The following is a 112,150-nucleotide window of genomic DNA, read 5'->3' on the forward strand; positions in this document are numbered from 1 at the left end:
CGACTACTCGATCGGCGGCTACGCCAACGGGATGCGTGACCTGCTGACGGTGCTCGGCATCGACAAGGTCACGATCGTGGGGCACAGCTTCGGCGGCGGCGTCGCGATGCAGTTCGCCTACCAGTTCCCCGAGCGCACCGAGCGGGTCGTGCTGGTCTCGAGCGGCGGTCTCGGACCCGAGGTCACGGCGTTCATCCGCATGCTGACCCTGCCGGGCGCGCCGCTGGTGCTGGCGTTCGCCACCGCCCGTGCATGGCGGCCCTTCGTCGCCGCGGGGCTGCGCGGTCTGGCCTCGACCGGCCTGAGCGCGACGCGCGACCTCGGGGAGGTGGCGCGGATCTACGAGTCCTTCGCCGAGCCCCGTTCCCGTGCCGCGGTCCGGCGTCTGACGAGCCACGTGCTCGACTGGCGCGGGCAGTACGTGACGATGACCGACCGCACCTACCTCGCGCAGCTCATGCCGGTGCTCGTCGTGTGGGGCCGCGACGACCGGGTCATCCCGGCCTCGCACGCCGTCAACGCCTCCCACGCGTCCCTGACGGACGTGCGGGTGCTCGCCGACTCAGGACACTTCCCGCACAAGGACCACCCGGAGCGGTTCGTCGAGCTCATCACGGAGTTCGTGACCGAGAACCCGCCGGCCTCGTACCACCGGGGTCGGTGGCGGGCCATGCTGCGTCGCGGCGATCAGGCCGTGCTGACGACCGTGCCCGACTCGTCCTCGCCGGCGATCTAGGCCCCGACCTTCGCGGTCGCTGCCTCGTCGTCGCCGTGCGGCCGGACGTCGGGGATGTCGACGTCCGGGTGCCCGGCGGCGGCTCTGGCCTTCTGCCGCTTGGTGTTCCCGGTGGCCCAGGCACCTCCGTAGACCGCGATGACGCCGATGAGCAGGCCCGCGATGTCGTCGGAGACGTAGTGCCAGCCGAAGTAGACCGTGGCCAGGACCGTGCCCACGAAGTAGACCCAGGCGGTGGCGCGCAGCAACGGGTGGATCTTGGTCATCTCGAAGAACAGGCACGCGGTGAAGACGACCGAGACGTGCAACGACGCGAAGCCGGCAATGCCGTAGATGCTGCTGCTCTGGTCGTTCTCGATGACGTCACGGCCGGCCCGGAACAGAGAACGCTGCAGCTCGGAGGCTGGTGTGCCGTCGATGATCTCGAACCGGGTCGGGAACGCGAAGGCCGGACCCACGGTGGGCAGGATGTAGTAGCTGACGGTGCCGAGGATCCAGTTGAGGCTGAGCGCCGTGGCATACCAGGCGCCGATCGAGACGTCGCGGTTGAGCACGAGGTAGGCGCCCAACGTGATGGGGATCAGCATCAGGTAGCTGACGTAGATCACGGCGATGACCTGGGCGACGATCCCCGTGCCGAGCAGGCTGTGCAGGAGGTCCGACGGGTAGTTGCCGAAGAACAGCCAGTGGTCGAGCCGCTCGAGCTCCAGGTCGAACGACGGCGGCCGAAGGTCGGGGAGGTAGCCCTTCAGGTTCCGGTAGCTCACGTACGACGTGTAGAACGCCAGCAGGCCGGCGGCGATGTAGCCGAAGCGGGCCCACGTCCAGTCGGTGCGGATGACCTCGCGCACGCCCCAGACGACCCGCTTGAAGCCGTAGCGGAGGATCGCCTGGGGGATGATGCCCGCGGCGAAGAACAGCATCGCCAGCAGCGGGAGCCGCACATAGGCGGGACCGAGGAATCCCTCCGGGTCGCGCATCGGGATGTCGAGCTGGACCGAGAAGGTGACCGCGATGATCGCAAAGCCCAGAGCCACGATGCCGATGAACGTGTAGGGGTTGCGGCGCAGCATGACCGCCATCTTAATCCGAACCGGCTGAGAGTCCTCTCAGCCGCCCCGCGGCCTCAGGCGTCGCCACCCTCCTGCGCCACGCCGGCGACCGCCATCGGATCGTCGATACGGAAGCGCTCGGCGGCGTCGCGGACGACCGACGCGTCGATCTTGCCCTCGCGGTACAGGCCGGTGAGCGTGGCCACGACGATCGACTCGGCGTCGATCTGGAAGTAGCGACGCGCGGCGGCACGGGTGTCGGCGAAGCCGAAGCCATCGGCACCCAGGGCGATCCAGGGGCCGGGCACCCAGCGGGCGATCTGGTCGGGCACGGCGCGCATGTAGTCGCTCACGGCGACCGTGACGTCGACCTCGTCGGCCAGGGCGCTCGTGACGTACGGCACGGCCTGGTCGGCCTCCGGCTTCGCGAGGTTGGCACGCTCGGCCCGGGCGGCGTCGCGGGCCAGCTCGTTCCAGGACGTGACCGACCAGACATCGGTGCTGACGTCGAACTCGTCAGCGAGGATCTTCTGCGCCCGGACCGCCCACGGGACGGCGACGCCCGACGCGAGGATGCGCGTGGCCGCCGGGCCGCTCTCGGCCGGCTTGAACTTGTAGGCGCCCTTGAGCAGTCCGCTCACGTCGAGACCCTCGGGCTCCGCCGCCTGCACGGCGGGCTCGTTGTAGACGGTGAGGTAGAACAGCACGTCCTCGCCGTGCGGGTGCTGCTCGCTCGTGCCGTACATGCGGTCCAGTCCCGACTGCATGATGTGGGCGATCTCGTAGGCGAAGGCCGGGTCGTAGTGCACGACGGCCGGGTTGGTCTGCGCGATGAGCGGGGAGTGGCCGTCGGCGTGCTGCAGGCCCTCGCCCGTCAGTGTCGTCCGGCCCGCGGTCGCGCCGATCAGGAAGCCGCGCGAGAGCTGGTCGGCCATCGCCCAGATCGAGTCGGCGGTGCGCTGGAACCCGAACATCGAGTAGAAGAGGTACACCGGGATCATCGGCTCACCGTGCGTCGAGTACGCCGTGCCCGCCGCCGTGGCCGACGCGACGGCGCCCGCCTCGCTGATGCCCTCGTGGAGGAGCTGGCCTTCGGTCGACTCCTTGTAGGCCAGCAGCAGCTTGCGATCGACCGACTCGTACGTCTGGCCGTGCGGGCTGTAGATCTTCGCCGACGGGAACATCGAGTCCATGCCGAACGTGCGGTACTCGTCCGGGGCGATCGGCACGATGCGCTGGCCGATCTCCTTGTCCTTCATGAGGTCGCGCAGCAGGCGCACGAAGGCCATGGTGGTGGCGATCTCCTGCTTGCCCGAGCCCTTCTTGAGCTCGGCGTAGGCATCGTCGCCGGGGAGCGTGAGCGGCTTGACGTCGACCTTGCGCTTCGGCAGCGATCCGCCGAGCGACTCGCGGCGAGCCAGCATGTACTGGATCTCCTCGCTGTCGGCGCCCGGGTGGTAGAACGGCGCGAGGTCCTGGTCGATCTGCTCGTCGGTGACCGGGATGTTGAGTCGGTCGCGGAAGCCCTTCAGGTCGTCCTTCGTGAGCTTCTTCATCTGGTGGGTCGCGTTGCGGCCCTTGAAGGAGTCGAGCAGCCAGCCCTTCACGGTGTGCGCCAGGATCACGGTGGGTTGACCGGTGTGCTTCGTGGCCGCGTCGAACGCGGCGTAGACCTTGCGGTAGTCGTGGCCGCCGCGGGGGAGGCGCTCGATCTGCTCGTCGGAGAGGTGCTCGACCATCTGCGTCAGGCGCGGGTCGGGGCCGAAGAAGTTCTCGCGGTTGTAGTCGCCGGTCTCGACCGACAGGGTCTGGAACTGGCCGTCGGGCGTGCGGTTCATCTGGTTGACGAGCGCGCCGTCGGTGTCGCGCGCGAGCAGGTCGTCCCACTCGCGGCCCCACACGACCTTGATGACGTTCCAGCCGGCGCCACGGAAGTACGCCTCGAGCTCCTGGATGATCTTGCCGTTGCCGCGCACCGGACCGTCGAGCTGCTGCAGGTTGCAGTTGATGACCCAGGTGAGGTTGTCGAGCTCCTCGCGCGCGGCGACGCTGATCGCGCCGAGCGACTCGGGCTCGCCCATCTCGCCGTCGCCCAGGAACGTCCAGACGCGCTGCTGGCTCGTGTCCTTGATGCCGCGGTGCTGCAGGTAGCGGTTGAACCGTGCCTGGTAGATCGAGTTGATGCCGCCCAGGCCCATCGAGACCGTGGGGAACTCCCAGTAGTCGGGCATCAGGCGCGGGTGCGGGTACGACGACAGGCCCTCGCCCTCGCCGTGCGACTTCTCCTGGCGGAAGCGGTCCATCTGCGTCTCGGTCAGGCGTCCCTCGAGGTACGAGCGGGCGTAGATGCCGGGCGCGGCGTGGCCCTGGAAGTAGATGTGGTCGCCACCGCCGGGGTGGTCCTTGCCGCGGAAGAAGTGGTTGAAGCCGACCTCGTAGAGGCTCGCCGCGCTCTGGTAGCTGGCGATGTGGCCGCCGACACCGAGTCCGGGGCGGTTGGCGCGCGAGACCATGACGGCGGCGTTCCAGCGGATGTACGCCCGGATGCGGCGCTCGATCGCCTCGTTGCCCGGGAACCAGGGCTCGCGCTCCGGCGGGATCGTGTTGATGTAGTCGGTGCTGCGCAGGGCGGGCACGCCGACCTGGCGCTCACGGGCCCGCTCGAGCAGGCGGAGCATGACGTACCGGGCTCGGTCGCGGCCGCGCTCGTCCACCATGGCGTCCAGCGACGCCACCCAGTCGGACGTCTCGTCCGGGTCGATGTCGGGCAGCTGGGTGGGCAGTCCCTCGTGGATGACGGGACGACGATCGTTCGCGCCGGGTTGCGGCATGGGTGACTCCCTACGAGATGTCTTGTGGACCCTCCCATCCTTCCACGCGAGGTTCGCTAGGGTGAGACCGGGAACCTTCGGGTTTTCCTTACTTTTCAGTAGGATTTCGTGTCCCGCTGGGATCGCAGCGACATTGCTGCGAGGCTGGTGGGCAGCACAGAGGGTCAACGAGAGGAAGAGTGTGGACGCGGCGAAGTTGGGGTTCGAGCCCGACACCGTCATCCAGGAGCTCGGTTGGGATGACGACGTCGACGACGCGGTACGCGCGGCTGTCGAGACCCTGACCGGTAGCGAGCTGGTGGACGGTGAGGTCGGCCTGGTGGTCGACGGAGTGATCCTGTGGTGGCGCGACGGCGACGGTGATCTGGCCGATGCGCTGATGGATGCGCTCCAGGACCTGGCCGAGGGCGGTTCGATCTGGCTGCTCACCCCGAAGGTCGGGCGCCCGGGCTACGTCTCCGGTGCCGACATCGGCGAGGCGGCCCCGGTCGCTGGCATGTCCACCACCACGACGTCGTCGGCCACCGACGACTGGGCTGCGACGAAGCTGTCCACGCACAAGCGCTGATCCGAGGGCCGTGGGGGCGTGCCGCTGCGGGGCGCCCCTAGGCTCGAGCGTATGACGATCGAGATCGGCCAGCAGGCCCCCGACTTCACGCTCAAGAACCAGCACGGCGAGGACGTCTCCCTGGCCGCGTTGCGTGGCCGCACCGTGGTGCTGGTGTTCTACCCGTTCGCCTTCACCGGGGTGTGCACCGGTGAGCTGTGCGAGCTGCGCGACAACCTCGCCGACCTCACGGCCGGTGGGGCCGAGGTCCTCGCGGTCTCGTGCGACTCCCGGTTCGCTCTGCGCGTCTTCGCCGACCAAGAGGGCTACGACTTCTCGTTGCTCAGCGACTTCTGGCCGCATGGCGAGGTCGCCCGCGCCTACGGCGTCTTCCACGAGCAGGCGGGGGCGGCCGTCCGCGGGACCTTCGTGATCGACGGCGAGGGCACCGTGCGCTGGAAGGTCGAGAACGCGATCCCCGACGCCCGCTCGCTCGACGACTACCGGGCTGCGCTGGCTGCCATCTGAGCCTGGCGTTCCAGGCATTGCGGCGGGAAGCTGCCGAGAAATGCGCATTTCGGTGCGGAATGACCCGCGGATACGCCACGATGGGTGACGCACGGCCGCCCGGGACCCGAGACCCTGGCGGCCGTGTCTCTTTTCGGCCCGGCATCGCAGTCCTCAGGTGGGCCGGTGGGGTAGGGTGCGGTCCGTTCCAGGGCGAATAGCTCAGCTGGTTAGAGCACTCGGCTTACACCCGAGATGTCGGGGGTTCGAGTCCCTCTTCGCCCACATCTGCGCGGAGCGCCTCCTGGGCGAAGAGGGACGAGAACCCCCGCAGGGTGGGGGTCCCCCCAGCGGCGAGCGCCAGCGAGTCGCGAGGGGGAGTCGAGTCCCGCGCTTTTGAGGGGCAGAGTGCCCACCCGGCGCGGAGCGCCACTTTTGGATGCAGTCTCGTATCGCCGACGTGATCCGGTGTACGGTCTCCGGCGTGACAACCAAGCGCCGTGAGGCGACCCGGGAGCGGCTCGTGGAGGCCGCCCGAGGCCTGCTGGCCGAGATCGGCATCCAGGGCGCCACGGTCGAGTCGATCTGCGAGCGAGCCGGATTCACTCGTGGCGCGTTCTACTCGAACTACGCCAGCAAGGACGAGCTGATCCTCGACATCTTCGGTCGCGAGAAGGTGCAGATGATCGCGCTGATGCAGTCGGCGGTCGACTCCGAGATGGGCAAGACCGGTGACGTCGACGGGGTGCCGGCCGCGCTGCGCGCCGTCGACCGGTTCCTCGCGGCGTACCCGCGCGACCGCAGGAGCTTCCTGGTCCACCTGGAGTTCGTGACGCACGGGATCCGGGAGCGGGCGGTCGCCGAGGTCTACCGCGAGGTCTGGATCGAGACCCGCGAGGACATCCAGCGCGTGCTGGAGCGCGGCGTCGAGCTGCTCGGCGGGCGACTCCTCGTGACGGCCGAGCAGGCGGTCACGCTGCTGATCGGGGCCTACGAGCTGGCGATGCGTGACGCTCTGCTGCAGTCCGACGCGGCCGAGGCCGACCTGGCCCAGCTCGAGGAGCTCATCCCGGCGCTGTTCGCCGCGCTCGTCGCGCAGGACTGACGCTGTTGAGGCTCGACGCGCTGCTGTGGACGGGCAGCATGCGGTGTCGGACGTCGCTGACACGATGGCCGCATGACGACGACCACCGATGACGCTCTGGCGGCACTGCGCCGCCTCACCGCGCGCGACGACGCCGTCTTCCACGACGGTCAGCTCGAGGCCATCACCGCCCTGGTCGACGAGCACCGTCGGGCGCTCGTGGTCCAGCGCACGGGCTGGGGCAAGTCCGCGGTGTACTTCATCGCCACGGCGCTGCTCCGGGCCCGCGGCACCGGGCCGACGCTTCTGGTGTCCCCGCTGATCGCCCTGATGCGCGACCAGGTGGCCGCGGCGGAGCGGGCCGGTGTGCGAGCGGTCTCGATCAGCTCGGCCAACGCCCACGAGTGGGACGAGATCCGCGCCCGACTCGTTGCCGACGACGTCGACGTCCTGCTCGTCTCGCCCGAGCGGCTCACGAACCCGCGCTTCCGCGAGGAGCAGCTGCCCGAGCTGCGCCGCCGGACGGGCCTGCTCGTGGTCGACGAGGCGCACTGCGTCTCCGACTGGGGGCACGACTTCCGGCCCGACTACCGCCGGTTGGCCGAACTGGTCGCGTCGATGCCTGAGGGCGTCCCGGTGCTGGCCACCACCGCCACCGCCAACGCGCGGGTGGTCGAGGACGTCGCCGAGCAGCTCGGCGACGACGTGCTCACCCTGCGCGGCTCGTTGGCACGCACCAGCCTGCGCCTGGGCTGCCTCACCCTCGGGTCGTCGCGCGAGCGCCTGGGCTGGCTCGTCTCGCACCTGGGCGAGCTGCACGGCAGCGGCATCATCTACACGCTCACGGTCTCGGCGGCCGAGGACACCGCGCGGCTGCTCAACGAGGCCGGCCACGGGGTCGCGGGCTACACCGGGCGCACCGACCCCGACGAGCGAGCGCGCCTGGAGCAGGCACTCAAGGACGACGAGGTCAAGGCCCTCGTCGCCACGAGCGCGCTGGGCATGGGGTTCGACAAGCCCAACCTCGGATTCGTCATCCACCTCGGCGCCCCGTCCTCGCCCGTGGCCTACTACCAGCAGGTCGGCCGTGCGGGTCGCGCCACCGAGACCGCCGACGTCCTGCTGCTCCCGGGCCGGGAGGACGCCGAGATCTGGCACTACTTCGCCACCGCCTCGATGCCCACGCCGGGCAAGGTCGACCAGGTGCTCGGCGTGCTCGGCCCGGAGCCGATGTCAGTGCCGGCCATCGAGTCCCGCGTCGACCTGCGGCGCACGGGGCTCGAGCTGCTGCTCAAGGTGCTCGACGTCGACGGAGCGGTGCGCCGGGTCCAGGGCGGCTGGGTGTCCACGGGCGAGCCGTGGGTCTACGACGAGGAGCGCTACGAACGCATCGCGCAGGCCCGTCGCGACGAGCAGCAGGCCATGCTCGAGTACCAGCGCGCCACCACGTGCCGCATGGCGCTGCTCCAGCACCACCTCGACGACCCGTCGGCCGCGCCGTGCGGGCGTTGCGACGTCTGCACCGATCCCTGGTACCCCACCGCCACCGACGGCGAGGCGGTCGAGCAGGCCAACCGTTCGCTCGACCGGGTGGGCGTGCCGATCGAGCCACGGGCCATGTGGCCCGCGGGCGTCAAGCGCCTGGGGGTCGAGGCGAGCGGCAAGATCCCGGTCGCCGAGCGGCCCGAGACCGGCCGGGTCGTGGCCCGCCTCACCGACCTCGGGTGGGGCACCGCACTGCGCGAGGTCTTCGACGCCGGCGCCGCCGACGGTCCGGTCAGCGACGCGCTGCTCACCGCCAGCTCGCGCGCGTTGCGCGACTGGCCCTGGACGCAGCGGCCGGTCGCGATCGTCACCGTGGCGTCGGTGAGCCGGCCGGTGCTGGTCGATTCGGTCGCGCAGGGCCTGTCCGGGCTGGGCCGGCTGCCGATCCTGCCGTCGCTCGAGATCGCGCCCGGTGCTCCCGACGACCCGCCGAGCGGCAACAGCGCGTTCCGCCTCGCCGCGGTGTGGGACCGGTTCATCGTGAGCGACGCGCTCCGTGAGGCGCTCGAGGCGACCTCCGGTCCGATCCTGCTGGTCGACGACCTCGTCGACAGTCGTTGGACCTTGGCCGTCGCCACGCGCACCCTGCGCCTCGCCGGTGCCGATGCGGTCCTGCCCTTCGCGCTCGCCTCGGTCGGCTGAGCCCGACGGCTAGGCTCTCGGCATGCCTGGCCCGAGCTCGACCCTGCGAGACGTCGTCGCCGTGCTCGACGAGCTCTACGACCCCCGGACCGCCGAGTCCTGGGACGCCGTCGGCACGATCCTCGGCGATCCGGACGCCGAGGTGCGCCGGGTGCTGTTCGCGGTCGACCCTGTGCAGGCGGTGGCCGACGAAGCGGTCGCGCTCGGCGCCGACCTCGTCGTGACGCACCACCCGCTGTGGCTGTCCGGGGTCACGGCGATGCCGGCGTCCGACCCCAAGGGTCGGGTGGCGCACACGCTGCTGTCGCACGGCATCGCGCTGCACACCTGCCACACCAACGCCGACGTGCCGCCGCTCGGCGTCTCGGCCGCGATGGCCGACGCCTTCGGGCTGGTCGGGGCTCGTCCGCTGCAGCCAGCCACGTCGCCGGGCCCTGATGTCTGGACCGTGTCCGTCCCCCGGAGTGACGCCGAGGCGGTGCTCGCCGCGATGCACGGCGCCGGTGCGGGGCAGCACGAGGGGTACGACCGTGCGGCCTTCACCTGGGCGGGCGCGGGCCAGTTCCGTCCGCTCGAGGGGGCGCAGCCCGCCATCGGCCGCATCGGCGAGCTCGAACGGGTCGACGAGGTGGCGCTGCGACTCGTGGCGACGCCGGACGTCCGCGAGCGGGTGCGTGCCGCCATGCTGGCCGTCCACCCGTACGAGGTCGTCGCGCACGACGTCGTCGCGGCCCAGCCGGTGCCCACCGACCGGGGGATGGGCCGCATCGGTCGTCTGCCCGAGCCGATGTCGCTCGCGGCCTTCGCCGAGCACGTCCGCCAGACGCTCCCGGCCCATCATGGCGCCACGCGACTCGCCGGAGACCCCGACCGGGTCATCGAGACCGTCGCGCTGTGCGGGGGGTCCGGCGACTTCCTGCTGGGGCCGGCCACGGCCGCGGGAGCCGACGTGCACGTCACCTCCGACCTCAAGCACCACGTCGTGAGCGAGCACCTCGAACGACCCGGTGGGTGTGCCGTCGTCGACGTCCCGCACTGGGCCGCCGAGTGGACCTGGCTCCCCGTCGCGGCGGCTGCACTGACCCAGCGCCTCGGCGCTACCGTGGTCTCCCAGGTCTCGACGCTCGTCACCGATCCCTGGACCGCGACCCTCGTCCACCCCGACCACCCTCTCGAACACCGGAGCCCACGCTGAAAGCCGCACCGCACGTCCAGCTCGTCCTGCTCGACCTCTCCACCGTCGACGCCCAGCTCGCGCAGCTGGCGCACCGTCGCGGTGCACTGCCCGAGCTCGCGGTCCTCGCCGAGGTGACGGCCGCCGAGGCCCAGCTCGACGACAAGCGCATCGAGCTCGACACGCTCGTCGGCGACCTGCGCCGTGAGCTGCGCCAGGCCGAGGCCGAGGTCGAGCAGGTCCGCACGCGCCGCGAACGCGACGAGCAGCGGCTCAACTCCGGGGCCATCACGAGTCCGAAGGACCTCACCAACCTCGAGCACGAGATGCAGGCGCTGCAGCGTCGCATCGGCACGCTCGAGGACGCCGAGCTCGAGGTCATGGATCAGGTCGAGACCCAGCAGGCGGCGCTCGACGCCGTGCTCGAGGAGCTCGCCACCACCCGGGCGAAGGTGGCCGACGTCACCGCCGCGCGCGACGCCGCCTTCGAGCAGCTCGACGGGCAGAGCGGGGAGCTGGCCGCGGAGCGCGCCCGGCTCGCGGCCGACCTGCCGGACGACCTGGTCGCCCTGTACGAGAAGGTGCGCGCCCAGTACGGATCCGGCGCTGCTGCGCTGCGCGCCCGGGGCTGCCTGGGGTGCCGCCTCGAGCTCAACGGCTCCGACCTCCGGGTCATCGCGGCCGCCGAGGACGACGAGGTCGTCCGCTGCCCCGAGTGCAGCCGGATCCTCGTGCGGACGGCCGAGTCGGGACTGTGACCAGCCGGCCGGCCGGCGAGGCAGGCGCGGAAGGGCCGGGCGACGACGCTCTCCCGTCGACCAGCATCGGGGCCGGGTGGCGAGGCCGGCTCGACAGCGAGCCCACCGTCATGGTGCTGCTGCGTCACGGCGTGACGGCCAGCACCGTGCGCCGCCTGTTCTGCGGCAGTGGCGGTGCCGATCCGGGCTTGGTCGACGAGGGACGCGAGCAGGCCGCGCGGGCGGCCGCCTGGATCGCTCGCCACCACCGGGTTGACGCCATCGTGGCCTCGCCCCTGCAGCGCACCCAGGAGACGGCGGGCTTCGTCGCCCGGGAGCTGGGGCTCGAGGTCGCGCTCGAGCCCGGCGTCGCGGAGGCGGACTTCGGGGAGTGGGACGGCCACACCTTCGCGGAGATCATGGAGCGCTGGCCCGCCGAGATGCAGGCGTGGCTGGAGTCCACGGCGGTCGCGCCTCCGGGCGGCGAGACCTTCGACGCGGTCGACGCGCGGGTCGTCGAAGCGCGGAAGCGCCTGGGCGCGACCTACGCGGGCCGCACGATCGTCGTGGTCAGCCACGTCACGCCGATCAAGATGATGGTGCGCGAGGCCCTCGGCGCTCCCATGTCGGCGATCCACACGCTCGAGCTCGCGCCGGCCAGCATCAGCACCATCGTGTGGTGGCCCGATGCGCTGCCGTCGGTCCGCAACTTCTCCGTCGTGCCGGACTGACCCCGGTAGATCCACGGGCCGAGCCGCGCGCCCCTCGAAACCTCGATCACGATGCGGGTGGCGGTGCCCCTTTCGAGGCTCCTCGTTCCTCGTCGCACCTCAAGCGGCGGGGCTTCACCCGGTGGCCGCCGCCGCGTGGTCGGCGTCTGTCGTCACGACGTCGATCTGTGTGGGCTTGCCGGGCACGACGTCGGGCTGCTCGACGTGCCAGCCGAGGTCGGACCACACCTGCACGAGCTCGCCGACGGAGCACGGCTCGGCGCCCGAGGTCAGCAGTGCGCGGACCAGCCGGCCCTTGGTCGCCTTGTTGAAGTGACTGACGACCTTGCGGACCCCGCCCGCCTCGTGCAGCACCCGGACCGTCACCGTGCGGTCGGCGATCTCCGGCTGCGGCTTGCCGAGGTTGACGTAGGTGCCCGACCGCAGGTCGATCAGCAGGCCGTCGCCGGTGGCCGCAGTCAGCTCGCGCGGGAGTGAGTCGCGCCACCTGGACGCCACGGGTCCGAGGCGGGGCAGGGAAACGCTCCCCGACAGGCGGTAGGCCGGGATCGGGTCGTCGATGCGCAGGACGCCGAACAGGGCGCTGGCCACCGCGACGGTCGCCGAGGCGCGGTCACGGGCGCCCTGGTCGAGCGTGGCGAGGTCGAGCTCGCCGAACAGGACACCGGTGTAGACCTCGGCGGCCTGTGCGCACGGCAGGTCCCACAGGCGGGCGTCGGCCTCGATCGCGTCGCTCTGGGTGGGGCCGAGGCCGAGCACCTCGGCCGCGCGGGCCGGCCGGCCCGAGGCGAGCCGCACCAGCGCGCGTGCGAGCTGGTCACGGGTGGCCGTCAGGCGCGGGAACGAGAGCGCGCCGAGGTCGAGGGACGGGCCGTCAGCCGGAGCCGTCTTGCCTTCGGACGGGGGCAGGAGCACGAGCACCGGTCGAGCCTAGGGGGCCTCAGATGACGACGGGCGACCAGGCCCAGAGCATCGAGGCGCCCAGGACGACCAGCACGGGGGTCGTCAGCAGCCCGAGCCGGTGGAACTTGCCTCACCCGACCGAGGCGCGCCCCCCGGCGCCCCGCCAGAGCAGGTTCGCCAGGGATCCGACGGCCGTCAGGTTGGCGCCGACGTTGACGCCGATCAACAGAGCGGCGACCCCCACGGGTCCGGTCGCGGCAGCCGCCGGCAGGAGTAGGAGCGTGGCCGGAAGGTTGTTGATGGTGTTGGCGACCAGCATGGAGACGAGGGCGATGCCGACGAGCGCCGTCCACGTCGTGCCGTGGGGCAGGAGGTCGGTGATCCAGTCGCCCGCGGGGGTGCCTGCCACGAGCGTGACGACCCATCCCCACACGATGACGAGCACCGCCAGCGGCAGGTTGGCGGCGACCAGCAGGTCGCGGCCAGTGGTGGCGCGGGTGGCCACGGCGTGCACCCCGAGCAGCAGGGCGCCGGCCGTGGCGACGATCCAGGGCTTCTCGCCGGCGGCGAGCCCGAACAGCACCGCGATGACGACGCCGGCGGGAACGAGCGGCGTCGCGGGCACCGGCCCCGACGGTGGAACCGGAGGCGGGTCGCGACGACACCACCAGGTCACGATCGCGATCTCGGCGGCGACGCCCACGACCCACACCGGCAGCATGACGCGCGCGAACTCGAGGAACGTCCATCCGGTGGCTGCCACGGCGAGCAGGTTCGTGAGGTTGGAGATCGGCAGCAGCGTCGAGGCGGAGTTCGCGAGCCGCACGCTGAGGAGCGATCCGCGCCGGCCGAGCCCGGCCGCCAGCAGCACCGGTGTCAGGAGCACCACGGTCGCGTCGAGGGTCAGCACCACCGTGATGCCCGCCGCGAGGAGCCCGGCCGCCACCGCGAGCCGTCGCGGGTCGCGGGACACCCGGGCGACGAGGCCGCCCCAGGCGTGGAACAGGCCCTCGTCGGCGCAGGCGCGGCCCAGCACGGTCATCGCGACGAGGAACCCGACGACCTCGACGAGCGAGCCGAGGTCGTGAGTCACGGGCCGAACCTAGCGCGGAGCCCCCGGCGATCAGAGGAGATGGATGCCCTCGACCACGAGCACGACGGCGAAGATCGCGAACGCCGCCGCGGCGCCGTAGCGGATCGCCTTCTCAGGCAGGTTCTTGCCGAGCACGGCGCCGACCACGATGGCGAGGGCGTCGGCGGCGACCATGCCGACCGTGGAGCCGATCCACACGCCGACCCAGTCGTTGTCGACGGCGAGGGTGATCGTGGCGAGCATCGTCTTGTCGCCGAGCTCGGCCAGGAAGAACGCCAGGCCGACGGCCAGGAGGGCACGACCGCCGGCGTTCTTCGCCTTCTGGGCCTCGTCGTCGGTGAGCTCGTCGCCGCGGAGGGTCCACAGGGCGAAGCCGAGGAATGCGACACCGGCCGCGATCGAGATCCACCCCTGGTACTCGGAGAACGCGTCGCCGATCCAGAAGCCGATGCCGACCGAGGCCAGGTGCACGATCGCCGTCGCGGCCGTGATGCCGAGGATCACGTCGCGGGCGCGGTAGCGGGAGGCGAACGTCATGGCCATGAGCTGGCTCTTGTCGCCGAGCTCGGCCACGAAGATGACGGCGGTGCTCAGCAGCAGCGCGTCGACCATAGGAAAAGGCTCCTCGTCTCCCGGACGAGAAGCCTGTCGTCGTGACGAGTCCTCGACCGGGTTCGTCACCACGACAGGTGTGCCGTGACGTCAGTTCCGGTCGAAAGTCTCGTCCGCCGGTCCTGACGGACTGGCCCGCTGCACCGGAGCCCAGACGTTGCGGCTCAGCATGTCGACGCAGCGATTGGGGACTACTCCCTTTCGCTGCCTCGAGCCTACCGGGCGACCCGGGGTCCGGGGCAAGCCGGTGTGGTCCATCCCACGCGATCCGTCCCGGACGGCGCAGGCCCTAGGATGACGTCTGCGAATGAGTCGGCCGGGCGGCCGCGGCAGCGCCTCCGGGCACTGCTGAGGAAAGTCCGGACTCCACAGAGCGCGGTGGTGGCCAACAGCCACCCACGGTGACGTGCGGGACAGTGCCACAGAGAACAGACCGCCGATGGCCCTCCAATCTTCGGAAGCAGGGGGATCAGGCAAGGGTGAAACGGTGAGGTAAGAGCTCACCAGCGGCGCCGGAGACGGTGTCGGCTCGGTAAACCCCACCGGGAGCAAGACCAAGGAGGATCTTCGGATCCGCGCTGACGGGCTGCTCGTCCGAGGTCAGCGGGTAGGTTGCAGGAGGCGTCCAGCAATGGGCGTCCCAGATGGATGGTCGCCCAGGGCTTCGGCCCTGACAGAATCCGGCTTACAGGCCGACTCATTCGCCCCATGACGAGACCGCGAGGAGAGACTGCATGAACAGTCGACGCTACCTGCGCCGATCACTCGTGTCGTCGGTGCTGGTGCGGCTCCTCGTCCTGGCGCTGGTCTACCTCACGTTGCTGCTCATCGAGCCGGCCACGCCCGAGGAGGAGGCCGCCGACGCCCCCGCGGCCACCGCCGCCCCCGAGCCCGGCGTCGTCTCGGACGAGTTCGAGCAGACGATCGAGGTGCAGTCGCGCAAGAAGCTGGGGCGTGACACCCAGGTCACCTGCCCGGACCGGGTGGAGCTGATCCAGGGCAACCAGGTCACGTGCCTCATCTCGGAGGCCACGGACGAGGCGGTCCCGGCGGGTACGCCGATCGCCGATGCCCTCGTCACCATCACGGGTGACCCGGGGGAGTCCGGCCGGGTCCCGTGGAAGTGGACGGCCGTCGAGCCGTCGGTCTCGGGCCTCACCCCCGAGCCGCTCTGACCCATCAGGGCAGGGTCAGGATCTCCACACCGTCGTCGGTGACGAGCAGCGTGTGCTCGAACTGGGCCGTGCGCGAGCCGTCGCGGGTCACGGCGGTCCAGTCGTCGTCCCACTGGTCCCACTCGATGCCACCGAGCGTCAGCATCGGCTCGATCGTGAACGTCATGCCGGTCTCGATGACGGTCGTGGCCGACGGGTCGTCGTAGTGCGGCACGATCAGGCCGTCGTGGAAGGCGGGTCCGACGCCGTGGCCGGTGAAGTCGCGGACCACGCCGTAGCCGAAGCGCGCCGCGTAGGCCTCGATGACCCGCCCGATGACGTTGATCTGACGTCCGGGGCGCACGGCCTTGATCGCGCGCATCGTGGCCTCGTGGGTGCGCTCGACGAGCAGCCGCGACTCCTCGTCGACGTCGCCGACGAGGTAGGTCTTGTTGGTGTCGCCGTGCACGCCGCCGGTGTAGGCCGTGATGTCGATGTTGACGATGTCGCCGTCGGCCAGCGGTCGGTCGTCGGGGATGCCGTGGCAGATGACCTCGTTGACGCTGCTGCACAGTGACTTCGGGTAGCCCCGGTAGCCGAGGGTCGACGGGTAGGCACCGTGGTCGAGCAGGAACTCGTGCCCGACCCGGTCCAGCTCGTCGGTCGTGACGCCGGGGGCGATGGCCGTCTCGACCGCGTCGAGCGCCTGCGCCGCGATGCGGCTCGCGACGCGCATCGCCGCGATGGTCTCGGCCGAGCGCACGCGCGGACCGCGGTAGGGCAGCGGCTCGGTCTGGCCGACGTACTCCGGCCGGTCGATGCTGCTCGGCACGGCACGTGCGGGACCGATGGTCCCCGGGGTCAGGAGGGTGGTCGTGACAGGCTGGGAGGGCACCGGCGGAGTCTAACGGGGGTGCGGGAGCCCACCTCTGCGGCACAATGCGGACATGGCCTACTTCTTCTGCCTCAAGCACCACACCGTCGAGGGCGAGGAGGGCTGCCGCGCCAAGGACCGTCTGGGCCCGTACGACACCGAGGCCGAGGCGTCGCGCGCGCTCGACAAGGTCGCCGAGCGCAACGAGGAGTGGGACGAGGATCCGAAGTGGAACGACACCAAGGGCGACCCGGCCCCATGAGGACCACCCCGTGAAGCCCGCGACCCGGGCGCCGGGACGCCGCCGCGTCGACCTCGACCGAGTCGGTCCGTGGATCGCGACGATCGGTCTGTTCGCGATCCTCTGGCTCGTGGTCTCGACGACGCTCTACGCGCCCTGGTGGGGCGTCGTGCTCCACCTCGTGGTGCTGGCGTGCTTCGCCGTGCGCCTGGCGCGCCGTGCGCCCGTCGCCCCGTCGTCGACCGTCTGGATCCCGGTCATCGCCCTGCTCGCGTGGGTCGCGGTCAACGCCGTCGGCGTCGGCCTGCTCGGCTGGCGCCTCTGAGTCACTGCCTGCCCGGGTGGAGTGTTAGGACTCGAAGGTGTGCTCCGGTGCGGGGAACGTGCCACCGGCCACGTCGGCGGCGAACTCCTTCGCGGCCGCGTCGACGATCGAGTGCAGGTCGGCGTAGCGCTTGACGAAGCGTGGTGCCCGCCCGGTGCGCAGACCGAGCATGTCCTGCCACACGAGCACCTGGGCGTCGCAGTCGGGGCCGGCGCCGATGCCGATCGTCGGAATGCTCAGCTCACGCGTGATCTCGGCGGCGATCGGGCCCGGCACCATCTCCATCACGACACCGAAGGCACCCGCCGCCTGGACCGCGAGCGCGTCCTGCATCAGCCGGTCGGCGGTCGCGCCGCGACCCTGCACCCGGTACCCGCCGAGCGCGTGCTCGGACTGCGGCGTGAAGCCGATGTGGGCCATGACCGGGACGCCGCCGCGGGTCAGCAGCTCGATCTGCGGCGCCATCTCGGCTCCGCCCTCGAGCTTGACCGAGTGGGCGCGCCCCTCCTTCATGAATCGCACCGCGGTGTCGTACGCCTGCTCGGGCGAGCGCTGGTACGACCCGAACGGGAGATCGGCGACGACGAGCGCCCGGTGCGCGGATCGAGTCACGGCCCGCACGAGGGGCAGGAGCTCGTCGACCGTGACGGGGAGCGACGACTCGTAGCCGTAGACGTTGTTGGCGGCCGAGTCGCCGACGAGCAGCACCGGGATGCCGGCCGCGTCGAAGGCACCGGCCATGTACTGGTCGTACGCGGTGAGCATGCCCCAGCGATGGCCCTCGGCCTTCCACTGCTGCAGGTGGTGCGTGCGGACCCGCTTGATCGCGGCAGGGGTCCCGGGCCCTGGGCGGGACTCGGCAGAGCCACCGCCGTACGGGGCGGCCTCCTCGACGGTGCTGTCGGCCGGGACCTGGGCAGGGGTCGGTTCAGTCATGGCACTGCCTTTCTCTCTCGCGGCCTCGGGAGAGGTCCACGGATACGCCACCAGCGTGGCACACCCCGGTGACCGCTCGGTAGGTGAGCCACGTCACCAGTGCGCCGGACCGGTCAGAGCGACTCGCGCCACCGCGTCGTGATCGGCAGGCGCCGGTCCCGACCGAAGTTGCGGCGGCTGACCTTGGGGCCCGGCGGGTACTGACGGCGCTTGTACTCGGCCCTGTCGACCAGGGTCACGATGCGCTCGACGAGCGCGGCGTCGTAGCCACGGGCCACGACGTCGGTCGAGCCGAGTCCCTGCTCGACGTACAGGTCGAGCACGGCGTCGAGCTGGTCGTACGGCGGCAGCGAGTCGCTGTCGACCTGACCCGGCCGCAGCTCGGCCGAGGGCGGCTTGCTGATCGCGTTCTCGGGGATGGGCGGGGTCTCGCCGCGCTGCTCGGCCCAGGCGTTGCGCCACCGCGAGAGGTCCCACACCAGGGTCTTGTAGACGTCCTTGATGGGGGCATAGGCCCCGACGGCGTCGCCGTAGATCGTGGAGTAGCCCGTCGCGAGCTCGGACTTGTTGCCGCACGCCAGCACGAGGTGGCCGTGCTGGTTCGACAGGCCCATCCAGATGACGGCGCGGATCCGCGCCTGCAGGTTCTCCTCGGCGAGGCCGTCGAGGTGCAGGGCCTCCTGGTACGCGTCGAACATCGGGGCGATCGGCACGGTCTCGAGGTGCATCCCGGTGCGCTCGGCCAGATCGGCGGCGTCGCTGCGGCTGTGCTCGGTCGACCAGACGCTGGGGTTGGAGACCCCGTGCACGTTCTCAGGCCCGAGGGCGTCGACGGCGATCGCTGCGACGAGGGTCGAGTCGATGCCGCCGGAGGCCCCGAGCAGGACGCTCGAGAAGCCGTTCTTGCGCACGTAGTCACGCAGCCCGAGCACGAGCGCCTGGTAGCGCTCGCCCAGGTCGTCCCACCGCTCGGCCGTCTCCGGGCGCAGCGGCACGTCGACCGGCTCGGCGTGCTCCTCGGCCACGATCGTGCGCTGCACCCGGAGCCCGTGGAATCGGGTGCCGGGCTCCGGCATGGGGGCCGTGGCCGCCGGGAGGTCGAGGTCGACGACGAGCAGCTCCTCGGTGAACTGCCCGGCGCGCGCGACCAGCTCGCCGTCGGCGTCGACGACGAGGGAGTCGCCGTCGAAGACGAGCTCGTCCTGACCGCCGACCAGGTTGACGTAGGCCAGCGCGCACTGGCCCTCGCGGGCCCGACGCGCGCACAGCGCGAGTCGGGTGTCGTCCTTGGCCGCCTCGTAGGGCGAGCCGTTCAGCACGACCAGCAGGCCGGCCTCGGCGGCGTCGGCCGCGGCCGACGGGCCGTCCTGCCAGATGTCCTCGCAGATCGCGATCGCGACGTCGACGCCCTTGACCTGCACCACCTGGGTCTCGTCGCCGGGCACGAAGTGGCGGAACTCGTCGAACACCCCGTAGTTGGGCAGGTGGTGCTTGTCGTAGCGCGCCACGACCTCGCCGCCGGTGACGACCGAGGCCGAGTTGGTGGGCTGGTTGGCCGGGATGCCGAGACGGTCCGGCACGTTCGCGAGCGTCTCCTCCTTGGCGGTGTCGAGGTGGCCCACGACGACCACGAGGTCACCGAGCCCCTCCGCGTCGAGCCGGGTCGCCAGGCCGGCGACGGCGGCGCGCGACGCGGCGATGAAGGTGGCCCGGTAGGCCAGGTCCTCGATGGGGTAGCCGGTGAGGACCATCTCGGGCGTCACGAGGACGTGGGCGCCCGCCGCGTGGGCCGCGCGCGCCTGCTCGACGACGGCGTCGGTGTTGGCGTCGACGGCGCCGACGACGGGGTTCATCTGGGCGAGGGCGAGGCGCAGGCGGGGCACGACGCGAGCCTAGCGACGGTGCTGGCCCGCGGCACCCACGAAACGTTCCGTGACCGCCTCACGGGGAAACATGGGCGAAACAAACCGCGTGCGAGGATGACCGCATGGGTAAGCAGGAAGCATTCGTGCTGCGCGCGCTCGAGGAGCGCGACGTCCGTTTCGTCCGACTGTGGTTCACCGACGTGCTCGGGTCGCTGAAGTCGGTCTCGATCGCGCCTGCCGAGCTCGAGGGGGCGTTCGCCGAGGGCATCGGCTTCGACGGCTCCTCGATCGAGGGCTTCGCCCGCGTGCACGAGGCCGACATGCTCGCCAAGCCCGATCCGTCGACGTTCCAGATCCTGCCCTGGCGCGGCGAGACGCCGGCCACGGCGCGCATGTTCTGTGACATCCACCTGCCCGACGGGACCCCGTCGTTCGCGGATCCGCGTCACGTGCTCAAGCGCGCGATGCAGAAGGCCGCCGACATGGGCTTCACGTACTACACGCACCCCGAGATCGAGTTCTACCTCTTCAAGGGCAAGCCGCCGGCCGGCGGTCAGCCCGTCCCGGTCGACGACAGCGGCTACTTCGACCACACCGCCCAGGGCGGCGGTGGCCAGGACTTCCGGCGTGAGGTCATCACGATGCTCGAGAGCATGGGCATCAGCGTCGAGTTCAGCCACCACGAGGGCGGTCCGGGGCAGCAGGAGATCGACCTGCGCTACGCCGACGCCCTGTCGATGGCCGACAACATCATGACCTTCCGAACCGTGGTGCGGGAGGTCGCGCTCACCAACGACAAGTGGGCGTCCTTCATGCCCAAGCCGTTCACGGACCACCCGGGATCGGGCATGCACACGCACGTCTCGCTCTTCGAGGGTGACGAGAACGCGTTCTACGAGGCCGGCGCCGAGTACCAGCTGTCCGGCACGGGCCGGGCGTTCATCGCCGGCGTCCTGCGCCACAGTGCCGAGATCACGGCGGTCACGAACCAGTGGGTCAACTCCTACAAGCGCCTGGCCGGTGGCGGTGAGGCCCCGAGCTACGTCTGCTGGGGCCACAACAACCGCAGCGCCCTGGTGCGCGTGCCGATGTACAAGCCGCACAAGAGCGGCTCGGCGCGCGTCGAGCACCGCGGCATCGACGCGGCCTGCAATCCCTACCTGGCCTTCGCCCTGGTGCTCGCCGCCGGTCTGAAGGGCATCGAGGAGGGCTACGACCTGCCGCCCGAGACCGAGGACGACGTCTGGTCGTTGTCGGAGCGCGAGCGCAAGGTGCTGGGCATCCCGTCGCTGCCGCACAACCTCGACGAGGCCATCGCCATCATGGAGAACAGCGACCTGGTGGCCGAGACGCTCGGCGAGCACGTCTTCGACTTCTTCCTGCGCAACAAGCGCCGGGAGTGGCAGGACTACCGCACGCAGGTCACGCAGTTCGAGCTCGACAAGCTCATGCCCATCGTCTGAGTCAACGTCTCCCGGCGGGCTGGTCGGGGCCTCCGTCACCCTGCCGTAACCTGTGGCCGTGCCCTCGGAGACCCCTGACCTGACGCGTCGCGGCTTCCGCAACGTCGATGCCGCTGCCGCCCACCTGGCCGACCTGGGTGAGGTCGACCCCGGCCTGGTCGAGCGGATCGCGAGCGTCGCGTCCCCGGACACCGCCCTGTCGTCGCTCGCGGCGATCGCCCGCTCGCTCGGCGCCGACGCCCTGCGCGAGCGGCTCGCCGATCCCGACCTGCGCGAGCGGCTGCTCGTCGTGCTGGGCACGAGCGAGGCGATGGGTGACTTCCTGGGACGCCACCCCGAGCTCGTCGACGAGCTCGCGGGCGACCAGCTCGACCTTCGCCGGCGCGAGTCCTCCGCGATGCTGGCCGAGCTCGCCGAGGCGAAGGACGCCACCGAGCTCCGGGTCACCTACTACCGCCAGCTGCTGTGCACGATCGCGCGCGACCTCAACGCCTACTCGACGTTCCGGGAGACCTCGTCGGAGCTGTCCGACCTCGCCGTCGCCACGCTCGAGGCGGCGCTCGGCATCGCCCGGTCCGAGGAGGACGACGCCGACCTGGTGCGGCTCGCCATCATCGCGATGGGCAAGACCGGTGGTCACGAGCTGAACTACATCAGCGACGTCGACGTGATCTTCGTGCACGAGACCGCCGACGGCGCCGACGAGCAGAAGGCGCTGCGCGCCGCCACGCGGCTGGCCTCCGCCGTCATGCGCATCTGCAGCGAGCCCACGAGCGAGGGCACCATCTGGGAGGTCGACGCCAACCTGAGGCCCGAAGGGTCCCAGGGGCCGCTGACCCGCACGGTCGGCAGCCACGTGGCCTACTACGAGCGCTGGGCCACGACCTGGGAGTTCCAGGCACTGCTGAAGGCCCGGTTCGCGGCCGGCGACACCGAGCTCGGCCAGGAGTACCTGGCGGCGGTGCAGCCCATGATCTGGGAGGCGAGCACGCGCGACAACTTCGTGACCGACACCCGCGCGATGCGTCGGCGGGTGCTCGACCACATCCCGGCCGCCCACCGCGAGCGGCAGCTCAAGCTCGGCAGCGGCGGCCTGCGGGACGTGGAGTTCGCCGTCCAGCTCCTGCAGCTCGTGCACGGTCGCGCCGACGAGAGCCTCCGCAGCCCCACGACCCTCGACGCCCTCGAGGCGCTCACCGAGGGTGGGTACGTCGGTCGCCGCGACGGCGCTGCGCTGGAGGAGGCCTACGAGTTCCTCCGCACGCTGGAGCACCGCATCCAGCTCTTCCGGCTGCGCCGCAGCCACATCGTCCCCGACGACGAGGAGGACCTGAGCCGGCTCGGCCGCAGCATGGGCTTTCGCGTGTCGCCGGCCGAGAACCTCGTCTCCGAGTGGCAGTCGCACCGCCGGATCGTGCGGCGTCTGCACGAGAAGCTCTTCTACCAGCCCCTGCTCGAGGCCGTCGCCTCGCTGCCGACCGAGGACATGCGCCTGTCGCCCGAGGCGGCCCGGGAGCGGCTCGTGGCCCTCGGCTTCCGCGACCCGAAGGGCGCGCTGGCCCACCTGGAGGCGCTGACCTCAGGGGTCTCGCGGCGCAAGGCGATCCACCGCGCGCTGCTGCCGGCGATGCTCGCCTGGTTCAGCGAGGCTCCGGACTCCGATGCCGGCCTGCTCGCGTTCCGCTCGATCTCGGAGAGCCTGGGGGAGTCGCACTGGTACCTCCGCAAGCTGCGCGACGAGGGGGAGGGTGCCGAGCAGCTCGCGCGTCTGCTGTCGTCCAGCCGCTACGTCTCCGACCTGATGATGCGCAACCCCGACGCGGTCGCCCTGCTGGGTGACGACGCCGAGCTCGTCCCCCGCGACTTCGAGCGCATCCACACCGAGATGGCCCTCGCCGCCAAGCGTCACGCGCGCGACGCCAAGGCCGCCGTGCGGGCGATCCGTCGGATCCGACGTCGCGAGCTGTCGCGCGTCGCGATCGCCGACGTGCTCGGGCGGCTCGACATCGTCACGGTGGGCCACGCGCTCTCCGACCTCAACGCGGCCACGGTGTCGGCGGCCCTCACGGCCGCGACCCGGGCCGTCGAGGACGAGCGCGGCGAGATGCCGACCGCGATGGCCGTCGTGCTGATGGGTCGACTCGGCGGTCGCGAGTCGGGCTACGGGTCGGACGCCGACGTCATGTTCGTGCACCAGCCGCTGCCGGGCGCCGAGGAGAAGGCGGCGTCCCAGGCGGCCACGGCGGTCGCGACCCGGTTGCGCGAGATGCTGCAGGCGGCGGGCGACGATCCGCCGCTCGAGGTCGACGCCGACCTGCGACCGGAGGGCCGCAACGGTCCGTTGGTGCGCTCCTTCGCCTCGTACGAGGCCTACTACGCCAAGTGGTCGGCGGTCTGGGAGGCACAGGCGCTGCTCCGGGCGTCGCCGATCGTGGGCGACCCCGACCTGTGCGCTCGGTTCCGGACCTTGATCGACCCGATGCGCTACCCCGAGGGCGGGCTGGACGAGTCGGCGGTCCGCGAGATCCGCCGGATCAAGGCCCGGGTCGAGTCCGAGCGGCTGCCGCGTGGCGCCAACCCGACGACCCACCTGAAGCTGGGACGCGGTGGCATCGCCGACGTCGAGTGGACGGTGCAGATGCTGCAGATGTGCCACGGCCACGAGGTCGAGGACCTGCGCACGACGGACACGCTCGCCGCCCTGCACGCGGCTGCGGCGGCCGGGCTGGTGGCCTCCGAGGACGCAGCGATCCTCGAAGAGGCGTGGCGCCTGGTCAGCCGCATCCGCAACGGTGTCGTGCTGATGCGGGCCAAGCCGGCCGAGTCAATGGTGGAGCAGGCAGCGGAGAAGGCCGGTCTGGCCCATCTGCTCGGCTACCGGCAGGACGAGGGCGAACGGATGGTCGACGACTACCTGCGCATCACCCGTCAGGCGCGCGCGGTGATCGAGCGCGTCTTTTGGTAAGCCGCTCGCGCTCGTTCCTCGCGCTGACTCCTGCAACTCGCCAGAGCGAGCCGCAGGCGGCTCAGCCTCGCTTCGCTCGGCCCTTGGTGGGCGTCAGCCGGCCTTCTTGGTCTGGATCGAGCGTGACGTGCGACGGGCGGCCGAGGCGCGCAGGACGTGCTCACGCTCGGTGGCGTTGAGCCCGCCCCAGACGCCGTAGGGCTCCTGGACCGCGAGGGCGTGCTCCAGGCACTCCTTCACGACGGGGCACTGGCCGCAGAAGGACTTCGCCGTGGCCTCACGGTGCCGGCGACGCGGACCGCGCTCGTACTCCGGGGGAAAGAACGTCTCCGGGTCCGCCGCGTTGCACGCGCCGAGGTACTGCCACTCGTACGACTCCTGCCGGGGGGCCGGAAGTCGGGTGATGCTGGCCATGGTTCCTCCTGGGTTTCTCACCGCTCAGAGGTACTTCGCCACTCCCCGGGTCCTGGATTGGCCCGGGAACCTGAGGATTCCCCCAGACTCTGGCGACCCGTCAGCGACGCTGCATCTGGATCTGCACGACGTCGAGGTAGCCCGTGGCGAACCCGGCCTCGCAGTAGGCGAGGTAGAACTCCCACATGCGGCGGAAGGTCTCGTCGAAGCCGAAGTGCGAGATCTCGTCCCAGTTGGCGTTGAACTCCTCGCGCCACAGGTGCAGCGTGCGGGCGTAGTGGATACCCAGCGGTCGGCGGGACGTGACCTTCAGACCCGTGTGCTTGGCCAGGGAGAGGTCGATCGCCTTCTCGGACGGGATGAGTCCGCCGGGGAAGATGTACTTCTGGATCCAGCCGTACGAGCGACGCGTCGTGCGGTACCGGTGGTGCGCCATCGTGATGGCCTGGATCGAGACGCGTCCGCCGGGGGCGAGCAGGCGGTCGATGGTCTGGAAGTACGTCGGCCAGAACTCCTCGCCGACGGCCTCGATCATCTCGCAGCTCACGATCGCGTCGTACGTGCCGGTCTCGGCCTCGGGGACCTCGCGGTAGTCCTGCAGGCGGATCTCGATCTGCTCGGCGACGCCGGCCTCCTCGAAGCGCTGCTGCGCGAGCGCGGCCTGCTCCTGCGAGAGGGTGATCGTGGTGACCGTGGCGCCACGCTGGGCCGCGCGGATCGCCAGGGAGCCCCAGCCGCTGCCGATCTCGAGGACCCGGGAGCCCTCGGTGACGGCGGCCTGGTCGAGGATCCCGTCCATCTTGCGGATCTGGGCCGCCTCGAGCGACTCGTCGTCGTCGGCGAACCAGGCCGACGAGTACGACAGGGTCGGGTCGAGGAAGCGGGTGAAGAGGTCGTTGGAGAGGTCGTAGTGGGCCTCGATGTTGGCCCGGGACCCCTCGGTCGTGTTGCGGTCGGCGCCCGGCAGGTCGATGTCGACGAGCGTGCGCAGCTTCTGCAAGGGGGCCGGGACCAGCTTGGTGAGCCGGGCCGCGAACGGCGTCAGCAGCTCGGCCAGGTCGGTCGAGGGACCGGCGGACCAGTCGCCGACCATGTAGGCCTCGCCGAGGCCGATCTTGGTCTGGTCGCCGATGCGGTTGAACAACCCGGCGGAGCTCGCGACCGCGAGCTCGGGGGAGGACGCGTCGCCCTTGCCCCAGGAGGCGCCGTCGGGGAAGGTGACGCGCACCGGCATCTTGCGCACGGCGCGCTTCATGAGCGACTTGGCGACGCGACCCTTGACGGGGGTGCGGGGGGTGTCCGACAGCTCGGGCCAGGCGTTCTGGTCCGGGGCGGGCAGCGGGCTGCGATGGGCGGGCACGAGGTCCGTGGTGGAGTCGGTCATGAGGTGCCCTCCTGGGGGTCACGGTGGGGTCGGGGGACGAGGGGGAGGCGGCGCAGCCAGAGCCACACGCCATGGATTCGGATGAGCGCACTGGTGCGCTGGGTCATGAGGGGCTGGGTCACGACGGTGCGCAGCACCTGACCGGCCGAGGCGTGGCGCGGGGAGCCGTCGAACGTCGCGGCGAAGGCCGTACGCCCCTCGCGCTTGAGCACGATCGTGGTGGTCACCCGGTCGTGGCCGAGCTCGAACAGCAGGTCGTAGCTGCCGTCGACCTCGTAGAACGGCGAGACGTAGAACGCCTTGTCGACCTGGGCCCTGCCGGCCGCGTCGGGCTGCAGGAAGTAGGCATGGCGCTCGCCGTAGGTGTTGTGCACCTCGGCGACGATGCACCGGACGCCGTCGTCGTCGATGGCCCAGAACACGCTGAGCGGGTCGAAGACGTGGCCCAGGACGCGGGCGTTGGCGAGCATCACGATGCGGCAGTCGCTGACGTCGACGCCCTGCGCGCGGCAGTAGGTCTCGATGTTCGCGCGGATCGTGGCGCCCGGGTCGCCGATGTGGTCGGCGGCGCGGAACGTGGCGAACGGCCGCAGCCAGAACGGCACCCGCGGCATCGCGTCGAGGTCGACGAGCCACTGGTAGACCCGGTGGCGGAACCGGTGGTCGACCGGTCCCTTGCGGGCGTGGGAGACCGTGCCGTGCACGAGGGCAGGCAGCGAGGGCAGGGCGACGGCGGTGCTCACCAGGTGGCCCCGAGGGCCCGCGCGGCCGCGATGCCCGAGCGGCAGCCGTCCTCGTGGAAGCCCCACCCGTGGTACGCGCCGGCGAAGACCGTGTCGGCGCGGTTCAGGGCCGGCAGCTCGCTCTGCGCGGCGACGGAGTCGGGCGTGTAGAGCGGGTGCGTGTAGTGCATCGTCTCGACGACCGCGTCGGCCGCCAGGCGGTCGGTGCCGTTCAGCGTGACGAGGAAGGGCGGGGCGTCGGTGAGGCCCTGGAGGCGGTTCATCCAGTACGTCACCGGGGTGGCGGTGCCACTGGGCGCACAGGCGTCCATCCGGTAGTTCCAGGCCGACTTCGCCTGCGCGGCCTCGGGCAGCAGGGAGGCGTCGTGGTGCAGCACGGTCTCGTTGTGCGAGTAGCCGAAGGCGCCGAGCGTGCGGGTCTCGTCGTCGCTCGGGTCGGTCAGGAGCGCGAGCGCGTCGTCGGCGTGGGTCGCGATCACGACCTGGTCGAACTCGTGCGTCTGGCCCGTGTGGTCGGTCAGCAGCACGTGGTCGGGCTTGCGGCTGACGGCCGTGATGCGGGTCGAGTGCCGGACGTCGCCGATCTCCTCGGTCACGCGGTCGACGTAGGTGCCGGAGCCGCCGACCACGGTGTACCACTGCGGCGAGCCCTTGATCGACAGGAACCCGTGGTGACGCAGGAACTCGAAGAGGTAGCGCGCGGGGTAGTGGCGGGCGTCGTCGTTGCTCGAGGACCAGACGCAGGCCACGACCGGGAGGGCGTAGTGCCGCAGGAAGTACTCGTCGAAGTCGTGCTGGGCGAGGAAGTCGCCGTAGGTGAGCACCTCGCCGGCCGCGGCGCCCTGCTCCGAGCCCTCGGGGGATTCGAGGAGCGCCAGCGCCAGCTTCTGGAAGCGCTTCACGTTCAGCAGCATGCGGATGTAGCGCGGGTCGAGGAGGCGGCGGCGCTGGGCGAACAGGCCCTTGCCACCCCGGCCGCCGGCGTACTCCAGCCCACAGCCGTCGCACCGGATGCTCATGCTCATCTCGGTGGGGCGGATCTGGACGCCGAGCTCGGCGAACAGGCGCTGCAGCTCGGGGTAGTTCCGGTCGTTCAGGACGATGAAGCCCGTGTCGACGCGGTGCGTGCGACCGGCCTCGACCACGTCATGGGTGTGCGCGTGGCCGCCGAAGCGGGGCTCGGACTCGAAGAGGGTGACCCGGTGCGTCGAGCGCAGGGCGTACGCGGCGGTGAGGCCGGAGATGCCCGAGCCGACGACGGCGACAGAAGAGGTCATGCTGCTAGTTCGTCGTCAGTCCGCGATCGGATGGGTCCGGCCGAGGTGATCGGCGTCGCTCTCGGCCCGCATGCTGGCCGCGACGATGCCGGTCTCTCGGCGGGGCAAGCTCATGCGGTCCAGTGTTCCGCACGATCGCGTGAGGCGCGAACCGCCTCACGCTTCGCGCGGCGCAGCGCCTTGCTCTCGGGGCTCTTGCCCACCATGTACGGGTCCGACGGCCTGCGTCCGTACGTGGCGAGCTGACGCTCAGGAGCTGCCGGCCCATGCGGCCGCTGTTGTACGGCAGGCCGTGACGCTCGCAGATGTCGCGGATCTCGCGGGCGACCTCCGGGTAGCGGCGGGCCGGGATGTCAGGGAACAGGTGGTGCTCGATCTGGTGGCTCAGGTTGCCGCTCAGGACGTGGAACGGGCGCGAGCCGGAGATGTTGGCCGAGCCGAGCAGCTGGCGCAGGTACCACTGGCCGCGCGACTCGTTCTTGACCTCGTCCTCGTCGAAGGACTGCACCTCCGCCGGGAAGTGGCCGCAGAGCATGATCAGGAACGTCCAGATGTTGCGGATGATGTTGGCGGTGAACGTGGCGCCGAGGACCGCGAGCGGGGCCCACCAGCCGACCATCGGCACCAGGGCCAGAGCCAGCACTGGGAACGCGACGTAGTCCTTGAAGACCTGACGGCGCGTCTTGGCCAGGGCCCGCTTCTTGCGGGCCGGGAACTCCTCCTTGGACATCTCGCCCTTGAGGTAGTCGCCGAGCTCGAGGCCGTGGTACATCACGCCCCACTCGAAGAACAGCATCAGTAGGAAGGCGGCCGGGAGGTTGGCGCGGTGGCTCGGGTACCAGGGCTGTGCGTCGTCGATGCGGAGCAGGCCGTACCCGATGTCCTTGTCCATACCGTGGATGTTCGTGTACGTGTGGTGCAGATAGTTGTGGCCGTGCTTCCAGTCCTGCGCGGGCGCCACGTTGTCCCACTCGTACCGCTTGCCGTCGATCAGCGGGTCGTTCATCCAGTCGTACTGACCGTGCATGACGTTGTGGCCGATCTCCATGTTCTCGAGGATCTTGGAGAGGCCGAGGAGCACGATGCCGGCGACGAACGTGGGCCAGAAGAACGGCGTGAAGATGCCGATGCGGCCCAGGATCTCCGACCACTGCTGGAGGCGCACGACGCGGCGGATGTAGTCGGCATCGGCCTGCCCGAGCGACTCGAGCGTGCGGCGCCGGACCGCGTCGAGCTCGGTGCCGAAGGAGTCGAGCTCCTCGCGGGTCATGAGGTCCAGGCCGATCGTAGCCTGGCGGCCGGTCGCGTCCGCCAACGGCGCGGGCGCCTGGTTGTGGCCGGTGGCGTCGTAGCGGACCGGGATCGTGGTGCGCTTGTGGCTCATCGGATCACCTTTCTCGCAGCGTGGTCTCGAGGTCGGGGGAGGCGCTCAGAGGGCGACGGTGACGTCGCCGACCGGCATGTGGACACAGGGCTTGATGGTCTCGTCGGTGTTGGCGTTGACCTCGCCACTGATGACGTGGCGGACGGCGCCGTACAGCTTCTTGATCGCACAGGTGTTGCAGACGCCCATGCGGCAGCCGTACTCGGGCGTGAGATCCGCCGCCTCGGCCTGCTCCAGGATCGTGTTGCCGGAGTTCTCGGCGACGGTGCCGAAGCGGTCGAAGCTCAGGGTTCCGGACGCCTGGGCGGCCGCGGCCTCGAGGAGGGCGGGGTCGATGGTGGGGACCTTGAAGTACTCCATGCGGAGCTGGTCGGCCGCGTCCTGCTCCGTGTAGGCGCTCGAGCTGTCCCGCGACCACGGATTCGCGCAGATCAGCCTGCGTCAGGTCCCCCGCCCGGCAGGCGTCGTGCTGACCGCGTTCTACCGCCACTTCGAGTCGATGGACGAGCTCGGGCTGGCGCTCGTCGAGCGGTCGTTCCTGACGCTGCGCACCATGATGCGTGAGGCGCAGCGCGATCCCGATGTGCTCGACAACATCATCGAGGCGTCGGCCGAGGTCCTCGTGCGCGTCGTGAAGCAGAACAGGATGCACTTCGCGTTCGTGGCGCGCGAGCGCACCGGCGGCTCCGCGGCCGTGCGCGAGGCGATCCACCGCGAGCTGGGGCTGTTCATCTCCGAGCTCGCGGTCGTCCTGGCCCGCCTTCCCCCATGGAGCGGTGGTCGGGCGACGACGTCAAGATGGCGTCGGGACTCTTCGTGCGCAACACGTTCTACCGGGCCGAGCAGGTCGTGCAGATGCCGGAGGGTCGACCCGACCGCGAGGCCGAGATCATGCGCAAGGCCGAGCGTGAGATGCGCCTGATGGTCCTGGGCTCCGAGGCCTGGGAGAGCTGAGCCGGCGCGCTCGTTCCTCGCGCTCATCTCCGTGGCTCGCTGTAGCGAGCCACGGCCGGCTCAGCCTCGCGTCGCTCGGCACATGGTCACCGTCGGTGGTCGAGGTGGGTGCGCCCTGGCGCGCGAGCCCCGAGGTCTCAGGTTCTGCTACCGTGCGAACGTATACAAAAAAGTATGGGATAGCGGAGGTAGTGGCATGCGGGTGTTCGCAGGACCTGAGGAGCTGCGCGCGGCGGTCGGCGAGGAGATCGGGGTCAGCTCCTGGCTCGAGATCACGCAGGAGCGTGTCAACCAGTTCGCCGACGCGACGGGGGACCAGCAGTGGATCCACACCGATCCCGAGCGAGCGGCCGACGGGCCCTTCGGCGGGACGATCGCCCACGGCTACCTGACGCTGAGCCTCATGGTGCCGTTCATGCTCGAGGTCTACCGCGTCGAGAACCGCAAGCACGCCGTCAACTACGGCCTCAACAAGGTGCGCTTCACCTCGCCCGTCCCGGTCGGTTCCCGCTTGCGGGGGCGCCTGACGTTGGCCGAGGCCTCCGAGGTTGCCGGGGGTCTGCAGATCCTCTGGGCCATCACGATCGAGCGTGAAGGCGAGGAGCGACCCGCCTGCGTCGCCGAGAGCATCACGCGCATCTACTTCTGACCGTGACGACGACGTCGGACGCGGGACGGTCGTCCTGGCAGCTCATCCGGGACCCTCGGTTCGGCTCGTTCATCCTGGGCAAGACGCTCGCCTTCATCGGTGTGTGGATCCACAACGTCGTCGCTGCCGTGATCGCGTGGGAGATCACGCACTCGGCCACGTGGGTCGCGATCGTCAGCGTCGTCCAGTTCCTGCCGCAGATCCTCCTGGCGCCGATCGTCGGGCCGATGGCCGATCGCTCGAGCCGGGGTCGGCAGGTGGCGTACGGACGCGTCTTCTGCGTCGCCGGCTCCGGCGGACTCGGGATCTGGCTGTGGGTTACGGGGATCGACAGCATCGGCATCTGGCCGGTGCTGCTCATGACGTTCACCGTCGGTGTCGGGTTCGCTGTCAGCGGTCCGGCGATGCAGGCGATGGTCCCGGACCTCGTGGAACCGGCGGAGGTCGGACGCGCCGTCGGGCTCGACTCGGTCCCGACGATGCTGGGCCGTGCGGCTGGCCCGGCGATCGGCGCCCTGCTCCTGGCTTTCGCGGGAGCCGCAGCCGCGCTCGCCGTGGCCACGATCGGCCACCTCGCCTTCGGCGTCATCGGCGTCCTGCTCGCGCGTGACGAGCTGCCTCGGGAGACGTCCCCCGACGGCGGCGGCTTCATCGACGGGCTGCGGTACATCCGCCGGAACCCCGTCGTGATCCTGCTGCTGCTCGGCGTCACGGGGGTGGGGATGGGTGCCGATCCGGTCGTGACGCTCGCCCCCGCGCTGGCGCACGACCTCGGTGGCAGTAATGCGCTGGTCGGCTACTTCGGTTCGGCGTTCGGCGTGGGTGCCGTTCTCGGGAGCGTCGTCTCGGCCACGGTCGGTGGCGCAAGCCGGCCGACGTCGGCACCCGTCGCAGGTCTCGCGGTGATGGGCGCCGGGATCGCGGTCATCCCGCTGATGCCGACGGCCCTGGGTGTCTGCGCAGCCTTCCTGGTCTCTGGCGTCGGCTTCACCGTGGCACTGGCCGGCTGCACGACATCCCTGCACCGCGTAGTGCCCACGTCGATGCGTGGTCGGGTGATGTCGCTGTGGGTCATCGCGTTCATGGGGACCCGTCCGGTCGCGGCGATCGTCAACGGTGTCCTGGCCGATGCCTTCGGCACAGCGGTCGCGCTGGTGGCGATGGGCCTGTTCGTCGCGGCGACCGGTGCCCTGTGCCTGCCTCGCGTGCTGCAGCACGTCTCGGAGCGTAGATAAATATATACATTCTTGCATTTTAAAACGCACTCATGATTGACTGCGAACGCTGTGACGCAGCGCACATCCGCGGACGGTCGACACGACCAGACACAGGAGCACGGTCATGAAGAAGCTCACCAGCGGCCTACTTGCCGGGGTCCTTACCTTCGCCGTTGCGGCGTGCGGGGGCTCAGGCACCTCGTCGGCCGATCCCGCGGACGCGGACGGGTACCCGGGCGACGACATCACGATGATCGTCACGTACGCCGCCGGCGGCGCGACAGATATCGCCGGTCGCGCGATCGCCCAGGCGTTCGAGGACTCCCTCGGAGTCTCGGTCGTGGTCGAGAACGTCGAGGGTGCCTCCGGTGCGATCGGCTCGGCGGAGGTCGCGCAGGCGCGCCCCGACGGACTTACGGTCGCCATGACGACCTCCTCGGCCGTCAACCGGGTGCCGCTGATCGAGGAGGTCGGCTTCACGGTCGACGACATCATCCCGATCGGTGTCGTGACCCAGTACGACGGCGTGATCTCGGTCCCGGCCGACTCGCCTTATAAGACGATCGACGACCTGATCGAGGCTGCGAAGGACGCGCCGGACGAGATCACGGTCGGTCAGGCCGGTGCCCAGGTGCCCGGGGCCGTCGAGTTCGAGCGCATGAAGGCCGAGTACGACGTCCCGTTCCAGGTCGTGCCGTTCCAGGGAGACGCCCCCACGCTGACCGGCCTGCTCGGCAAGAACGTCGACGCGGCCGTCACCTCGTGGAACGAGAGCGTCCAGGCCCAGCACGACACGGGCGCGATCCGACCGCTCGCCGTCATGGGTGCGGAGCGCACGTCCTACCTGCCCGACGTGCCGAGTCTCGCGGAGAGCGGCTTCGAGGACCTCGTCTACGGCACGTCGACCTACATCATCATCGTGCCGAAGGGCACGCCCGAGGCGATCGTCACGAAGCTGGAGACCGAGCTCGAGGCCGCCGTGAACGACGCGGACACCCGCACGGCACTGGGTGGCGACATCGGGGTGCCCGAAGAGTTCGTCGGCTCCGAAGGGCTCTCGAAGCAGATGGAGACGGAGATCGACGCCCTCGGATCGATCCTCCAGGAGCTGTTCGGCTGAGGGCAGCGCCGTGACCTCCCCTGTCGTCGCCGAGGCCCGTGGTGCGGTCCTGGTCGTGTCGCTCGACCGGCCCGGGACGCGCAACGCGATCACGGCTGGCATGGCACAAGCCGTCGCCCGGCACCTCGACGGGCTGGACGAGTCGCCCGACCTCCGGGTCTCGGTGATTCACGGGCGCAACGGCTACTTCTCGTCCGGGATGGACCTGAAGCAGTTCGCGCGCACGGGGGAGCGGCCGCTGGACCCGCACCGGGGCAGTGGCGGCCTCGCGTGGGTGCCGCCCCGCAAGCCGGTCGTTGCCGCCGTCGACGGCTACGCGCTGGGCCTCGGGTTCGAGATGGTGCTGGCGTGCGACCTCGTGGTCGCGGCGTCCGACGCGGTGCTCGGTCTTCCGGAGGTCACCCACGGACTGGTGGCCGGGGGTGGCGGAGCGATGCGCCTCCCGTCGCGGCTCCCGCGGGCGGCAGCGATGGAGATCCTGCTGACGGGCCGCCCGTGCCCCGCGACTCGCCTCCACGAGCTGGGGCTCGTCAACCGCCTGGCCGCGCCGGGGGAGTCGCTCGAGTCGGCGGTCGCCCTTGCGGAGGAGGTGGCCGCGATGGATCCCGCCGCGGTCGGGTTGACCAAGCAGATCGTCGTCGAGTCCCGTGACTGGTCGGAGTCGGAGATGTTCGCCCGGCAGGAGCCGCGACTGGCGGCGTTCCTCGAGGACCGGCGGTCAGCGGGGTCGTGACCACCCGATGCGCTGGGTCACGAGAGACTCGGTGGATCCTCGGTGCTCGTCGCTGATCCGGATCAGCCTTTCGAGGTCGTTGGCGCGGACCGCCTCGATGATCTGCACGTGATCGCTGTGGACCCGCAGCCGCGAGTCGGCCTCCTGGATGTAGAGCGAGCGGTAGAAGCTCGACATGTACCAGAGGCGCTGGACTTCCTGGCGCACGAGCTTGAGGGCGGAGTGATCGAAGAGTCGGAAGTGGAACGCTAGGTTCGTTTCCTGGTACTCGTCGGGATCCGTGGCCGATGACAGGGTGGACAGCTTGGCGTTGAGTGCCTCGAGCTCTGCGACATCGACCGTGCTGAGGTCGATCGAGCGGAGCAGCTCGGTCTCGAGGAGTCTGCGCATCAGGTAGATCTCGGAGAGGTCCTCGCCGCTGAATCGCGCGACCGTGAAGCCGGTGTTGGGCTTGTAGGTCAGCACGCCCTCGGCCTGCAGGGTCGACAGCGCCTCGCGCACGGGGATGCGGCTGACGTTCAGCAGGGCAGCGATCTCGCCCTGGTGCACCTTCTGTCCGGGCAGGAGCTCGCCCGAGATGATCATCTGGCGGATCTCGGTCAGGCAGCGCTGGACGCCGGTTGCCGTCGGGGCGGTCTTCGTCATCCGTACTCCTCGTCCTGGCCTCAGGCGCGCGGCCGGAGTTGCTGATTCAGGCGAGCGTATCGGTCGGTTCGGAGATTGGCGAACAATTAGGTATACATTCTTGCATGTCATCCCGCATTCATGATTGACTGCTCGGGATGTGTTGCAGGACACATCCTCGACGAAAGGACCGACGGCCCGTGACCCAGACCCCAGCGCCGCTCGCCGACCGGATCACCCGGTCGGCCGACACGACGGGCCTCGACGCACTCTTCGACCCGCGGAGCATTGCGATCCTCGGCGCCTCGTCTGACCCGACCAAGATCGGCGGCCGCCCGGTCCGCTTCGTGAAGGAGTCCGGCTTTGCCGGCACGGTCTACCCGATCAACCCCAAGTCCGCCGAGGTCCAGGGTCTCCCGGCCTATCCCGACATCGAGTCGGTCCCCGGTGACGTCGACCTGGCGCTCGTGGCGCTCCCGAACTCCCACGTACTCGACGCGGTGCACGCGTGCGGACGCAAGGGCGTCAAGGTCGTCACGATCTTCAGTGCCGGATTCGCCGAGATGAGCGAAGCCGGCGCCGCGCAGCAGCTGGAGATCGTCGACACCGCCCGCAGCTACGGAATGCGGGTGCTCGGGCCCAACTGCATCGGCAGCATGAATCGTGCGACGGGTGCCGTCGGCACGTTCGCCGCCTCGGTCGGCGTGCCGTTCGTCCGCGAGCCGCTCGCGACGGTCGCCCTCGCGAGCCAGAGTGGGGCCATCGCCAGTGAGTGGGTCGTCTCCGGTACGCAGCGTGGCCTGCAGTTCGACCCGTGGCTCTCGACCGGCAACGAGGCAGACATCCAGCTCGCCGACGTCCTGGCGCACCTCGCGCTCGACCCCACCGTCGAGGTCATCGCGACCTATCTCGAGGGAGCCCGTGACGGGGAGCGCCTGCGCGAGGCCCTGCAGATCGCCCAGGAGGCGGGCAAGCCCGTCGTCGCGCTCAAGGTGGGTCGTTCCGAGGTCGGCGCGACCGCGGCAGCTTCGCACACCGCGTCGCTCGTGGGGTCCGATCAGGTCTTCGACGCGCTGTTCGAGCAGTACGGCGTGATCCGGGTCGACTCGATGGCCGAGATGTTCGACGTCTGTTACGCCCTGGCCATCGGCAAGCTGCCGAACGGCGATCGACTCGGGATCCTCACGGGTTCCGGGGGCGTCGGCATCATCGCCGCGGACGAGGCAGCCGACAACGGTCTGCGTGTTCTCCCGCCTTCCGACGGCCTGCAGGCCGAGCTCAAGGAGATCTGGCCGCCGGCGGGCGTGGGCAATCCCATCGACCTGACCGCACAGATCATGAACGACCGAAGCCTGTTCCCGACCTTCGTCGACGCGTGCCTCAACGACGGCGCTTACGACTCGATCGTGCTGGGCATGACCTACATGGGTCTGCTCGACCCGTGGACCGAGCAGCTCGTGGAAGGCCTCGCCACCGCGCGGGCCAACCACCCCGACGCACCCTTCTACGTCACGACCCTCTCCCGACCTGAGATCCGACAGCAAGTCGAAGAGCTCGGCATCCCGGTGTTCGAGGACATCTCGACTGCGGTGCGCGTGCTCGGACGGGTCACCGACTACGCCATGCGCCGCCAACGCTTCGAGCAGGAGCGCGCCTCGCGCGCCGACGTCGCCGCGCTGCCGGCCGCTCCTGAGCTACCGTCGACGCTGACGGAGGTCACCGCCAAGGCGTTCCTCTCGGCCGCCGGCATCGGCGTCGTGCCCGAGATCGTCGTGACCTCGGCCGAGGACGCCGCCCGTGCTCAGGCCGAGATCGGCGAGCCGGTCGTGCTGAAGATCGTCTCGCCTGACATCGCGCACAAGACGGAGGCCGGTGGCGTGGTGCTCGGCATCGACACCCCGGATGAGGCCGCAGCGGCGTTCGACCGCATCGTCGCCTCGGCCCACGGCTACGATCCCGGAGCGCGGATCGAGGGTGTGCTGCTCGCGCCGATGATCACCGATGGTGTCGAGACGATCCTCGGGGTAGCCAATGATCCGACTTTCGGACCGGTCGTCGTCTTCGGCCTCGGCGGCGTCTTCGTCGAAGTCCTGAAGGACGTCACCTACCGGCTTGCACCGTTCGGGCTCGACACGGCTCGGGGCATGGTCCGCGACATCCGCGGCGCCGCAATGCTCGACGGCGTCCGTGGTGCCGAGCCGGCCGACGTCGAGGCGCTCGCCGAGGCCCTCGTGGCCTTGTCCCGGCTGGCCGACGCGCACCGCGACCGCCTCGACTCGATCGACGTGAATCCATTCATCGTCCGGCCTGCTGGCCGGGGTGCCCTCGCGCTCGACGCCCTCGTGGCGCTGCGCGAACGGTTCGGGGAGGACGCATGATCCGCCGGATTCGTCCGACGGTCCACGCATCAACAGCTGTCCCAACACACAGGAGTAGGAACATGAAGAAACTGGGCATCGGCATCGTCGCCGGAGTTATGACGCTCTCCCTGGCGGCGTGCGGGGGCTCCGGCTCCTCGGACTCCTCGGACGATGCGGCGGCCGACGGCTATCCCGAGGACGACATCACGATGATCGTCACCTACGCTGCGGGCGGACCGACCGACATCGCCGGTCGCGCCGTCGCCGCCTCCTTCGAGAAGGAGCTGGGGGTCTCGGTCGTCGTGGAGAACGTCGAGGGGGCTTCGGGCGCCGTCGGCTCGGCTCAGCTCTCGCAGGCGCAGCCCGACGGTCTGACGGTCGCGATGACGACGGTCTCGGCCGTCAGCCGGGTTCCGCTGATCGAGGAGGTCGGCTTCACCCTCGACGACGTCATCCCGATCGGCATCGTCACCGAGGGGGCCGGGGTGATCCTGGTTCCGGAGGACTCGCCGTACGAGACGATCGACGACCTGGTCGAGGCCGCCAAGGACAACCCAGGTGAAGTCACGATCGGTGCTGCCGGTGCGCAGACGCCGCAGGCCGTCGAGATCGAGCGCATGAAGTCGGAGTACGACGTCCCGCTGCAGCTCGTGCCATTCCAGGGCGACGCCCCGTCGCTCACGGCCCTGCTCGGCGGCAACGTCGATGCCATCGTTCCGTCCTACAACGAGGCGGTGCGTGCGCAGGTCGAGGCAGGCGCGATCCGTCCGATCGCGGTGCTCGGGCCCGAGAGGGCCGACTACCTGCCCGAAGTGCCGACCTTGGCCGAGAGCGGCTTTGAAGACCTGATCTACGGCATCTCGTCGTTCATCCTCATCGCCCCGGCGGGCACTCCCGACGCCATCGTTGCCAAGCTCGAGGAGGCGCTGGAAGGTGCGGTCAAGGACGAGGAGACGTACGCGGCCCTCGACGGCGAGATCCTCGTCCCGGATGAGTTCACCGGGTCCGACGAGCTCGAGACCCGCATCCAGGAAGAGATCGACGTGATCGGCGACGTCCTCCAGGAACTGTTCGGCTGACCCGGCTCGGGGTCCCGGGCCCTGTGCCCGGGACCCCCGTCCGCCTGACCCTCGACAGGACAGAAGATGACGAACATGACCGATGACCCCGTTCCCGACGTCGACGATGTCCCGTCCACGACCCCGCCCGCTCGGGGGACTGGCTGGGTCGCCTCGAAGATCCCGCTGTTGGTCACGATCGCCGTCGCGATCGTCTTCCACGGCCAGATGGGCGACATGGAGATCGGGTCGCTCATCGAGCCCGGGCCCGGCTTCTGGCCGCGAATCCTCATCATCGCCATCGTGCTGATGTCGCTCGTCGGCTTCGTCGCCGACCTCAAGGAGGGCATCGAGACGTTCGAGCTGCCCGGCCTGGTGCGCGTGCTGGGGGGCTTCGCGGCGCTCGCCGCCTTCGTGCTGATCTTCGAGAACACCGGCATGATCCTGGCCGGCATCGTCTTCCTGATGCTGTGGCTGAAGGGTCTCAACGGCGAGTCGTGGCGCTTGTCCGTCGTCCTCGCCGTGGTTGCTCCGCTGCTCACCTACCTGCTCTTCGTGGAGGCGCTCGGCGTGCGCTTCCCCGAGGACATCGTCGCCAGCCTCTGGGGAGGTCGCTGACCCATGGACAACCTGTCTCTGCTGATGGACGGATTCGGCGTGGTATTCACGCCGGAGAACATGCTGTTCGTGTTCCTCGGAGTGACGATCGGCACCGTCATCGGCGTGCTCCCGGGCCTCGGCCCGACCGCTACGATCGCGCTGCTCCTGCCGATCACCTATGGCATCTCGCCCGAGGCCGCGATCATGATGCTCGCCGGCGTCTACTACGGCTCGATGTACGGCGGCACCATCACGTCGGTCCTCCTGCGCATCCCGGGCGAGGCCGCGAGCGCCATCACGGCCCTCGACGGTTACGAGATGACCAAGCAGGGTCGCGGCGGGCCGGCGCTCGGCATCGCGGCGATCGGCTCGTTCATCGGAGGCACGGTGGCCATCCTCGGGCTGGCGTTCGTCGCTCCGCTCCTGGCCACCTGGGCCGTCCGCTTCGGTCCGCCGGAGTATGCGGCCCTGACGATCCTCGGGCTCGTGCTCGTGACCTACCTGGGCACCAAGTCGACCGTCAAGAGCATCATCGCGGCCCTGTTCGGTCTGCTGCTCGCCTCGATCGGTCCCGATCCGATCCGCGGCACCTCACGCTTCAACTTCGACATGCCGGAGCTCTTCTCGGGCATCGATCTCGTGGCCATCGCGATGGGTCTGTTCGGCATCGGCGAGATCATGTACAACCTCGAGCAGAAGATGAAGGGCGCCGGGACGATCGGCAAGATCGACCGGATCCTGCCGACCAAGGACGACTGGAACCAGTCGCGCGGCGCGATCGCCCGCGGCACGCTGCTCGGCTTCCCGATCGGCATGCTGCCCGGTGGTGGTGGCGTGATGTCCTCGCTCGCCTCGTACGCGGCCGAGAAGAAGCTGGCCAAGGACCCCAGTCGGTTCGGCAAGGGGGCCATCGAGGGCGTGGCCGGTCCGGAGACGGCGAACAACGCCTCCTCCATCTCCGCCTTCATCCCGCTGCTGACGTTGGGCCTGCCCTCGAACGCCGTGCTCGCGCTGATCCTGGGTGCGTTGATGATGCAGGACATCACTCCCGGGCCGGGACTCATCGAGGAGCAGCCCGAGCTGTTCTGGGGCGTCATCGCCTCGATGTTCGTCGGCAACCTGATCCTGTTGGTCCTCAACCTGCCGTTCGTCGGCATCTTCGTGCAGCTGCTGCGGGTACGGATCGGGATCATCGGCGGCGTCGCCCTGCTCGTGACCTTGGTCGGTGTGTACACGATCAGCTACACGGAGTTCGACATGTGGGTCATGCTCGGCGCTGGATTGGTCGGATACCTGATGCGCAAGACCGGGTTCGAACCCGCACCGCTCGTCCTGGCCTTCGTGCTGGGCAGCGTGCTCGAGGTGGCCTTCCGGCAGTCGATGCTGCTGTCGAACGGCGACCTCTCCATCTTCGTCTCACGCCCCATCTCCGGCTCGATCATGGCGGTCGTCGCCCTGGTCGTCGCTTTCTCGGTCGTCGGTGCGATCCGCCGGCGCCGAGGCGGCAAGAGTGGGCTCGTCGAGATGACCAAGCAGCTCGCAGAGGACTGATCACGACATGGACCTGACCTTCACCCCCGAACAGCAGACGTTCCGGCGCGAGCTGCAGGAGTGGTTCACCGAGCACGGCCCGAAAGGCCGGCTCGACAGCCCCTACTCCGAACCCGGCTACAGCCAGCACCTCGAGTGGGAGCACGCGCTCCACGAGGCCGGATGGGCCGCGCCGAGCTGGCCCTCCGAGGTCGGTGGCCAGGGCGTCGACGCCTGGGCCGAGCTGATCTACGACGAGGAGTACGCGCGCTTTCGCCTGCCCGAGCGGCTCAACAAGATGGGCCTGATCCACGGCGGTCCGACCGTCATGGCGCACGGCACGGAGCAGCAGAAGAGTGAGTGGCTGCCGGGAATCCTGACCTGCGAGGACATCTGGTGCCAGGGCTTCTCCGAGCCCGGCGCGGGAAGCGACCTGGCCGCGGTGCGCACGACGGGCAGGATCAAGGGCGACGCGATGATCGTCGACGGCCAGAAGATCTGGACGTCGCAAGGCATCATCGCCACGACGATGTTCGCGCTGGTGCGCACCGACCCGGAGTCGCGCGGCCATCGCGGGCTCACCTTCGTCATCATCGACCTGCGCTCGCCCGGTGTGGAGATCCGTCCCCTCGGCCAGCTGCACGGCAACCCCGGCTTCGCGGAGGTCTTCTTCTCCGGCGTCGAGGTGCCCGTGGCCAACGTCATCGGGGAGGTTGGCGACGGATGGCACGTCGCCTCGACCTCGCTGGCGCTGGAGCGCGGCACCGCTCGCGGCAGCCACACGCGGATGGAGCAGGCCCTGGTCGACCTCGCCCGTGACACCGCGGCGACGGGCGCGAGCGGCGCCTCGGTGCGGCGCCTCGGTGAGCTCGCGGCATGGGTCGCGGCCTACGAGCAGGCGGCGTACGCCTCGACGCACGAGATCGCGACGGGCCGCGGCAAGGACTATGCCAGCGTCATCAAGATGCTCGGAACACAGATCCTCACGGCGGTCCACGAGGAGAACCTCGAGGTGCTCGGCGCCGACGCCGAGGTCATGGCCGACCACGGACCGAATGCCGAGATGTACGGGATGCGCCGCAACTACTGGCACGGCCGAGGCGCCGAGATCTATGCCGGTTCGAACGAGATCCAGCGCAACATCATCGCCGAGCGTCAGCTCGGCCTGCCGAAGGAGCCCCGCGGATGAAGATCGCCTTCGAACCTGAGCAGCAGGCGCTCGCGGCCGGCTTCGAGCGCGCGGTCGGAGCCCTGGCCAAGCCCGAGGCCCTCCGGGCGCTGTGGGACGACGAGACCGGGCGCTCGCCCAAGCTGTGGGAGGCCGTCGTCGGCATGGGCCTGCCCGCGATCCTCGTCCCGGAGGACTGTGGGGGTTTCGGTGGCGGTCTCGTCGACCTCGCGCTCGTGCTGGAGAGCGTCGGGCGTCACGCGGTGCCCGACGCGCTCCTCGAGGCGCTGGTCACCGGCCCCGTGGCCCTGGCGCGGGCCGGCTCGCCCGAGCAGCGGGAGCGGTGGCTCTCCGGCATCGCCGACGGCTCGCAGCGGGTCACGGTCGCGCTCCGCGGCCTCGCCTCGGTGCCCGACGCCCACGTCAGCGACCTGCTGGTGTACCGCCAGGGTGACGACCTCCTGGTCGTCGACCTGGAGGGCTGCACCGTGACGCGACAGACCGTCATGGATCCGTCACGCCGGCAGTTCGCGGTGGAGGTCCCCGAGGGAGCCGCCGAGGTCCTTCCCGGCTCCGCCGGAGCGCTCGACATCGTCCTCGCCCATGAAGCGGCCGGATCAGCGTCGGTCCTGATCGGTCTGTCGCAGCGCATGATCGACGACACCGTGGCCTACGCCAAGGTGCGCGAGCAGTTCGGTCGAGTCATCGGATCCTTCCAGGCCGTCAAGCACCAGCTCGCCGATGCGACCGCCCGTATCCAGATGGCGTCGTTCCAGGTGCATGCCGCAGCAGCGAAGGTTGCCGGCGACGCCGATGATGCGCGATTCGCAGCCCTGGCCGCGCGCCAGGTCGCCCTCGACGCCGCGTTCGAGGCCAACCGTGCGGCGCTGCAGCTGCATGGCGGCATCGGATTCACGTGGGAGCACGACCTCCAGATCTGGCTCAAGCGGGGCAAGGCACTCGAGCAGGCCCACGGCAACCGTGGCGAGATCGCCGACGAGATCGGCGCGGCCGTCCTGGCCCGCCTCTGAAAGGGATTCCATGACGACCACTGAGGCCGAGGCCCCTGTTCTGCTGGACCGTGAGGGACCGGTCGCGACGATCACGCTCAACCGACCGCACCGCAAGAACGCGATGAACGCCGACAGCTGGAGCGGGCTGTACGACCACCTGCGGACGATCGCCCTGGACGACTCCGTCCGCGCCGTGATCCTCACCGGTGCCGGTGGCGCGTTCTGCGCTGGGGCGGACATCTCCGGCGTTCCTGGAGGGCACCCGCTGACGCGAGTGCGCAACATCAGCCGCACGGCTGACGCGCTCTACAACCTCGCCAAGCCGGTCATCGCCAAGGTCGAGGGAGCCGCCGTCGGCGCCGGATGGAACATGGCCCTGTGCTGCGACTTCGTCGTGGCGTCGTCGGACGCGAAGTTCTCGGAGATCTTCGCCAAGCGTGGCCTGACGATCGACTTCGGTGGGTCGTTCCTCCTGCCACGCCTCGCAGGACTTCAGCAGGCCAAACGACTCGCCTACCTGGCTGACTTCGTGACGCCCGAGGAGGCTCGTGAGCTCGGTCTCGTGACCTGGGTCAAGGAGCCGACCGAGCTGCATGACTTTGTCGACGACCTGGCCGCGCGGTTGGCGAAGATGCCGCCCATCTCGATCGCCCAGAGCAAGGACCTGCTGCAGGCCGGCATCCTCCAGTCGTTCCGCGAGGTGCTCGACAACGAGGCCCGCGCGCAGGCCATCAACTACGCCACGGCCGACGCGCCGGCCGCCTTCAAGGCCTTCGCCAACAGGACCGAGGTTGACTTCACGGGGGAGTGGGGCATCAAGTGAGCGACCCGATCACCACGGACTACACCCAGATCTCCGTCGAGCTGATCGACAGAGTTCTCGAGATCTCCCTCGACCGGCCGGACCGGCTCAATGCCTTCACCCCCAAGATGACCGCAGAGCTGGTGCGGGCCCTCGACCGGGCCGATGCCGACGACGAGGTGCGGGTTGTGCTCGTGACGGGTGCTGGCCGGGGCTTCTGCGCAGGCGCCGACCTCGGCTCGGCCGGCAGCAAGCCGTTCGGCTACGAGGGCAAGGGCATGCAGCCCGACGCTGACGAGGACGACACGATCGACGGGCTCCGCCGTGACGGCGGTGGACAGATCGCGACGCGTCTCGCCTCGCTGCGCAAGCCGGTCATCGCGGCCATCAACGGTGCCGCGATCGGCGTCGGCGCCACCATGACGCTGCCGATGGACATCCGCATCGCCTCGACGAAGGCCAAGTTCGGGTTCGTGTTCGCCCGCCGGGGCATCGCTCCCGAGGCCGTCTCCAGCTGGTTCCTGCCGCGCGTCGTCGGGATCTCGCAGGCCAGCGAGTGGGCGCTCACCGGGCGCATCTTCGACGCCGAGGAGGCCAAGGCAGGCGGCCTGGTCTCGCGGGTCGTCGAGCCTGATGACCTCCTGCCCACCGCGCGCGCCATCGCGCGCGAGATCGCCGACAACACGTCAGCGGTGTCGGTCGCCGTCACCCGACGGATGCTCTGGTCACAGCTCACCCAGACCGAGATCTGGGAGACGCACCACCTCGAGAGCCGGCTCATCGCCGAGCTCAAGGCCGGTCCGGACGCCGCCGAGGGCGTGCAGTCATTCCTCGAGAAGCGGCCCGCCGCGTTCACGGCCGGGCTGGACGAGCATGTCCCTGCCCTGCTGCCCGAGTGGCCGGCCCGGCCCGACTGGGCGCACTGAGCCTTCCCCTCCTTCAGACATCGCACGACCGAGAGACAGGACCGTCTGCATGCTGCGCACCCGCTTCACCGAGATCTTCGGCGTCACCCACCCCATCGTCCAGGGCGGCATGCAATGGGTCGGTCGCGCCGAGCTCGCCGCCGCCGTGTCCGACGCCGGCGGACTCGGCATCATCACGGCGTTGACGCAGCCCACGCCGGAGGACCTCTTCGCCGAGATCCGTCGCGCGCAGGCCATGACCGACAAGCCGCTCGGCGTCAATCTCACGATCTTGCCCACGATCAACCCGCCGCCGTACGACGAGTACCGGCGAGCGATCGCGGAGGCCGGCATCACGATCGTCGAGACCGCGGGCCAGAACCCCGAGCCGCACATCCCGTTCTTCCACGCCCACGGCATCAAGGTGCTGCACAAGTGCACGAGCGTGCGCCACGCGGTGAAGGCCGAGAAGGTCGGCGTCGACGGCGTGAGCATCGACGGATTCGAGTGCGCGGGTCACCCCGGTGAGGACGACATTCCGGGGCTCGTGCTGATCCCGGCCGCCACGAGCAGGCTGACGATCCCGGTCATTGCGTCCGGCGGCATCGCCGACGAGCGCGGGCTGGTCGCCGCGCTCGCCCTCGGCGCCGACGGCGTCAACATGGGCACGCGCTTCATGAGCGTCCAGGAGTCGTTCATCCACGCCGACGTGAAGCAGCGCATCGTCGACGCCACGGAGCGCGAGACCGAGCTGATCTTCCGCCCGCTGCGCAACACCGCCCGCGTGGCCCGCAACGAGGTCAGCACGAAGGTCGTGGAGATGCTCGACGAGGGTGCGCAGTTCCCGGAGATCAAGGACCTCGTCGCAGGGACCCGCGGCCACACGGTCTACGAGACCGGTGACCTCGATGCCGGCGTCTGGTCGGTGGGCATGGTCCAGGGCCTCATCGAGGACGTCCCGACCGCGCGCGAGCTCATCGAGCGCATGGTCGCCGGCGCCGAGCAGATCATCCAGCAGCGACTCGGCGGCTTCATCTCCGCCTGAGCGCGCACGAATCGTGGACCAGGCCGGTGGTATCCATGACCGGTGACGGAGAGCGAGGGCGAGGGACGTCGCCGAGGGGTCCTGGCGGACTGGAACGACGACCGCGGGTTCGGGTTCATCGTGCCGACCGGCGGCGGTCCGCGAGTCTTCGCCCACGTCAAGGCCTTCCCGAGCGGCCGACGCCCTGTCGCCGGCCGTGAGGTCACGTACGCGGAGGGACGCGAGCGCGGGCGTCCGTGTGCCGTGGATGTCAGGTACCCCGGAGCTGTGCCCTCAGCCGGAGCGCCGGCCGGGATGACCGGCGCGATCGGCTTCGTCACGGCCTTCTTCGCTGTCCTGGCGATCCTCGTCGAGATCGACCGCCTGCCGTGGGGCGTCGTCCTCGGCTACGGCCTGGTCAGCGTCCTCACCTTCCTGATGTATCGCGCGGACAAGCTCGCGGCGAGACGTGGGGCGCAGCGGGCGCCTGAGCGCGTGCTGCACCTCGCGGGCCTGTTCGGTGGGTGGCCGGGCGCACTGCTCGCGCGGCACCTGCTGCGGCACAAGACCGTGAAGCAGCCGTTCAGGAGCGTCTACTGGTTCACGGTGGCCACGAACATCGCGGCGCTGGCCGGGTTCCTGCTCAGTGAGCTGCCGCGCAGCTGATGCAGGTGCGCGCGACGGGGCGGGCCTCGAGACGGCCCTCGGCGATCGGCTCGCCGCACTCTTCGCAGATGCCGTAGGTACCGGCGGCCACGCGCTCGAGCGCAGCGTCGATCTCGGCGAGGTGCCGATGCGCCTGGCTGACCAGGGCACCCGTCTGCTCACGCTCGAACGCAATCGTGGCGCCCTCGGGGTCGTGCTCGTCGTCAGCGTTCGAGTCACGTGAGGCCGCGACGACGCCGTCGAAGTCACGGGTCAGGCTCGCGAGACGACGCTGGGTCTCGGCGCGCCCGGCCTCGAGGCGATGGTGGGCATCGGACATGGGCTCACGGTAGGCCGAGGCGCCCACAGGACCGGGCACAGGAGCTCGTGACCGAGCGCGGGACGCCTCCCGTGCCCGGTCGCGAGTTTCGGAGTGAACCCCGTTGATCGCCCGGTCAGCGGACGGGCACGCGGCCGCCGTCGACGGAGAAGGTCTGGCCGGTCATGTAGCTGCAGTCCGGGGAGGCCAGGAAGACGTAGACGCCCGCGATCTCCTCGGGTTCGGCCCACCGGCCGAGCGGGATGGACTCGAGGTACTTGTCCTTGAAGCGCTCGTCGGTGCGGATCGTCTCGGTCATGGGCGTCGACGCAGCCGGGGCGATCGCGTTGACGATGATGCCGGCGGGCGCCAGCTCCTTCGCCGCGGAACGCGCCATGCCGAGCAGGCCGGCCTTGGCCGTGGCGTAGTTGATCTGGCCGATCGTGCCGTTGATGCCGGCGGCCGAGCTGGTGAGGATGATGTTGCCCTGCTTGAGCTCGCGCATGCCCGGTACCACGGCCTGCAGCCAGTAGAAGCTGCCGTTGACGTGGGTCGCCATGACGACGTCCCACTGCTCGTCGGTCATCTTCCAGAGCATCGCCGGGCGGGTGACGCCGGCGTTGCTCACGAGGATCGTGATGGTGCCGAGCCTCTCGGCGATCTCGGCCGCGGCGGCCTCGACCGAGGCGCGGCTGGCGACGTCGTTCGCGACGCCGATCGCGGTGCCGCCGTTCGCGTTGATCGCGTCGGCCACCTCCTTCGCGCGGTCGCCGTCGATGTCGATGACAGCGACCTTGGCGCCTTCGGCGGCGTATCGCTCCGCGATCGCGCGACCGATGCCCTGGCCGGCGCCGGTGATGACGGCGACGCGGTCCTGCAGGACTCCTTCAGACATGGGGTGCTCCTTGTGTCGTGGACTCGTGGTGATGAGGGAAGAGATCAGAGGGTCGAGGCGTCGCCGAGCAAGGCCGTCACCTGGCTGGAGAGGACGCCGCCGTTGCCGTGGACCAGGCCCACGTGGGCGTCGGCGACCTGACGGTCTCCCGCCTCGCCGCGCAGCTGACGCACGGCCTCGACGATCAGAAAGATCCCGTACATGCCGGGATGGGTGTACGAGAGCCCGCCGCCGTTGGTGTTGACCGGGAGACGCCCGCCGGGGGCGATGCCGCCGTCGGCGACGAACGAACCGCCCTCGCCCTTGGCGCAGAAGCCGAGGTCCTCGAGAAACAGCAGCGTGTTGATCGTGAACGCGTCGTAGACCTCGACGACGTCGACGTCGGACGGCTTCAGCCCCGCAAGCTCGAACGCGCGCGGTCCGGACTCGGCAGCCGCGGTCGTCGTCAGGTCTGGCGTCGTCGAGATGTTCATGTGCCGCGCGGCCTCGGCGACCGACAGGATCGGCACGATCGCCTGCTGGAGGTCGCGGGCCCGCTCCGTCGTCGTCACGACCACGGCGCCGGCGCCGTCGGTGACGAGGCAGCAGTCGCGGACCGACAGCGGGGTGGAAACCATGCGCGCGCCGAGAACATCGTCGATCGCGAGGTCGTCGCGGGTGAAGGCGTGCGGGTGCAGCTTCGCCCACTTGCGGGCGGCGACCGCGATCTCAGCGAAGTCCTTTCGGGTCGTGCCGAACTCGTGCATGTGACGTGCCGCCGCGAGCGCGTAGCCCGAAACCGGGAGGCGAGGGCCGAAGGGTGCTTCGTAGGACGGGACGAGATTGGCCCCCGACGTCGCGAGGCCGCCCGAGTGGGAGCGCTGGTTGCTGCCGTAGGCGATCAAGGCGACCTCGGCCATGCCGGCGTTGATCGCGGCGGTGGCGTGCCGCAGGTGGGCGACGAACGAGCTGCCACCCGTGGCGGTCGTGTCGACGTAGCGCGGCTGGAGGCCGAGGTACTCGCTGAGCGTCGTGGCCGGGAAGGTGAAGAAGGCTGAGTGGCAGAACACGGCGTCGATGTCGGACGGTTTCAGCCCGGCGTCCGCGATGGCTTCCAGCGACGCCTCGCCGGCGATCTGCAGGGCCGACACGTCCGGGCCGACCTCGCCGAGACCGGCCTCCGCGACGCCGACGACGCTGGTGCTGCCGCGCAGCTGGGACTCGGTCCTCATGCGGTGGCTCCCGTCGTCAGTGAGGCGAGAGGGAGCGGGTCGCCACCTGCCGCGATCGGACGGACCTCGAGCCGCACCGCGTCGCCGATGACGGCGGTGGTGGCGTCGGAGCCGTCGAGCCGCGACATCATGCGGAACCCCTCGGCGACGTCGAGGATCACCACCGTGTACGGGTCCTGGTCGCGCGGGGAGATCGTCGTGGCGGAGTAGATCGTGGCGTCGCCCGCGCTCTCGGTCCAGGCCAGCTCGCGGGTGCCACACGTCGGGCAGACCGGGCGCGGCGGGAAGACGGCGTGACCGTCCCCGCACCTCTGAAAGGCCAGCGCACCCTCGGTCAGCCGGCGTCGGTACGTCGCGTCCAGCGACCTTTCCTGGGCGAGCGACATCGATTCCTCCTGGGGTTCAGCGGGGGACAGTTGAAGATAGCATTCATGATAGTATACATTCATGCATGAAGTTGCTAGCCCCATGCAGGACCAGCTGAAAAGGAGTCGTCGTGACCGGTGAGACAGACCGCACTGGCCCGCTCAGTGGGGTGCGCATCCTCGACCTGACGCGGGTCGTGATGGGTCCCCTGGCCACGCAGGTGCTGGCCGACCAGGGTGCCGACGTGATCCTCGTCGAGGCGCCCGGCGGTGACACGAACCGCGTGATGGGCCCGGGCCCGCACCCGGAGCTCTCTGGCATCGCGCTCAACCTGCTGCGCAACAAGCGGTCCATCGACATCGACCTGAAGTCGGAGGAGGGTCGCGAGATCATCCGCGCCCTCGTGCCCGAGTGCGACGTCGTGGTCGCCACGATGCGTCCGCAGGTCCTGCGTCGCCTTGGCCTCGACTACGAGTCCCTGAAGCTGCTCAAGCCCGACCTCGTCTACTGCCAGGCCCAGGGATTCCCGCTCGACAGCGCCCGCGCCGAGGAGCCGGCGTACGACGACATCATCCAGGCCGCCAGTGGCGTGGCCGACATGGTCGAGCGGGTCACGGGGGAGCCGTCACTGCTGCCGACGATCTTCGCCGACAAGGTCTGCGGGCTCGTCATGGCGCAGGCGATCGTCGCGGCGCTGTTCCACCGCGAGCGCACCGGCCACGGCCAGCACGTCGAAGTGCCGATGCAGCAGGCGACCGCAGCGTTCATGCTCGCCGAGCACGGCAGCGGCGCCATCCCGGAGCCGCCGATCGCCGAGGGCGGCCGGCCGGCTGCCGGGTACCCCCGCGTGCTCTCGCCGGAGCGTCGACCGCACCCCACCAAGGACGGGCTCGTCCACCTCTTCCCGTACCTGCCGAAGCACTACGCACGGCTCTTCGCGGCCGCCGGTGTCGAGGGAGCCGAGCATGACGAGCGCTACGTCGATCAGCGCGCGACGCTCGTGAACTCTGACTCGCTGTACCGCGAGGTCCGCAAGTACGGCCCCACCCGGACGACGGAGGAGTGGCTCGAGTTCTGCCGCGCCGAGGGCATTCCGGCGACCAAGGTCGCGACCCTCCAGGGCCTCGTCGACGAACTCGAGCTGACCCAGCACCCGACCGTCGGTCGGTACCGGCTGGTGCCCCAGATGGCGAACTTCTCCCGGACCCCCGGAGGTCTTCGACGGGATGCGCCGATGATCGGCGAGCACACCGACGAGGTGCTGGCCGAGTTCCTCCCACAACAGGCTCATCCGGCCGGCGTGGGAGACGTGGAACCGATGCAGACGGCGAGAGGACTGGCATGAGACTCCAGGCGACGGAGCTGACCCGCGCCGAGCGTGACCTGCAGGACGAGGTCCGCTCGTGGCTCGACGAACGGCTGCCGGAGGGTTCTTACCCGCTTGGTCTCGGCATGGCAGGCGCGATCGACCCCGAGTTCTCGCGTGATCTCGGCGCGCAGGGATGGCTCGGCATGTCGCTGCCGGTCGAGCACGGTGGCCACGGCCGTACGGCGGTCGACCGTCTCGTGGTCGTCGAGGCTCTCCTCGCCCGCGGCGCACCGGTCGGCTACCACTGGATCGGCGACCGCCAGTCGGGGCCGAGCATCGCGGCCAATGGCACCGAGCTCCAGAAGAAGGAGCTCCTGCCCGGCATCGCGAGTGGCGAGCTGTCGTTCTCGATCGGCATGAGCGAGCCCGACTCGGGCTCCGACCTGGCCTCGGTCCGCACCCGTGCCGAGCGCGTTGACGGCGGCTGGGTCGTCAACGGAGCCAAGATCTGGACGACCGGCGCCTTCGAGGCGACTCACATCCTGTCGCTGTTCCGAACCTCGGAGGACCGCCACTCCGGCCTCACGCAATTCATCGTCGACCGGCACGCCCCGGGCCTGACCGTATCGCCGATCGAGTTCATCGACGGCACGAAGGACTTCTGCGAGCTGTCGTTCGTCGACATGTTCATCTCCGACGAGTGGCGCCTCGGTGAGGTCGGATCCGGCTGGGGCCAGAACACCGGAGAGCTCGCCTTGGAGCGCGGCGGCGTCGACCGCTGGATGTCGGCGATGCCGCTGGTCGAGCGCTGGGCCGTCAGGGAGGCAGCGGCGTCCGGCACCCGCGCGACGGCCGAGCTCGGCTCGATCGTGGCGCGTTGCTGGGCCTTCCGGGGCATGAGCCTCGCGGTGGCCCGCATGGTCGACGACGGACAGTCGCCGGTCACCGAGGCCGCACTGATCAAGGAGATGGCGACCCGTTTCGAGCAGGAGTGTCTCGAGGTCATGGTGCGCCACCTGGGCCGGCCGCTCCGCGCCGATGCCGACGACCCGTACGAGGCGCTCCTCGCCAAGGCGGTGCAGGTCGCCCCCTCCTGGACCATCCGGGGCGGCACCAACGAGATCTTGCGGTCGGTCATCTCGAAGGGGCTGCGCACACGATGAAGGACGAAACGATGAGCGAGACCGTGAGGGCCGACGAGGAGCTCGTCGAGCTGATGGAGGACTTCTTCGCCCGCGAGGTCACGCCCGACCTGGTCGACGCGACCGAGCGCTCGGGAGAGCTGCCGAGGGCGCTCTGGGACCGAGCCGAGGCGGTGCAGGTCCCCTGGATCGGCATCTCCGAGGAGCACGGAGGCGTTGGCGGCACGTTCGCCGACGTCGTCGCGCTCGTGCATCACGCCGCGTACCGCGCGACCCCGCTGCCTGTGCTCGAGCACCACCTCGCCGCGAGGCTGCTCGTTCGCGCCGGCCTCGGCCACGTCGACGGTCCGATGACGGTCGCTGGCATCTCGCGGCACGACGACGTCCCGATCGTGAGTGACGCCATGATCGACGGCCGGATCCCGGATGTGCCATGGGCCGCCGACGTCACCGCGGTCGTCCTGCTGACCCGGGACGAACAGGGAGACGACGTCGTCGTTCTGGTGCGTCGCGACGACTTCACGGTGGAGGTGTCGACCGACCTCGCTGGCACCCCCGTGCCGACCGTGGTGCTGTCCGAAGCGCCGGCCGTGGTCGGACAGCTCGAGGGCGGTGCCGACGCTTTCCTGCGGTACGCCGAGGTGCTGCGGTGCTCGGCACTCGCCGGTCTGCTGCGTCGCCTCTACGACCTCACGTCGGGCTACGTCTCAGAGCGTCACCAGTTCGGCAAGCCGGTCGGATCGTTCCAGGCCGTGCAGCTCCACACCGTCACGTTGGCCCAAGCGGCCTCGATATCGATGCTCAGTGTCGACCGCGCCGCAGCGGCCGTCGCGTCGGGCTCAGGCGAGTTCGAGGTCGCGGCCGCATCGGTGGTCGTCGGACAGCATGCGGTGCGCGCCGCGGCCGCCGCGCACCAGGCTCATGGCGCGATCGGCATGACCCGCGAGTACCCGTTGCAGCAGGTGACCCGCCGTATCCACGCGATGCGCCAGCTCTGGGAACCATCGACCCAGGCCGAGGAGCGCGTGGGCCACATCGCCCTGGTGGCGCCGCGGCTCTCCGAGCTAGTCGCCCGCCACCCCGAGGAAGGACTCCAGTCCGCATGATCGACACCAGCAACACCGTCCCCGTCGCTGTCACCCACCAGGGTCACGTCGCCACGATCGAGGTGCAACGCCCGCCGACGAACTACTTCGACCTCGACGTGCTCCGTCGCATCGCCGACCTGGGGCTCGAGCTTGCCGAGTCCGGCACCCGCGCCATCGTTCTCGCCTCCCAGGGCAAGCACTTCTGCGCCGGTGCCAACTTCGGCAGCGGCGGGATGGGGCAGGATCGCGTCGCGGAGTCGCGCGAGATCTACCGCGCAGCGCACCGCATCTTCACGATCCCCGTGCCGGTCGTCGCCGCGGTGCAAGGCTCGGCGGTCGGCGGCGGGTTGGGTCTGGCCTGCGCCGTTGACTTTCGTGTGGCTGCGCCTTCGACGCGCTTCCACGCGAACTTCGCTCAACTGGGGTTCCACCAAGGTTTCGGGCTGAGCGTGTCCCTGCCCCGCATCGTCGGCACCCAGACGGCTTCACGACTGCTGCTGACGGCCGAGCGCGTCACGGGTGAGCAGGCCGCGACGATCGGTCTGGCGGACGTCCTGGTCGGTGACGAGGACGACGCGAACGCCGCGGTCCGGGAGGGCGCCCTGGGTCTCGCCACGACGCTGGCGGCACGGGCACCACTCGCCGTACGCTCCATGCGCACGACACTGCGGGACGGGTTGGCCGACGAGGTCGCCGCGATCCTCGAACGTGAGATCAGCGAGCAGGCCCGCCTGTGGCAGACCGCTGACTCGACCGAGGGGATCGCCGCGAATCTCGAGCGACGTCCGGCAGAGTTCACTGGCCGCTGATCCGCGGTCAGCCAGATCTGTCAGACCGAGCGCGTTGGAAGGGCATCACATGAGGATCCGCGGAGCAGTGCTGGAGCGCATCGGAGACCCGGCCCCGTTCGAGGAGTCCCGGCCCGTCCGGGTCGTCGAGCTCGAGCTTGACGAGCCCGGACCCACGGAGGTCCTGGTCGAGATCGAGGCTGCAGGCGTCTGCCACTCCGACCTCTCCGTGGTCGACGGCAATCGCCCACGACCTGTGCCGATGTTGCTCGGCCACGAGGCCGCGGGGCTCGTCCGGGTTGTCGGGTCGGACGTCGCCGGCCTCCCGCTCGGAACCCGCGTGGTGATGACCTTCCTGCCCCGGTGCGGCGAGTGCGGCGGCTGTCGCACGGACGGCATGGCACCCTGCCAGCCGGGGTCAGTCGCCAACGGCGCCGGAGTGCTGCTCGCCGGGGGGAGCCGGTTGCACGACGGGACCTCCCAGATCGCCCACCACCTCGGGGTCTCGGCCTTCGCCACGCACGCCGTGGTCGACCGTCGTTCGCTCGTGGTCGTGGACCACGACGTCCCGGCCGACGTGGCCGCCGTCCTCGGATGCGCGGTCCTGACGGGCGGAGGGGCGGTCATCAACGTGGCGAAGCCGCGCCCGGGGTCGAGCATCGCCGTGGTTGGTCTGGGCGGCGTGGGCCTCGCCGCTGCGATCACGGCCCTCGCCCATGACGACGTTCGAGTCATCGGTATCGACATGCTCGAGCACAAGCTCGCCGCTGCCCGCGATCTCGGCGTCCACGAGACCTACACGCCGCAGGAGGCCGCTGAGAAGGGCATCAAGGCCGATGCCGTAATCGAGGCCGTCGGCCGGGGAGCCGTGTTCGCCTCCGCCCTCGCCCTCACCGCCCCCGGTGGCCGGACGATTACGGTCGGCTTGCCGACACCCCAGGAGACCGTCGAGATCTCGCCGCTGGCCCTGGTGGCCGAGGGCCGCACGATCGTCGGCAGCTACCTGGGTTCTGCCGTGCCGTCCCGTGACATCCCGATCTTCGTGGACCTGTGGCGTGCCGGGAAGCTGCCGGTCGAGAAGCTCATCAGCTCGACCATCGGGCTCGAGGGGATCAACCGGGCGATGGACCTGCTCGCGAGCGGTGCGGAGCTGCGCCAGATCGTCCGGCTCGACGCGAGCGCCGACCCGGCCGAAACTCGCGCGTGAGCGTCGCGCAGTACATCGACGACCTGCTCGGTGGCGCGAAGGCTGACCTGTTCGTCGACGGCACGTGGCGTGGGGCGTCCTCGGGCCGGCGGTTCGTCGTGGCCGACCCGGCGACGGGAGAGCCGCTGACCCAGGTCGCCGACGGCGACGCGAGCGACGGGTCCGCAGCACTCACCGCGGCCGACCGGGCGCAGGAGTCGTGGGCGGAGGTCGCGCCGCGCGCTCGGGCGATCCTCCTGGTGGCAGCCTTCGACCTCGTCCACGAGAACACCAACGGCTTTGCCCGCCTCATCACGGCCGAGATGGGCAAGGCGCGCGGTGAGGTCGCCTACGGCGCCGAGTTCCTGCGGTGGTTCGCAGAGGAGGCCGTCCGCATCGATGGTCGAACCGGCACGCTGCCGAGCGGACGACTCCACATGCTCGTGAACCGCCGACCGGTGGGCCCGTGCCTGCTCATCACGCCGTGGAACTTCCCGCTGGCGATGGCGACACGCAAGATCGCTCCCGCGCTGGCGGCGGGGTGCACCGCGGTCGTGAAGCCGGCCGAGCTGACCCCGCTCACGACACTCGCCCTCGCGAAGATCTTCGAGGAGGTCGGCCTGCCGCCCGGGGTGCTGAACGTCGTGACCACCGCGGACCCTGCGACGGCGACCGGCCATCTCCTGGCCGATCCGCGCCTGCGGAAGCTCTCGTTCACCGGCTCGACCCCCGTGGGCAAGCGGCTGCTGGCCTCGGCTGCCGACGGGGTGCTGCGGTGCTCGATGGAGCTCGGAGGCAGTGCGCCGTTCGTGGTCTTCGATGACGCCGACCTCGATGCAGCGGTCGAGGGAGCCATTGCGGCCAAGACCAGGAACATCGGCGAGGCCTGCACCGCGGCGAACCGATTCCTGGTGCAGACGTCGATCCGTGAGAAGTTCGTCGAGCGGTTTGCCGCATCGATGGACGCGCTCGTCCTCGGACCGGGCACGGACGCCGGGACGGATCTCGGACCTCTGATCGACGAGCGGTCGCGCCGGCGCGTGCACGGTCTGGTCGCCGACGCCGTCGCCGACGGAGCGCGTCTGGTCGTCGGTGGCGAGCTGCCGGACGGTCCTGGCTACTTCTACCCACCCACTGTGCTCGACGGCGTCGGTGCCGACTCCCGCGTCGTGACCGAGGAGATCTTCGGCCCGGTCGCGCCGGTGCAGAGTTTCGTCGACGAGGACGACGCGGCGCGCCTGGCCAACTCCACGCCGTACGGGTTGGCGGCTTACGTCTACACGCGCGACCTCGACCGTACGTTGCGGTTCGTCCCGCGCCTGCAGTTCGGGATGGTCGGCGTGAACACGGGTGTCGTGTCGGATCCTGCGGCGCCGTTCGGCGGGGTCAAGGAGTCGGGGCTGGGCCGCGAGGGCGGCCGCGAGGGCATCGACGAGTACCTCGAGCACCAGTATGTGGGAATCGCGCGGTGATCGCAGCACCCACCCGTTGAGGGCCCCTTGAGAAGTCCTGGTTCCTCGTCGCCCCTCGAGTGGCGCAGACGCTACGCCTGCGGCTTGACCGCCAGCACCGCGCAGGGGGCCTCCAGGATGACGCGCTGGGCGACGCTGCCGAGCAGGAGCTTGCCGACCGGTGAACGGTGTCGGACCCCGATCACGATCGTCGAGACGTCGTCCTTCTCGGCGAGCTCGAGGATCGCCTCGACAATGTCGGTGTTCTCGGGGCGCTCGACGGTGGCATCGACCCCGGCGGCGCGAGCCTGCTCGACGAGGGTGGTGAGCGCCTCGTCCGACGCTGCGTGGGAATCAACCAGCGCACCGCCGCGCAACGCGTTGACGATCACGAGGGGCACGCCGTGGGCGGCCGCCTCGGCGATCGCGACCGGCGCCGCGGCATCGCCGGGCTCGGAGGGGACGTAGGACAGCAAGATCGTCATGGGGTCATCCTACCCATGATGTATGCACAAACGAATGCGATCTTTGTCGCCTGTAGTGCCACGATGACGGCATGTCCGCCGATGACAAGGCCATGCTCGTGCAGTACCTCGACCAACTGCGTGAGGCGTGGCTCTGGAAGCTCGAGGGCGTCGACGACCTCGACGTGCGTCGACCGCTGACCGCGACCGGCACCAACCTGCTGGGACTGACCAAGCACGTGGCCGCCTGCACGGCGGAGTACTTCGGCCTCGTGTTCGACCGGCCGTTCCCGGGCGACCTGCCGCTCAGCGACGACGACCCGCTGATCGACCTGTGGTGCCCGGCCGACGAGTCACGGGCCGACGTGCTCGACCTGTGGAGCCGCGCCTGGGCCCATGCCGACGCGACGATCGAGGCGCTGCCGCTGGAGGCCGCCGGCCGGGTGCCCTGGTGGGGCGACCGGGGTGGCGTGACGCTGCAGCAGATCCTGGTGCACATGACCGTGGAGCTCGCGCGGCACGCGGGCCAGCTGGACGTCCTGCGGGAAGGCCTGGACGGATTCACCGGGCTGAGACCGGGCGTGGAGAACATGCCCGACGGGACCGACTGGCCCGCCCACGTGGCCCGCGTCGAGCAGGCCGCCCGCGAGGCGGCCGGACGCTGACTCAGGCCGACGTGCGGATCGTGCTCGACCCGTCGGTGGTGCGCTCGACCCGCACCTGGGCCGGGATCTGCTCCTTCATGGCTTCGACGTGACTGATGAGGCCGATCGTGCGTCCACCCTCGCGCAGGGCGTCGAGGGTCTCCATCGTGACCTCGAGGGTCTCGGGGTCGAGCGAGCCGAATCCTTCGTCGATGAAGAGCGTGTCGAGGCGCAGCCCGCCGGCGCGTGAGGTGACGACCTCGGCCAGGCCCAGCGCGAGCGCCAGCGACGCCTGGAACTTCTCGCCCCCCGACAACGAGCTGGGCGAGCGGGTGTCGCCCGTGTGGGCGTCGAGCACCGCGATCTCGAGCCCCGAGATGCCGGCCGACGTGGTGTCGTCGGAGTACTGCAGCTCGTACCGACCGCCGGTCATCGAGGCGAGACGGACGTTGGCCGCCCCGAGGATGTCCTCGAGCTCGGCGACGAGGGCAAAGGTCTCGAGCGGCATGCGCAGCTGGTTGGCGCCCATGCCACGGAGGGTCTTGTCGAGTGCTGCGACGGTCTCGTACCGCGCGAGCTGCGCCGCCGACGCGGTGACGGCCGCCGCGATCTCGCCGGTCAACGACGCGTAGGCCTCGAGGCGGCCCTGCTGCGTGGCGCGTTCCTCGCCGGACGCGGTGGCGGCGCGCTTCGCCTCGACGAGCTGGGCTCGCGGTGCCTCGACGTCGACGGGCTCGGCCGGCAGGTCGGCCAGCTCGGGCTCGGCGAGGATGCTCGCGACGGCCGTCAGTGCGGCGTCGTGACGAGCGACGAGCTGGTCGAGTCGCGTGACCTCGGCCGTGGCCACGACCGCGGTCTCGACCTCTTCGGCCGAGGCGAATCCGCCGGCGTCGAGGGCGGCCTGGAGGATGCCGGTGGCCTCCACCGTGGCGGCCCGGCACTCCTGCAGCCGCTCGACGGCCTCGGCGACGGCCCGCACGGCGGCCAGGTCACCGCGGCGTGCGCCGCGCACCGCCTCGACCGAGACGGCGTCGCCACGGGCGTCCGCGACCTGCTGCTCGGCCTCGCCGAGGGTCGCGGCGGCCGCGACGGCCACTCCGGCCAGTCGTTCGCGCTCGACCGCGCTGGCGGCGAGCTGCCGGTCGAGCTGGTCGAGCGTGGTGCGGAGGGCCTTCGCCTCGGCCTCGAGAGCGGCACGTCGACCGAGCTCACGGCCCAGCCCGGTGAGTGCCTCGGTGGCGGCCTCGACCGCGGTGGTGAGCTCGGCCGTGGTGCCGCCGGCCTGCTCGACCGCGGTCTCGAACGAGGTGCGCAGGCGCTCGAGGGCCGACGTCGCGGCTCCGGCCGCCTCGCGGCCCGTGGACTCCGCCTGTGCGGCCAGGTCGAGGTCGGCCTCCTCCACGTGGTCGTCGGTGGGTCGGGCCGGGTGCGGGTGGTCGGTGGCGCCACACACGAGGCAGGGCTCGCCGTCCGCGAGCTGGGCGGCGAGCACGGCGGAGTAGCCGTCGAGCTGACGCCGACGCAGCGCGAGCAACGCGGTCTCGGCACGGTTGGCGGTCTCGGTGAGCGTGAGCTGCTCGCGGGTGGCCGTGGCGATCCGCTGCTCGAGCCGGTCGGCCTCGGCCGCACGCGACTGGCGTTCGCGCAGCCGCTCGAGGTCGGCCGTCGCCGAGGCGTGCTGGGCGCCGAGCTCGGTCGTGGCCTCGAGCTGCAGCCGCACCTCGTCGATGCGGTGCGTCGTGAGGTCGCGCTCGGTGCCGCGGTGCTCGAGGTCGTGGCCGAAGGCGGCGACAGCCTCGGACGACGCGGCGGCCCGCTGCCGCAGATCGGGGAGTCGGCGCTCGAGCTCGACGGACGCCCCGAGGGCGCCGACCTCCTCGGCGAGCTCGTCGGCGCGACGGCGCACGGCCTCGAGCTCGACACCCTGCTCCGGGAGCCGTGCGGCGAGATCAGCGAGCGCTGCGTCGTGGGCCGCCTCGGCGTCGGCGGCGGCCTCGGCCGCCCGGCGGTGCTGCCCGACCGCCTGGTGGGCGACGACCGCCCGCCGGGCGGCCGCAACCGTCTGGCGGTGCGCCGTGACCTCGTGCTGCTGCTCGGCGAGCTCGGCCTGCCGGCGCAGCGCCTCGGCGCGCCGCTGCTGGCGCTCGGCCGTGATGCGGGCGGCGTGGAACGCCTCGTCGACGGCGGCGAGGCGCAGGCGGTCGGCCTCGGCCCGGGCCGAGGCCGCGGACACGACCTCCTGCTGGTCGGCGACGACCTGCTCGGCCCAGCCGACGACATCGGTCGGGGGAGCCTCGGTGCCCGACTGCTGGGCGAGGGTGCCGGCCTTGGCCGAGATCGTGGTGAGGACGTGCTCGAGCTGCTGCTTGGCGGCGCGGGCGCGGTCCTGCACGGCGCTGGAGTACGTGTCGAAGCGCTGGGTGCCGAAGAGCCGGCGCAGCAGCTGCCGGCGGGTCTCGCTCTTCGCGACGAGGAACTCCTGGAACTGGCCCTGCGCCAGCAGCACCACCTGCAGGAACTGGTGGGCGTCGAGCCCGAGGAGCTCCTGCACGTGGGTCTCGGCGTTGCCGATCTTGGTCTCGAAGACCTCGAACCCCGCCTCGCCGAGACGGCTCAGCTCGATCCGGGCCTTCTCCGGCGTCGTGCCGGTGCCGACCTTCTTGGGACGGCGGTACGCCGGCGAGCGCCAGACGCGGTAGCGGGTCTCGGCCACCGTGAGCTCGACCGTGACCTCGGTGGGCACGCCGGGGGCCAGGTAGCGGCTGCGGACGGCCTCGTCGATCTTGCCGTCGTAGCGAGGCACCGTGCCGAAGAGCCCGTAGGTGAGCGCGTCGAGCACCGAGGACTTGCCGGCGCCGGTGCGCCCCGTGAGCAGGAAGATGCCGTCGTCGGCGAAGGCGTCGAAGTCGACCTCGACCCGGTCGCGGTACGGGCCGAAGCCCGCCATCGAGACGGAGTGGATCCTCACGGCAGCTCCGCACCTGAGTGCGCGAGGACGTCGTCGACGATCTCGCGCTCGTCGGTGTCGAGGCCGGTACCGCGCACGCGACCGAGGAAGGTGTCGACGACCTCGAGGTCGGACTTGCCGTGCACGAGCTCGCGGTAGGCGCGGTCGCCACCGACGGGGGCCGCCAGCGCGACGTAGTCGAGCTGGGCGCAGTGGGGGAATCGGCTCTGCAGGCGCCGCATCGCGTCGCGCTGGCGCAGCGGGTCGGTGAGGCGCGCCCGCACCCACGCCGCGGTGTGGGCGCCGTGCTCGGGTGCCTCGAGGAGCTCCTGGAGCGTGCCGGTGAGCGTGACGAGGGGACGCGGCACGCCGAGGTCGACCCACGTGACGTCGGCCAGCCCGTCGGCGTCGAGGTCGACGAGCCACCCGCCGCGCGGCTTGGCCTCCTCCGAGAACGACAGGTGGAGCGGTGCCCCGCTGTAGCGGACGTGCTCGGCCAGCACCGACCGGCCGTGGATGTGCCCGAGCGCGGCATACGTGACGCCGTCGAAGCCCGTGACCGGGACGCGATCGACCCCGCCCACCGTGGGGCTGTCGACGATGGCGCGCTCGGACTCGCACGACTCGCCCTCGGCCCCGGCCACGAACGTGTGGGCCAGCACGACCGAGCGGCCGCCCCGCTCGGCGAGGTCGGCGCGGACGAGTCGCATCGCCTCGTCGACCGCGTGGGCCTGGGTCCGCATCGGATCGGCCTCCCACACGTGCCGCAGCCGGGCGGGCTCCAGGAACGGGATGCCGTAGACGTGCACCGGACCGTGGTCGTCGTGCAGCGTGACCGGCACGGTGACCTGCTCGGGACGCGTGATGACGTGGACGCCGGACGCCGACACGAAGTCGGACATCGACCCCAGCCGTGTGGGGGAGTCGTGGTTGCCGGCGGTGAGCACGACCTGGGGGCCGGCCTCGCGCAGTCGACGCAGGCTGCGGTTGAAGACGCCGATGGCGTCGGCCGATGGCGTGGACGAGTCGTAGACATCGCCCGCCACGACGACGACGTCGACCTCCAGCGCGCGCACCGTCTCGGCCATCTCGCGCAGCACGCCCTCGAGCGGCTCGAGCGTGGCATGGCCGTGGAACGTGCGACCCACGTGCCAGTCGGAGGTGTGCCAGATGCGCATGCCAGAACCCTAGGGTGCGCCGCCGACACGCCGGCCTCGGCCGGACGGGAACATTCGTGGTGCCCCCTTCGTCTGAACAGATGTCGGGTCGGCGCCGCCGCGCTGTCGTCATCACGGGGTGTGGAGCGCGCCGTGCCGACCCGGCACCATCGACCGGCACCATCGACCGGCACCGGTCACCGCCGCACGAGAGGCAGCACCATGACACGGCTCACCACGGTCTTCGGTCAGGTCTACCTGACGAGCGCCCTGCTGGCGTTCGTCGCGACGTTCCTGCCGCTCTGGTCCTCACCCGAGGTCGAGTCCTTCGACACCATGAACCTGTGGGCCGGAGCGATGATCTCGAACACCGGTGGCGGGATCGCCGGGGTCGGTCTCCTGCTGGCGCTCCTGCTGGTGGCGACCCTGCTGCTGTCGGCCGTGTTCGTCGACAAGGGCCCCGGGGCGCCAGTGGTGGCCGCCGTCCTCAGCCTGCCGGGTGTGGTGCTGCTGCTGACGAAGCCGTACAGCAGCACGCCGGAGCCCAGCTTCGGCACGGGCGGCGCGCTGATGCTGTCGCTGGCCATCATCGTGATCGTGACGGCGATCGTCCACGTCAGCGCCTGGACCCTCTCGGCGGGTGCCAGGAACGACGAACGCCGGGAGCAGGTCCAGCCGCTCCCGGCGCCGCCGGTGTGACTCAGGTCGATCGGCTCAGCGGGGGGCCATGCGGATCGCGCCGTCGAGGCGGATCGTCTCACCGTTGAGCATGGGGTTCTCGACGATGTGGGCCGCGAGCGCGCCGAACTCCTTGGGCTCGCCGAGGCGCGACGGGTGCGGGACCTGCTGGCCCAGGGAGTCGCGGGCCTCCTGGGGCAGCGAGGCGAGCAGCGGCGTGTTGAACAGGCCCGGCGCGATCGTGTTGACACGGATCTGCAGCTTCGCGAGATCGCGCGCGATCGGGAGCGTCATGCCGACGACGCCACCCTTCGAGGCGGAGTACGCCGCCTGGCCGATCTGACCGTCGAACGCCGCGACCGAGGCGGTGTTGACGATGACGCCGCGCTCCTCGCCGACGGGGCCGAGGCCCGCCATGTGGGCCGCGGCCAGGCGCGTCACGTTGAACGTGCCGATCAGGTTGATCTCGATGATGCGCTGGAACTTCTCCAGCGGGTACGGCGCGTTGTCGCGACCGACGGTCTTGATCGCGTCGCCGGTGCCGGCGCAGTTGACGACGATGCGCAGCTCGCCGAGCTCGGCGGCGGCGTCGATCGCGGCCTGGACCTGGTCGGCGTCACGGACGTCGGCGCCCACGACCCTGACCGCGTCGCCGAGGGCGGTGGCGACGTCGTCGCCGGCACCCGGGAGGTCGAGCACGACGGCCTTGGCGCCCTTGGCCACGAGGGCCTCGACGGTCGCGCGACCCAGGCCGGACGCGCCGCCGGTGACGAGGGCGACGGTGTGGGAGATGTCCATGCGGATTTCCTTGCTGGAGGTGGGGTTGCGGAGACGGTGTGGCCGCCCTCACGCTGCTACAGTCAGCGGTGACTGTAACAGGTGGCGAGGACCCCTCGCGATCAGGAGCGAGGAGCGGATGAGCCCGACCGACCAGGCGCCCGACGCCGACGACTCGATCGCGTACTCCGACTACGCCGCCCGCAGCCGGGTCACGCAGCAGCACCTGCTGGACACCGCGGTCGAGGTGCTGATCGAGCACGGCTACAGCGGTGCGTCGACCCTCAAGATCCAGCAGCGCGCCGGCGTCAGCCGCGGCCGTCTCCTGCACCAGTACCCGCACCGCGACGCGTTGCTCGTGGCCGCGGTGCAGCACATCGCGGAGGGACGCGTGCGCGCGACCCACGGTGGTTCGGGCTGGCCCGACGACCCGGCCGAGCGCGTCGTGGCGGCGATCGACTCGATGTGGACCACCTACCACCAGGGCTACTTCTGGGCGGCCACCGAGCTGTGGCTCGCGGCCCGCCAGAACGAGGCGCTCGCGGAGGCGCTCCGCCCGCGCGAGCACGCGCTGGGGGCGGCGATCCGCGAGGCGGTCGACGGCCTGTTCGGCCCCCAGGTCACCGCCCACCCGCGCTACGCGGCCGTGCGCGACCTCCTCAACTCGAGCATGCGCGGCGTGGCGCTGACCTACGCGTTCGACCCGCGCGACCCGTCGGCCGACCCCAACGTCGCGACGTGGCGGAGCTTCGCCCTGCGGGAGCTCGGGCTCGGCGACTGAGCAGCGCTCGTCAGCCGTGGGCCTTCTGCAGCTCGGCGCCCATGGCGGCGATCAGGGCCTGCAGGCCGCGCAGCGGGCGGGCCATCACGGTGAAGTCGACGATCGCTCCGTCCTGGTCCCAGGCGATCATGTCGACGCCGTGGACGTCCTTGCCGTCGATCGTGGTCGTGAACTCGAGCACCGCGGAGTCCTCGGCGTACCACTCGCGGTGGTAGGTCAGCCCCGGTCCGAGCACGGCGAGGGCGGCCCAGAGGTAGGCGAACGTGAGGTCGGGACCCTCCTGCGGCGTGTGCACGGCGGGGGAGCGGAACGTGACGTCGGCGGCGAGGAGATCGCGCAGGCCCTGGGGTGTCGGGGCGGCGACGAGGGCGTGCCAGGCCCGGATCGTGGGGGGGGTGGAGCGGGAGGCGGAGGGGGAGTGCGGTCGGCTGTCATGGCCTACCTTCCTGTTGCGCAGTCAGTGCTGACCGTAGGCTACGCTGCTGGACGTCCCGCCCGTCCCCCGTGGAGGTCCCCATGTCGCTGCCCGAAGTCCTGCGGAGCCCGCTGACGCTGCCGCTCGTCGCGTCGCCGATGTTCATCGCCTCCGGCCCCACGCTCGTGACCGCGCAGTGCCAGGCCGGTGTGATCGGTGCGTTCCCCGCGCTGAACGCCCGCCCGGCGACCCTGCTCGACGACTGGCTGCACGAGATCGCCGAGAGCAACGCGACGTTCGCGTCGCAGAACCCCGACGCCATCGTGGCGCCGTTCGCGGTCAACCAGATCGTGCACAAGTCGAACGACCGGCTCGACGCCGACATGGAGCTCGTGGTCAAGCACGAGGTGCCGATCGTCATCACCTCGCTCGGCGCGCGACCGGAGATCAACGAGGCCGTGCACTCCTACGGCGGCATCGTGCTGCACGACGTGATCAACGACCGCTTCGCCCACAAGGCGATCGAGAAGGGCGCCGACGGCCTCATCGCGGTGGCCGCGGGAGCCGGCGGACACGCCGGGACGCAGTCGCCCCTGGCGCTGCTGCAGGAGATCCGCGCCTGGTTCGACGGCCCGCTCCTGCTGTCGGGCGCCATCGCGCACGGCCGGTCGATCCTCGCCGCGCTCGCTGCGGGCGCCGACTTCGCGTACGTCGGCTCGGCCTTCCTCGCGACCCACGAGGCCAACGTCACCGACGACTACAAGCAGATGATCGTCGACTCCGGCGCCGGCGACATCATCTACAGCAACCTCTTCACGGGCGTGCACGGCAACTACCTGCGCGGCAGCATCGAGGCGGCCGGGCTCGACCCCGCCGACCTGCCGACGTCCGACCCGTCGGCGATGAGCTTCGGCACGGACGACTCGAAGGCGTGGCGCGACATCTGGGGCTCCGGCCAGGGCGTCGGCGCTGTCGACGGCGTCCGGGACGTGGCCGACCTCGTCGCGCGCTTCCGGACCGAGTTCGACGCGGCGAAGGCCGAGCTCGACGCCAAGCTGGCCTGAGCCGGGCCGGCCTCAGCCGCCGACGTACGCCGAGAGGTGCTGGCCCGTCAGGGTCGATGAGTCCGCGACGAGGTCGGCCGGGGTGCCCTCGAAGACGACCTGGCCGCCGTCGTGGCCGGCACCCGGACCGAGGTCGATGATCCAGTCGGCGTGGGCCATGACGGCCTGGTGGTGCTCGATCACGATGACCGACTTGCCCGACTCGACGATGCGGTCGAGCAGCCCGAGCAGGTTCTCGACATCGGCCAGGTGCAGGCCCGTGGTGGGTTCGTCGAGCACGTAGGTGCCGCCGTCGTTGCCCAGGTGGGTGGCGAGCTTCAGCCGCTGCCGCTCGCCGCCCGACAGCGTGGTGAGCGGCTGGCCGAGGCTGACGTAGCCGAGGCCGACGTCGTTCATGCGCTGGAGGATCTTGTGGGCCGCCGGCAGCCTGCCGTCACCGTCCGCGAAGAAGGTCTCGGCGTCCGCGACCGGCATCGCCAGGACCTCGGCGATGTTCTTGCCCCCGAAGGTGTACTCCAGCACCGCGGCCTGGAACCGCTTGCCCTCGCACTCCTGGCACGGGGTGGAGACGGTGTCCATGACCCCGAGGTCGGTGTAGATGACGCCCGCACCCTTGCAGGCGGGGCAGGCACCCTCGGAGTTGGCGCTGAACAGGGCCGGCTTGACCCCGTTGGCCTTGGCGAACGCCTTGCGGATCGGCTCGAGCAGGCTCGTGTAGGTGGCGGGGTTGCTCCGCCGAGACCCCTTGATCGCGCCCTGGTCGATCGCGACGACCCCCTCGCGGCCGACGACGGACCCGTGGATCAGCGAGCTCTTGCCCGAGCCGGCCACCCCCGTGACGACGCACAGCACCCCGGTGGGCACGTCGACGTCGACGCCCGTGAGGTTGTGGTCCGACGCCCCGCGGATCTCGATCTGGCCGGTCGGCGTGCGCACGTCGGTCTTGAGCTCGGCGCGGTAGCCGAGGTGCCGTCCGGTCAGGGTGTCGGCGGACCGCAGCTCGTCGAGCGTCCCCTCGAAGACGATCTCACCGCCCGCGGTGCCGGCCTTCGGGCCCATGTCGACCACTCGGTCGGCGATCGCGATGGTCTCGGGCTTGTGCTCCACGACCAGCACGGTGTTGCCCTTGTCGCGCAGCTGCAGCAGCAGGGCATTCATGCGGTCGATGTCGTGCGGGTGCAGGCCCACCGTGGGCTCGTCGAACACATAGGTGACGTCGGTGAGAGAGGAGCCCAGGTGCCGGATCATCTTGGTGCGCTGGGCCTCGCCGCCGGACAGCGATCCGGAGGAGCGGTCGAGGCTCAGGTAGCCCAGGCCGATGTCGACGAACGAGTCGAGCGTGGACTGCAGTCCGTCGATCAGCGGGGCGACCCCGGCGTCGGTGATGCCCCGCACCCACGCGGCGAGATCGCTGATCTGCATGCCGCACGCCTCGGCGATGTTGAGGCCGGCGACCTTCGAGGACCGCGCCTGGGCGTTGAGGCGGGTGCCCTCGCAGTCGGGACACGGCGTGAAGATGACCGCCCGCTCGACGAACGCCCGGATGTGCGGCTGCAGAGCCTCGGGGTCCTTGCTGAGCATCGACTTCTGCATCTGGGGGATCAGGCCCAGGTACGTCAGGTTGATGCCGTCGATCTTGATCTTGGTGGCCTCCTTGTGCAGGAGGTCGGCCATCTCGGCCTTCGTGAACTTCCCGAGCTTTTTGTCCGGGTCGAACCACCCGACGCCACGGAAGATGCGCCCGTACCAGCCCTCCATCGAGTAGCCGGGGATCAGGATCGCTCCCTCGTTGAGCGACTTGTCGGCGTCGAACAGCGCCGTCAGGTCGACGTCGCTGACCCGCCCCATGCCCTCGCACGTGGGGCACTGGCCGCCCTGGATGCTGAACTCGCGGCGCTCCTTGACGGTCTCGCCGCCCTTCTCGAACTTCACCGCTCCGGCACCGCTGATCGAGGCGACGTTGAACGAGTACGCCTGCGGGCCGCCGACGTGCGGGTCGCCGAGGCGGCTGAACAGGATGCGCAGCAGCGCGTTCACGTCGGTCACGGTGCCGACCGTGGAGCGGGAGTTGGCGCCCATGCGCTCCTGGTCGACGAGGATCGCGGTGGTCAGGCCGTCGAGCAGGTCGACGTCGGGGCGAGCCATCGAGGGCATGAAGCCCTGCAGGAAGGCGCTGTAGGTCTCGTTGATCAGGCGCTGCGACTCGGCGGCGATCGTGCCGAACACGAGCGAGCTCTTGCCGGAGCCCGAGACGCCGGTGAAGACCGTGAGGCGTCGCTTGGGGATCTCGACGCTGACGTCCTTGAGGTTGTTGACGCGCGCGCCCTGCACACGGATGAGGTCGTGGGTGTCGGCGGGGTGCCCCACCGGATGCTGACGCGTCGTCTCGGCCATGGCCGCCATCCTGCCGCAGCACACCGACCGCCCGGGGCGATTGGCACGGGCAATTTCTGAGAGTGACCTGAACGTCCGAGGTTCCCTGCGATTGCAGGCTCGGACGCCGGTCGGCCGCGCTGATCCGCTGTGCTCCACGGCACACGACGCCTAGCGAGGTCGCAGAACCCGTGCTTGGGTGAATCGTCCAAGAACGCACGGCGAGGGGATCCCGAACGCATGTGGGAGTTCATCTCGGAGCGCGGCGACATCATCGCCTACAACGCGCTCCAGCACGCCAACCTGGTGCTGCAGGCGGTGGTCGTGGCCACCGTGGTGGCCGTCGGCATCGCTGTCGTGGTCGACCGGTTCCAGTTCCTCGACCCGATCGCCAACACGGTCTCGGCGATCGGGCTGACGATCCCGTCGTTCGCCCTCGTGGGCCTGCTGCTGCCGCTCACGATGATCGGCGCGCTGACCGCCTTCATCTGCGTGGCCTTCTACGCGACGCTGCCGATCCTGCGCAACGCCGTGGTCGGGTTCGCCCAGGTCGACAAGACGCTGATCGAGTCGGCCCGGGGACTCGGCATGTCGGAGACCGGGGTGCTCCTACGCGTGCGCCTCCCGCTCGCCTGGCCCGTCATCCACGCCGGCGTGCGCACGTCGGTGCAGATGTCGATGGGCATCGCGGCGATCGCCGCCTACGTGCTCGGTCCGGGCCTCGGCGGCTACATCTTCACCGGCCTCTCGCAGGCCGGCGGCGTCAACGCCGTCAACTACGCCGTCGTGGGCACGGTGGGCATCGTGCTCGTCGCCCTCGTCGCCGACCTGCTGATGCTCCTCCTGGGGCGAGTCACCATCTCGAAGGGAATCCGCGCATGACGCAGACCGACCAGGCCGCCGGCGGGAGCATCAGCGGCGCTGAGCTGCAGCTCGAGAACGTCGTCAAGAAGTACCCGGGGCAGAAGACCCCCGCGGTCGAGTCGCTCTCGCTGACGATCCCGGCCGGCGAGATCGTCGCCTTCGTCGGCCCGTCCGGTTGCGGCAAGACGACCTCGCTCAAGATGATCAACCGCCTGATCGAGCCGACCTCGGGCACGATCCGCATCGACGGCGCGGACATCCGCAAGGACAGCGCCACGAGCCTGCGCCGCAAGATCGGTTACGTCATCCAGGGCGGCAGCCTCTTCCCGCACATGAGCGTGGCGTCGAACATCGCGGTCGTCCCGAAGATGCTGGGGTGGGACTCCAAGCGGATCACCCAGCGCGTCGACGAGCTGCTCGACCTCGTGGGCCTGGACCCCGACCGCTACCGCGACCGCTATCCGCGTGAGCTCTCCGGCGGCCAGCAGCAGCGCGTCGGCGTGGCCCGCGGCCTGGCGGCCGACCCGCCCGTGATCCTGATGGACGAGCCGTTCGGCGCGGTTGACCCGATCACCCGCCAGCGACTGCAGGACGAGCTCATCAGCATCCAGCGCGAGCTGCGCAAGACCATTGTCTGCGTCACCCACGACATCGACGAGGCCATCAAGCTCGGTGACCGCATCCTGATCCTGCAGGAGGGGGCGAACATCGCCCAGTACGACACCCCCGACGCGATCCTCGCGGCCCCGGCCAACGACTTCGTCGCCGACTTCGTGGGGGCCGGGTCGTCGCTCAAGCAGCTGTCCCTGGCTCGCGTCCGCTCGCTCGACCTGGTCCACCCGACGACCGCGGCGATCGGCGAGGACACCGGTCCGGCGGTGCGCCGCGCGGAGCAGGCCGGCGACGACGCCCTCGTGGTCCTCGACGATCGTGAGCGTCCCGTGGCCTGGCCGTGGCTGCGGCAGGTCCGCACCCACGACAAGGTCAAGGGCTCGCCGCGCGAGAACCTCGTGACGCTCGACCACGCGGCCACCCTCAACGACGCGCTCGACACGATGCTGACGGCGGCCCACTCCAAGGTCATCGTCACGGGTGATCGCGACAAGTACCTCGGCGTGCTCGACTTCGAGACGGTCACCGAGTACATGCGCAAGACCGAGCGTGAGGCGGCCGAGCACCAGCTGGACCTGGAGCAGCAGGAGGGGGCGCGGGCCGATGGCTGACACGCTCCCGACCAAGCCCGACGGCACCGAGGACGTCGTCGACGACGACCTCTCCCCGAAGAGCTCGGCCCGGGTCATCACGCGCGAGATGGTGCTGATGCTCGTCGTGCCTCCCGTCCTCGTGGCCGCCGTCTTCGGCGCGTTCGTGTGGTGGCGCCAGACGGCCGATCTCGACTCCGTCGAGGCCCAACAGTTGCGCTGGTCGGAACTGCGGTCGCTCGGCTGGGAGCACGTCCAGCTGACCGTGGTGGCCGCGATCATCGTCGTGGCGATCGCCGTGCCGCTCGGCATCCTGCTCACCCGTGGCCGGTTCCGCGCGGCGTCGCCGGTCGTCATCGGCATCGCCAACGCCGGCCAGGCCGCCCCGTCGGTGGGCCTGATCGTGCTGTTGTTCCTGTGGCTCGACGGGGGCTTCTGGACCGCGATCTGGGCGCTGAGCCTCTACGGGATCCTGCCCGTGCTGCGCAACACGATCGTCGGCATCCAAGGGGTTGATCCCACCTTGGTCGAGGCCGGTCGCGGGCTCGGCATGACCAACGCGGCCACCTTGCTCAAGGTCGAGCTGCCGCTGGCGGTGCCGGTCATCATGTCGGGCGTTCGTACGGCACTCGTCCTCATCGCCGGCACGGCCTCGCTCGCGTGCTTCATCGACGCCGGTGGTCTCGGCGAGGTGCTCCAGACCGGCATCACGCTGTTCCGCTTCTCGCTCATGGTGACCGGTGCCGTGCTGATCGCCCTGATCGCGCTGCTCATCGAGTGGCTGGGTCGCGTGCTCGAGCTCGCCACCCGGCCGAAGGGGATCTGACATGACTCGCACCCGACTCCTGCGGCGCGCCGGCATCGCCACGGCCGCGCTGATGACCTTGACGCTCACGGCCTGCGGCCTGGGCACGGCGGCCGGGCCGATCCTGTCGGGCGATCTCGACGGCCCGGTGGCCGACATCGACCTCGAGGGGCTGGACATCGCCGTCGGCTCGAAGAACTTCACCGAAAACATCATCCTGGGCAAGATGGCGGTCAGCCTGCTGGCGTCCGCTGGGGCCGAGGTCAACGACCTCACCAACATCCCCGGCAGCGCGGCGGCGCGTCAGGCCCAGCTCGACGGCCAGATCGACGCGATGTGGGAGTACACCGGTACCGGCTGGATCACCTACCTCGGCTACGAGGACCCGATCCCGGACGAGCAGGAGCAGTACGTCGCCGTCCGCGACGAGGACCTCGATCGCAACAACCTGGCGTGGCTGCCCCCCGCCCCGATGAACAACACGTACGGCTTCGCGATCACGCAGGAGACCTCGGACCGCCTCGGCATCACGACGCTGTCGCAGATCAAGGACCTCCCGATCGAGGAGCGCACGTTCTGCGTCGAGTCGGAGTTCACCAACCGCCCCGACGGTCTCCCGGGGATGCTCGAGACCTACGGCGTCCCCCTGGGCGATCCGAACGGCGTGCCCGAGGGCAACCTGCGGACCTACCAGACCGGAGCGATCTACAGCGCCACCGACAAGGGCGAGTGCACGTTCGGTGAGATCTTCACGACCGACGGCCGCATCCTGGCGCTCGACCTGACGGTCCTGGAGGACGACCTGCAGTACTTCCCGAAGTACAACGTCTCCCTCGTGGTCAACGACTCCGTGCTCGAGGACAACCCGGACCTGAGGGAGCTGTTCGGCCCCGTCAGCGAGAAGCTCACCGACGAGGTGCTGATCGGGCTGAACGCCGAGGTCGACGTCGAGGGTCGCGAGCCGGTCGACGTGGCCTTCGAGTGGCTCCAGGAGGAGGGCTTCATCTCGTGACGCAGGAGTTCTCCCAGGGCGAGAAGGTCACGTGGCAGAGCCACGGCGGTACGGCCGAGGGCGAGGTGGTCCGCAGGATCACCTCGGACACCGAGGCAGGCGGGCGCACGGTGCGGGCCAGCAAGGACGAGCCCCAGTACCTCGTGCGTAGCGAGAAGAGTGGCGGCGAGGCCGTCCACAAGCCCGAGGCGCTCACTAAGAAGAGCTGAGCTCGGCACTCAGGCGCGGAGTGGGTAGTCGGCTGGCTGGGCTTGGTGGGTTTGTCGTGCGGTGTGCCGGATGCGTCGCAGGTGTTGGCGTGTGGCGCGTCTTCGGTTGAGGTCGATGGGTCGGCCGTCGCGGGTGGCGAGGTCGAACTTGCCCTGTCCGAGGGCCTCGATGACGAGGAGTCCGCGGTGCACCAGCGAATGGCAGCTGCTGCAGATGCCGATGAGTCCGTCGAGGTCGGTGCGGCCGCCGTTGGACCACCAGGTGGTGTGGTGGATCTCGAGGTGGGTGTGGGTGCAGCCGGGTGCTGCGCAGACGCCGTGCTGGCGGGCGATGACGGCCTTGCGCTGAGCTGGCGTGGCAAGGCGGATGGTGTCGCCGACGTTGAGGACCTGCGCCTGCTCCACGTCGTCATCACTGGTCAGGATGGGGGTGATGTCGCCGGTGCAGGCCAGGTAGGACAGGAGCTGGGGTCCGATGGGGCCGAAGCCGGCCAACTCTGCCGGCTCACCAGTGGGCCGGGCGGCGCCGGGCTGGGCGGTCATGGCCTCGTGGAGGGTCTCGACGCCGACGATGACCGACAGCTGGGGACGGATGCCCTTGCTGGACGGCAAGCCTGATTCGAGCACCGACGACAACAGCCGGTCGAACCCGGCGACACGGCGTTCTGCACTGCTGCGGTCATCATTCGCGACCACCGGGATGGAGAGGGAGTCGAGGACGGCCTTGAGCTTGGCGCCGGTCTCGGTCTTGAGGAACCCGGACAGGTGCCACCCCTCCGGTACTGGCGAGAGCTGGATGTCTTCCTTGGCCATGCCCTTGATCCACGCCTTGTCGAGATCCTCGGGGTAGACCGCGTCGCGCAGGGCCCGGATCACGCGGCGCAGCTGCACGGGCTCGTGGGTGGTCGCCACGGCGAGGAGCCACGGTTCGGCGTCGGCGACGACCTTGTGGCCGATGTGCTTGAGGCCGAACGTGAAGAGCTTGACGTGATCGAGCCGGACGGCACCTTCAGCAGCGGCGTCACCCACGGCGGGGAGCTCGCGCATCGTGGCATCGGCGTCGATCAGACTGCGGGTCTGGCGGGCGTCGAGACGCAGGTGCTGGCGCGCCCAGGTGGTGACGGTGGAGGCACCGTCGAGCTCGAACTCCGCCGACTTCTCGAGCTCGGCCAGGTGGTGGGCCTTCGCGGCGTCGAGCGCGTCCTGCGCGGTCTGGATCGCGAGCAGAGCGGACCGGTGGTCGGCCGAGGTGACGGCATGCGCAGCTGACCGCAGCGCCTGCACCGTGGGACCCGAGACCATGTCTCGAGTGTACTCGAACAGATGTTCGAGGGCAAGACTCCCGGGCAAGAAAGCTGCTGAAATTGCAACAGATTCATACCGGTCGGCCTGTCACTTTCCGCCGAGTCTCGGCCGACAGCTTCTGGTCCATGCCGCTTGTCCGGTACCACCGCTCGAGGTCACCTGACCGGCCCTTCGAGGCTCACGCCACAGAGGGCGTTCACACCTCAGGGAGCGGCGTGGGTGGGCGCCGCTCGAGGTCACCTGACCGGCCCTTCGAGGCTCACGCCCCAGAGGGCGTTCACACCTCAGGGAGCGGCGTGGGTGGGCGCCGCTCACGGTCACGTAACCGACCTTTCAAGGCTCCTCGCCAGGGCTCGTCGCACCTCAAGGAGCGGCGTGGCCGGTGGCGGTTCGACCTCGGCCAGCCAGCCCTTCGAGGCTCACGCCCCAGAGGGCGTTCACACCTCAGGGAGCGGGAAGGGGGCGCTCGGGCGCGGCCGCTCTCACCCACTCGACCAGCGGAGGGCCGGGACGTGGGGGTGAGGCCGTTCAGACCGTGGTCATCTGCTCGCCCTAGGGTCCTTGCCATGTCGGCGCACCAGGAGTCGTTGTCGCGGCGCCTGGGACTCACGGATGCGGTCGCGGTGGGCATGGGTGCCATGGTGGGCGCCGGGGTGTTCGCCGTGCTCGGGCCCGCCGCGCAGGCGGCCGGCTCGGGTCTGCTGGTCGCGCTCGTGGTGGCGGCCGCCGTGGCGTACCTGAACGCCGTCGCGTCGGCGCAGCTCGCTGCCGCGTCGCCCACCTCCGGGGGCACCTACGTGTTCGGCCGGGAACGCCTGGGGCCCTGGTGGGGCTTCGCCGCGGGCTGGTCGTTCGTGATCGGCAAGACCGCGTCGTGCGCCGCCATGGCGCTCGTCTTCGCGGCGTACGCCGTCCCCGGGCCGGAGTGGGTGCAGCGCGTCGCGGCCGCGGCGGTCGTCGTCGCGCTGGCGGCCCTCAACTACCGCGGCGTCACGAAGACCGTGGCACTGACGAAGGTCCTGCTGCTGCTCACCCTCGCGGCGCTCGTGGTCGTGGTCGTGGCCCTCCTCTCCGGTGACGGCGGCGGGGTCGGTGCTGGGGTCGACAGGCTCGGCGGCTGGTCGGCGCTGGACGACGGGGGACTCCTCGGCACGCTGCAGGCCGCGGGACTGATGTTCTTCGCCTTCGCGGGGTACGCCCGGCTGGCCACGCTGGGCGAGGAGGTCGTGGATCCGCGTCGCACCATCCCGCGCGCGATCCTGGTGGCCCTCGGCCTGACGGTCGCGATCTACCTGGTCGTCGCCGTCGCTGCGCTGCTCGCCGCCGGACCGGAACGCCTCGCGGGATCCGCGACGCCGTTGGTCGAGGCGCTCGACGCGGTGGGCCAGGGGGTGGTGGCCCCGGTTGTCGGCGTGGGCGCCGCGGTGGCCGCCCTCGGGGCGTTGCTGTCGCTCATGGCGGGCATCGGCCGCACGACCCTGGCGATGGGCCGCAACCGCGACCTCCCGGCCTGGCTCGCTGCCGTCCACCCGATCCACCGGTCGCCGCACCACGCCGAGATCGCGCTCGCCGTCGTCGTCGCTGCACTGGTGCTGACGGTCGACCTGCGCGACGCGATCGGCTTCTCGTCGTTCGGCGTGCTGCTCTACTACGCGATCGCCAACCTGAGCGCCTTGACCCAGCCGGCGGACCAGCGGCGGTGGCCGCGGTGGTTCAACGTCCTCGGTGCTGCCGGTTGCCTGGTGCTCGTCGCGACCCTGCCCGGCAGTGCCGTCGCGGTCGGGGTCATCGTGCTCGCGGTCGGCCTGCTGGGTCGGGCCGCCGTGCTGCGAGCACGGGCGGGAGCTCGCTGACGCTGCAGTCCGGTGAAAGGCCCGCTGCGCCGTCGGCGCAGGCTCAGGTCGGCAGGACCCAGACGGGGCCGTCGACGGCGAGCCGCCACCGGGCGCCGACCGTCGGCGGCCGTCCGGTGGCGCGGGCGACCAGTCGCGTCCCGCTGGCCAGGCGGCAGCCGACGATCGAGCTGTGGCCGTGGAACTCGACCGACTCGACCACGGCCTCGACTCCGTGGTCGGACTCGACCAGCTGCTCGGGACGGATCAGCACCTGGGTGCCGTGGGCACCAGCCGCGGCGACCAGGCGGCCCACCTCGGTCGAGAACGTGCCGTCGGTGCCGGGCTCGGCCGGCAGGATCGTCGCGTCGCCCACGAACCCGGCGACCCAAGCCGTGGCTGGTCGCTGGTAGACGTCGTGCGGCGAGGCCTGCTGCACGACGACTCCCTCGTGCATCACGGCGACCTCGTCGGCCAGCGCCAGAGCCTCACCCTGGTCGTGGGTCACGAGCAGGGCCGTGGCGCCCTCCGCGCGGATGAGCTCTCGCACGTCGCGGCGCAGCTCCTCGCGCAGATGGGCGTCCAGAGCCGAGAACGGCTCGTCGAGCGTCACGACGTCCGGCCCGGGCGCGAGCGCGCGTGCGACCGCGACGCGTTGCTGCTGCCCACCGGACAGCTCGTGCGGGAACCGGTCGCCGTGTCCGGCGAGGCCGACCAGCTCGAGCATGTCGGTGGCCCGCGCCCCGCGCCGGTCGGACCGGGACAGCCCGTAGGCGATGTTGCCGAGGGCCGTCAGGTGGGGGAACAGGGCGCCCTCCTGTGGGACCACGGCCACGCGGCGACGCTCGGGTGCGACGCGGCGACGGCCGTCGTCGACGACGCGTCCGTCGATCACGACCGTGCCCGCGTCGGCGTCGTGGAATCCCGCGAGGACCCGCAGCAGGGTCGTCTTGCCGCACCCGCTGGGGCCGAGGACCGCCGTGAGGGATCCACGGGTCAGGCGCAGGTCGACACCGCGCAGCACCTCGGTGTCGCCGAACCCGGCGCGCACGTCGCGCAGCTCCACCTCGACGCTCATCGGGTCCTCTCCCACGCGGACGGGCGCGACAGCCAGAAGGCCGGCAGGACGGCCACGACCACCAGGGCCAGAGCGTACGGGGCCGCGTCGCCGTACGCCGCGGCCGTGGTGCGCGACCAGATCTCGGTGGCCAGGGTGTCGAACCCGGTCGGACGCAGCAGCTGCGTGGCGGGCAGCTCCTTCATCACGGTGAGCGTCACGAGCAGGGTCGCCGCGGCCAGGCCGGGGGAGGAGAGCCGCCAGGTCGTGGAGGCCGACGCGGCGACGGGGCCGCGACCCAGCGACCGGGCGACCTGGGGCAGCGTCGGGGGCACGAGTCCCACCGAGCCGCGGACGGCGGCGATCGCCTGGGGCAGGAACAGCACGACGTACGCGAAGACCAGGATCGTGAGGCTTTGGTAGAGGTCGGGGACGACCCGCAACGACAGGTAGACCAGCGACAGCGCGACAACGATGCCGGGGAGGGCGTGGCCGGTGTAGCCGCCCGTCTCGAGCAGCGCCACGGCAGCGCCCCGGTGGCGGGCCGCCAGGACGCCGATCGGCAGGGCGAGCAGGAGGGCCGCGACGGCCGCGACGGCCGCGACCACGGCGGTGTTGGCGGTCGCCGTGAGGAGCTCGGTGCGGTCCAGCGAGCCGGAGGTGTCGGCGATCAGCCGCTGCACGAGGGCCGCGACCGGGATCCCGAGGGCGACCACGGCCGGCAGGAGCAGGAAGGCAGCCGCCGGCAGCGTCCAGCGGCCGGCCCCGCGGCGATCCGGGGAGCGGCGGACGCCCGAGCCGGTGCGCCACCGCTGGCCGCGTCCGCGCGCGAACCGTTCCGCGGCCACCACGGCCAGGGCGATCGCGACGAGCACGATCGCCAGGACGACCGCCGAGTCGCGGCCGATGAAGGAGTTGTACTGGCGCGAGATCGCGAACGTGAAGACCTCGAACCGGAAGATCGAGACGGCGCCGTAGTCGGAGAGCACGTAGAGGCCGACCAACAGCGACCCCGCTGCGGCCGCCGGGGCGACCTGCGGGAGGGTCGTGGTGAGCCAGGCCGCCGCGGGGGAGCGACCGAGCGAGCGGGCGACCTCGGCCGGGGCGGTGTCCGCCGATCGCAGCGACGCCAGGACGGGCAACGTCACGTACGGGACGCTGACCGCGGACAGCACGAGCCACGACGGCACGAAGCCGTTCCACCCCGGCACCGTCGCGAGCCATCCGGTCGCCGCGACGTAGGACGGTGCCGCCAGTGGCAGGGCCGCGGCGACCATCCAGAGTCGTCCGCCCGGCAGCCGCACCCGGGTCAGGATCCAGGCGGTCGCCGTCCCGATCGCGAAGCACGTGGCGCAGACCGCCGCGGTCAGCAGCAGGCTGCGCACCATGAGGGCCGTCGTCTGGGTCCGGGTGAGCGTGGCGAGGACGTCGCCGCGGTCGATCTCAAGTCCGCGGATCGCCAGGTACACCAGCGGGACGCTCGCCACGACGGCCGCCACCGCCCCTGCGGCGAGCAGGAGCGGTGGCGGTCGGAGGCGGGACCCGGTCAGCTGAGGCCGGCTTCCTCGATCATCGCGATCGTGGTGGCCAGGTCGGCGAGGTCGGACAGGTCGATGTCGGGACCCTGCAGGTCGGCCAGGGCGGGCAGCCCCTCCGGAGCGGCGACGCCCGGGGCGAGCGGGTACTCGAACGTCTCGTCGACGAAGTACTGCTGGCCCGCCTCCGACACGAGGTAGGCCACGAACGCCTCCGCGTCCGGGTGCTCCGAGAGGATGCCGGCGCCGGTGACGTTGACGAGGGCGCCCGGATCGCCCGCATCGGCGAACTTCAGCTGGGCGCGCATGTTCTCGGCGCCGACCTCGGCCGCGAGCTGGAACCAGTAGTAGTGGTTGATCAGACCGATGCCGAGCGTGCCGTCGTTCACGGCGGCCAGCGTGAGCCCGTTCTTCTCGTACGACTGGAAGTCGTTCGCGGCGATGCCTTCGAGCCACTCACGGGCGGCGTCGTCGCCCTCGGCCACGCGGAAGCCGGTCACGAAGGCCTGGAAGCTGGCGTTGCCGGGCGGGAAGCCCACCTGGCCGCTCCACTGCGGGTCGGTGAAGGACGCGACGGTGCCCGGCACCTCGTCGGCCGAGTAGGTCTGGCTGTCGTAGGCGATGACGCGGGCCCGGCCCGTCACGCCGACCCACGTGTCGTCGGTCGAGGTGTACTCCGGCATCACGGCGTCGGTGATCTCGGCGGGCAGGTCCAGCAGCATGCCCTCGTCCGAGACGGCGCCGAGGGCGCCGGCGTCCTGCGACAGGAACACGTCGGCCGGCGTCGCGTCACCCTCCTCGAGCAGCGTCGCGGCGAGCTCGGGGGAGTCGCCGTAGCGGGCCTCGACCTCGATGCCGGTCTCCTCGGTGAACTGTTCGATGAGGGGCTTGAGCAGCTCCTCGTCACGGCCGACGTACACGACCAGCGGCTCGTCGCCGCTGGCGGCGTCGTCGCTGTTGTCGCCCGATCCGCACGCGGCCAGGACAGCCAGGCTCGACAGGGCGACGGCCGCGAGGCGCAGGCGGCTGGAACGGGGGCGCAGGGGCGTACGCATGAAGATCCTTCGAGACGACGGGAGTGGGCGGGAGCAAGGATAGCCTCAGTTCACCTGTCGGTGGATGGCACTCCCCGATCTGAGGGGGGCGCCGCGACGACGGAGCGGGGTTCGAGCCCGGCCCGGCGTGCACCTGCCACGATGGACCCATGACGGCTTACTGGATCAGCACCTACCTCGAGGTCCACGACACGGAGAAGCTGAAGGCGTACGTCGCCCTCGGCGGGCCCGCCATCGAGGCTGCCGGGGGTACCTTCCTGGCCCGGAGTCTGCCCGAGAAGATCTACGAGGCCGCGGTGCACCAGCGCACGGTCCTGATCCGGTTCGACTCGGTCGAGGCGGCCGTCGCGGCGCACGACGGGGAGCCCTACCAGGAGGCGCTGGCCGCTCTGGGCGACGGCGTGACCCGCGATCTCCGCATCGTTCCAGGGGTCTGAGCGCACGGACGCGAAGGCGGAGACGCTGGCCGAGATGCGGGGTAGTGTGCGGGCATGACCCCGACCGAGCTGCTCGACACCTCGGTTCGCCCACCCGTCGAGCTCACCTCGTGCGGGTACGTCCTGATCGGCCACGACGGCCTGGTCGCGCGCACCAACGCGGAGTTCCGGCGCCTGGTCGACCGTGAGCAGCACGAGCTCATCGGCACCGCCACGCTGGAGTCGCTGCTCTCGACCGGTGGACGCCGGTACGCCGAGACGCACCTGCGGCCGATGCTGCAGCTCGACGGCTGGGTGCGCGAGGTCGAGCTCGACCTCGTGCGTCCGGATCGCACCGAGGTGTCGGTGCTCTTCAACGCCGACACGATGACCGGCGAGGGGCCCGCGTTCCGCGTCGTCGTCGTGGAGGCCCGCGAGCGTCACCGCGACGAGCACGGCCTCGAGCAAGTCTGAGCTCAGCCGACCACGATCCCGGACCACGCGGTGTCGACCGGTGGCCGCCGTCAGGGAGAGGAACTCCGTCTGACAACAGTTGATCGCGCAGGACACGCGGGGCCCCGGGACCGTCTGGTCCCGGGGCCCCGTGCCGTTCGTCACGCCCGGCGAAGATGCGGCAGCACGAACCTTGCCGGATCCTGAGAACGTGAACGTCCTGAGCCTGCGTGGCCCCGCGCCGGAAGCGGCGGGTCGGCACCGCGCCCCGGGGCGCCGCCGCTCGCCGGACCGGTCCCAGGTCCTGGCGGATCGCTACGAGCTGATCGAGATGCTCGGTGCCGGAGGGATGGGCACCGTCCACCGCGCCCACGACCGCTTGCTCGACCGTCAGGTGGCGGTCAAGATCCTCCGCTCGAGCGTCCCTGACGCTCCGCGTCAGCGTCGCCGCCTCGCCGCCGAGGCGGTGATCGGCGCCTCGCTGCGACACCCCGGCGTCGCGCAGGTCTACGAGCACGGCGAGGTGCGGGCGGGCTTCGAGCGCACCCCGTATCTCGTGATGGAGCTCGTCGAGGGGGTCACCTTGGCGTCCCTGCTCGAGGAGCGCGGTCGCCTGAGTGTCGACGAGACGCTCGCGCTGGTGCGGGAGGTGGCCACGACGCTGGAGCACCTCGCTCAGCAGGGTGTCGTGCACCGTGACCTGAAGCCGGCCAACATCATGCTGACCTCGGACGGTCGCGTGGTGCTCGTCGACCTGGGAATCGCCCTGGCGCCGTCGAGCGCGGCCATGACCACTACGGGAACGCTGCTCGGCACGGTGGACTTCCTGAGCCCCGAGCAGATCCTCGGTCGTTCGGCCACCCCGGCGAGTGACCTCTACGCGCTGGGCCTGGTGGCCCACCTCTGCGTGTCCGGCGCTCCAGCCTTCCGCCGGGAGACGACCATCGCGAGCGCGTACGCCCAGGTCCACGACCCGCTCGCGCCGCTTCCCGGCACCGTCCCGGCGGTCCTGCGCCAACTCGTCTCGGCCCTGTCGGCGAAGGACCCGAGAGATCGCCCGGCGAGCGCTGCTGCCGTGGTCGCGCACGTGGCCGCGGGCGCCCCGGCGGCCCGCCTCCCGCGCGTGACTCCTGCGGTGCCGTCACCGGTCACGGCGATCCGCACCCCCGCCACGGGCGGGCGACGCCGCCGCCTCGCCTCCGCCGCCTGAGCGCGTCGCGACCACCGAGCTCGGACTGCGGACATGGCGGGCGGCGCCTACCGTGAAGTAGTGACTTCAACTACTTCCGCCCTGTCCGTCTCCGCCGCTGGAAAGCCCTTCGACACCGTCGAGATCGATCGCCGTGACCTGCGCGCGAACGACGTCCGGATCAAGGTCCGGTACGCGGGCATCTGCCACTCCGACATCCACCAGGCCCGCGACGAGTGGGGTCAGGGCATCTTCCCGATGACCCCCGGGCACGAGATCGTCGGCACGGTCGACGAGGTCGGCAGCGACGTCACGGCACACGCGGTCGGCGACACGGTCGGGGTGGGGTGCTTCGTGGACTCGTGCCTGGAGTGCGAGCCGTGCCGCGACGGCGAGGAGCAGTTCTGCGACCGGGGCGTCGCGCAGACGTACTCCGCGAAGGGGTACGACGGCGAGATCACCCACGGCGGGTACAGCGGCCAGGTCGTCGTGCGCGACCACTTCGTCGTGAAGGTCCCGGACGGTGTCGACCTGGCAGCCACGACCCCGCTGCTGTGCGCCGGCATCACGACCTACGCCCCGCTCAAGCGCTACGAGGTCGGCGAGGGCTCGAAGGTCGGTGTCATCGGCCTGGGCGGACTCGGTCACGTGGCCGTCAAGATCGCCGCGGCCCTGGGCGCCGAGGTGTCGGTCCTGAGCCGCACCGACGCCAAGAAGGACGACGGCCTGGCCTTCGGGGCCACGCACTACTACGCGACCGAGGACGAGTCGGTGTTCGACGACCTTGCCGGCTCGTTCGACCTGCTGGTCAACACCGTCGGCGCGGCGGTTCCCCTCGACCAGTTCCTGGGCCTGCTGAACCGCGGCGGCACCATGGTCAACCTCGGTGCGCCGAGCGAGAACCTCGAGGTCGGTGCGTTCTCGCTCCTGAGCCGTCGCCGGGCCGTCGCGGGGTCGATGGTCGGAGGGCTCCCGCAGACCCAGGAGATGCTCGACTTCTGCGCCGAGCACGGCATCACCGCCACGATCGAGCTGATCGACGCCTCGGAGGTCGACGACGCCTACAACCGCGTCGTCGACGGCGACGCCCGCTACCGGGTGGTCATCGACGCCGACACGATCGGTGCCGCATGACCCGTCCGCAGGTGCTCGTGATGTTCGGGGCGACGGGCGACCTCTTCTCCCGCAAGCTCCTGCCGTCGCTCGTGCGCCTGCACGCCGAGGGGGAGCTCGGTGACCTGCGGGTCGTGGGCACGGGGCGCCATGCTCCCGACGACCGCGAGGCGTGGATCTCGGAGCTGCGGGAGGCGGCCACCGAGGCCGTGCCCGAGGGAGTGCGCGGTTCGGTCGACGCCGTCGTCGACCGCATCTCCTTCGTCGTGTCCAGCGCCGACGACGGCGACGACCTGGCCCGCGAGGTGGCGCAGGCCGAGGCGGATCTGGCTGAGGCGGGCCTGGCCGAGTCAGGCTCCGACGAGGCCGGCCGCGTGCTCTACTTTTCGGTGCCCCCGACGGCCCTCGAGGACCTGCTCGGGATGATCGACCGCACCGGGCTGTCCGAGCGTGCTCGCCTCGTGGTGGAGAAGCCCTACGGCCTCGACGCCGAGTCGGGCCGCGCTCTCGACGCCGCGCTGCACGACGTCGTCGACGAGGACCGGGTCTACCGGATCGACCACTTCCTCGGCTCGGCCGCCGTGGCCGAGCTCGCCGGGCTGGACCCCGAGGGCGTGCAGCAGGTGCAGGTCGACGTGCCGGAGACGCTCGGTCTCGAGGGCCGCGCCGGCTTCTACGAGTCGACCGGGTGCCTGCGCGACATGGTCGTCACGCACCTGGCGCAGCTCGTCGGCGTCATCGCGGCACCGGCCCGGGAGGGCGCGGCGTGGCGCGACGCGCGAGCCGAGGTGTTCGCCGCGATGGCGCCGCTGACCGACGAGGAGACCGTGCTGGGCCAGTACGTCGGGTACCGCGACGAGGAGGACGTCGACGACGGATCGACCGTCGAGACCTACGCCGCGACGATCTTCCACCTGAGCAGCGGTCCCTGGCGCGACGTGCCGTTCGTCGTGCGCACCGGCAAGAACCTCGCCGCGAACCGCTCGGTCGTGACCTTGCGCCATCGCGACGGATCGGAGCGCACCGTCGACGTCGACGCGGCGGAGGAGGGGCTGGCTCTCGACCCGTACGCGCGGCTGCTGGCCGACGTGGCGGCGGGCGACCCGAGCCGTTTCGTGCGGGGTGACCACGCCGAGGAGCTGTGGCGCGTCGTCGCTCCCGTGCTCGACGACGACCGCCCACCCGTGACCTACGAACCAGGATCGTGGGGCCCGGCCGAGGCCGACGAGCTGCCCGGTCCGGATGGATGGAGCCTCTCGCATGCCTGACACCGGAAGTGACATCGCCGCCCACGGCCTGATCGGTGATCTTCGGAGCGCCGCGATGGTCGCCGAGGACGGGGCGATCGACTGGTTCTGTCCGGGCCGGTTCGACGCGCCCAGCGCCTTCGCCGCCATCCTCGACCGCGACAAGGGCGGCAGCTGGACGATCCGCCCGGACGACACCGTGCGGCGGACCCAGCAGTTCTACCTGCCGGACACCGCGATCCTCGCGACGCGCTTCCTGACGGACGCGGGCGTCGTGGAGGTGCACGACTTCATGCCGATCTCGCAGGCGCACGATCCCGATCACCGTCAGCGCATCGTGCGCCGGGTCCAGGTGGTTCGGGGGACCGCCACGGTGCGCACCCGCGTCGCCGTGCGACCCGACTACGCGCGCGCCGAGGCGGAGGTCGCCACCGTCGACGGCGGGCTCATGATCACCGGTGACTCCACGCGGCTCGGCCTGAGCGCCACGACCGACCTGGAGGTCGACGGCAACGACGTCGTGAGCACCTTCCGACTGGAGCTCGGCGACACCGCGCTGTTCGTGCTCGAGGTGCTCGCGCCGGAGGACGAGCTGCAGCCCTGCGTCACCGACGACACCCGGACCCTGTTCGACACCACGTCCGACTTCTGGCGCGCCTGGATCCACCGGTCGACGTACCGCGGCCGCTGGCGCGAGCCGGTCAACCGGTCGGCCATCACGCTCAAGCTGCTGACGCACGAGCCGAGCGGCGCCATCGTGGCGGCGGCGACCACGAGCCTGCCCGAGGAGATCGGGGGCGAGCGCAACTGGGACTACCGCTACGTGTGGATCCGCGATGCCGCGTTCAGCCTCTACGCGCTCCTGGCGCTGGGGTTCACCGACGAGGCGGCGGCATTCATGCGCTGGCTCTCGGAGCGGCTCGGTGAGGACGCCGACGGGGGCCTCGGACCCTTGCGGGTCATGTACGACATCGACGGCACGCCCCCGGTCGAGGAGATCGAGCTCGACCACCTCTCCGGCTACCGCGACTCCCGGCCGGTGCGCGTCGGCAACGCGGCGGCCGACCAACTCCAGCTCGACATCTACGGCGAGATCATCGACTCGGTCTACCTCTTCGACAAGCACGGCACCGGCATCAGCCACGACGCGTGGGCCGACGTGCAGCGGGTCGTCGACTGGGTCGCGGAGAACTGGGACCGGGCCGATGCCGGCATGTGGGAGATCCGGGGCGACGTGCGCGAGCACACGACCTCGCGGCTCATGTGCTGGGTCGCGCTCGAGCGCGCGGTCCGCATCGCCCGCAAGCGTGGCCTGCCGGGCGACCTGGTCACCTGGTCGCGCGTCCGCGACGAGATCTACGAGCGCATTCACGCCGACTCGTGGAACGGCGAGGCGTTCACGCAGACCGTCGGCGGCTCCGCGCTCGACGCGGGCGTGCTGCTGATGCCACTCGTGAAGTTCGGGTCGCCCGTCGACCCGCGCTTCCTCTCGACGCTGGAGGCGATCGAGGAGCGGCTCGTGACCGACAGCCTCGTGCTGCGCTACGACTCCGACGAGTCGCCCGACGGCGTGGCCGGCGACGAGGGCACCTTCACGCTCTGCTCGTTCTGGTACGTCGAGGCGCTGACCCGGTCGGGTCGTCTGCGCGATGCCGAGGTGGCCTTCGAGAAGATGCAGACGTACGCCAACCACGTGGGCCTCTACGCCGAGCAGATCGGCGCCACGGGCGAGCAGCTGGGCAACTTCCCGCAGGCCTTCACGCACCTGTCGATGATCAGCGCGGCGATCAACTTGGATCGCGCTCTGGGGTGATGTCCCGGCGTTGCAGGGGAGTGGGACATCTGGACAGGTTGATCTCAGGAATTTCTTGAGTTCGACGAGCGAAAGCTGTGACGTGAGTCATATTGGGACATAGCGCTAGCGCTGGTCTCGATCTCGGATTCGTAGCTCGGGACGTTCTATCCCTCACCATCAGGAGTGACGTATGTCAATCTCGTCCCGGCGCCCTCGGCGCTTCATGGGAGCAGTGGTCGCCGGCATGGCGCTGCTGCTCGTGCCCGCGGGTTTCACCGCCGCGCAGGCCGCCCCGACCGTCGCGCCCGTCACGGGCCTGAAGATCGTCACCGCGCCCCCGTCGCCGTCCGGCGAGCTCTCGATCGTGTGGAACGCCTCGACCTCGCCCGACGTCATCGGCTACTCCGTCGACGTCCAGGACCAGCCCTTCGGTGGTTCGTACAACGACTTCGTCCCGGCCGGCGACCCGCTGACCTACACGGCCGAGGGCCTGAGCCCGAGCCAGCCGGTCCGCTTCACGGTCTCCGCGATCGCGGCCACCGAGGAGGACGGCGAGTTCGCCTCCGCTTCCCGCTCCGTCATCGGCAACACCCTGGGTGACGTGAACGAGGACGGCACGTTCTTCGACACGATCGGCAACACGTTCGAGTACGAGATCGCGTGGCTCGCCACGAGCGGCATCACGACCGGCTACCCGGACGGCAACTTCCGCCCGTCGGCGCCGGTGCTGCGTGAGCAGATGGCGGCGTTCCTGTTCCGTCTCAGCGGCTTCTCGGAGTACGAGGCGCCGGACGAGTCGCTGTTCACCGACGTCGCGACGACCGACACGTTCTACCGTGAGATCTCCTGGCTGGCCGAGGAGGGCATCTCCACCGGTTACGCCAACGGTGACGGCACGCGCTCGTTCGCTCCGTCGCAGCCCGTGCTGCGCGAGCAGATGGCCGCGTTCCTGTACCGCGCCTTCGGCTTCGACTACTCGCACGGCTTCGACCCGGCGTCGTTCGCCGACACGCCGCGCAGCTCGACCTTCTTCAACGAGATCGAGTTCCTGGCGCTGGTCAACATCACGACCGGCTACAAGGAGGCCAACGGCACCCTGACGTTCCGGGGCAGCCAGCCCGTCCTGCGTGAGCAGATGGCGGCGTTCCTCTACCGCACGGTCGGTGTCGTCTACCAGCTCGACTTCTTCCCGTCGGGCGAGTTCACGATCGCGCCCGATGCGCCGATCGAGCCGACCAGCTGATCCAGTAGCTGAGCGAGGCCCCGGGACCGCCACGGTCCCGGGGCCTCGTGCCGTTCGCGGACCGTGTGCGGTCGAGCGTTTGGCCGCGCGCGCGGTGGGTACGTGTGGCAGGTGGGCGGCACACGGACGCCGCGCCGCTGACGTCGTCACAGGATCGGATCGAGCATGAGCCCCACCCGCCCGCAAGCCGCGGTCGCCTCGGGCGAGCGCGTGCTCAACGGCCGCTACCGGCTGCTGGAGGTCCTCGGCAGTGGTGGCATGGGCACGGTGCACCGGGCGTTCGACCTCCGACTCGGCCGACCGGTGGCCGTCAAGCTCCTGCGCACCGACGTGCAGGACGGCGCCGAGCACCGTCGCCGCCTGGAGGCCGAGGCCACGATCGCCGCGTCACTGCGTCACCCCTCGATCGCCCAGGTCTATGACCACGACGAGGACCGGGACGCGCCGGACCGCACGCCGTTCGTCGTGATGGAGCTCGTCGAGGGCGTCACGCTCGCTCGCCTGCTGCGCGACCGGGGTGCGTTGCCCTGGGAGGAGACGCTGGCCATCGTGCGTGAGGTCGCGTCGGCCCTCGACCACCTCGAGACGCACGGGGTCGTCCACCGCGACCTCAAGCCCGCCAACATCATGCTCACGACGGACGCGCGCGCAGTCCTGGTCGACTTCGGGATCGCGCGCGGGGGGACGAGCACCGCCCTCACGAACACGGGCTCCCTCCTCGGAACGGTCGAGTACCTGAGCCCGGAACAGATCGGTGGCGCCTCTGCAACGACGTCTTCGGACCTCTACGCGCTCGGCGTCGTGGCCCACGGCTGCCTGACGGGCACCTCACCCTTCCGCCGCGACTCGCACATCGCGACGGCCTGGGCCCAGGTCAACGACCACCTCCCGGAGCTGCCGGACTCCGTGCCGCCCGCGGTCCGGGAGCTCGTCACCGGCCTGGCCGCGAAGTCGGCGGCCGACCGCCCGGCCGACGCCGCCGCGGTCGTGAGCGCGATCGACGGGCTCGGGCCGTCGCTGGAGCTTCCCCAGGTCACCGCGACGGACCTTCCGGCCATCGAGGAACCCGCCGACCGGGTCGTCGCGACCCTGGCCACCGCCACGCTGGTCCGGCGCCGCTCGCGCTGGGCGACCGCGGGCTCGGCCGCGGCCGTGGCACTCGTGGTGGCGCTGCTGCTCGCGGGCGAGAAGTCGCCCTCGGTCGCCGAGGCGCCGGAGCCCTCGGTCGATGCGGAGCCGGTCCCGGTCGAGACCGTTCCGGCCGTCCCGACGGTGGGCACGTCGTCGGAGCCGGCGGCGGGGACGACCCCGGAGCCGGCGGTAGGCACGACGTCCGAGCCGGACGTCGTCGCGGAGACGGCGCCCGAGGCCCCCGCGCCGGGACCCAACCCGAACGCGAACGACAGCGCGACCAGCAACGGCAATGGCGGCGGCAACGTCAACGCGAACGGCAATGCGAACGGCAACGGCCAGGCGAAGCCGAAGTAGGCGGCGAGTCGCGGCTCAGAGAGCCTGGTCCTCCAGCAGCGCGATGAACTCGTCGGCCATCTCGAGCTGGCGCACGAGCTTCAGCCGGCGCTCGTGGGCGTCGTCGCGGATCTCGGCGAGGTGGCTGCGGGCCGCGGAGCGGTCCGGCTCGCCCGAGGTGGGTGAACGCAGCACGGCGAGGTCGCCCATGACGGCCTTCATCTCGTCCAGGCTGAAGCCGAGGGGCTTCATGCGTCGGATCACGAGGATCTTCTCGACGTCGTCGTCGGTGTAGAGGCGGAAGCCGCCGTCGGTGCGGCCCGACGGTGTCAGGAGCCCGAGCTCCTCCCAGTGCCGCAGGCTGCGCAGCGAGAGCTCGGTGCGGGTGGCGACCTCGCCGATGTGCATCGCCCGGGAGGTGGTCGCCTCGACCTCGTCGGCCATGGTGACCCCTCTCACTCTCGCTCGGTCTCAACTCTACCCTGACGTGAGGGTAGAGTTCGGACCAGACTTCCGGCGACGCACCGTCGCCAGCGCGCCCGTCGCGCCACCCACCACTCATCCTGCCAGTCCGCAGGGCGCGCCCTCCACGAGCGCGTACCGACGCCCCGGCCGGTCCCGAACGAAGGATTCATCGATGAGCACGCCGAGCCCTGCCGCCAGCGGCACGCCGCCCACCGTCCGCGACGCACTGCGGTCGCCGACCCTGCTGCGCACCGAGGTCCTCGCGGGCCTCGTCGTCGCTCTCGCCCTGATCCCGGAGGCGATCTCGTTCTCGATCATCGCCGGGGTCGATCCGCAGGTCGGTCTGTTCGCCTCCTTCACGATGGCCGTCGCGATCTCCTTCCTCGGCGGACGCCCGGCGATGATCTCGGCCGCCACGGGAGCCATCGCGCTGGTGATCGCGCCGGTCATGCGCGAGTACGGCTACGACTACCTGATCGCCACGGTCCTGCTCGGCGGCGTGATGCAGGTGCTGCTCGCGGTCTTCGGGGTCGCGAAGCTGATGCGCTTCATCCCGCGCTCGGTCATGGTGGGATTCGTCAACGCGCTCGCCATCTTGATCTTCGAGGCGCAGATCGACCACATGATCGACGTGCCGTGGGCGGTCTACGTCATGATCGCGGTCGGCATCGCCGTCATCGTCGGCTTCCCGCGCATCAACCGCATCGTGCCGGCACCGCTCGTGGCGATCGTGGCCCTGACCGCGTTCACGCTCGTCGCGGCCATCAACGTGCCGAACGTCGGCGACGAGGGTGACCTGCCTGACAGCCTTCCGGCCTGGTTCGTCCCGGACGTCCCGTTCTCGCTCGACACGTTGCAGATCATCGCGCCCTTCGCCCTCGCCATGGCCCTCGTCGGCATCCTCGAGTCGCTGCTCACGGCCAAGCTCGTCGACGACATCACCGACACGTCGTCCGACAAGACCCGTGAGGCCTGGGGCCAGGGAGCCGCGAACGTCATCACCGGCTTCTTCGGCGGGATGGGCGGCTGCGCCATGATCGGCCAGACGATGATCAACGTGAAGGTCTCGGGAGCGAGGACGCGGATCTCCACGTTCCTCGCGGGAGTCTTCCTGCTGGTGCTCGTCGTCGGGGTCGGGGACGTCGTCGCGCTGATCCCGATGGCGGCGCTCGTCGCGGTCATGGTCATGGTCGCGGTCGGCACGTTCGACTGGCACTCGATCCGGCCGTCCACGCTGCGCCGCATGCCCAAGAGCGAGACCACCGTGATGCTGTCCACCGTGGTGGTCACTGTGCTGACCCACAACCTTGCGATCGGCGTCGGGGTGGGCGTGCTGGTGGCCATGACGTTGTTCGCTCGCCGCGTCGCCCACCTGACCGAGACGCATCGCGAGACGTCGACCGAGGCCGGGGGGCCCGAGACGGTGACCTACCGCGTCACGGGCGAGCTGTTCTTCGCCTCGAGCAACGACCTGTACACGCAGTTCGACTACGCGGGCGACCCCGAGCAGGTCGTGATCGACCTGTCCGGCGCGCACGTGTGGGACGCCTCGACCGTGGCCTCGCTCGACGCCATCACGACCAAGTACGAGCGCCGGGGCACGACCGTCACGATCGTGGGCCTCGACGAGGCGAGCGCCGAGCGGCACGGCCGTCTCAGCGGCCGTCTCCCCAGCCACTGACGAACCGGCCGGGCTCGCCGGAGCGTGCGGCGCTCGCGGGCCCGGACTACGTTGGCGAGATGCCCACGACCAGTGAACCCGAGCTCCCGGCCGGATCCTCCGGATGGATCCGTGTGCGGGGTGCGCGCGAGCACAACCTGCAGGACGTCGACGTCGACCTGCCGCGCGACTGCCTCGTCGCGTTCACGGGGGTCTCCGGCTCGGGCAAGTCGTCGCTGGCGTTCGGCACGATCTTCGCGGAGTCGCAGCGGCGGTACTTCGAGTCGGTGGCGCCGTACGCGCGCCGGCTGCTCTCCCAGGTCGGGGCACCGGCGATCGACACGATCGACGGTCTGCCGCCGGCCGTGGCCCTGCAGCAGGCACGCGGTGCCGCGAGCTCGCGGTCGACGCTCGGCACGCTGAGCTCGCTGTCGGACGTGCTGCGGCTGCTCTACAGCCGGGCCGGCACCTACCCGCCCGGGGCCGACCACCTCCCGGCCTCCGCCTTCTCGCCGAACACGGCGGTCGGCGCCTGCCCCACCTGCCAGGGCAGCGGCGTCGCCCGGCGCACCAGCGAGGCGCTCCTCGTGCCCGACCCGAGCCTGTCGATCGACGAGGGCGCCATCGGGGTCTGGGCGACCAAGGCCTGGGTCGGCCTGAACGTGCGCCGCATGGTGACCAAGCTCGGGATCGACATCCACGCGCCCTGGCACACCCTGCCCCAGGCGGACCGCGACTGGCTGCTGTTCACCGACGAGACCCCGCGGATGCTGCTGCAGGGCAACAAGCAGGGCGAGGCGAGCGCGTACCACGGCCACTGGTCCTCGGCCGAGACGTTCCTGATGCGCAACCTGGCCAAGACCCAGTCGGCGTCGCAGCGCGAGAAGCTCGAGGCGTTCATCGCCGATGGGCCGTGCCCGACCTGCGAGGGCAAGCGCCTGCGTCCGGGCGCGCTCGCGGTGACGTTCGCGGGTGTCGACATCGCGGAGATGGCGGCCATGCCGCTGTCGTCGGTCTGCCAGCTGCTCGACGAGGGGCTCGAGGCGCAGGCGCGCGGGACCGACCGGCATGGCGCCGCCGCCTCGTCGGCCGCACGCTCGCTCGTGAAGGACTTCGGCTCCCGGGTGGAGGCGATCATCTCCCTCGGCCTCGGCTACCTCTCGATGGATCGCTCGAGCACGGCCCTGTCGGCCGGTGAGCTGCAGCGGGTGCGGCTCGCCGGGCAGCTGCGGGCCGGGCTGTTCGGCGTGCTCTACGTGCTCGACGAACCCTCAGCCGGCCTGCACCCGGCCGACTCCGAGGCGCTCTACACCGCGCTCCGCGAGCTCGTGGCCACGGGCAACTCCCTGTTCGTGGTCGAGCACGACCTGTCGATCGCGCGGAACGCCGACTGGGTCGTCGACGTCGGCCCGGGCGCGGGCGTCCTCGGCGGACGCGTCGTGCACAGTGGGCCGCCGTCGGGCCTGGCGACGGTCACGGACTCGGCGACGGCCGCGTTCATGTTCGACCGCGACGAGGCACCACCCCTGCAGGCGCGCGAGCCCGAGACGTGGCTGGAGCTCGACCACCTCGACCTCAACAACCTGCAGGACGTGAGCGTGCGGGTGCCGCTCGGCGTCATGACCGCCATCACGGGGGTGTCCGGCGCCGGCAAGTCGTCGCTGCTCGCCGCGGTCGCCGACCGGTTGGAGGCCGACGACGAGCGCCGCGTCATCGCGATCGACCAGCGGCCGATCGGTCGCTCGCCCCGCTCGAACCTCGCCACGTACACCGGTCTGTTCGACGCGGTGCGCCGGCTCTTCGCCGCGACGCCCGAGGCGAAGGAGCGCGGGTGGGCCGCCGGCCGCTTCTCGTTCAACGTCGCGGAGGGGCGGTGCCCGACGTGCGAGGGCGAGGGGTTCATCGCGATCGAGCTCGTGTTCCTCCCGACGAGCTACTCGAGCTGTCCGACGTGCCACGGGTCGCGCTACAACCCGGAGACGCTCGAGGTGCGGTACCAGGGCCGCGACATCGGTGAGGTCCTCGCCATGACGACGCAGGAGGCCGCGGAGTTCTTCGCGGACGTGCCGGCCGTGCACCGCTCGTTGGCGACGCTGCTCGACGTGGGTCTTGGCTACCTGACGCTCGGCCAGCCGGCCACCGAGCTGTCCGGCGGCGAGGCGCAGCGCATCAAGCTCGCGACCGAGCTGCAGCGCCCCCGCCGTGACGGCACCGTGTTCGTGCTCGACGAGCCGACCGGTGGGCTCCATCCCGTCAACGTCCGCGACCTCGTGCGCGTGCTGGGCCCGCTCGTCGACTCCGGCGCGACGGTGGTCGTCGTGGAGCACGACATGCGGGTCGTCGCGGCGGCCGACTGGGTCGTCGAGCTCGGCCCGGGTGGCGGCGACCGCGGCGGCACGGTCATTGCCGAGGCCACGCCGGCCGCGCTGCTGGACGTCGAGGCCAGCATCACCGCGCCCTACCTGCGTCGATCCCTCGCGCGCTGAGCAGCGAGGGGGTGGACGCCACTGCCGTCAGCTCCAGGCTTCGCGGGCCTGGTCCGCCATCTCGGCGGCATCCTTCGTGGACAGGCACTGGGGATCGGTCTCGGACAGCACGGTCAGGCCCGAGAGGACGCGCTCGGCGAGGTCCGGCACCCCTTGGCCGAACCCGGCGGCGAAGTTCGTGAGCGTTGCAGCGTCGCGTGCGACGACCCAGCACTCCTCATCGATGCTGCTGTAGTCAAGGTTCTCGTCGTCCGGTTTCGCTGCACTGATGCTCTCGAACTCCGCGACGACCGTGGGGTCGAAGCAGGTCGGGTTGTCGGTCGGGATGCGCAGCATGGTGAACGTGGCAGACCTCATGGCGGCGACACGACCGGCCTCCGCCTCGACCACGACCTGGTCGAGGCTCGCCTGCACCGCCGCGATCGCCTCGTCGCAGCTTGCGAAGACCTGGGGGACGGACGTGTCCTCGATCGCGGGCGGACCGAGGCCGTCGGTGGAGCGGTCCTCGACGACCTGGATGGCCGCCGTCGCCGTGCCGAGGAGGGCCACGAGGACTCCAGCAGCGATCCAGCCACCCGCACCTCCCTGATCGCGCCTGCTCCGGAGGATTCCGAAGGCGAGTAGCGCCAGTCCGACACCGACGATCAGAAGCCGGCCCATCCAGACGCCGAACGTGAAGGCGGCTGACGTGTCGTCCATGGAGTCCCCCTGAGCCACGGTGCGGTGCGAAGATTGTGGTGCGAACACTGTGCCAGCGACCAAGGGCAACCCGTGGCGGATCGGTGGCATTTCTCGAGACGTCCCGAGGCGGCGCTTCTCGGCTCACGGTGCGCGGAGGCGCCCGTTACCGTGGTGACGTGAGCGCATCCATCGAGACACTCCTGGTCCTGGGGGCGAGCGGTGACATGGTCTCGCGCCTGCTGCTCCCCGCCGTCGGTCAGCTGCTCGACCAGCAGCCCGAGCGGCGTCTGCTCGTCATCGGCACCGGCATGGAGGACCTCTCCCAGGACGACTGGCTCGAGCGCGTCCGTGCCTCCTTCGCGACGGTCGACGCGGCCGGCCCGGCCGTCGAGGACGTGCTCGACCGCACCTCCTACCACCAGGCGGACGTGACCGACGTCGACCAGCTCCGCGAGCTGCTCGACCGGTGCGAGGGGACCCCGGCCCTCTACTTCGCCCTCCCGCCCGCCGTCACGGCCCGTGTCTGCACGGCACTCGCCGACCTGGAGCTCCCGGAGGGCCTGCAGCTCGCGCTGGAGAAGCCGTTCGGGGTCGACCACGAGAGCGCCGGCGCGCTGAACGCGCAGCTGGCGGTCCTGGTCAGCGAGGACCAGGTCCACCGCGTCGACCACTTCCTCGGACGCTCGACCGTGCTCAACCTGCTCGGCCTGCGCTTCGCGAACCGGATCTTCGAGCCGCTGTGGAACCGCGACCACATCGCCAGCGTCGACATCGTCTACGACGAGGTGCTCGGGCTCGAAGGCCGCGCGGGGTACTACGACCACGCGGGTGCGCTGGTCGACATGATCCAGAGCCACCTGCTGCAGGTCATGGCCATCGTCGCGATGGAGCCCCCTGCCACGCTCGACGAGGCCGACCTGCGCGGCGCGAAGGCCGCGGTGCTGCGAGCCACGCACGTCGCGGGCGGCTCGCCGGAGCGATCGAGCCGACGCGCGCGGTACACCGCCGGCGAGGTCGAGGATCGCACCCTGCCGGCGTACGTCGACGAGGACGGCGTCGATCCCGCGAGCGAGACCGAGACGTTGGCCGAGGTGACGTTCGAGATCGACAGCTGGCGCTGGGCGGGTGTGCCGTTCACGCTGCGCTCGGGCAAGGCGATGGCCGCCGGACGCCGCGAGATCGCGATCACCTTCCGGCCCGTCCCGCAGCTGCCGGTCGGCCTCGTCGGCGCGGCCGACCCGACCGTCCTGCGCATCTACCTGGCCCCCGACCAGCTGAGCCTCGAGCTCAATATCAACGGCGAGGGCGATCCGTACGACCTGAGCCGCACGGTCCTCGGCGCCACGTTCGGCCAGGGCCGGCTCTCGGCCTACGGTGAGGTCCTCGAGGGGATCCTCGACCGCGACCCGACCCTGGCGGTCCGCGGCGACACCGCGGTGCAGTGCTGGCAGGTCGTCGAGCCGGTGCTCCAGGCGTGGCGCGACGGAGTGGTGCCGGTCGAGGACTATCCGGCCGGCACCTCGGGCCCGGCCGGATGGGCCCCGCTGTCGCCGCCCGCGTCCTAGGCTGCAACCTCCGCATCGCGGTCCGGTCGGCGACCCGCGTCGTCGACGGCGGGAGAGAGGTGCGCCTGGAGTGGCTCGAGCTCGAGGACGTCGTGACCCGCGAGCGCGAGCGGGTGGAGGCCGGGGGCCTGTTCCTCCTGCTCGGTGCCGAGCCGCACTGCGACTGGATTCCGGCCGAGGTGGTCCGCGACGAGAAGGGTTTCGTCGTCACGGGTCGCGACGTGCCCAGGCGCCAGTGGGTCGACGGTCTTCCCCCGGAGAACCTGGCCACCTCCGTCCCCGGGATCTACGCAGCCGGCGACGTCCGGTCAGGCTCGATGAAGCGTGTCGCGTCGGCCAGCGGTGAGGGCGCCTCGGTCGTGCCCCTGGTGCACGCCTACTTGGCGGCGCCGGGCGAGCGATGATCTTCAGGTCACGCGTCGTGGTCGTCAGCCCGCTACGAGGGAGGTGACCTGGTCAAGCTCGTTGCCGTGCAGGTCGAGCTCGATCTCGAGGTCGTAGTCGGTCTGGATGTTGATCCAGAACCGATAGTCGACGCCCAGCGCCCTCGACAGGCGCAGGGCGGTGTCGGTGGTGATGGATCGCTTGCCGCGAACGATCTCGCTGATACGAGTCTGCGAGACGCCGGTGGCCTGAGCGAGGCGGTACTGCGTGATGCCCAAGGGCTCCAGGAACTCCGTCAAGAGGATCTCACCCGGAGTGATGGGATCGTGTGCCTTCGCCATGGTCGGTGTCCTGTCAGTGGTCGTCGCAGATCTCGACGTCGTCTGGACCGTTCTCGGTCCAGACGAAGCAGATCCGGTACTGGTCGTTGATGCGGATCGAGTGCTGGCCGGCGCGGTTCCCGACCAGCTTCTCGAGACGGTTGCCAGGCGGCACCCGCAGACTCTGCAGCTCGGATGCCGCGTTGAGCAGGCGGAGCTTCTTCTGCGCCGACCGCTGCAGCTCCGGTCCGAGAGCAGGGACGTGTTCGCGGTTCCAGACCTTTTCGGTGTCACTGCTCCTGAAGGACCGGATCACCTGCCGATAGTATCGCTTGCCGATAGTATCGGCAAGCGTGCACGCCTACCTGGCGGCGACCCAGACCGGCAGTGCCGCGCTCACGTAGTCGGCGAGCTGCTGGGGCCGGGTGCCGATGTCGCTGACCTCGACCCGGATCGCGAGGTCGCCGAGCACCCACGTGGCTCCGCACTGCGTCACGACGTCACTGCTCTCGGACCCCGAGCAGCCGACGACGACCTCGCCGCCGACGAGCGGCTGAGGCTCGGAGAACGCGGGGCGCATCGTGGTGCCGCTCAGACGATCGGCCAGGTCGCTGGCCGTGACGCCGCCGGGCAGCACCGAGACCTCGGCGTTCACGAAACCGGGGGCGAAGCACACGACGGTGGGCACCTCACCCGCGGCGCCGGAGCTGCGGACGTCGCCGGTGAAGGTGACGCCGTCCGCCAGCGGTGCGACCGGCCCCTGCGCGAAGGTCCCGGCGGCGCCGAGCGGGCAGGTGTCGAGCCGGTCGGAGCCGGACGCGAGCGCCGCCGAGACCGTCTCGCCCAGCCCGGCGACCCGCTGCGGGTCGGCCGTGCCGCCGGGATCGGTCACGACGACCTCGAGCGCGGCCACGTCGTTCGTGGACGAGGGCGACGCCGACTCCGGAGACGGCTCGGTGCCGGGATCGTCGGACCCGGAGCAGGCAGCCACCCCGAGCAGGAGGGTCGCCGCGGCGACGGCACGCAGGACGCGGGTGGTGGGCGGGCGCATGGACGAACTCTGGCCCACGGACGTGAACGCCGGTGGGTCGGGCGGGCTCAGTCGACCGTGTCGTGCTCCACGACGACGGACTCCCGGTGAGGCGACTGCCGTGCTCGTCGGCGCTCCCAGTGGCCGACCGCCACCATGACGAGGCCCGCCAGCGCCCAGCCGGCGACGAGGTCGATGACGTAGTGCTCGGCGTAGTAGACGAGCGCGAAGCCCATCGTCGCCGGGTACAGCAGCGTCAGCCACCGCAGGGGTGACCGGTGGCGAGCGATGAACCAGAACGCCACCAGCGCCGCGATGCCGGAGTGCAGCGACGGCATCGCGGCCACGGGGTTGCCGACCGACGCCAGCACGACGTGGAACCCGTCGAGCCCGATGACCTCCCAGCCGCGGCCGGTGAGCCGGGGGAGGGACTCGTCGATGTAGCCCTCCTTCGCGGCCAGCCACGGGGGTGCCATCGGGTACAGGACGTAGATGACCAGGCCGGCCACGTTGATCGCCAGATAGCGGGTGAGCCACGCGGTCCAGGCGGCGCGGTCGCGGATCCACAGGACGAATGCGAGACCGAGCCCGAGCACGAAGTGGCTGAAGTAGACGGTGGTCAGCAGCACGTCGTACCAACGGGGGTCGTCGCTGCGCAGGCACGGATCGCCGCAGAGCCGGTCCTGCAGCACCTCGGTGGGCAGGTTGCCGCCGAACATCCACCGGTCGACGTCGATCGGCATGGTCCAGTGCACCGGCATCCCGATGAGCTCGTCGGACAGCCCACGGCTGTAGAGGTAGAGCACGAGCACCGCGAACGCGGGCCACCAGTCGCGCACGAACTGCAGGTGCACCGACCAGGGCGAGCCGGCGTACCAGGCGATCGCCGCGAGCCAGAGCCAGACGAACATCTGGAAGGGGTCCGACGGCAGCCCGACCAGCACGATCCAGCTCCCGAGGGCCAGGGCGTAGCCGGTCATCGCCAGTGCGCGGATCGACATCAGCAGTCCTCCGCGACGGGCGCGCGATCGAGGTCGTCGCGCAGCCACACGACGTGGCCACAGGGTGCGGCGACCGCCCGGTAGCGGTCGTCGACGACGATCTTCAGCGCGCTCGCGTCGACCGCCCAGGTGTCGAAGTCCGACCACTCGACGACCCAGGCCGGGGCCTCCGGGCCGCGCAGGACCTCGATCAGGTCGGTCAGCTCCGGGTCACGCACGCGGATCGGCAGGCTCCAGAGGTTCTCGTAGGGACTGTCCATCCCGGCGGCGAACAGGACGTTGGGCTGACCGTAGGCGACGACCATCGCGTCGGAGGGCTCCGCGGCTGCCCGGACGGCGTCCCCGAGGTCGTCGGCCTCCGACTCGTGCTGCCCGCCGGTGACGAACGAGTAGATCAGGGTCGAGACCAACCCCACGGCGAGGCCGCTCGCACCGACACGCCTCGCCCACGGCGCGACGGCGACCGCGAGCAGGCCGGCACCCAGGGCGACCGCGGGCACGAGCTGGATCAGGTAGTGCGCCCAGTAGCTGCCGCCCAGGAGGGCGATGGCACTCGACACCACCACGGTGGCCGCCGTGGCCACGACGACGGGATCGCGGCGGCGCCGGAGGGCGAGCACCAGCACCGCGACGCTGAGGACGGCAAGACCACTCACGGCCCAGGTGCCGGCCAGGGCCAGCAGGCGCGTGTCGGTGGCGCCGGAGGCGGAGCTGCCGATGACCTGGCCGGCGTCGAACCGGAACACGACGACGGCGCGGAACAGCTCGCCGGGCGCGGTGCCCCGCAGCGAGGCGCTGAGCACCAGCAGGGCAGTGGTGCCCAGTGCGCCGAGCACGCCGGCCGCGACGAGCAGGGTGGCACGGCGGCGCTCGGCGGGCTGGACGACCGCGAGCACGACGGCCGCGACGACGGCGAACACGAACGGGTCGACCGTGGACTGCTTGATGCCGAAGGCCGCGGTCGCCAGCACGCCGGCAGCGATGGCCCACGGCACCGTGCGATCGGGGCGGCGCAGGGCCAGGAGGGTGCACAGGATCGACGCGGCCACGAAGGGTGCGGCCAGGATCTCCCCGTTGACCCGGACGGTGCCGAGCCACGGCGACGCGCACCAGACCGCGGCTGCGGCAGCGGCCCACGGGGCCGCGCGTCGCCCGGCGGCCACCGCGGCCGCTCCGCCGACCGCCACGACCGTGGCCGCAGCGGCGAGGCACCCCAGCACCCGCAACGTGGTCAGGTCACCGGCGAGGTCGAAGATCCACAGGATCAGGGGTGGGCGGTCGACCCAGTAGTCGCCGTAGAGCGAGGAGCCGGCCTCCCACGACCGGGCGACGATCAGGAAGCCGGCCTCGTCGTTGCCGGCCGGGGCACCGAGGAACGGCAGTCGCAGACCCGCGGCCACGACGGCCAGACCGAGCACGGCCAGGAGCGGGGCGCGATGCTCCAGGCGCATGCGCAGACCCCTTCCGACAGTGGGTCACGCCTCCGGGCAGGGCTGTGGCCGGCGGTCGGGACCGTGGCAGCACTTTAGCCGCCGCGTGAACACGGGGTGACCGGGAACCGCCGACGGGAAGGCCGGTGCTACATCTCCTCGTGGGTGTCGGGATCGCCGCCGAACAGGCGCCCGTCGGCGCGGCCGAGGGCCGTGATGGCCGCCATCTCGTCGGCCGAGAGCTCGAAGCCGAAGACGTCGATGTTCTCGCGCTGGCGCTGCGGCGTGGCCGACTTGGGGATCGGCAGGGCGCCCAGCTGCACGTGCCACCGCAGGATGACCTGACCCGGCGTGACGCCGTGGGCCTCGGCCGCCGCGACGATCGGCGGCTCGTCCAGCGGAGCCTGGCGCTTGCCCATCGGGCTCCACGACTCCGTGACGATGCCGCGCGCGGTGTTGACCGAGCGCATGTGCTCCTGCGGGAAGTAGGGGTGCAGCTCGATCTGGTTGACCGCCGGGGTCACACCGGTCGCGGAGATGACCGCGTCGAGCTGCTCCTCGGTGAAGTTGGAGACGCCGATCGAGCGCACGAGCCCCTGCTGCTGCAGCTCGACCAGGGCCTGCCAGGCCTCGACGTACTTCCCGACGCTCGGGTTGGGCCAGTGGATGAGGTGCAGGTCGAGGTGGTCGAGGCCGAGTCGCTGCAGCGACTCCTTCGTGGAGGTGATGGCATCGTCGTGACCGTGGTGCCGACCGGGAATCTTGCTGGTGACCCGCACCTCGTCGCGGGGGAGGCCGGAGCGTCGGATCGCCTCACCGACGGTCTCCTCGTTGCCGTAGTTCACGGCGGTGTCGAGCAGGCGGTATCCGGCGTCGAGGGCGGACGTGATCGCGTCGACCCCCTCGGCGTCGTCGAGCGAGTAAGTCCCCAGGCCGATGGCGGGAAGGGTGGTGCCGTCATTGAGCTGCAGCGTGTTGGCAATCGTCATGCCTCCCACGGTAGGCGTGACGGCGTGATCAGGCTCGAGCGGCGACAGCGTCAGTGAGAGGGGAGGGTGCGCACGGATCCCGGATCGAAGCGCTCCAGGAACGCACTGGCGAGGTCGGCTCCCTGACGCCAGTCGTCGGGGTCCAGCTTGGCGACCCGCCCCTGGCGGTCCAGCAGCTCGAAACACCCGCACTCGTGACGACCCACGACGGCGAGATCGGCGTAGGTCACGGTCATGCGATCGGAGCCGTGGGCGATCGTCATGCGTTCTGCGCCGAGCGTGAGCTTCAGCCCGGCCGGCAGATCACCACCGAAGCGGCGTGACCGGTAGGTCTTCCCGGAGTCGGCGGTCTGCGCCCCGTCCACCCATCCGCGAAAGGGGTCGACCGTCAGACCGAGCGAGGTCAGGTCGTCGGTGGAGAGGTCGATCGCGTCGCAAACGGCGACCTGCACGGAGGGCATCGCGGCAGCGAGCAGGTTCGAGAGCTGCTCGGACGTCACTGCTTCGGCCGCCGCGAGATGCTCCTCGAGCGAGGTCGTGGTCCTGCCGCGCAGTGTGTCGACGACGACCTCGTCCAAGTGCCCGGAGGCAGCAGCGTCCACGTAGCTCAGGGAGGTTCGGCAGGAGCTGGTCACCGCGGCCAGTGCGCGATCGCTGAACCCCTCGGCGGCCAGACGGCGAAGAAGCTTCACCGCGGCGACGGCCGTGGCCTCGACGTCGTCGAGCCGTGGATCAAGAACGAAGGCGCAGGCCTGCTGGTCCTCGTCGACGCGGACCGACCACCGGTCCACGCTGTAGATCAGGCGGCGCTCGTGGCGGAGCTCGTGCTTGAGCTCGTCCGCCAGCGCGGCGGCGAGCAGCGGGCTCGTGGTCTGGTCCGTCAGCAGTGAGAGAGCCAGTCCGTCCTTCATGGAACCGATGAGACTGGGCGTGGGACTGAGAGGCACCATCGTCTCGGAGCGTTGCGGCTCAGGACCCGGTGGCAGCGACACGTCCAAGGCCTCAGGGACCGGGCCGTTGAAGGAGAGCATCGCGTTGCCGGAGGTCAGCCAACGACGTCCCCACTCCACGACTTCATCCCGCGTGATGGAGTGCAGGGTGGGTGCTCCGAGATCCACCAGTCCGAGTCCGGACGCGCCCCACCGGTAGGCGGCCAGCCCCTCGTCGAACCCGAGTCCTTGCTGCCCGAGCTCAGCCGCGAGCACGTCCTTCTCCTGGGCGAGGTCCTCGTCGGTCAGGTCTTCCAGCCGCGCGACCGCTTGCGACACGTCGTTGAGGAAGGTGACGACCTCATGGGGGTCGCCGGTGACCCACAGACACATCGCATCCGGTTGGGTGTGTCCGTTGTGTTGAGTGACATGCCGGTCCATCAGACGAAAGATGAGGTGCTCGAGAAGGTGCGTGACGCCCATCAGTCCAGCGGACTCGTCCCGCATGCCAACTCCGAAGTACAGAGAACCGGTGAGCGGGCCGGCGCAGTCTCGGGTCAGCACTGGAATGCCGTGGTGACGTGTGGTCAAGATTTCAGGGAACACGGGAGAACTCTGGCAGACCCTCAGGCCCGCCGACGGTGAAACGGCGTCACGCGGCGAGCATGTCGTCGTCGGTGCGGTGGGCGAGGCGGTGCGCGAGCTCGGTGGCGACCGGGTCGGGGCGGTAGGGCGCGAGCCGGTGTCGGTTCGGGGGTGTCTGCTCGATCTGGTGGAGGCGTCGGAGGACGTCGTCGATCACGCCGTGGCCCTTGCGGGAGTGGTCGCTGCGGCAGCGGGGATCGAGGTTGTCGCCCGACGTTGGTCCGTCGGGCCAGGGTTCTCGGTGGTCGAGGTCGCAGTCGGCGGCCGGTCGGACGCATCCGCGTCCGGCACACACTCCATCACGCAGAATGATCGCGCGCCGCAGGATGTCGGGCGGTTGGTAGCCGACGTACTGGTGGGCGAGCGTGTTGCCGGTGATCGGTTCGATCAGCAATCGGTGCCAGAGGGCGTCGCCTTCGACGGCCGAGTCGAGCAGCCACTCGGCAGGGACCTCCCAGGACCCGTCGGCCGCTTCGGCGTGACCGGGCTCGGCGCCGGCGGCGACCTTCGCGTCGAGGGTGACGGCGATGTCGATCGCGAGGCCTCGGCCCCGGGCGACTTGGCTGTCGTCGGCGTTGAGGGTCCATTCGGTGAGCAGGTCGGCCTGGAGCTGGGTCTGGGTGCGTCCGTCGCCGGCGGCGCGGGCAGCCTTCGCGGCCTTGCGTAGCCGGGTGGCGATCGCGGCTGCTTCGTGGGCGGGGAGGTAGGCGTTGAGCCAGGCCATGGAGTCGTCGGCCTGGACGACTTCGACGTGCCGCAGCTCCCGTTCGGCGTTGGCGCGTTCGACGGCCAGGTCGGCCTCGACGCGTGAGACGAACCGCCGCAGCCAGGAGCGCAGCTCGGTGAGGGTGTGCTTGGCCGCGTAGGACACGACCTGGGTGTCGAGCCGGTCGGACGACTCGGGGCGCTCGAGTCGGCGCACCGCCAAGGAGATCTCGCGGGCGCGGGCGGCGTCGAGGACCCCGCGCTGGAACATCAACCAGACGCGTGGTGTCTGGCAGCGCAGCCGGTCGCCCGCGGCGAGGCGGTCGATGACCTGGCCCTCGGACAGGTTGAGGTGCAGCCCGATCTCGGCGGCGATGGTGGACCGTTCGATGACCTTGCGCATCGGGCTGGCGTCGGAGGCCTCGATGCGGTCGAGCTCCCCATCGCGGTAGTCGAGCATCGCCAGCCACTCGCAGGCTTCGGCCATCGCACGGTCACGCGCGATACCACTGAGGTCCTCCAGACCCGGCCGGTTGCTGCTCATGGTCCAAACCCAACACCCACCCACCGACAAGCCCATGAGATCGGAAAGCGTGCTGTGGACAACAGACGCGTCGTCAGCGGCCCGCGGGCAGGAGCAGCACGAAGCAGGTGGTGGCCGATGCCTCGTCGAGGCTGAGGCGCCCACCGGCGGCCTCGGTGAGCTCGGTCGCCACCGCCAGTCCGACGCCGGCTCCTGACCCGTTCCCGGGACCGGCGTTCTGACGGAGGATCTCGCTGCCGAACGAGCGACGACCTTCGTCGCGGACCCGCACCTCCACGCCGTCACCGACCTCACGGGTCGCGACGGTGATGGTTCCGATGCCGTGCTGGCGCGCGTTCTCGATCAGGATGTCGACCACCTGGGCGACGGGCCCGGTGGCGATGACGGCGCGCACGGGCGCGGAGTCCTCGACCACGATGTCGCGGTGCTCGTCGCCCACGCGACGCTGCCACCGCTGGACCGTGTCGGTCACGAAGTCGGTGAGGTCGAGGTCGACCTGGTCGCCGTGGCGCTGGCGGCGCGCGAGATCGAGCAGGTCGTCGATCGAGGCGGTGAGCCGGTCGATCTCGCCGATCGAGCGACGGACCTGGTCGGCCACCTCGGGCGTGGTCTCCGGCCAGTACGTGAGGTCCTCGAGCTCCAGACGCAGCGCGGTGATGGGCGTGCGCAGCTGGTGGGAGGCGTTGACGGCGAACTCGCGCTCGCGGCGCACCAGCTCGTCGAGCCGGCTGGCCGCGGTGCCCAGTGCCTCGCTGATCGCCTGCGCCTCGGGCACGCCGCGGCGCGGCAGGTCGAGCTCGAAGTTGCCGCGGCCCAGCTCGCCGGCCGCCAGGGCGAGTCGGTCGAAGGGCCGGCTCATGCGCCCGGCCACGACGTAGCCGATCGCGCAGGCCAGGGAGGCCAGCAGGACGCCCAGCACGATCAGGGGGAGCAGGGCGTTCTCGACCTCGGCGGTGACCACCGAGCGGTCGCGCGTGACCATCAGCGTGCCGCCGTCGTCGGTACGGCGGGTCTCGACGATCGCGCTGTCGGTGTCGTCATCGAGCTGACCCGCCACGACCGCGGTGCCGTCGGGCGCCACGTACCTCGCTCCGTCGGTGCCGTCGAGCGCGGACTCGAGCGTGTCCCGGTCGATCGGGGCCCCGGACAGCACCCGCGACTCGATGCGGGCCTCGAGGACGTCGGCGGTGAGGTCGACCGTCAGGGTCTCGTGGTCGCGGACGAGATCGGCGGTGAAGTACGCGCGCGGCACCGCGTAGAGCACGACGACGCCGACGATCAGGACGACGAGGATCCCGATCAGGCGCTCACGCATCGGGCGCGGCGTCCTCGAGACGGAAGCCGACGCCGCGGACGGTGCTGAGGGCCACGGGTGCGTGGGCGTCCTGCAGCTTCTGGCGCAGGCGACCGACCGTGGTGTCGAGGGTCTTGGTGGAGCCGAACCAGTTCTCGTCCCAGACCTCGGACATGAGGACCTCGCGGGTGACGACCGCGCCGCGCTGGGTGTCGAGGCGCAGCAGGACGTCGAACTCCTTGGCGGTGAGGGCCAGCTCGGTGCCGTCGACCCGGACCCGGCGGGCGTCGGCATCGACCCGCAGCCCACCAGCGGCGGGCGTGGGCGCGGCCGGTGCGGAGTGCGCGGTGGCGGGCTCGGTCGGGGTGGCGACCGGCCGGCTCGAGCGGCGCAGCAGCGCGCGGCTGCGGGCCAGGAGCTCGGAGAGGCTGAACGGCTTGCTGAGGTAGTCGTCGGCACCGACGTCCAGCCCGACGACGCGGTCGAGCTCGCCGCCGCGGGCGGTGAGGATCATGATGCCGGCCGCGAAGCCGTCGGCCCGGAGCCGCCGGCACACGTCGAGGCCGTCCATGTCAGGCAGGCCGAGGTCGAGCAGGACCAGATCGATCGGGACGGGACCCGCGGCGATCGCGAGGGCCTCGGCTCCGTTCGCGGCCCGCTCGATCTCGTAGCCCTCGCGGCCCAGCGCGCGGGCCAACGGCGCCGCGATCGCGTCATCGTCCTCGACCATCAAGATCCGGGCTGCCACGTCTCAAGCATAGGTGCGCCGCGCCCGACGGAGGGCCGCGCGCGTCGCCCGCGCGCGTCGGTCGACCTCGAGGGCCACGTAGCCGGCCATCGCGGCGACGAGTGACACCAGGGCGACGGGATCGGTGGGCTCGGGCGCCAGGGAGGGCAGGCCGATCGTGACGACGAGCAGGCCCGACGTCAGCGCGTAGGTCGCGATCAGCGCGGCCGCCAGACGCGCCTCGAACGTGTTGCGGAAGGCGAGTGCCAGCGCCACGAGCGCGGTGATGAGGGCGAACCCCACGACGCCGGCGGTGAGGGTGGAGGTCGTGACACGGGTCGACCAGGCGACCAGGAGCACGGCCTGCGCGGCCGTGGCGCCCGCGACGACCAGCGACGACACCGTCTGGCTGGTGTCCGGCATCAGAAGTCCTTGTCGCTGGGACCCGACTCGACCGCGGAGGTGGCGGGGAGGCGGGAGCCGTTGAGGCCGAAGACCTGCGTGGAGGGGATCCACGTCAGCAGGGTGTCGCGCGAGACCGTGCGGAGGGTGCCGGTGACCAGGTTGCCCATCTCGACGGTCACGACGGTGCGGGGGATGCCGTCGACGGTCTCGGTCGTCGCCGTCATCGTGGCGTCCAGGCGTGGGTTCACCAGGCCGATGATCGCCGCGTAGTTGTTGTCGGTCTGGACCGCGCCCAGGTTGAGGCTCGAGCCTGCGCGGCTGAACGTCAGGTCGTCGGTGCTGAAGAAGTTCCTGACGATCGTCACCGAGATCGGGACTGCGCTGCCGTCCCAGCCGGGCGTGATCGTGGTCAGGTCGACCTGGCGGCTGTAGGTCAGCAGGACCTTGTCACCGGCGTCGATGCGGTTCGGGTTGCCGGCGGTGACGGTCTGGACGTCGAGCGCCTTGAGCGGGGTCGTGACGTTGTCGACCTTGCGGCCGGTCATGAGGTTCGAGGTGGCCGTCGCGCCGTTGACGTCGGTGAGCACCGCGCGCAGGTCGTAGCTGCCGTCGGCCGCGCCGCCGGTGCCGTTGGTGACCCAGGCGCACGCCCACGGGGCGGCGGTGTCGGTGCAGATCGTGGTCCAGGTGCCCGCGCCGGCGGGGGAGCGCTGGAAGGCGACCGAGGCGATGGTCGCGGTCGAGGTCGCGGTGGCGGTGAGGTTCACCGTGCCCTCGAGGTAGGTGCCCGGGTCGGCGAGGGTGATGCTGCGGACCGTGTTGTCGACGAGTGTGTCGACGACGACGGGCGAGGTGATCGTGGTGCTGCCGAGGGTGGCGACGGCGCGCAGGTCGTAGTGGCCGTAGGGGGTGGCCGTGGTGTTCCAGCTGCAGGTGTAGGGGCTCGCGACGTTCGTGCAGATCGAGGTCCAGGTGGTGGTGCCGATCGGCGCCCGCTCGAAGCGGACTGACCAGCCCGTGCCGGACCCGATCGTGGCCTGCAGGTTGACCGAGCCGCTGACCACGGCGCCGGGATCGGCGAGCGTGATGGTGGCGGTGTTCACGACCGTGGTGCGGACCTCGGCCGAGGTGGCGGTGTAGCCGGCCTGGTCGGTCGCGATCGCCCGGAGGTCGTAGGCGCCGTCGGTCAGGCCGGTCGTGTTCCACGAGCACGAGAACGGCGAGGTCGAGTCGGTGCAGATCGTCGTCCACGGGGTGGCGCCCGCGGCGCGGACCTGCACCTGGACCGAGGCGATGCCCGAGCGCTCGTCGGCGGCCGTGGCCGTGACGGTGACGGTGCCGCGCACCGTGGCGCCCGGGGAGGCGATCGACACGGTGGGGGGCGTCCAGTCGTTGGCTCCGGAGACGGAGCTGGTGCTCGACGTGGAGGAGACGAACGTGGCCGAGGAGAACCCCGTGACGCCGGCGATGCCGGCACCGGCCATGAGGGCCAGCGCCAGCAGGGTCAACGTCCGCTTCATCGGGTTTCTGCGCGTCTCGCGCCGGTGATTCATGGTGGGTCAGTGCCGTCCGCTGGTCGCCAGGTGGCGGGGGTCCGGTCGTCCTGAGGTCATTGCATCAACGCTACGGAGCCGAACGCCTCCCGCAGGCAACAGAACATCCACGGGATCCCCACAAATCGGAGCGAGGTCCTCGGCGGTCGCGTCCTCGTCCTCGCGGGACGGGCGCAGGGCACCGATCAGCTGGACGAGCGCCATCAGCGCGATGATCCCGGCGGGCACGCCGACCACGAGCATGCGGATCTGCCGGTCGGCCATCGCGATCATGACCCAGCCGACCTTCGGCACTGCCTGCTGCACGACGGGCTGCTCGGCGTCGACGAGGGAGAAGGTCCACGGATCGGGGTCCGGGTTCGCGTCGCCCTGCGTGCGGAAGACGGTGCCGCCGTTCTCGCCGGGCTCCATCGTGAGGATGCGGTGCGTGACGAGGGTGTTGACGCCGCTGTCGGCGGGCGGCTGGTAGGTGATGACGTCGCCGACCTCGAGGTCGGCGGCGGGGGTGTTCTTCGAGAACACGACCGAGCCCTTCTCGATCGTGCCGGACATCGAGCCGCCGGTGATGACGTAGCGCTCGTAGCCGAGGAACGACGGCGCGACGTAGGCGATGGCGCCGAGGGTCAGCGTGACGAGGACGACGTTCACCACGAGACCGCCCAGTCGGCGCACGATCGTGGCTGGCTGGGCGGTGCTCATGGTGACTCCTCGTCAGGGGAAGGGTGCGGCGTGGGCCGCGGTTCGATCAGGCCGTGTGGTTCAAGCCGGGATCACTGGTTGAAGGTCGAGCCCTCGAGCTGGACCGAGTCCCAGGTGTAGGTGGCGGTGGCGTTCTTGCCCTGGTCGGTGTTGTCGGCGCCCTGGGCGAGCTTGACCGTGAAGTCGAACTTGCTGGAGGCGTCGGGGGCGATCTGGCCGATGTCCTTCTTCAGGCCGTCCTCAAGGCCACCGAAGGTGCCGGTGTAGACGACGCCGCCGGTCGTGGCGTTCTTGATCTCGAGCGTCAGGTTGGCGCCGGTGAAGCCGTTGGTCGAGCTCTTCTCGGTCAGGCTGAACGCGGCCGGCAGGCTGCCGGTGTTCTTCAGCGTCAGCGAGCCGGTGAGCGTGTCGCCCGGCTTGAGGTTGGTGAGCGTGAAGACCGCGGCGTCGGCCTTGGAGTTGGTGTGCGACAGCGTGCCGGAGGTGACCGAGCTGATCGTGTTCGCGGTGGTCGAGGTGAACGTGGCACCCGAGCCGATGGCGATGGCGCCGGCGGCGGCGAGGGTGGCGAGCGGGACGAGGATCTTGCGCGAGTTCTTCATGACTTCTCCTGAGTGACGAGGTGGTTTTCGGCGGTGCCGGCGGCCGCTTCCTGACCGCCGGTGCCGATGTGACAACTCTGTCGAAGCGCGATCCACGGCTTCTCCACGTCAAGGCCACCGGAAGTACACAGATCGGGGAATGTCTCCACGAATTGCCACGGGACGGGTCCGTGGGGGTCGCATCGGGCCGAAACGCGCAGGTGCCGTCGGCCAGGCCACAGCCACAGAGGTCACTCCTCGCGCGTGTGTTCCCGCGCCGCCCGCCAGACAGGCCCGAGGTTGACCAACGGACCCTTGGGCTCGCGAGGGAAGAGGTCGCCGAACTCCAGCACGGCCAGGAACTGCTCCGAGACGGGCTTCGGCCGTTCGACGAACGAGATCTGCGGGACCAGGCCGGCGGCCGCGGCCAGCCGCTCGATCTGCGCAATGGTCGGTTGTGTCGTGCCCTTGAGATAGGCGTCGAGCGACGTGCGGCTGACCTTGGCCTTGGCGCACAACGCCGACTTCGTCATCCCCGAGCGCGCCAGGATCTCGGCGGCGGCATCGGCGAGGGAAGTCATGTGTACAGAGTGGTGCACCCGCACCGATCGGCCCAAGGGCTCAGTTGCGCCAGCGGGCGGAGTCGCAGCGGGAGCCCGGGGGACCCAGGTAGCCCTCGCAGTCACCGTCCTCGAGCCTCCGCAGACCGATCGGCTCGTCGAGCTCGACGGTGTAGGGCACTTCCTCGCCCAGCACGCAGGCACCGAAGCCGCCGCTCGGCGGATCGATCTTGAACGTGACGGCGATCGAGATGTCGTCGTACTCGATCTCCGGCGGATACACCGTGGGGGCCACCCCGCCGTTGCACGTGGGGTCAGAGACGAGCGCGACGAACTCGGTGGAGTAGTTGGTGATCTCGTCGGTCGGATCCAGACGCCACACGCCGTTGACGGCGTTGGCTGGTGCTGCGGTGTCGATCTTTCGAGGCGGTGCGGACGACTCCGGGGTGCACCCCGCCAGCATCACCAGGAGCAGGGCGGCAGCGAGTCGGATCTGTGCTCGGGCCATGCGATCGATGATCGCCGAGAACCGCCCACTCGTCGCCCACCCGATCTACGGATCGGTTCAGTAGTGGGCAAGGCCCCCGGCGCGCGCGACGGGATCAGGCCACGTACTCGGTGAATAGGAAGTAGAAGGCAACGGCCAGAGCGAATACGCCCACCATGATGAGTCGCAGCCGCAGGTAGGCCCATCCCGGATTGACCTCGTCATCGGGCTTCATGACCCCGCTCCATCGGAGCATCCCGCTGGCGATGACCACGCACCCGAACAGGGCCGCGACGACAATGACCTCGTCGGACGACACTTCACCGTGCCTTGTCTGACGTGGTGGCCTGGGGGCTCGCTCGTCGCAAGAGCGTCGTCGTTCGGATGGTGATCATGTGATGCGAACAGATTATGCCGGTCACTCGAGGTCGTGCATCGTGGGCTCCTCGCCCGGCTTCCTCTTGAGCCGCTGCTCGTTCCAGGCCTGGAACTTCGGCCCGGCGTGCGCAAGGAACAGGGTGAGGACGACGCTGAGGAAGATCACCGCCGCCAGCCACCAGGCCGACGGTTTGTAGACCAGCACTGCCACTGCGCCGACGAGACCCATGATCGCCATCAGGTAGGCGTTGAGCTTCCCGCCGCCGTATCCGGCGTAGCCGCTGCCGAAGTCGCCACCGCCACCGCCGCCCGCGTCTCCCATGCTGCCGTTGCCCACTGGACCTCCACTTGATGCTCGTTCGTCCGAATGTAGGACGGACGTGCAGGTTCGGCATCCGGTCGAGGGCCCGACACCTCTCAGCCAACCTTCACCCGCGGTGACGTGTGGCTGGCAGCGAGCCCGGGTACCCCTCACGCATGGCTTCCACGACGACGATCAACCCCACCACCGGTGAGGACCTGAAGACCTACGAGATGCACACCGACGAGCAGGTCGGGCAGATCATCGAGGCGACGCACGAGGCGTTCGACTCGTGGCGCAAGGTGCCGCTCGAGGAGCGGGCCGACACGATCCGCGCGATCGGTGAGCTGCTGCGCAAGAACGAGCGCGAGCTCGCCGAGCTGATGACCGCCGAGATGGGCAAGCCCCTCGACCAGGGCGCGCAGGAGGTGCAGCTCTGCGCCGCGATCTGCGACTGGACCGCCGACAACGCCGCCGACGCCCTCGCCGACATCGACCAGCCGATGGAGGGCGGACGGGCGATCATCACCCACGCGCCCGTCGGTGTCATCTACGGCATCCAGCCGTGGAACTTCCCGATCTACCAGGTGATCCGCTACAGCGTTCCGCAGCTCGTCGCGGGCAACACGGTGCTGCTGAAGCACGCCAACTCGGTCTTCGGCACCGCGCTGCGACTCGAGGAGCTCTATCGCGAGGCGGGCCTGCCGGAGAATGCGTTCCGCGCGCTGTTGATCGACCACGACCAGTCCGATGACGTCATCGCGCACCAGAAGGTTCGGGGCGTGACGCTCACGGGCTCCGACGTCGCCGGCAAGCACGTCGCCGTGAAGGCGGCGGAGCACCTCAAGAAGTCGGTCGTCGAGCTGGGCAGCAACGACGCCTACCTCGTCCTGTCCGACGCTGACGTCGACCTCGCGGTCGAGGTGAGCGTGCAGGGCCGCATCGCCAACAACGGCCAGACGTGCGTGGGCGCCAAGCGCTTCGTCGTCGTCGACGCGGTCTACGACCACTTCCGCGACGCCTACGTCGAGGCCATGAAGGCCATCGAGCTGGGCGACCCCATGAAGGACGGCACGGCCCTCGGCCCGATGTCGCGCGAGCAGCTGCGCGACGAGCTCCACGACCAGGTCACCGAGTCGGTCAAGGATGGCGCCACCGTGCTCCTGGGCGGCGAGAAGCCCGACCGCGCCGGCGCCTGGTACCCGGCCACGGTGATCGACAACGTCACGCCCGGTCAGCCCGCTTACGACGACGAGCTCTTCGGTCCGGTCGCAGCGTTGATCCGCGCGAAGGACGACCATGACGCGATGCGCATCGCCAACGACTCGCGCTACGGCCTCGGCGGCGGCATCTTTTCGCGTGACGAGAAGCGCGCCATCGAGCTGGCCCGCACCGAGTTCGACACCGGCATGGTCAACATCAACGGCTTCAGCCTCGCCCAGCCCAACCTGCCGTTCGGCGGCGTGAAGGACTCCGGCTACGGCCGCGAGCACGGCGAGGCCGGCTTCAAGGAGTTCGTGAACGTGAAGACGCTGATGATCGCGGAGGCCTGAGCCGCGGACAGGTGCGATCGGGCCGTCGGACCCTCGGGTCCGACGGCTCGTGGGGGCGCGGCACACTGGGGACGTGACTGAGTACTGCGATCGTTGCGACCTGGCGCTCGACCAATGCATCCATGGTCGCCCCGAGCCGGTCGTGGTGGCGAAGGTCGCGGAGCCCAAGACGGCGCCAGCGCCTCGGAAGGCGAAGACAGCGCAGCCGCGAGTCGAGACTCGGCGGGTCGCAGTACCCCGAACGATGTCCCAGACGGCATACCGCCAAGCGCTCCTCGAGGTCATGCGGGACATGGGCGGCCGCGGTGAGGCGGAGGCGATCCTCGCCGAGGTCGAGCAGCGCTTGGCGCCCCGCCTTCGAGATCGGGACCTTGAAGAGGTGCAGGGCGAAGCGCGATGGCGGCGTGCTGCTCGGTTCGAACGCAAGGACATGGTCGAGGCTGGTCTCCTGGAGCCGGTGATCGAGCGTGGTGTCTGGCAGCTGACAGCCGCAGGTTTCGCGGAGGCGTGAGCCCTCGTAGTTAGGACAGGAGCCTCGCTAGAGCCCCAAGGCGTCGCGGAGTCGCGCAGGATCCATCATTCCGACATCGCCCGGCTCCGGCGCAGGGAAGGTGTCGAGCAGTCGCTCCAGATCGGGCCGACGGGTGGGGTCGTCGGCAGCCTCACGTGGGGTGGCCCCGGAGAGCGCGGGGATGGACTCGTCGAGCCAGGCCTGCTCGTGCTGCAGCACGAACTGCTCCAGCGCTGCCGCGATCTCGGGGTCGCGAGGATCGAGAGCCTCGCGCGGGGCCTGGGTCGCGGCCTCGCCCAGGTCGTCGATCGTCCGCTGCTCTCGGGCGACCACCTCCAGGCCGGTGACCACCTCCAGGAGTGTGGCCAGGGTCCGATTCATCCGTGACTCGCTCGTGGTCTCGACGACCAGCTCGGTGCCGTCGAGGCTGAGGGTCGCCAGGATCCGCCGCGCCGCGTCGCCCGCCTCGAGGTCGTGCCATCGGTTGAGCCCGCCGACACGTTCGTAGTGTGCGTCGAGATGCGCCCGCAACGCTGCGGGGTCATCGCTCTCCAGCTTGGTCTCGCAGAAGAGGAGGGGGTCGCCGTCGGTCGTCTGCAGGGTCGGCGGGGCGTACCGGGCGCTCAGGAAGGCCACGACGTCGTGAGGGTCGGGGTCGCTGTCGAGCAGCTCGATCAGCGCGTCGCGCTGGTGCCGGGCGATGATCTCGATCCCACCGAAGCACTGCACCGTCTCACCGGCGGGCACGAGCCGTGCGCACAGAAGTACGCCGGACTTCAGGGTGCGGCTGGCCGTACGCTCCTGGACGTCGACCCGTTGGCCGGTGCGGATGTCGCGAGCGGTGAACCCGGTGCCGGGGGAGACGCTCTCGACCTCGTGCACCGATCGGTCGACCAGCAGCCACTGCTGAGCCAGCAGTGCTTCGTCGTCGGGCAGCAGCACGCCTCGCTCGTGGAGGAACTCCTCGAAGGCGCCGCCCTCGAACATTGCGACGTCACCCACAAGCGGGTCGTTGACGGCTTGCCAGAGGGCGTCGGCGGCGTGCCAGTCGGAGCTGCAGATCTCGGCCAGGTCGAGCACGAGGGTCCGCCAAGGGCCGTCAGCTAGATGGGCGGCGGCCTTCTGGTAGAGCCACGCGGCGCGCTCGGCCAGCGGCAGCGACTCGCGTCCGCGGTGGCAGAGCTTGTACTTGCGTCCCGACCCGCACCAGCAGGGGTCGTTGCGACCGCGATCGGTTCGCTCGACGGGCCGGAAGTGCTCGAGCATCGCGACGAGGTCGTCGTCCTCGCGCACGCCGGCCCGGCGCAGGAGCGACAGGCCCCGTTCGGCGTTGCCCCGGTCGCTGGCGATCTGGGCCAGGTCCAGGAGCGCGAGCTCGCAGGATGGGTCCAGCGTGAGGGCATCTTCGTAAGCCTGTTCGGCCTCGAGCACGTTGCCGAGTCGTTCCAGGGCGGTACCTCGCAGCCACCGAAGGTTGGGGCGTGCGGAGCGTGGGGCGGTGGCTTCCAGGGTCTCGGCGAACAGTCCGAGGCCGGCGGCCGCCGCCCGGTCGGCGCCGATCGTCTCGATCTTGAGGGTCTCAGCGACCGCCGGAAGGTGGAGCAGATCCAGCATCGCTCGCACCAGCTGTTGCTGATCATCCGGGCTAGGATCGAGGTCGACATCGGGCCCCGGGTCGTCGTCCATCGACCCGGCGAAGAGCTCGTCAAGGACCTCGTCGCTGGCGCCGTCCTGCCGCGCATACTCGAAGACGTCCCGCATCTGCCGGTAGACGTCGGTCAGGACCAGGACG

At 70.6% G+C, this 112,150-nt stretch carries 109 protein-coding genes, 1 tRNA gene and 1 other RNA gene (2 of these 111 cut by a window edge); 60 read left to right on the forward strand and 51 right to left on the reverse strand.

From position 1 onward, the window contains the following. Positions 1-736, forward strand: the 3' portion of a protein-coding gene (locus V6S66_RS04870) for an alpha/beta fold hydrolase (RefSeq protein ID WP_334205627.1). The gene continues 206 nt to the left of window position 1, outside the view; the window shows 736 of its 942 coding nt (coding positions 207-942); the start codon falls outside the window, past its left edge; it ends in the stop codon at positions 734-736. Here V6S66_RS04870 and V6S66_RS04875 read toward each other — a convergent pair. Then, positions 733-1,809: a phosphatase PAP2 family protein gene (locus V6S66_RS04875; protein ID WP_334205628.1), complete on the reverse strand. Its 1,077-nt coding sequence runs from the start codon at positions 1,807-1,809 to the stop codon at positions 733-735. The two genes, V6S66_RS04870 and V6S66_RS04875, sit on opposite strands and share 4 nt — an antisense overlap. Before the next feature lie 53 nt (positions 1,810-1,862). Then, complete coding sequence (gene aceE / locus V6S66_RS04880) at positions 1,863-4,619, reverse strand: pyruvate dehydrogenase (acetyl-transferring), homodimeric type (protein ID WP_334205629.1); 2,757 nt, start codon at positions 4,617-4,619, stop codon at positions 1,863-1,865. Between the two features lie 181 nt (positions 4,620-4,800). Here aceE and V6S66_RS04885 point away from each other — a divergent pair, with 181 nt between their 5' ends. From V6S66_RS04885 to V6S66_RS04920, 8 genes are all read left to right on the forward strand, one after another. Further along, complete coding sequence (locus V6S66_RS04885) at positions 4,801-5,187, forward strand: DUF3052 domain-containing protein (protein WP_334205630.1); 387 nt, start codon at positions 4,801-4,803, stop codon at positions 5,185-5,187. 51 nt (positions 5,188-5,238) lie between these two features. Next, positions 5,239-5,694, forward strand: a complete 456-nt coding sequence (locus V6S66_RS04890) for a peroxiredoxin (RefSeq protein ID WP_334205631.1) — start codon at positions 5,239-5,241, stop codon at positions 5,692-5,694. 190 nt (positions 5,695-5,884) lie between these two features. Beyond that, positions 5,885-5,958 (forward strand) — tRNA-Val (locus V6S66_RS04895). 199 nt (positions 5,959-6,157) lie between these two features. Further along, entirely contained in the window at positions 6,158-6,778 is a 621-nt protein-coding gene (locus V6S66_RS04900; RefSeq protein WP_334205632.1) for a TetR/AcrR family transcriptional regulator, read from the forward strand. A 72-nt stretch (positions 6,779-6,850) separates the two neighbouring features. Beyond that, positions 6,851-8,944, forward strand: a complete 2,094-nt coding sequence (locus V6S66_RS04905) for a RecQ family ATP-dependent DNA helicase (RefSeq protein WP_334205633.1) — start codon at positions 6,851-6,853, stop codon at positions 8,942-8,944. A 22-nt stretch (positions 8,945-8,966) separates the two neighbouring features. Beyond that, a complete protein-coding gene (locus V6S66_RS04910) occupies positions 8,967-10,139 on the forward strand; it encodes a Nif3-like dinuclear metal center hexameric protein (protein WP_334205634.1) in 1,173 nt (390 codons plus the stop codon). A gap of 26 nt (positions 10,140-10,165) precedes the next feature. Further along, a complete protein-coding gene (locus V6S66_RS04915) occupies positions 10,166-10,876 on the forward strand; it encodes a zinc ribbon domain-containing protein (RefSeq protein ID WP_442885913.1) in 711 nt (236 codons plus the stop codon). Continuing rightward, entirely contained in the window at positions 10,873-11,586 is a 714-nt protein-coding gene (locus V6S66_RS04920) for a histidine phosphatase family protein (protein WP_334205636.1), read from the forward strand. The genes V6S66_RS04915 and V6S66_RS04920 overlap by 4 nt, the downstream gene beginning before the upstream one ends. A 114-nt stretch (positions 11,587-11,700) precedes the next feature. Here V6S66_RS04920 and V6S66_RS04925 read toward each other — a convergent pair whose 3' ends face one another. The 3 genes from V6S66_RS04925 to V6S66_RS04935 form a co-directional block, all read right to left on the reverse strand. Further along, positions 11,701-12,507, reverse strand: a complete 807-nt coding sequence (locus V6S66_RS04925; RefSeq protein ID WP_334205637.1) for a YaaA family protein — start codon at positions 12,505-12,507, stop codon at positions 11,701-11,703. A gap of 112 nt (positions 12,508-12,619) precedes the next feature. Beyond that, complete coding sequence (locus tag V6S66_RS04930) at positions 12,620-13,582, reverse strand: SLC13 family permease (protein ID WP_334205638.1); 963 nt, start codon at positions 13,580-13,582, stop codon at positions 12,620-12,622. 30 nt (positions 13,583-13,612) lie between these two features. Next, positions 13,613-14,194 carry a TMEM165/GDT1 family protein gene (locus V6S66_RS04935; protein WP_334205639.1) on the reverse strand — a complete coding sequence of 194 codons (582 nt, stop codon included), beginning with the start codon at positions 14,192-14,194 and terminating at the stop codon, positions 13,613-13,615. Between the two features lie 308 nt (positions 14,195-14,502). Here V6S66_RS04935 and rnpB point away from each other — a divergent pair. Together rnpB and V6S66_RS04945 are read left to right on the forward strand one after the other, a co-directional pair. Continuing rightward, an RNA gene (gene rnpB / locus V6S66_RS04940) (RNase P RNA component class A) lies at positions 14,503-14,898 on the forward strand. Positions 14,899-14,928: 30 nt separating this feature from the next. Continuing rightward, positions 14,929-15,369: a hypothetical protein gene (locus V6S66_RS04945; protein ID WP_334205640.1), complete on the forward strand. Its 441-nt coding sequence runs from the start codon at positions 14,929-14,931 to the stop codon at positions 15,367-15,369. A 4-nt stretch (positions 15,370-15,373) separates the two neighbouring features. Here the strand turns inward: V6S66_RS04945 and map are convergent, their stop codons facing one another. After that, a complete protein-coding gene (gene map, locus V6S66_RS04950) occupies positions 15,374-16,243 on the reverse strand; it encodes a type I methionyl aminopeptidase (protein WP_334205641.1) in 870 nt (289 codons plus the stop codon). A gap of 52 nt (positions 16,244-16,295) precedes the next feature. Here map and V6S66_RS04955 point away from each other — a divergent pair, with 52 nt between their 5' ends. Both V6S66_RS04955 and V6S66_RS04960 read left to right on the forward strand, forming a co-directional pair. Next, entirely contained in the window at positions 16,296-16,484 is a 189-nt protein-coding gene (locus V6S66_RS04955) for a hypothetical protein (protein WP_334205642.1), read from the forward strand. Between the two features lie 10 nt (positions 16,485-16,494). Further along, on the forward strand, positions 16,495-16,788 hold the full coding sequence (locus tag V6S66_RS04960; RefSeq protein WP_334205643.1) for a hypothetical protein: 294 nt from the start codon (positions 16,495-16,497) through the stop codon (positions 16,786-16,788). 24 nt (positions 16,789-16,812) lie between these two features. Here the strand turns inward: V6S66_RS04960 and panB are convergent, their stop codons facing one another. Together panB and V6S66_RS04970 are read right to left on the reverse strand one after the other, a co-directional pair. Next, entirely contained in the window at positions 16,813-17,724 is a 912-nt protein-coding gene (gene panB, locus V6S66_RS04965) for a 3-methyl-2-oxobutanoate hydroxymethyltransferase (protein WP_334205644.1), read from the reverse strand. Positions 17,725-17,837: 113 nt separating this feature from the next. Then, on the reverse strand, positions 17,838-19,607 hold the full coding sequence (locus V6S66_RS04970) for an NAD+ synthase (protein ID WP_334205645.1): 1,770 nt from the start codon (positions 19,605-19,607) through the stop codon (positions 17,838-17,840). Between the two features lie 104 nt (positions 19,608-19,711). Between V6S66_RS04970 and glnA the strand changes: the two genes are divergently transcribed. Continuing rightward, positions 19,712-21,052 carry a type I glutamate--ammonia ligase gene (gene glnA, locus V6S66_RS04975; protein ID WP_334205646.1) on the forward strand — a complete coding sequence of 447 codons (1,341 nt, stop codon included), beginning with the start codon at positions 19,712-19,714 and terminating at the stop codon, positions 21,050-21,052. A gap of 58 nt (positions 21,053-21,110) precedes the next feature. After that, positions 21,111-24,017: a bifunctional [glutamine synthetase] adenylyltransferase/[glutamine synthetase]-adenylyl-L-tyrosine phosphorylase gene (locus tag V6S66_RS04980; RefSeq protein ID WP_334205647.1), complete on the forward strand. Its 2,907-nt coding sequence runs from the start codon at positions 21,111-21,113 to the stop codon at positions 24,015-24,017. Positions 24,018-24,110: 93 nt separating this feature from the next. On the opposite strand, the gene V6S66_RS04985 is transcribed toward V6S66_RS04980, so the two are convergent. From V6S66_RS04985 to V6S66_RS05015, 7 genes are all read right to left on the reverse strand, one after another. Beyond that, the gene (locus V6S66_RS04985; RefSeq protein ID WP_334205648.1) at positions 24,111-24,431 is read right to left on the reverse strand and encodes a WhiB family transcriptional regulator; all 321 of its coding nucleotides are present in this window, start codon (positions 24,429-24,431) and stop codon (positions 24,111-24,113) included. A gap of 100 nt (positions 24,432-24,531) precedes the next feature. Next, positions 24,532-25,815, reverse strand: coding sequence for a cyclopropane-fatty-acyl-phospholipid synthase family protein (locus tag V6S66_RS04990; RefSeq protein WP_334205649.1), 1,284 nt, complete (start codon positions 25,813-25,815; stop codon positions 24,532-24,534). Then, the gene (locus tag V6S66_RS04995) at positions 25,812-26,558 is read right to left on the reverse strand and encodes a DUF1365 domain-containing protein (RefSeq protein ID WP_334205650.1); all 747 of its coding nucleotides are present in this window, start codon (positions 26,556-26,558) and stop codon (positions 25,812-25,814) included. The genes V6S66_RS04990 and V6S66_RS04995 overlap by 4 nt, the downstream gene beginning before the upstream one ends. Next, a complete protein-coding gene (locus V6S66_RS05000) occupies positions 26,555-27,835 on the reverse strand; it encodes an NAD(P)/FAD-dependent oxidoreductase (protein ID WP_334205651.1) in 1,281 nt (426 codons plus the stop codon). Before V6S66_RS05000 ends, V6S66_RS04995 begins: the two co-directional genes overlap by 4 nt. 4 nt (positions 27,836-27,839) lie before the next feature. Beyond that, complete coding sequence (locus V6S66_RS05005) at positions 27,840-29,219, reverse strand: fatty acid desaturase family protein (RefSeq protein WP_334205652.1); 1,380 nt, start codon at positions 29,217-29,219, stop codon at positions 27,840-27,842. A 45-nt stretch (positions 29,220-29,264) separates the two neighbouring features. Continuing rightward, a complete protein-coding gene (locus V6S66_RS05010; RefSeq protein ID WP_334205653.1) occupies positions 29,265-29,579 on the reverse strand; it encodes a 2Fe-2S iron-sulfur cluster-binding protein in 315 nt (104 codons plus the stop codon). 120 nt (positions 29,580-29,699) lie between these two features. Beyond that, a complete protein-coding gene (locus V6S66_RS05015; RefSeq protein WP_334205654.1) occupies positions 29,700-29,951 on the reverse strand; it encodes a hypothetical protein in 252 nt (83 codons plus the stop codon). Between the two features lie 36 nt (positions 29,952-29,987). Between V6S66_RS05015 and V6S66_RS05020 the strand changes: the two genes are divergently transcribed. The 5 genes from V6S66_RS05020 to V6S66_RS05040 all read left to right on the forward strand — a co-directional run bounded on the left by V6S66_RS05020 (position 29,988) and on the right by V6S66_RS05040 (position 33,892). Next, complete coding sequence (locus tag V6S66_RS05020) at positions 29,988-30,173, forward strand: hypothetical protein (RefSeq protein WP_334205655.1); 186 nt, start codon at positions 29,988-29,990, stop codon at positions 30,171-30,173. 196 nt (positions 30,174-30,369) lie between these two features. Then, the gene (locus V6S66_RS05025) at positions 30,370-30,822 is read left to right on the forward strand and encodes a MaoC family dehydratase (RefSeq protein WP_334205656.1); all 453 of its coding nucleotides are present in this window, start codon (positions 30,370-30,372) and stop codon (positions 30,820-30,822) included. A 2-nt stretch (positions 30,823-30,824) separates the two neighbouring features. Beyond that, complete coding sequence (locus V6S66_RS05030; protein WP_334205657.1) at positions 30,825-32,057, forward strand: MFS transporter; 1,233 nt, start codon at positions 30,825-30,827, stop codon at positions 32,055-32,057. Positions 32,058-32,163: 106 nt separating this feature from the next. Then, complete coding sequence (locus V6S66_RS05035) at positions 32,164-33,159, forward strand: Bug family tripartite tricarboxylate transporter substrate binding protein (protein ID WP_334205658.1); 996 nt, start codon at positions 32,164-32,166, stop codon at positions 33,157-33,159. 10 nt (positions 33,160-33,169) lie between these two features. Then, on the forward strand, positions 33,170-33,892 hold the full coding sequence (locus V6S66_RS05040; protein ID WP_334205659.1) for a crotonase/enoyl-CoA hydratase family protein: 723 nt from the start codon (positions 33,170-33,172) through the stop codon (positions 33,890-33,892). Here the strand turns inward: V6S66_RS05040 and V6S66_RS05045 are convergent. Next, positions 33,878-34,537: a GntR family transcriptional regulator gene (locus V6S66_RS05045; protein ID WP_334205660.1), complete on the reverse strand. Its 660-nt coding sequence runs from the start codon at positions 34,535-34,537 to the stop codon at positions 33,878-33,880. The two genes, V6S66_RS05040 and V6S66_RS05045, sit on opposite strands and share 15 nt — an antisense overlap. A 179-nt stretch (positions 34,538-34,716) precedes the next feature. Between V6S66_RS05045 and V6S66_RS05050 the strand changes: the two genes are divergently transcribed. The 10 genes from V6S66_RS05050 (at position 34,717) to V6S66_RS05095 (ending at position 45,642) form a co-directional block, all read left to right on the forward strand. Next, a complete protein-coding gene (locus V6S66_RS05050) occupies positions 34,717-36,894 on the forward strand; it encodes an acetate--CoA ligase family protein (RefSeq protein ID WP_334205661.1) in 2,178 nt (725 codons plus the stop codon). A gap of 62 nt (positions 36,895-36,956) precedes the next feature. Continuing rightward, positions 36,957-37,955, forward strand: a complete 999-nt coding sequence (locus V6S66_RS05055) for a tripartite tricarboxylate transporter substrate binding protein (protein ID WP_334205662.1) — start codon at positions 36,957-36,959, stop codon at positions 37,953-37,955. 75 nt (positions 37,956-38,030) lie between these two features. Then, the gene (locus V6S66_RS05060; protein ID WP_334205663.1) at positions 38,031-38,552 is read left to right on the forward strand and encodes a tripartite tricarboxylate transporter TctB family protein; all 522 of its coding nucleotides are present in this window, start codon (positions 38,031-38,033) and stop codon (positions 38,550-38,552) included. A 3-nt stretch (positions 38,553-38,555) separates the two neighbouring features. After that, the gene (locus V6S66_RS05065) at positions 38,556-40,085 is read left to right on the forward strand and encodes a tripartite tricarboxylate transporter permease (protein ID WP_334205664.1); all 1,530 of its coding nucleotides are present in this window, start codon (positions 38,556-38,558) and stop codon (positions 40,083-40,085) included. A gap of 7 nt (positions 40,086-40,092) precedes the next feature. Then, complete coding sequence (locus tag V6S66_RS05070) at positions 40,093-41,253, forward strand: acyl-CoA dehydrogenase family protein (RefSeq protein ID WP_334205665.1); 1,161 nt, start codon at positions 40,093-40,095, stop codon at positions 41,251-41,253. Then, positions 41,250-42,263 (forward strand): acyl-CoA dehydrogenase family protein, encoded by a 1,014-nt coding sequence (locus tag V6S66_RS05075; protein ID WP_334205666.1) that lies wholly within the window; start codon positions 41,250-41,252, stop codon positions 42,261-42,263. The genes V6S66_RS05070 and V6S66_RS05075 overlap by 4 nt, the downstream gene beginning before the upstream one ends. 10 nt (positions 42,264-42,273) lie before the next feature. Then, positions 42,274-43,068, forward strand: coding sequence for an enoyl-CoA hydratase/isomerase family protein (locus V6S66_RS05080; protein WP_334205667.1), 795 nt, complete (start codon positions 42,274-42,276; stop codon positions 43,066-43,068). Beyond that, on the forward strand, positions 43,065-43,973 hold the full coding sequence (locus V6S66_RS05085) for an enoyl-CoA hydratase-related protein (protein ID WP_334205668.1): 909 nt from the start codon (positions 43,065-43,067) through the stop codon (positions 43,971-43,973). Before V6S66_RS05080 ends, V6S66_RS05085 begins: the two co-directional genes overlap by 4 nt. Before the next feature lie 49 nt (positions 43,974-44,022). Continuing rightward, positions 44,023-44,997 (forward strand): NAD(P)H-dependent flavin oxidoreductase, encoded by a 975-nt coding sequence (locus V6S66_RS05090; RefSeq protein ID WP_334205669.1) that lies wholly within the window; start codon positions 44,023-44,025, stop codon positions 44,995-44,997. A gap of 42 nt (positions 44,998-45,039) precedes the next feature. Next, positions 45,040-45,642 (forward strand): DUF1294 domain-containing protein, encoded by a 603-nt coding sequence (locus V6S66_RS05095; RefSeq protein WP_334205670.1) that lies wholly within the window; start codon positions 45,040-45,042, stop codon positions 45,640-45,642. Here V6S66_RS05095 and V6S66_RS05100 read toward each other — a convergent pair. The 4 genes from V6S66_RS05100 to V6S66_RS05115 form a co-directional block, all read right to left on the reverse strand. Beyond that, a complete protein-coding gene (locus V6S66_RS05100; RefSeq protein WP_334205671.1) occupies positions 45,620-45,961 on the reverse strand; it encodes a TraR/DksA family transcriptional regulator in 342 nt (113 codons plus the stop codon). The two genes, V6S66_RS05095 and V6S66_RS05100, sit on opposite strands and share 23 nt — an antisense overlap. A gap of 115 nt (positions 45,962-46,076) precedes the next feature. Next, entirely contained in the window at positions 46,077-46,835 is a 759-nt protein-coding gene (locus V6S66_RS05105) for an SDR family NAD(P)-dependent oxidoreductase (RefSeq protein WP_334205672.1), read from the reverse strand. 44 nt (positions 46,836-46,879) lie between these two features. Further along, positions 46,880-48,046: an acetyl-CoA acetyltransferase gene (locus V6S66_RS05110; RefSeq protein ID WP_334205673.1), complete on the reverse strand. Its 1,167-nt coding sequence runs from the start codon at positions 48,044-48,046 to the stop codon at positions 46,880-46,882. After that, positions 48,043-48,432 (reverse strand): Zn-ribbon domain-containing OB-fold protein, encoded by a 390-nt coding sequence (locus V6S66_RS05115; RefSeq protein WP_334205674.1) that lies wholly within the window; start codon positions 48,430-48,432, stop codon positions 48,043-48,045. The genes V6S66_RS05110 and V6S66_RS05115 overlap by 4 nt, the downstream gene beginning before the upstream one ends. Before the next feature lie 110 nt (positions 48,433-48,542). Between V6S66_RS05115 and V6S66_RS05120 the strand changes: the two genes are divergently transcribed. The 6 genes from V6S66_RS05120 to V6S66_RS05145 are packed head-to-tail and all read left to right on the forward strand — an operon-like array spanning position 48,543 to position 55,397. Continuing rightward, complete coding sequence (locus V6S66_RS05120) at positions 48,543-49,757, forward strand: CaiB/BaiF CoA transferase family protein (RefSeq protein ID WP_334205675.1); 1,215 nt, start codon at positions 48,543-48,545, stop codon at positions 49,755-49,757. After that, a complete protein-coding gene (locus V6S66_RS05125) occupies positions 49,754-50,884 on the forward strand; it encodes an acyl-CoA dehydrogenase family protein (protein WP_334205676.1) in 1,131 nt (376 codons plus the stop codon). The genes V6S66_RS05120 and V6S66_RS05125 overlap by 4 nt, the downstream gene beginning before the upstream one ends. 11 nt (positions 50,885-50,895) lie before the next feature. Continuing rightward, positions 50,896-51,969 (forward strand): acyl-CoA dehydrogenase family protein, encoded by a 1,074-nt coding sequence (locus tag V6S66_RS05130; RefSeq protein ID WP_334205677.1) that lies wholly within the window; start codon positions 50,896-50,898, stop codon positions 51,967-51,969. Beyond that, the gene (locus V6S66_RS05135; protein ID WP_334205678.1) at positions 51,966-52,760 is read left to right on the forward strand and encodes an enoyl-CoA hydratase/isomerase family protein; all 795 of its coding nucleotides are present in this window, start codon (positions 51,966-51,968) and stop codon (positions 52,758-52,760) included. Before V6S66_RS05130 ends, V6S66_RS05135 begins: the two co-directional genes overlap by 4 nt. A gap of 49 nt (positions 52,761-52,809) precedes the next feature. Next, positions 52,810-53,946, forward strand: a complete 1,137-nt coding sequence (locus V6S66_RS05140) for a zinc-binding dehydrogenase (RefSeq protein WP_334205679.1) — start codon at positions 52,810-52,812, stop codon at positions 53,944-53,946. After that, positions 53,943-55,397 carry an NAD-dependent succinate-semialdehyde dehydrogenase gene (locus V6S66_RS05145; protein WP_334205680.1) on the forward strand — a complete coding sequence of 485 codons (1,455 nt, stop codon included), beginning with the start codon at positions 53,943-53,945 and terminating at the stop codon, positions 55,395-55,397. The genes V6S66_RS05140 and V6S66_RS05145 overlap by 4 nt, the downstream gene beginning before the upstream one ends. A gap of 71 nt (positions 55,398-55,468) precedes the next feature. On the opposite strand, the gene V6S66_RS05150 is transcribed toward V6S66_RS05145, so the two are convergent. Beyond that, the gene (locus V6S66_RS05150; RefSeq protein ID WP_334205681.1) at positions 55,469-55,861 is read right to left on the reverse strand and encodes a universal stress protein; all 393 of its coding nucleotides are present in this window, start codon (positions 55,859-55,861) and stop codon (positions 55,469-55,471) included. Between the two features lie 71 nt (positions 55,862-55,932). On the opposite strand from V6S66_RS05150, the gene V6S66_RS05155 reads away from it, so the two are divergent. Further along, entirely contained in the window at positions 55,933-56,505 is a 573-nt protein-coding gene (locus V6S66_RS05155) for a DinB family protein (RefSeq protein ID WP_334205682.1), read from the forward strand. 1 nt (position 56,506) lies between these two features. On the opposite strand, the gene V6S66_RS05160 is transcribed toward V6S66_RS05155, so the two are convergent. Further along, entirely contained in the window at positions 56,507-59,452 is a 2,946-nt protein-coding gene (locus V6S66_RS05160; RefSeq protein WP_334205683.1) for an SMC family ATPase, read from the reverse strand. After that, positions 59,449-60,609 carry an exonuclease SbcCD subunit D gene (locus tag V6S66_RS05165; protein ID WP_334205684.1) on the reverse strand — a complete coding sequence of 387 codons (1,161 nt, stop codon included), beginning with the start codon at positions 60,607-60,609 and terminating at the stop codon, positions 59,449-59,451. The genes V6S66_RS05160 and V6S66_RS05165 overlap by 4 nt, the downstream gene beginning before the upstream one ends. A gap of 201 nt (positions 60,610-60,810) precedes the next feature. Here V6S66_RS05165 and V6S66_RS05170 point away from each other — a divergent pair, with 201 nt between their 5' ends. Further along, positions 60,811-61,287 carry a hypothetical protein gene (locus V6S66_RS05170; RefSeq protein ID WP_334205685.1) on the forward strand — a complete coding sequence of 159 codons (477 nt, stop codon included), beginning with the start codon at positions 60,811-60,813 and terminating at the stop codon, positions 61,285-61,287. 15 nt (positions 61,288-61,302) lie between these two features. Here V6S66_RS05170 and V6S66_RS05175 read toward each other — a convergent pair whose 3' ends face one another. Then, positions 61,303-62,064, reverse strand: a complete 762-nt coding sequence (locus V6S66_RS05175; protein ID WP_334205686.1) for a 3-hydroxyacyl-CoA dehydrogenase — start codon at positions 62,062-62,064, stop codon at positions 61,303-61,305. A 118-nt stretch (positions 62,065-62,182) separates the two neighbouring features. Here V6S66_RS05175 and V6S66_RS05180 point away from each other — a divergent pair, with 118 nt between their 5' ends. Beyond that, positions 62,183-62,824 (forward strand): TetR/AcrR family transcriptional regulator, encoded by a 642-nt coding sequence (locus V6S66_RS05180; protein WP_334205687.1) that lies wholly within the window; start codon positions 62,183-62,185, stop codon positions 62,822-62,824. Between the two features lie 10 nt (positions 62,825-62,834). Here the strand turns inward: V6S66_RS05180 and V6S66_RS05185 are convergent, their stop codons facing one another. After that, positions 62,835-63,281 (reverse strand): nuclear transport factor 2 family protein, encoded by a 447-nt coding sequence (locus V6S66_RS05185; RefSeq protein WP_334207225.1) that lies wholly within the window; start codon positions 63,279-63,281, stop codon positions 62,835-62,837. 59 nt (positions 63,282-63,340) lie between these two features. Between V6S66_RS05185 and V6S66_RS05190 the strand changes: the two genes are divergently transcribed. Further along, positions 63,341-64,303, forward strand: a complete 963-nt coding sequence (locus tag V6S66_RS05190) for an NAD(P)H-dependent flavin oxidoreductase (protein WP_334205688.1) — start codon at positions 63,341-63,343, stop codon at positions 64,301-64,303. A 12-nt stretch (positions 64,304-64,315) separates the two neighbouring features. Here V6S66_RS05190 and V6S66_RS05195 read toward each other — a convergent pair whose 3' ends face one another. After that, positions 64,316-66,697: an excinuclease ABC subunit UvrA gene (locus V6S66_RS05195; protein ID WP_334205689.1), complete on the reverse strand. Its 2,382-nt coding sequence runs from the start codon at positions 66,695-66,697 to the stop codon at positions 64,316-64,318. Positions 66,698-66,916: 219 nt separating this feature from the next. Here V6S66_RS05195 and V6S66_RS05200 point away from each other — a divergent pair, with 219 nt between their 5' ends. From V6S66_RS05200 to V6S66_RS05220, 5 genes are read left to right on the forward strand one after another with little or no spacing between them, the layout of a single operon-like run. Further along, positions 66,917-67,558 carry an ABC transporter permease gene (locus tag V6S66_RS05200; protein WP_334205690.1) on the forward strand — a complete coding sequence of 214 codons (642 nt, stop codon included), beginning with the start codon at positions 66,917-66,919 and terminating at the stop codon, positions 67,556-67,558. Further along, on the forward strand, positions 67,555-68,763 hold the full coding sequence (locus V6S66_RS05205; RefSeq protein WP_334205691.1) for an ABC transporter ATP-binding protein: 1,209 nt from the start codon (positions 67,555-67,557) through the stop codon (positions 68,761-68,763). The genes V6S66_RS05200 and V6S66_RS05205 overlap by 4 nt, the downstream gene beginning before the upstream one ends. Then, on the forward strand, positions 68,756-69,568 hold the full coding sequence (locus V6S66_RS05210; protein WP_334205692.1) for an ABC transporter permease: 813 nt from the start codon (positions 68,756-68,758) through the stop codon (positions 69,566-69,568). Before V6S66_RS05205 ends, V6S66_RS05210 begins: the two co-directional genes overlap by 8 nt. Position 69,569: 1 nt before the next feature. Continuing rightward, a complete protein-coding gene (locus V6S66_RS05215; RefSeq protein ID WP_334205693.1) occupies positions 69,570-70,559 on the forward strand; it encodes a glycine betaine ABC transporter substrate-binding protein in 990 nt (329 codons plus the stop codon). Then, positions 70,556-70,768: a DUF2945 domain-containing protein gene (locus V6S66_RS05220; protein WP_334205694.1), complete on the forward strand. Its 213-nt coding sequence runs from the start codon at positions 70,556-70,558 to the stop codon at positions 70,766-70,768. Before V6S66_RS05215 ends, V6S66_RS05220 begins: the two co-directional genes overlap by 4 nt. Positions 70,769-70,777: 9 nt before the next feature. On the opposite strand, the gene V6S66_RS05225 is transcribed toward V6S66_RS05220, so the two are convergent. Beyond that, positions 70,778-72,070, reverse strand: coding sequence for an HNH endonuclease (locus tag V6S66_RS05225; RefSeq protein ID WP_334205695.1), 1,293 nt, complete (start codon positions 72,068-72,070; stop codon positions 70,778-70,780). A 569-nt stretch (positions 72,071-72,639) separates the two neighbouring features. Between V6S66_RS05225 and V6S66_RS05230 the strand changes: the two genes are divergently transcribed. After that, a complete protein-coding gene (locus tag V6S66_RS05230; protein WP_334205696.1) occupies positions 72,640-73,926 on the forward strand; it encodes an APC family permease in 1,287 nt (428 codons plus the stop codon). A gap of 43 nt (positions 73,927-73,969) precedes the next feature. Here the strand turns inward: V6S66_RS05230 and V6S66_RS05235 are convergent, their stop codons facing one another. Genes V6S66_RS05235 through V6S66_RS05245 form a run of 3 tightly spaced genes read right to left on the reverse strand, consistent with a single transcriptional unit; the run spans position 73,970 to position 77,552 of the window. Then, positions 73,970-74,983 carry an ABC transporter ATP-binding protein gene (locus V6S66_RS05235; RefSeq protein ID WP_334205697.1) on the reverse strand — a complete coding sequence of 338 codons (1,014 nt, stop codon included), beginning with the start codon at positions 74,981-74,983 and terminating at the stop codon, positions 73,970-73,972. Further along, on the reverse strand, positions 74,980-76,461 hold the full coding sequence (locus V6S66_RS05240) for an ABC transporter permease (RefSeq protein ID WP_334205698.1): 1,482 nt from the start codon (positions 76,459-76,461) through the stop codon (positions 74,980-74,982). Before V6S66_RS05240 ends, V6S66_RS05235 begins: the two co-directional genes overlap by 4 nt. A gap of 47 nt (positions 76,462-76,508) precedes the next feature. Further along, positions 76,509-77,552 carry an iron ABC transporter substrate-binding protein gene (locus V6S66_RS05245; protein ID WP_334205699.1) on the reverse strand — a complete coding sequence of 348 codons (1,044 nt, stop codon included), beginning with the start codon at positions 77,550-77,552 and terminating at the stop codon, positions 76,509-76,511. Positions 77,553-77,701: 149 nt separating this feature from the next. Here V6S66_RS05245 and V6S66_RS05250 point away from each other — a divergent pair, with 149 nt between their 5' ends. The 8 genes from V6S66_RS05250 to V6S66_RS05285 all read left to right on the forward strand — a co-directional run bounded on the left by V6S66_RS05250 (position 77,702) and on the right by V6S66_RS05285 (position 86,496). Then, positions 77,702-77,989 carry a DUF1330 domain-containing protein gene (locus V6S66_RS05250; RefSeq protein WP_334205700.1) on the forward strand — a complete coding sequence of 96 codons (288 nt, stop codon included), beginning with the start codon at positions 77,702-77,704 and terminating at the stop codon, positions 77,987-77,989. A gap of 54 nt (positions 77,990-78,043) precedes the next feature. Further along, a complete protein-coding gene (locus tag V6S66_RS05255) occupies positions 78,044-78,442 on the forward strand; it encodes a PAS domain-containing protein (protein ID WP_334205701.1) in 399 nt (132 codons plus the stop codon). Positions 78,443-78,632: 190 nt separating this feature from the next. After that, complete coding sequence (locus V6S66_RS05260) at positions 78,633-79,631, forward strand: serine/threonine-protein kinase (RefSeq protein WP_334205702.1); 999 nt, start codon at positions 78,633-78,635, stop codon at positions 79,629-79,631. Positions 79,632-79,691: 60 nt separating this feature from the next. Continuing rightward, positions 79,692-80,744: an NAD(P)-dependent alcohol dehydrogenase gene (locus tag V6S66_RS05265; protein ID WP_334205703.1), complete on the forward strand. Its 1,053-nt coding sequence runs from the start codon at positions 79,692-79,694 to the stop codon at positions 80,742-80,744. Next, the gene (locus tag V6S66_RS05270; RefSeq protein ID WP_334205704.1) at positions 80,741-81,991 is read left to right on the forward strand and encodes a glucose-6-phosphate dehydrogenase; all 1,251 of its coding nucleotides are present in this window, start codon (positions 80,741-80,743) and stop codon (positions 81,989-81,991) included. The genes V6S66_RS05265 and V6S66_RS05270 overlap by 4 nt, the downstream gene beginning before the upstream one ends. Beyond that, positions 81,984-83,783: a glycoside hydrolase family 15 protein gene (locus tag V6S66_RS05275; protein WP_334205705.1), complete on the forward strand. Its 1,800-nt coding sequence runs from the start codon at positions 81,984-81,986 to the stop codon at positions 83,781-83,783. Before V6S66_RS05270 ends, V6S66_RS05275 begins: the two co-directional genes overlap by 8 nt. A gap of 172 nt (positions 83,784-83,955) precedes the next feature. Continuing rightward, positions 83,956-85,008: an S-layer homology domain-containing protein gene (locus V6S66_RS05280; protein WP_334205706.1), complete on the forward strand. Its 1,053-nt coding sequence runs from the start codon at positions 83,956-83,958 to the stop codon at positions 85,006-85,008. Positions 85,009-85,173: 165 nt separating this feature from the next. Further along, complete coding sequence (locus V6S66_RS05285) at positions 85,174-86,496, forward strand: serine/threonine-protein kinase (RefSeq protein WP_334205707.1); 1,323 nt, start codon at positions 85,174-85,176, stop codon at positions 86,494-86,496. A gap of 15 nt (positions 86,497-86,511) precedes the next feature. On the opposite strand, the gene V6S66_RS05290 is transcribed toward V6S66_RS05285, so the two are convergent. Beyond that, on the reverse strand, positions 86,512-86,919 hold the full coding sequence (locus tag V6S66_RS05290; protein WP_334205708.1) for a MerR family transcriptional regulator: 408 nt from the start codon (positions 86,917-86,919) through the stop codon (positions 86,512-86,514). A 193-nt stretch (positions 86,920-87,112) separates the two neighbouring features. Between V6S66_RS05290 and V6S66_RS05295 the strand changes: the two genes are divergently transcribed. Both V6S66_RS05295 and V6S66_RS05300 read left to right on the forward strand, forming a co-directional pair. Continuing rightward, entirely contained in the window at positions 87,113-88,621 is a 1,509-nt protein-coding gene (locus V6S66_RS05295) for a SulP family inorganic anion transporter (RefSeq protein ID WP_334205709.1), read from the forward strand. Between the two features lie 59 nt (positions 88,622-88,680). Then, positions 88,681-91,086, forward strand: coding sequence for an excinuclease ABC subunit UvrA (locus tag V6S66_RS05300; protein WP_334205710.1), 2,406 nt, complete (start codon positions 88,681-88,683; stop codon positions 91,084-91,086). A gap of 27 nt (positions 91,087-91,113) precedes the next feature. On the opposite strand, the gene V6S66_RS05305 is transcribed toward V6S66_RS05300, so the two are convergent. After that, positions 91,114-91,785 (reverse strand): hypothetical protein, encoded by a 672-nt coding sequence (locus V6S66_RS05305; protein ID WP_334205711.1) that lies wholly within the window; start codon positions 91,783-91,785, stop codon positions 91,114-91,116. Between the two features lie 158 nt (positions 91,786-91,943). Between V6S66_RS05305 and V6S66_RS05310 the strand changes: the two genes are divergently transcribed. Further along, positions 91,944-93,332: a glucose-6-phosphate dehydrogenase gene (locus tag V6S66_RS05310; protein ID WP_334205712.1), complete on the forward strand. Its 1,389-nt coding sequence runs from the start codon at positions 91,944-91,946 to the stop codon at positions 93,330-93,332. A 59-nt stretch (positions 93,333-93,391) separates the two neighbouring features. Continuing rightward, positions 93,392-93,736 carry an NAD(P)/FAD-dependent oxidoreductase gene (locus tag V6S66_RS05315; protein WP_334205713.1) on the forward strand — a complete coding sequence of 115 codons (345 nt, stop codon included), beginning with the start codon at positions 93,392-93,394 and terminating at the stop codon, positions 93,734-93,736. A gap of 24 nt (positions 93,737-93,760) precedes the next feature. On the opposite strand, the gene V6S66_RS05320 is transcribed toward V6S66_RS05315, so the two are convergent. From V6S66_RS05320 to V6S66_RS05405, 18 genes are all read right to left on the reverse strand, one after another. Further along, a complete protein-coding gene (locus V6S66_RS05320) occupies positions 93,761-94,057 on the reverse strand; it encodes a HigA family addiction module antitoxin (protein WP_334205714.1) in 297 nt (98 codons plus the stop codon). A 13-nt stretch (positions 94,058-94,070) separates the two neighbouring features. After that, positions 94,071-94,352, reverse strand: coding sequence for a type II toxin-antitoxin system RelE/ParE family toxin (locus V6S66_RS05325; RefSeq protein ID WP_334205715.1), 282 nt, complete (start codon positions 94,350-94,352; stop codon positions 94,071-94,073). A 45-nt stretch (positions 94,353-94,397) separates the two neighbouring features. Then, a complete protein-coding gene (locus V6S66_RS05330; protein WP_334205716.1) occupies positions 94,398-95,087 on the reverse strand; it encodes a hypothetical protein in 690 nt (229 codons plus the stop codon). 47 nt (positions 95,088-95,134) lie between these two features. Continuing rightward, positions 95,135-96,067 (reverse strand): phosphatase PAP2 family protein, encoded by a 933-nt coding sequence (locus tag V6S66_RS05335; RefSeq protein ID WP_334205717.1) that lies wholly within the window; start codon positions 96,065-96,067, stop codon positions 95,135-95,137. Continuing rightward, positions 96,067-97,518, reverse strand: coding sequence for a hypothetical protein (locus V6S66_RS05340; protein ID WP_334205718.1), 1,452 nt, complete (start codon positions 97,516-97,518; stop codon positions 96,067-96,069). Before V6S66_RS05340 ends, V6S66_RS05335 begins: the two co-directional genes overlap by 1 nt. Positions 97,519-97,646: 128 nt before the next feature. Then, positions 97,647-98,486 (reverse strand): aldo/keto reductase, encoded by an 840-nt coding sequence (locus tag V6S66_RS05345; RefSeq protein ID WP_334205719.1) that lies wholly within the window; start codon positions 98,484-98,486, stop codon positions 97,647-97,649. Positions 98,487-98,536: 50 nt separating this feature from the next. After that, a complete protein-coding gene (locus tag V6S66_RS05350; protein ID WP_334205720.1) occupies positions 98,537-99,808 on the reverse strand; it encodes a hypothetical protein in 1,272 nt (423 codons plus the stop codon). Positions 99,809-100,067: 259 nt separating this feature from the next. Beyond that, positions 100,068-101,309, reverse strand: coding sequence for an HNH endonuclease signature motif containing protein (locus V6S66_RS05355; protein WP_334205721.1), 1,242 nt, complete (start codon positions 101,307-101,309; stop codon positions 100,068-100,070). 73 nt (positions 101,310-101,382) lie between these two features. Further along, a complete protein-coding gene (locus tag V6S66_RS05360; RefSeq protein WP_334205722.1) occupies positions 101,383-102,624 on the reverse strand; it encodes a histidine kinase dimerization/phospho-acceptor domain-containing protein in 1,242 nt (413 codons plus the stop codon). Further along, positions 102,617-103,351, reverse strand: a complete 735-nt coding sequence (locus V6S66_RS05365; RefSeq protein ID WP_442885892.1) for a response regulator transcription factor — start codon at positions 103,349-103,351, stop codon at positions 102,617-102,619. The genes V6S66_RS05360 and V6S66_RS05365 overlap by 8 nt, the downstream gene beginning before the upstream one ends. Before the next feature lie 3 nt (positions 103,352-103,354). Continuing rightward, positions 103,355-103,753: a hypothetical protein gene (locus V6S66_RS05370; RefSeq protein ID WP_334205723.1), complete on the reverse strand. Its 399-nt coding sequence runs from the start codon at positions 103,751-103,753 to the stop codon at positions 103,355-103,357. After that, positions 103,753-105,255, reverse strand: a complete 1,503-nt coding sequence (locus V6S66_RS05375) for an Ig-like domain-containing protein (protein ID WP_334205724.1) — start codon at positions 105,253-105,255, stop codon at positions 103,753-103,755. The genes V6S66_RS05370 and V6S66_RS05375 overlap by 1 nt, the downstream gene beginning before the upstream one ends. Before the next feature lie 39 nt (positions 105,256-105,294). Further along, entirely contained in the window at positions 105,295-105,987 is a 693-nt protein-coding gene (locus V6S66_RS05380; protein ID WP_334205725.1) for a signal peptidase I, read from the reverse strand. Positions 105,988-106,058: 71 nt separating this feature from the next. Continuing rightward, positions 106,059-106,589: a TasA family protein gene (locus V6S66_RS05385; RefSeq protein ID WP_334205726.1), complete on the reverse strand. Its 531-nt coding sequence runs from the start codon at positions 106,587-106,589 to the stop codon at positions 106,059-106,061. 230 nt (positions 106,590-106,819) lie between these two features. After that, positions 106,820-107,149: a helix-turn-helix domain-containing protein gene (locus tag V6S66_RS05390; RefSeq protein ID WP_334205727.1), complete on the reverse strand. Its 330-nt coding sequence runs from the start codon at positions 107,147-107,149 to the stop codon at positions 106,820-106,822. A gap of 40 nt (positions 107,150-107,189) precedes the next feature. Next, positions 107,190-107,636, reverse strand: a complete 447-nt coding sequence (locus tag V6S66_RS05395) for a hypothetical protein (protein WP_334205728.1) — start codon at positions 107,634-107,636, stop codon at positions 107,190-107,192. Between the two features lie 94 nt (positions 107,637-107,730). Then, positions 107,731-107,934, reverse strand: a complete 204-nt coding sequence (locus tag V6S66_RS05400) for a hypothetical protein (RefSeq protein ID WP_334205729.1) — start codon at positions 107,932-107,934, stop codon at positions 107,731-107,733. A gap of 99 nt (positions 107,935-108,033) precedes the next feature. Beyond that, the gene (locus tag V6S66_RS05405; RefSeq protein ID WP_334205730.1) at positions 108,034-108,330 is read right to left on the reverse strand and encodes a hypothetical protein; all 297 of its coding nucleotides are present in this window, start codon (positions 108,328-108,330) and stop codon (positions 108,034-108,036) included. Between the two features lie 140 nt (positions 108,331-108,470). On the opposite strand from V6S66_RS05405, the gene V6S66_RS05410 reads away from it, so the two are divergent. Continuing rightward, entirely contained in the window at positions 108,471-109,847 is a 1,377-nt protein-coding gene (locus V6S66_RS05410; RefSeq protein ID WP_334205731.1) for an NAD-dependent succinate-semialdehyde dehydrogenase, read from the forward strand. 73 nt (positions 109,848-109,920) lie between these two features. After that, complete coding sequence (locus V6S66_RS05415; RefSeq protein WP_334205732.1) at positions 109,921-110,358, forward strand: winged helix-turn-helix domain-containing protein; 438 nt, start codon at positions 109,921-109,923, stop codon at positions 110,356-110,358. Positions 110,359-110,385: 27 nt separating this feature from the next. Here the strand turns inward: V6S66_RS05415 and V6S66_RS05420 are convergent, their stop codons facing one another. Continuing rightward, positions 110,386-112,150, reverse strand: the 3' portion of a protein-coding gene (locus V6S66_RS05420; protein ID WP_334205733.1) for an SEC-C metal-binding domain-containing protein. 797 nt of this gene lie beyond the right edge of the window; only the last 1,765 of its 2,562 coding nucleotides appear in the window; its start codon lies beyond the right edge, outside the window; the stop codon is at positions 110,386-110,388.

It is taken from the genome of Aeromicrobium sp. Sec7.5, assembly GCF_036867135.1.
Taxonomy (GTDB): domain Bacteria; phylum Actinomycetota; class Actinomycetes; order Propionibacteriales; family Nocardioidaceae; genus Aeromicrobium.

What these genes read in the sequence shown, in the direction of transcription:
- V6S66_RS05345 (WP_334205719.1), bottom strand. Translation starts at nt 98,486, where the DNA reads ATGACGATTGCCAACACGCTGCAGCTCAATGACGGCACCACCCTTCCC.
- V6S66_RS05165 (WP_334205684.1), bottom strand. Translation starts at nt 60,609, where the DNA reads ATGCGCATCTGGCACACCTCCGACTGGCACGTGGGTCGCACGTTCCAC.
- V6S66_RS05285 (WP_334205707.1), top strand. Translation starts at nt 85,174, where the DNA reads ATGAGCCCCACCCGCCCGCAAGCCGCGGTCGCCTCGGGCGAGCGCGTG.
- V6S66_RS05360 (WP_334205722.1), bottom strand. Translation starts at nt 102,624, where the DNA reads ATGCGTGAGCGCCTGATCGGGATCCTCGTCGTCCTGATCGTCGGCGTC.
- V6S66_RS05105 (WP_334205672.1), bottom strand. Translation starts at nt 46,835, where the DNA reads ATGTCTGAAGGAGTCCTGCAGGACCGCGTCGCCGTCATCACCGGCGCC.
- V6S66_RS05380 (WP_334205725.1), bottom strand. Translation starts at nt 105,987, where the DNA reads ATGAGCACCGCCCAGCCAGCCACGATCGTGCGCCGACTGGGCGGTCTC.
- V6S66_RS05230 (WP_334205696.1), top strand. Translation starts at nt 72,640, where the DNA reads ATGTCGGCGCACCAGGAGTCGTTGTCGCGGCGCCTGGGACTCACGGAT.
- V6S66_RS04985 (WP_334205648.1), bottom strand. Translation starts at nt 24,431, where the DNA reads ATGGCCAGCATCACCCGACTTCCGGCCCCCCGGCAGGAGTCGTACGAG.
- V6S66_RS05235 (WP_334205697.1), bottom strand. Translation starts at nt 74,983, where the DNA reads ATGAGCGTCGAGGTGGAGCTGCGCGACGTGCGCGCCGGGTTCGGCGAC.
- V6S66_RS05025 (WP_334205656.1), top strand. Translation starts at nt 30,370, where the DNA reads ATGCGGGTGTTCGCAGGACCTGAGGAGCTGCGCGCGGCGGTCGGCGAG.
- V6S66_RS04890 (WP_334205631.1), top strand. Translation starts at nt 5,239, where the DNA reads ATGACGATCGAGATCGGCCAGCAGGCCCCCGACTTCACGCTCAAGAAC.
- V6S66_RS05225 (WP_334205695.1), bottom strand. Translation starts at nt 72,070, where the DNA reads ATGGTCTCGGGTCCCACGGTGCAGGCGCTGCGGTCAGCTGCGCATGCC.
- V6S66_RS05370 (WP_334205723.1), bottom strand. Translation starts at nt 103,753, where the DNA reads ATGCCGGACACCAGCCAGACGGTGTCGTCGCTGGTCGTCGCGGGCGCC.
- V6S66_RS05175 (WP_334205686.1), bottom strand. Translation starts at nt 62,064, where the DNA reads ATGGACATCTCCCACACCGTCGCCCTCGTCACCGGCGGCGCGTCCGGC.
- panB (WP_334205644.1), bottom strand. Translation starts at nt 17,724, where the DNA reads ATGACTGAACCGACCCCTGCCCAGGTCCCGGCCGACAGCACCGTCGAG.
- V6S66_RS05295 (WP_334205709.1), top strand. Translation starts at nt 87,113, where the DNA reads ATGAGCACGCCGAGCCCTGCCGCCAGCGGCACGCCGCCCACCGTCCGC.
- V6S66_RS05335 (WP_334205717.1), bottom strand. Translation starts at nt 96,067, where the DNA reads ATGTCGATCCGCGCACTGGCGATGACCGGCTACGCCCTGGCCCTCGGG.
- V6S66_RS05070 (WP_334205665.1), top strand. Translation starts at nt 40,093, where the DNA reads ATGGACCTGACCTTCACCCCCGAACAGCAGACGTTCCGGCGCGAGCTG.
- V6S66_RS05150 (WP_334205681.1), bottom strand. Translation starts at nt 55,861, where the DNA reads ATGACGATCTTGCTGTCCTACGTCCCCTCCGAGCCCGGCGATGCCGCG.
- V6S66_RS05210 (WP_334205692.1), top strand. Translation starts at nt 68,756, where the DNA reads ATGGCTGACACGCTCCCGACCAAGCCCGACGGCACCGAGGACGTCGTC.
- V6S66_RS05060 (WP_334205663.1), top strand. Translation starts at nt 38,031, where the DNA reads ATGACCGATGACCCCGTTCCCGACGTCGACGATGTCCCGTCCACGACC.
- V6S66_RS05115 (WP_334205674.1), bottom strand. Translation starts at nt 48,432, where the DNA reads ATGTCGCTCGCCCAGGAAAGGTCGCTGGACGCGACGTACCGACGCCGG.
- V6S66_RS05410 (WP_334205731.1), top strand. Translation starts at nt 108,471, where the DNA reads ATGGCTTCCACGACGACGATCAACCCCACCACCGGTGAGGACCTGAAG.
- V6S66_RS05250 (WP_334205700.1), top strand. Translation starts at nt 77,702, where the DNA reads ATGACGGCTTACTGGATCAGCACCTACCTCGAGGTCCACGACACGGAG.
- V6S66_RS05100 (WP_334205671.1), bottom strand. Translation starts at nt 45,961, where the DNA reads ATGTCCGATGCCCACCATCGCCTCGAGGCCGGGCGCGCCGAGACCCAG.
- V6S66_RS05275 (WP_334205705.1), top strand. Translation starts at nt 81,984, where the DNA reads ATGCCTGACACCGGAAGTGACATCGCCGCCCACGGCCTGATCGGTGAT.
- V6S66_RS05020 (WP_334205655.1), top strand. Translation starts at nt 29,988, where the DNA reads ATGGAGCGGTGGTCGGGCGACGACGTCAAGATGGCGTCGGGACTCTTC.
- V6S66_RS05305 (WP_334205711.1), bottom strand. Translation starts at nt 91,785, where the DNA reads ATGGACGACACGTCAGCCGCCTTCACGTTCGGCGTCTGGATGGGCCGG.
- V6S66_RS05290 (WP_334205708.1), bottom strand. Translation starts at nt 86,919, where the DNA reads ATGGCCGACGAGGTCGAGGCGACCACCTCCCGGGCGATGCACATCGGC.
- V6S66_RS05200 (WP_334205690.1), top strand. Translation starts at nt 66,917, where the DNA reads ATGTGGGAGTTCATCTCGGAGCGCGGCGACATCATCGCCTACAACGCG.
- V6S66_RS05135 (WP_334205678.1), top strand. Translation starts at nt 51,966, where the DNA reads ATGATCGACACCAGCAACACCGTCCCCGTCGCTGTCACCCACCAGGGT.
- V6S66_RS04990 (WP_334205649.1), bottom strand. Translation starts at nt 25,815, where the DNA reads ATGACCGACTCCACCACGGACCTCGTGCCCGCCCATCGCAGCCCGCTG.
- V6S66_RS05045 (WP_334205660.1), bottom strand. Translation starts at nt 34,537, where the DNA reads ATGACGAAGACCGCCCCGACGGCAACCGGCGTCCAGCGCTGCCTGACC.
- V6S66_RS05330 (WP_334205716.1), bottom strand. Translation starts at nt 95,087, where the DNA reads ATGCGCCCGCCCACCACCCGCGTCCTGCGTGCCGTCGCCGCGGCGACC.
- V6S66_RS04935 (WP_334205639.1), bottom strand. Translation starts at nt 14,194, where the DNA reads ATGGTCGACGCGCTGCTGCTGAGCACCGCCGTCATCTTCGTGGCCGAG.
- V6S66_RS05195 (WP_334205689.1), bottom strand. Translation starts at nt 66,697, where the DNA reads ATGGCCGAGACGACGCGTCAGCATCCGGTGGGGCACCCCGCCGACACC.
- V6S66_RS05390 (WP_334205727.1), bottom strand. Translation starts at nt 107,149, where the DNA reads ATGACTTCCCTCGCCGATGCCGCCGCCGAGATCCTGGCGCGCTCGGGG.
- V6S66_RS05190 (WP_334205688.1), top strand. Translation starts at nt 63,341, where the DNA reads ATGTCGCTGCCCGAAGTCCTGCGGAGCCCGCTGACGCTGCCGCTCGTC.
- V6S66_RS05245 (WP_334205699.1), bottom strand. Translation starts at nt 77,552, where the DNA reads ATGCGTACGCCCCTGCGCCCCCGTTCCAGCCGCCTGCGCCTCGCGGCC.
- V6S66_RS05130 (WP_334205677.1), top strand. Translation starts at nt 50,896, where the DNA reads ATGAGCGAGACCGTGAGGGCCGACGAGGAGCTCGTCGAGCTGATGGAG.
- V6S66_RS05015 (WP_334205654.1), bottom strand. Translation starts at nt 29,951, where the DNA reads ATGAACAGCCCCAGCTCGCGGTGGATCGCCTCGCGCACGGCCGCGGAG.
- V6S66_RS04955 (WP_334205642.1), top strand. Translation starts at nt 16,296, where the DNA reads ATGGCCTACTTCTTCTGCCTCAAGCACCACACCGTCGAGGGCGAGGAG.
- V6S66_RS05055 (WP_334205662.1), top strand. Translation starts at nt 36,957, where the DNA reads ATGAAGAAACTGGGCATCGGCATCGTCGCCGGAGTTATGACGCTCTCC.
- V6S66_RS05110 (WP_334205673.1), bottom strand. Translation starts at nt 48,046, where the DNA reads ATGAGGACCGAGTCCCAGCTGCGCGGCAGCACCAGCGTCGTCGGCGTC.
- V6S66_RS05375 (WP_334205724.1), bottom strand. Translation starts at nt 105,255, where the DNA reads ATGAAGCGGACGTTGACCCTGCTGGCGCTGGCCCTCATGGCCGGTGCC.
- V6S66_RS05350 (WP_334205720.1), bottom strand. Translation starts at nt 99,808, where the DNA reads ATGTGTCTGTGGGTCACCGGCGACCCCCATGAGGTCGTCACCTTCCTC.
- V6S66_RS05065 (WP_334205664.1), top strand. Translation starts at nt 38,556, where the DNA reads ATGGACAACCTGTCTCTGCTGATGGACGGATTCGGCGTGGTATTCACG.
- V6S66_RS05355 (WP_334205721.1), bottom strand. Translation starts at nt 101,309, where the DNA reads ATGAGCAGCAACCGGCCGGGTCTGGAGGACCTCAGTGGTATCGCGCGT.
- V6S66_RS05125 (WP_334205676.1), top strand. Translation starts at nt 49,754, where the DNA reads ATGAGACTCCAGGCGACGGAGCTGACCCGCGCCGAGCGTGACCTGCAG.
- V6S66_RS05215 (WP_334205693.1), top strand. Translation starts at nt 69,570, where the DNA reads ATGACTCGCACCCGACTCCTGCGGCGCGCCGGCATCGCCACGGCCGCG.
- V6S66_RS05080 (WP_334205667.1), top strand. Translation starts at nt 42,274, where the DNA reads ATGACGACCACTGAGGCCGAGGCCCCTGTTCTGCTGGACCGTGAGGGA.
- V6S66_RS05320 (WP_334205714.1), bottom strand. Translation starts at nt 94,057, where the DNA reads ATGGCGAAGGCACACGATCCCATCACTCCGGGTGAGATCCTCTTGACG.
- aceE (WP_334205629.1), bottom strand. Translation starts at nt 4,619, where the DNA reads ATGCCGCAACCCGGCGCGAACGATCGTCGTCCCGTCATCCACGAGGGA.
- V6S66_RS04905 (WP_334205633.1), top strand. Translation starts at nt 6,851, where the DNA reads ATGACGACGACCACCGATGACGCTCTGGCGGCACTGCGCCGCCTCACC.
- V6S66_RS04910 (WP_334205634.1), top strand. Translation starts at nt 8,967, where the DNA reads ATGCCTGGCCCGAGCTCGACCCTGCGAGACGTCGTCGCCGTGCTCGAC.
- V6S66_RS04945 (WP_334205640.1), top strand. Translation starts at nt 14,929, where the DNA reads ATGAACAGTCGACGCTACCTGCGCCGATCACTCGTGTCGTCGGTGCTG.
- V6S66_RS05385 (WP_334205726.1), bottom strand. Translation starts at nt 106,589, where the DNA reads ATGAAGAACTCGCGCAAGATCCTCGTCCCGCTCGCCACCCTCGCCGCC.
- V6S66_RS05005 (WP_334205652.1), bottom strand. Translation starts at nt 29,219, where the DNA reads ATGAGCCACAAGCGCACCACGATCCCGGTCCGCTACGACGCCACCGGC.
- V6S66_RS05255 (WP_334205701.1), top strand. Translation starts at nt 78,044, where the DNA reads ATGACCCCGACCGAGCTGCTCGACACCTCGGTTCGCCCACCCGTCGAG.
- V6S66_RS05205 (WP_334205691.1), top strand. Translation starts at nt 67,555, where the DNA reads ATGACGCAGACCGACCAGGCCGCCGGCGGGAGCATCAGCGGCGCTGAG.
- V6S66_RS05140 (WP_334205679.1), top strand. Translation starts at nt 52,810, where the DNA reads ATGAGGATCCGCGGAGCAGTGCTGGAGCGCATCGGAGACCCGGCCCCG.
- glnA (WP_334205646.1), top strand. Translation starts at nt 19,712, where the DNA reads ATGGGTAAGCAGGAAGCATTCGTGCTGCGCGCGCTCGAGGAGCGCGAC.
- V6S66_RS05035 (WP_334205658.1), top strand. Translation starts at nt 32,164, where the DNA reads ATGAAGAAGCTCACCAGCGGCCTACTTGCCGGGGTCCTTACCTTCGCC.
- V6S66_RS05270 (WP_334205704.1), top strand. Translation starts at nt 80,741, where the DNA reads ATGACCCGTCCGCAGGTGCTCGTGATGTTCGGGGCGACGGGCGACCTC.
- V6S66_RS05180 (WP_334205687.1), top strand. Translation starts at nt 62,183, where the DNA reads ATGAGCCCGACCGACCAGGCGCCCGACGCCGACGACTCGATCGCGTAC.
- V6S66_RS05075 (WP_334205666.1), top strand. Translation starts at nt 41,250, where the DNA reads ATGAAGATCGCCTTCGAACCTGAGCAGCAGGCGCTCGCGGCCGGCTTC.
- V6S66_RS05280 (WP_334205706.1), top strand. Translation starts at nt 83,956, where the DNA reads ATGTCAATCTCGTCCCGGCGCCCTCGGCGCTTCATGGGAGCAGTGGTC.
- V6S66_RS05300 (WP_334205710.1), top strand. Translation starts at nt 88,681, where the DNA reads ATGCCCACGACCAGTGAACCCGAGCTCCCGGCCGGATCCTCCGGATGG.
- V6S66_RS05395 (WP_334205728.1), bottom strand. Translation starts at nt 107,636, where the DNA reads ATGGCCCGAGCACAGATCCGACTCGCTGCCGCCCTGCTCCTGGTGATG.
- V6S66_RS05000 (WP_334205651.1), bottom strand. Translation starts at nt 27,835, where the DNA reads ATGACCTCTTCTGTCGCCGTCGTCGGCTCGGGCATCTCCGGCCTCACC.
- V6S66_RS05010 (WP_334205653.1), bottom strand. Translation starts at nt 29,579, where the DNA reads ATGGAGTACTTCAAGGTCCCCACCATCGACCCCGCCCTCCTCGAGGCC.
- V6S66_RS04875 (WP_334205628.1), bottom strand. Translation starts at nt 1,809, where the DNA reads ATGCTGCGCCGCAACCCCTACACGTTCATCGGCATCGTGGCTCTGGGC.
- V6S66_RS05155 (WP_334205682.1), top strand. Translation starts at nt 55,933, where the DNA reads ATGTCCGCCGATGACAAGGCCATGCTCGTGCAGTACCTCGACCAACTG.
- V6S66_RS05090 (WP_334205669.1), top strand. Translation starts at nt 44,023, where the DNA reads ATGCTGCGCACCCGCTTCACCGAGATCTTCGGCGTCACCCACCCCATC.
- V6S66_RS05340 (WP_334205718.1), bottom strand. Translation starts at nt 97,518, where the DNA reads ATGCGCCTGGAGCATCGCGCCCCGCTCCTGGCCGTGCTCGGTCTGGCC.
- V6S66_RS05170 (WP_334205685.1), top strand. Translation starts at nt 60,811, where the DNA reads ATGACACGGCTCACCACGGTCTTCGGTCAGGTCTACCTGACGAGCGCC.